Genomic DNA, 114,611 nt, shown 5'->3' on the forward strand with positions numbered 1-114,611 from the left:
CGCGCCGGAACAACGACCGGATCTGGCTGAACAGGGTGGCTTCCTTCGTCAGTTGTGCCGTCCCGGCGTACTCGCGTTCTTTGTCTGTGTTGGACTGATGCAGGTCAGCCACGGGCCTTACTACACTTTTTTAAGTATTCACCTCGAGTCGCTTGGCTATAGCCGGAGCACCATCGGCCTGTTGTGGGCGCTGGGCGTGGTCGCGGAGATTCTGATTTTTCTGGTCATGGCTGCGCTGATGGCGCGCTTTTCGTTGCGTCAGGTCCTGATGGCCAGTTTCATGCTGGCGGCGATCCGCTGGCTACTGCTCGGCACGCTGGCCGATCATCTGGGCGTGCTGTTGATCGCGCAATTGATGCATGCGGCGACGTTCGGCAGTTTTCATGCGGCGGCGATCCATTTCGTCCAGCGTAGCTTCGGCCACCGCCAGCAGGGGCAAGGACAAGCGTTGTACGCGACGCTCGCGGGTGTCGGCGGAGCGCTGGGCGCGCTTTACTCCGGCTACAGCTGGGCCAGCCTCGGGCCGTTCTGGACCTTCGCCATCGCCAGTCTGGCGGCACTGGCCGCAGCCGTTATCATTGCCATCCCCAAGCAGGAGAACCGGGCATGACAGCCACTCGTGAACACTTGTCGCAGGCCATCATCGACGCGGGTCGCTTTCTCTATGGTCGCGGTTGGTCTCCGGCGACCAGTAGTAACTATTCGGCGCGGCTGACCAGCGCCGAGGCGCTACTGACCGTTTCGGGCAAGCACAAAGGTCAGCTGACGGTGGATGATCTGCTGGCCGTCGATATGGACGGGCGCAGCCTGGAGGAGGGCAAGAAGCCCTCGGCGGAAACCCTGCTGCATACGCAGCTGTATCGCTGGCAGCCGGAAATCGGCGCCGTGCTGCATACGCATTCGGTCAACGCCACCGTGCTTTCGCGCGTCTGCCTGAGTGATTCGCTGGTCTTTGCTGATTACGAATTGCAGAAGGCGTTCAGCGGCATCGCGACCCATGAATCCCAGGTAGTGGTACCGATCTTCGACAATGATCAGGATATCGAGCGACTCGCCGCGCGTGTTCAGCCCTGGCTCGACGAGCATCCCGACTGCGCTGGTTATCTGATCCGTGGGCATGGCCTCTATACCTGGGGCGCACAGATGAACGACGCGCTGCGCCAGATCGAGGCGTTCGAGTTCCTGTTCGATTGCGAACTGAAGATGCGCATGTTGCAGCGTGTCTGACCGCCGCTCTTTCTACCGCACGCAACGCGTGCCCGAATAACCGATGAGAAGCCGGGACAGCACCCGGTTCGGAGACAACCCCATGAGCATTCTCAGCGTCTATCAGGACAACGCTCCCGAGCAGCCTCTCAAGGTGCTCACCCATGTCGAAGATATCGCCGCCACATTGGCTGAGGTTGGCGTGCGCCTCGAACGCTGGCAGGCCAGTGCGCCGCTTGCCGCCGGTGCCAGCCCGGAAGAGGTGATTGCCGCCTATCGGCCGCAGATCGACCGACTGATGAACGAGCGGGGCTACGTCACGGTAGACGTCATTAGCCTGAGCAACGATCACCCGCAAAAAGCCGAGTTGCGGGCCAAGTTTCTCGAAGAACATCGTCATGCCGAGGACGAGGTGCGCTTCTTCGTTGCTGGGCGGGGTCTTTTCACGTTGCATATCGATGACAAGGTCTACGCCGTGCTGTGCGAAAAGAACGATCTGATCTCCGTGCCCGCCGGCACCCGGCACTGGTTCGACATGGGTGAAAATCCGCACTTCGTCGCCATTCGCCTGTTCAACAATCCAGAAGGCTGGGTCGCGCAATTCACCGGTGAAGACCTCGCCGGTCGCTTCCCGCGCCTGGAGGATTGAAGATGCCGATCAAAGCCATTCTCACCGATATCGAAGGCACCACCAGCGCGGTGAGCTTCGTCTTCGACGTACTGTTCCCCTATGCCCGCGAGCACCTGCCAGCGTTCGTGCGCAAGCATGCGGCGGAGCCGGCGGTGGCTGCGCAGATTGAGGCTGTACGCAGTGAAAGCGGCGAGCCGGAGGCGAGCGTCGAGCGCGTTGTTGAAGTTCTGTTGGAATGGATCGCCGCCGATCGCAAAGCCACCTCTTTGAAAGTACTGCAAGGCATGGTCTGGGCCGAAGGTTATCGGGCCGGTCAGATCAAAGGCCATGTCTACCCGGATGCGGTGGACGCGCTGCATCGTTGGCATGAGCAGGGCTACGCGCTCTATGTGTATTCCTCCGGATCGATTCAGGCGCAAAAGCTGATTTTCGGATGTGCTGAAGCGGGGGATCTGACCCCACTGTTCTCCGGTTACTTCGACACGGGCAGCGGCCACAAGCGTGAGGTTGAGTCTTACCGACGAATAGCCGGATCGATCGGCCTGCAGGCGGATGAGGTTCTGTTTCTGTCCGATGTGGTGGAAGAGCTGGACGCTGCGCGTCAGGCCGGCATGCACACCTGTGGCCTGGCTCGCGAAGGCGGCGAGCTGACTGGTCATGAGTCCGTCCAAAGCTTTACCGCGATCGACCCGGCCCGTTATTGAACGGGTCGTCTTACTGAACCCTCAAACCGCCCCGGCATCCTAATTACGTACTCACTGTAATTGGAGTCTTGCCATGACCGATGCCTTCGGCGGTATTTTCGGCCTGCTCATTCTGGCACTGGATGTCTGGGCCATCATTAGCGTGCTGCGCAGCGACGCCACGACTGGCAAAAAGGCGATGTGGGTGTTGCTGATTGTGATCCTGCCGGTGTTGGGTCTGATCATCTGGGGCATCATGGGGCCGCGTGGTAACCGCCCCGACGATATGAACCTGAGGCCCTAAGTCTGTGGAAACCTGGAGTGTTCTGCTGGCATTGATAGTGCTGATAGGCGATGCGCTGGCCATCGTTCAGGTGTGGCGTAGCCGTATCGAGGTGGGGCGGAAGATCATCTGGAGCCTCGTTATTGTGCTGCTGCCGGTTGTGGGGCTGGTCATGTGGTTCGTTGCGGCGGGGCACTTTGCCAAGGTCAGGTTGTGAGCTGTGCGGGCCGAGCCTCAGCCAGTTGGTTGTCATGCCGCGATTCGCGAGCACCACTAACTCGTTGAGGCTGCTGGCCCGGCCTTTGTGACCGGTCTTGTTTGTCCTGCCGTGACGCCGTAGTTCTGCCAGATATGTACCGCGGCGTAGGCCCGCCAAGGTCGCCATGCCTGCGATCGAGCCAATAGCTGTCTCGCTGTAATACCTTCGCTCCCCCATAAGGGCGCTTTTAGCAGGCCGAGATCGGCGGCCGGAAAGGCGTCCGCTTCGCCAAATCCTCTCAATGCAATGTACTCGGCGGTCCACGGGCCGATGCCAGGCAACATGCAGAGCCTGCGAATAAGTTCATCCGCACCGTCCTGAACCTGAAGTTCGAGCGCGCCTTCTGCCACCGCAGCCGCCAGGCGTTGCAGTGTCGCGACGCGCTTGCCAGGCATGCCGATATTGTCCAGTTGGGCTTGCGCTATCGTTGCCGGGCTGGGAAACAGCGTGAGCAAACCGGCGGCTTCGCTCGTCGTTGAGCGGGGCAGCTCGCCGCCGAGCCGCTCTACTAGCCGTCGAGTGATGGTCACGGCGGCTTTCACCGTGACCTGCTGGCCAATGATTGCGCGCACCGCCTGTTCGAACGGATCGAAAGCGCTGGGCAGGCGCAGCCAGGGATTCGCAACGACCAGCGGCCCGAGCTGCGGATCGTCGATGAAATGCCGCGCTACGGCTGCCGGGTCGATGTCGAGATCGAACATCTTGCGAACCTGAGAAACCAGCATAGGCGCGTGCTCATGTAACGAGTCGCTCAGGGTCAGTTCAATGGCGTCCTGGCCCGGCAATGGTCGCACGCTGATCCAGCCGACACTTCCATTCACGCGAACGGTACGGCTGTAGCGGTCGGCATCCAGCGCCTCGACTCCCGGCAACAGCCGCAGCGCGAAGTGCTGGTGAAATTGTGTCCAGTTCCAGGGGGCGATATAGGGCAGGTGCAGAGGCGTCATGGGCCGACCATAGCCGTCGTTGATGGGGTTGTCTTCACCGAAAGCGCTTTGAAAGCGGTATGGTTTCCCCTGTCATGAGACCAAAGTAGAATGCGCCTCTTTGCCAACGGGCAGTCCGTGCGGCCTGCGGGCGGCTTGTCTGTTACGCCATCCATCAGGGAGACACCCCATGAGCGACTATCAGGAAACTCTCTACGAGGGATACGGCCAGCGCTTCAGGATCGACAAGATGCTGCATGAAGTGCGTACCGAGCATCAACATCTGGTGATTTTCGAGAATGCCCGAATGGGACGCGTCATGGCGCTTGACGGCGTAATCCAGACCACTGAGGCTGATGAATTCATCTATCACGAAATGCTCACTCACGTACCGATTCTGGCGCATGGCCTGGCGCGCCGCGTGCTGATCATCGGTGGCGGCGACGGCGGGATGCTGCGCGAAGTCGCCAAGCATCGGGATGTGGAAAGCATCACCATGGTCGAGATCGATGGCACCGTGGTGGAGATGTGCAAGGAATTCCTGCCGGAGCACTCGAAAGGCGCATTCGCTGATCCGCGATTGAATCTAGTGATCGACGACGGCATGCGCTTCGTTGCGACTACCGAAGAAAAGTTCGACGTGATCATTTCCGACTCGACCGACCCTATCGGCCCCGGCGAAGTGCTGTTCTCGGAAAACTTCTACCAGGCCTGCCGCCGCTGCCTCAACGAAGGCGGAATTCTGGTCACGCAGAACGGTACGCCGTTCATGCAGTTGGCCGAAGTGCAGACCACCGCAAAGCGCATGACCGGGCTCTTCCCTGACTGGCATTTTTACCAGGCGGCGGTGCCTACCTACATCGGCGGCGCCATGACCTTCGCCTGGGGCGCTTGCGACTCGGCCAGCCGCAAACTGACGCTGGAAACTCTGAGCCAGCGTTTCGCCGGCAGCGGAATCGTCACCCGCTATTACAACCCGCACATCCATATCGGCGCGTTCGCGCTGCCTCAGTATGTGTTGCAGGCCATCAGCAAGCCGAGCAACGATTGAGCGCTTAGCACACTGCGGCAGTCTGTTTTGCCGCAGTGTGCAGGTTGGCTCGATGTCCATCATGCGTACGATAACGATGCGTACACCGTATGTCGTTGGGGGACGGCATGCGGCGCCTGAACCGAACTACTCAGGACTGCTGAGGCCTATTGTTTATACCGCACGCTGTTTCCCGTTGCGGTTTCTTATCTGTTAAAGATATTTGCGATTGGCTCTAGTCAGCCGATATCCGCAAAGAGGCTGACTCAAGACTCTATCCATTCCCCCACCGTTTCATCCATGAGTGAGAGGAGGTTGTTTTATGAGTGCCACCTTCCATGAGGATGTAAGCAGCAACGTATTGATGAGGATGAAAGAGGGCGGTTTCGATTTCGCCCGCGTCCATCCGATCGAGTTCTATGCCGTATTTCCCGATCGCGAGTGTGCGTCTGCCGCCGCAAGCCAATTTCGCGGTGAATGCATCAACGCCCAGATCGCCCCACGTGATGACGGCGCCTGGGACCTACAGGTCAGCAAGGTGATGTACGCCACCTTCGATGGCATTGGTGATTTCGAACAGGATCTGGAAAATCTGATCGAGCCGCTGGGTGGTGTGGTTGATGGCTGGGGCGTCACCCAAGAAATATCCGGCTGCCCCGTCTGACGTCAATTCCTTAACCAAAGCTTAGCCCGCTTTGCAGTGCCTGATCCCAGGGTGGGATCGGGCCAAACCGGCTTTTCAGAAACTCTAGTAGCAACCGGCTGCGAGAGTCGGCTTCCCTGGTCAGGCGCAGGGCGTAGATGCCGCTTGGCTCCGGCGCTGGCAGGCCCTGTTCACAGAACAGCGGCAGCAATTCCCCGCGCAGCAGGTGATCGCTGATCAACCAGGTCGGCAGATGCGCAATACCCAGGCCAGCCACGGTGCCGCAAAGCAGCGCTTCGGCATTGTTCGCGATCATCCGCAGGCGTCTCGGCCGTAACAGCTGCAACTTGCCCTCATACTCAAATCGCCAAGCGTGGGTCGGTGCCAGTGCATCCCAATCCAACCCGTCATGTTCTGGCAACTCCGCGACCGATATCGGAGTGCCTCGCCGCGCCAGGTAATCGGGGCTGGCGCAGGCGATGCGCGTCATCGGCGCCAGTGCCGTGGCGACCAGCCGTGTTTCGGCCAGCGGGCCGATACGCAGTACCAGATCGACTTCGCCTAAGTGTTCGCCCTGCAGATCGACAAAGCTGTCGATCAGGCGTAGCTGGATATCCACACCCGGATAGGCCTGCAGAAACTCCGCAAGCGCAGGTGCCAGATGCCGGCGGCCGAAAGGCGCTGGCGCATCGATACGGATGCGGCCTTCCGGTGTGCTTTGTAGCGATGTCATTTCGGCGCGGGCCAGGTTGAGTTCCTGAACGATACGCCTGGCGCGCTCGGCAAAGACCTGCCCGGCTGCGGTGGGCTTGATGGAATGGGTGTTGCGGCTGACCAGTTGGCAGGCAAGCGAGCGTTCCAGCGAATCGATACGACGGGCAACGGAAGAGGGCGTGAGTCCATGCAGGCGGCCCGCAGCTGAAAAGCTGGAGGTATCGATCACGGCGAGAAATAGCCGGAACTGATCGGTGAGTGCGTTGGCATCCATGTTCGTTGCTCCGCTTTGCGTAAGTTGCAAAACCATTGTGCAGGCTTGTGCGTGTACCTACTAGAGGGCGGTGAGTAGCATTGCGGTTTTTATCAGGAAGCGATCATGGACTTCGTCGGGCTCGGGCTGAATGTGGTGTTGGGTTTGGCGTTGGGAACACTCGGCGGCCTGTTCGGAATCGGCGGTGGGTTGATTGCGATTCCGGTGCTCGGCGTGCTGTTCGGGCTGGATCAGCAGGTTGCGCAAGGCACGGCGTTGGTGATGGTTGTGCCTAATGTGCTGCTCGCCATCTGGCGTTATCACCAGCGCAACCGCATCGACCCGCGCCACGCTGCGGCGCTGGGTATAGCCAGTTTCTTTTTTGCCATTGCGGGTGCCGCCATTGCGGTTTCGCTCGATGCTGGCCGCATGCGTATCGCCTTCGTCGGTTTCCTCGTCGCCCTAGCTGCCTACACCTTGTTGCGCGTTTTCATTCGGTCGCAGCCTGGGAGTACCGAATTGCGCCATCCGTGGCCTTGGCTGGGCGTGCTGGGTGCTGGCGCCGGTGCGTTGGGTGGATTGTTCGGCGTTGGCGGCGCGGTGCTTGCCACGCCGGTGCTTACGGCAGTGTTCGGTACATCGCAGGTCGTTGCACAGGGGCTGTCATTGTCGTTGGCGGCGCCAAGCACCGCCGTAACGTTATTCGCCTATGCCACTCACGACCAGGTCGACTGGTCGCTGGGGTTGCCGCTTGCCGTTGGCGGATTGCTCAGTATCAGCCTTGGCGTGAAACTGGCACACGCGCTGCCGGAACGCCTGTTGCGCGTTCTGTTCAGCGGCTTCCTGCTACTAAGTGCTGTGATGCTGGCGTTCGAGGTCTGACACGTTTGACGTGATCGCCACACTACGCTGCGGCCTGGGTCGCTTGCCGGCGTATCTCCCGTCGGGCACTGCGCGCCAGGCGGATGGTGAGCAATATCGCGGCGCAACTCAGGCCGGCGATCAGTCCTTGCCAGAGCCCAGCCGGACCGCTCGGGTCGCCGAACCTGTCGGTGAGGCCCAGCAGGTAGCCTACCGGCAGGCCGATGCCCCAGTAGGCGAAGAGGGTGAAGATCATCGTCATGCGTGTGTCCTGATAGCCACGTAGCGCGCCGGCTGCGGTGACTTGCACCACGTCGGAGAACTGGAACAGCGCGGCATAGAAAAACAAGCTGGCTGCGACGGCAATTACGGCCGGGTCGGTGGTATAGATGCGGGCGATCTGCTCGCTGAACAACAGCATCGTGCCGGCCGAGAAACAGGCATAGACCAAGCTTGAAACGATCCCGACGCCAGCAACGAAGCGCGCATCTCGCGGCGCGTTACGTCCCAGCGTCTGACCGATGCGTACGGTGATGGCCATACCCAGCGACAGCGGAATCATGAAGATCAGCGAGGTGAAGTTCAGCGCGATCTGGTGCCCAGCGACGACAGTTGCTCCGAGACTACCGATCAGCAGAGCGATGACCGAGAAGATGCTGGCCTCGGCGAACACCGCAACCCCGATCGGTACGCCAACGGAAAGCAGGCGGCTCAGTACGGACCAGTCCGCCCAATCGAAACGGGCAAAAAGCCGGTTTGGTTGGTAGTAGTCGGCACGCCGGACCCAGAACAGCATGGCCAGCAGCATGAAGCCCATGACCACGGCAGTGGCCCAGCCGCAACCGACACCGCCCATGGCAGGCAGACCAAGCTTGCCGTAGATGAAGATGTAGTTGAGCGGGATGTTCAATGCCAGCGCAAGAAGCCCTACGACCATGCTGGGACGCGTGTGTCCGAGGCCGTCGCTGTAGCAGCGCAATACCTGGTACAGGGCCACCGCCGGAAAGCCGCAAGCCACCGCTCTCAGATAGGCCATCGCTGGCTCAATCAACGTCTGATCGACCTGCATCAGGTGTAGCACGGGTTCGGCATTCCACATCAATATCGCCAACAGCGTGCCGATCCCGAAGCCCATCCATAATGCCTGGCGCACCAGCGGGCCGATTTGCTCATGCTGCCCGCTGCCGAAGCGCTGTGCGACATTGGGTGTCGTTGCCAGAATGATCCCTGTGAGAAGCAGAAACACAGGGACCCAGATGGAGTTGCCCAGCGCTACGGCAGCAAGATCGCGGGGGCTGACGCGCCCGGCCATCAATGTATCGACGAAGCCCATGGCGGTGTTCGCCAGTTGCGCGATCATCATGGGCAGGGCGAGAGCAAAGAGGGTGCGCAATTCAACGCGAACCCTGCTGAGTTTCGACTCAGTGGGCATTCAGGGTGTATCCAATTGTATACAGAGCCGCTCAGTCTACGCCGTGAGAGGTGTTCTCGGAAGGCGGCACGGCGCTTCGAGGAGGTCTAGAATGGGCTCATCAATGACGGAGCCTGCCAATGCGCATCCTTGCCGACGAAAATATTCCGCTGGTCGAAGCATTCTTTGCCGAGCACGGCGAGATTCGCCGTATGCCTGGCCGTAGCATCAATAGAGCGTCGCTCGAACAAGCTGAGGTGCTTCTGGTTCGTTCAGTCACCCGTGTCGACCGCGAGCTGCTCGAAGGCAGTGCCGTGCGCTTCGTTGGTACCTGCACCATTGGTACCGATCATTTGGATGTCGATTATTTCGAGAAGGCGGGTATTAGCTGGGCAAGCGCGCCGGGCTGCAATGCCCGGGGCGTCGTCGACTATGTGCTCGGCAGTCTCCTGGCGCTGGCCGAGTGTGAGGGCGCGGAGCTGGCTGATCGCCGTTATGGTGTGGTCGGTGCCGGGCAAGTGGGTGGCAGACTGGCGGAGGTGCTGCGCGGTCTGGGTTGGACTGTACGGGTGTGTGATCCGCTGCGGCAGACCCGTGAGGTTGGCGAGTTCGTCGGTCTGGATGAAATCCTCGCCGAGTGTGACGTCATCAGCCTGCATACACCCTTGACATTGGAAGGCGAGCATTCGACGTTTCACCTGCTGGACCGATCCCGTCTGCAACAGCTGCGCCCGGGCGCCTGGCTGATCAATGCAGCTCGCGGTGCGGTCGTCGACAACGCAGCTCTACGCGAACAGCTGACCAGACGGCCCGATATTCAGGTGGTGCTCGACGTCTGGGAAGGGGAGCCGCAGGCTGACGTCGAACTGGCCAGGTTATGTCGGATCGCCACACCGCACATCGCCGGTTACAGCCTGGACGGTAAATTGCGCGGAACCGCTCAGATATACGAGGCGTTCTGCGCCAGCAAAGGGCTGGCACCAACGGTGGATCTGGCCGAGCTGATGCCGGTCGCGCCGTTGCGTGGGCTTTCCTTCGATGCATCGGCGCCACCCCGTGACGCGCTGGCAACAATATGCCGAGCGGTTTACGACCCGCGTAGCGACGATGCAGCGTTTCGCCGAAGCTTGACCGGCAAAGACGAACAACGTCGCAACGGCTTCGATCTGCTGCGCAAACAGTACCCTCCGCGTCGAGAGATAGAGGGGCTGCAAGTCGAGATCAACGATACCCAGCCGCAGTTGGAGCAGTTGGTGCGCGCACTGGGCGCGACCCTCAAGCGTTGACGCGACGGTTGGCGTGGTTGCGAGCTGGATCTGCTTAGCTGACGACAGGCCGGATGCAATTTGCGGCCTGCTCCGCTAGCATTACCCGTCCTCTGCTTTCCCCGCGATGGTGTTATGAGTTATCAGGTTTTAGCCCGTAAATGGCGTCCGCGTTCGTTCCGCGAAATGGTCGGGCAGACGCACGTGCTCAAGGCCCTGATCAATGCGCTCGATAGCCAGCGCCTGCACCACGCTTATCTATTTACCGGTACCCGCGGGGTGGGTAAAACCACTATCGCGCGGATCATCGCCAAGTGCTTGAACTGCGAAACCGGCGTCAGCTCCACGCCTTGTGGCGAGTGCTCTGTATGTCGCGAAATCGATGAAGGCCGTTTCGTTGATCTGATCGAAGTCGACGCCGCGAGCCGCACCAAGGTCGAAGACACTCGCGAGCTGCTGGATAACGTGCAATACGCGCCCAGCCGTGGGCGTTTCAAGGTTTACCTGATCGACGAAGTGCACATGCTCTCGTCGCATTCTTTCAACGCGCTGCTGAAGACGCTCGAAGAGCCGCCGCCGCACGTCAAGTTCCTGCTGGCCACCACCGATCCGCAGAAGCTGCCTGTCACCATTCTTTCGCGCTGTCTGCAGTTCTCGTTGAAGAACATGCCGCCGGAGCGGGTGGTCGAGCACCTGAACCATGTACTGAGTGCTGAAAACGTACCCTTCGAGCAAGACGCTCTCTGGCTGCTTGGACGCGCCGCCGACGGTTCGATGCGTGATGCCATGAGCCTGACCGACCAGGCGATCGCCTTTGGTGAGGGCAAGGTGCTGGCCGAGGACGTGCGCAGCATGCTCGGCACCCTGGATCACGGCCAGGTTTACGGGGTAATGCAGGCGCTACTGGAGGGTGACGCACGCGCCATGCTGGAGGCGGTCCGGCACTTAGCGGAGCAAGGCCCGGACTGGGGCGGCGTGCTGGCCGAAATGCTCAATGTGCTGCATCGCGTCGCCATAGCCCAGGCGTTGCCGGAGGCGGTGGATAACGGCCAGGGCGATCGTGAGCGGGTGCTGGGGCTGGCCCAGGCGTTGCCGGCTGAAGACGTACAGTTCTACTACCAGATGGGCCTGATCGGTCGGCGCGATCTGCCGCTGGCGCCGGACCCACGCAGTGGCTTCGAAATGGTCCTGCTGCGCATGTTGGCGTTTCGACCGGCTGATAGTGAAGATGCACCACGAACACCGCTAAAGAGCCTGGGGATCAGTCCGGCCACGACTGATTCCAGACCAACCGATGTGGCCGGTCCAGCAACATCGGCTGCGCCGGAACCTGAGTCGCGTGTGATGCCTTCGCCAGCGCCAGCGCCAGCGCCTTCGACGCCCGTTGTCTCTTCATCGCCACCGGAGCCGGTCACCGCTCTGGTGTCGATCAGTCCCGATCCCGATCCCGTTCCGGCTCCTGCGATCAAGCCCGAGTTGGTGTCCGAACCTGCTCCTCCGGTCGTCGACTTGCCTTGGAATGAGCCGCCGGTTACGTCCCCAGTCGCGGTGGAAAGTGAGGCACTTGAACAGCGAATCGCCCCGGTTGGCGAGCCCGAGCATGTGGCCGCAGTCGTTGAGGTGAACGAGCCGGACGATGACGAGCCGCCGTTGACCGATGAGGATTATTTCGAAGTCGAAACTCAGGCCGAAGCCTATCTCGAAGGGCTGGATGACCTGACGGCAGAACCGCAGGTCGTCGCACCGGCCCCTGCGGTCGAGCCTGCTACTGGTTTGGCTGCCGAGTGGCTCGATATCTATCTGAAGTTGGGTCTGGGCGGCCTGACCGGCAGCATCGCGGCCAATTGCACACTGATTTCAGTGAGCGACGATCGCTGGTTGATGCACCTGGATCCGGCGCAAAGTGCGCTATTCAACGCGACCCAGCATCGGCGTCTTAACGAGGCGCTGAATCAATATCACGGGCGTACATTGCGGCTGGATATCGAGCTGCAGACGCCGCAGCAGGAAACACCCGCTCAGGCAGCGGCACGACGCCGTGGTGAGCGCCAGCGGGCGGCCGAGCAGTCGATCCAGGCTGATCCCGTGGTGCAGCAATTGATGCAACAGTTCGCCGCCGTCATTCGTGACGGTACCATCGAACCCGTAGAACACTCCGAACCCTGATCCGAGGTAAATCCCATGATGAAAGGTGGCATGGCCGGCCTGATGAAGCAGGCGCAGCAGATGCAGGAAAAAATGCAGAAGATGCAGGAGGAGTTGGCCAACGCCGAAGTCACCGGCCAGTCCGGCGCCGGCTTGGTGAGCGTTGTGATGAACGGCCGGCACGACGTCAAACGCGTCAGCCTGGACGACAGCCTGATGCAGGAAGACAAGGAGATCCTCGAGGATCTGATCGCCGCTGCGGTGAACGATGCAGTGCGCAAGATTGAGCAGAACAGCAAGGAAAAGATGGCGGGCATGACCGAGGGCATGCAGCTGCCGCCGGGTTTCAAGATGCCGTTCTAAAAGAAGCCATAAGCTTGAAGCGTGAGGAAGAGCTTGCAAACCATCCGGTCGAACGCAGGCTCTGATTCAGCTTTCAGCTTTCAGCTTTCAGCTTTCTCCGAGAAATTCATGAGCTTCAGTCCCCTTATTCGTCAACTCATCGATGCGCTGCGCGTTCTTCCCGGTGTCGGACAGAAAACCGCTCAGCGCATGGCGCTACAGATGCTCGAGCGTGATCGAAGTGGCGGGCTGCGATTGGCGCAAGCGCTTGCACGGGCAATGGAGGAGGTGGGCTATTGCCGGCAATGCCGTACGTTGAGCGAGGATGAACTCTGTCCGCAATGTGCCGACCCGCGGCGGGACGATTCGCTGCTATGCATCGTCCAGAGCCCAGTGGATGTGTTCGCTGTGGAACAGACCGGTTTTCGTGGGCGCTACTTCGTCCTGAAGGGGCACTTATCACCGCTCGACGGGCTGGGTCCCGAGGCCATCGGTATCCCTGAACTGCTTGTGCGCGTAGCTGAAGGCAATTTCAGCGAAGCGATATTGGCAACCAATCCGACTGTAGAAGGTGAGGCGACTGCTCATTACATCGCTCAGCTGTTGATTCCGAAGGGGCTGACGTTGAGCCGCATCGCACATGGCGTGCCGCTTGGTGGAGAGCTCGATCTGGTCGATGGCGGCACGCTTGCCCACGCCTTGGCTGGACGGAAGACGATCACGCTCTAATCTTTTGCCGTAGTGCAATCTCAGCAACTTATAACCTCCGGTTTAATGCTTATGACTGTTAACTAGTGCCGTTCAGAAATAACTTCGTGTAAAGTTCTAAGCCAGAATTGATTATAACTAAATGGAATTGAAAGCTTTCTTTTGGTTATATGACTAAATGTTGCCTAAGAGCTTGAGGTTGATGATGAAGGCAAAACACTGGCTGGTCCCTGCGCTACTGCTGCTCAGCGCTTTCGCGCAAGCTCAAGAAAAGTTCAAGGTTGGCTTCATCCGGGTTATGGACGATGCTCAAGCGATGGTTGCCTTCGAAGGCGACTTGTACAAAAAGCATGGACTGGATGTAGAACTGGTCGAATTCAGCTCCGGGACCGATCTGATCAAGGCGATCGTTGGCGGGCAGCTGGATACAGGTGTACTGGGCTTCACCAACGCGGTCGCCTGGGCTTCCAAGGGCGCCGATCTGAAAGTGGTCGGTGGTGCCCAGCAGGGTTATCACTCGATTCTGGTGCGTAACGAAACCGGTATCGATGATGTGGCCGGTCTCAAGGGACACAGCTTGGCTTCGCAGCGCGAGGGCAGCACCGCCGATTCGGTACTGCGCGGCGTGACGCTGAAGTCTGCCGGCCTGCAACCCAGCGACGTAAATATCATGGGTGTCAGTCCGGCGGTTGCGGTGCAGTCGCTGGTTTCCGGTCGGGTCGATGCGGCGTTCCTGTTCGAGCCCTATGACCGCATCGCCCAGCTGGTAGCACCGGTCAAGCAGATCTACGAGATCGGCGAGGTCTGGCCTTTCCCCTGCATGGTGGTGATCACTTCCGGTGAAACATTGGCCAAGCGCAAGGATGCCGTCTGGAAATCTCTCGATGCCCAGCGTGACGCCATTGAGTTGCTGGAGAAGCAACCCGCCGAAGCCGCCAAGCTGATCGCCGATTACTTCATCGCCGAACCGACGCTCAAGACGCTCGAGCGTGGCGAGTTGTCACGTGAGGTGGTAATCGAGGAAGCCATCGCGACCCAGGATTTCACCGCCAAACTGGACGATGCCGATCTGGCGCGTATCCAGGAGCTGGCCGATATCCTTCAGGAACTGGGTTCGCTGAAAACCCGCGACGGCAAGCCGTTCGATACCAGCGCGATCCTGGATCTTTCCTGGCAGGAAGCACGCGAACTCTGATCATCGTATCGGCGACCTGTTAATGGCGCCGATCGCTCATTGCCCGGCCACGTGCCGGGCAGTTTTCATTCTGCCGGTCGTTGCCGGTGAAGTTCTTTCAGGTTTTTCATGCAGCTCAGATTCGAAGAAGTAGACAAGCAGTTCGGGCAACTGGAAGTCATCAAGGGTTTCAATGGTGAGTTTGCCCAGGGCGAACTGGTAGCTCTGGTCGGACCTTCTGGTTGTGGCAAATCGACCTTGCTGCATCTGGTGGCCGGGCTGGAGAACCCGACTGCAGGTCGTGTGTTGGCCGATGGCAAGAAGATTCCCGGACCGAGCCCACGGCGCACCCTGGTATTCCAGGAGCATGCGCTCTATCCATGGCTGAGCCTGCAGGCCAATGTCGCCATGGCGCTGGAGCTGCAGGGCGTGGCCAAGGCCAGTGCCTTCGAGCAAGCCGCTGCCTGGTTGGCCCGGGTGAGCCTGGAAGGCTTCGAACATTACTACCCTCATCAGGTTTCGGGTGGCATGCGTCAGCGCACGGCGTTGGCGCGTGCCTTTATCGCCAAACCCGAGGTACTGCTGCTCGATGAGCCCTTCGGTGCGCTTGATGCGTTGACCCGCATGGCGCTGCAGGACGTGCTGCTGGAGCTCATCAACGAACATCAGCCCACCGTGCTGCTGGTGACCCATGACGTCGACGAGGCGCTGTATCTGGCCGACCATGTCCTCGTATTCAGCGCGCGCCCGGCGCGGGTACTGAAAACCTTCAATTTCACCCATTGCGAGAAGAGTCACGATCTCTCCGCATTTGCCGCCGAGCGCACCGAGATTCTGCGGTTGCTGGGCATCAAGACGGAGGTCGGTCAGCCATGAGTCAACCTCGTCGTCTAACCGGGCCGAAGAAACACCTTGCTGTGGTGCTGGCGGTCCTGTTCATCCTGCTGATTTGGCAGGCTGCCGCCTGGAGCCTGCCATCGTTTCTGATGCCAGGGATTCCCACGGTGCTCGAACGGCTGTTCGCCACGGTACAAGAGCCCGAATTCCGCGAAGGCCTGTACGGCAGCATGAGCCGTCTTGGTAGCGGCTACGGCTTTGCGCTGCTGTTTGGCATTGGCTTTGGTCTGGTCGGAGGCGTGCTGTTCTTCTTTCGGGAGATCCTGCGCTCGGCCATCGTCATCCTGCAGTCGATTCCCTCGATCGCCTGGGTGCCGCTGTTTCTCATCGTCATGGGCTTCGGCAACCTGCCGATCATCGTGGTGGTGGCCCTGGCGGCATTCTTCCCCATGGCCCTGTCGGTGATGAACGCCACCGAAAGCGTGCAGCCGGTACATGTATCGGCCGCGCGGGTGATGGGGGCGTCGCGCTGGCAGTTGCTGCGGCGCGTTTATTTGCCGGCAGTGATGCCAGAATTGATTACCGGCGCTCAGCTGGCCTTCGGTAACGCTTGGCGTGCGCTGATTTCCGCTGAAATGCTGATCGGCTTCGGGCAGGGCCTGGGGCGTTCACTCGCCTATTCCGGCGAGATCGCCGACATGGTCGGGGTGATGATGAATATCCTGGTGATCGCCATTCTTGCCACGCTGATCGATCAGGTGGTGCTGGAAAAATTCAAGCAAAGGATGCTTCGCTACCAGTACGTCTGAGGAGGTGCCGTGAAGTCCCACCTGCTGCGGTTGTTGTTCGTGTTGCTGATGCCGGCCGGTGCGTTCGCAGCACCCTTGCAGGCGGTGCTGGTGGGGGATTATCGGCCGCTCAAGGCGACTGAATCGGAGGCGGTTGCCGAAGGGTTCGAAGCGGCCTGGCTTGCCGGCCTGGCTGAGACGTTGGAGAACGGCATCGAGCTCGCGGATGCGCAGGCACAGGCGGATCTGCGCATCGGAGCGATCCACTCGGGAGCGATCTACTACTCGGCCACGATCGCGGCGCTGGCTGCGGCCGAAGCTGGGCCTGCCGGATGGGCCGAGCTTGCCGGCGCTTCTTTCTGCGTTGCAGCCGGAAGCCCTCATGCTGCTACCGTTGTGAGCCGCTTCGGGGGTGTCGCCCGCACTTATTCAAGTGCGGCACAGACGTTGATTGGCTTGAAACTGGGTGAGTGTCAGGCGGTAGTAGCTGACCGGCTACTACTCGAGCAAATCGCTGCGCTGCCGGAATGGCGGCGCTACAACCGGTTGCTGCCTGCGCTGGAAGAGCCTGAGGTGACACTGCGGATCGAGGCGGAGGATGCGGCGCTGCAGCAGCGGATCGAGCGAATCCTTTCAAGCGAGCAGGGGCAAAGGGCACTAGCTGATGTCACTCAGTACTGGATCGACGAAGTAGCATTTCAGGCGTATGTGCTGGCTGACACCCTGGATTGCCACTAATTCTCCCGCCGAATGTGTCATTCGGCCTCGATTATTTGCGGCAGGGCCTGGCGCAGTCCGTCGAGCTTGAACGGTGCGCGGACGTGGCCGCGCAGATTGCCATCAGGATCGACGATAGCCAGATTGCCGCTGTGACTGACGCTGTAATCGCCCTCGGTCTGTTGTGCCGGTACGAACGGAAGCCCCAGTGCCCTGGACAGTTTCTGCAACTGCGCCATGTCTCCCGTCAACCCTTGGAATCCTGCACGGTAATAACCGAGATAGGTGCGCAGCACCTCGGGCGTGTCGCGCGCCGGATCGGCAGTGATCAACACCAGCTGGAGCTGTTCACGAACATCAGAAGGCAGTTGGCCGAATAGCCGTCGCATGTCGCTCAGTGTCGTGGGGCAGATATCCGGGCAGGCGGTGAACCCGAAGAACATAAGGTGCCAGCGTCCGCGAAGAGAATCGGTGCTGACGGCCTGGCCTTGCTCGTTTATCAGCTCGAGGACCGGCAATGGCCGCTCGCGCGGCAGAAGCAGCAGATTCGCATCATCAAGCAACGCGTTGCGGTCGAAGGCAAACGAAGAGGAGCAGAACGTCACCAGCAAAACTGCGCAGCTGATAATCCTCGTTGCTTTGCGGAACATGATCAGCGCTCGTTCAGCTCGAATGCGGTGAGCGTGAACGTGGGAATGCCCATGTCCTGCAGTTTGCGTGATCCACCCAGTTCGGGCAGGTCAATGATTGCGGCGGCTTCATGAACCTTGGCGCCCATGCGGCGAACCAGCTGCGCGGCGGCAATCAGCGTGCCGCCGGTGGCGATCAGATCGTCCAGCAGTAACACCGAATCGCCTTCACAAAGGCTGTCAGCGTGAACTTCGAGGAAGGCTTCGCCGTACTCGGTGCTGTAGGACGCGGCCAGCACGTCGGCCGGGAGCTTGCCTTTCTTGCGAAACAGGATCAGCGGTCTGTTCAATTCGTAGGCGATGATCGAACCGATGATGAAGCCGCGGGCGTCGAGTGCGCCTACATGGCTGAAGTTGGTCTCGACATAGCGTTGAATCAGGCTATCCGCCACCATGCGCAGCGCCTTGGGCGACTGCAACAGCGGAGTGATGTCGCGGAATACCACGCCCGGCTTGGGGAAGTCGGGGACCGGGCGTATCAGTGTCTTGATGGCGAATTCGTCGAAAATCATAACGGGCTCTCGCTACTAGGCGTCCGAGTTTCTAGGCGTCCATGTTTCCGCCCGCCAGGGCGCATAACCGGATTGAATCGAGGATACGAACTTCCTTGCCTTCTGCTTCCAGCAGGCCGTTGGCCTGACAGCGGGTAAACACCCGCGAGACCGTCTCGACCGCCAGCCCCAGGTAGTTGCCGATCTCGTTGCGCGACATGGGCAGCCGAAACTGGTTGGCGGAAAAACCCCGCGCACTGAAGCGGGCCGACAGGTTGATCAGAAAGGTCGCGATGCGCTCGTCGGCGCTCTTCTTCGAAAGCAACAGCATCATTTGTTGATCGTCGCGAATTTCGCGACTCATGATGCGCATCAATTGACGGCGAAGCTGCGGCAGCAAAACGCTGAGTTCATCGAGGCGATCGAATGGAATTTCGCACACCGAAGTCGTTTCAAGCGCTTGGGCGGTGACCGGGTAGGTTTCAGTATCCATCCCGGAAAGGCCCACCAGTTCGCTCGGCAGATGAAAGCCGGTGATCTGTTCTTCGCCGGTGTCGGTGACGCTGAAGGTGCGCAGGGCTCCGGAGCGAATGGCGAACACCGAGCTGAACGGCTCGCCCTGGCGGAACAGCGCTTCTCCTTTCCTCAGCGGACGCCCGCGCTTGACGATCTCGTCCAACGTATCCATGTCCTGCATGTTCAACGAAAGCGGCAAGCACAGACCGGAAAGACTGCAATCCTTGCAATGAGCTTGCGGTTGTCTGCGGACCTTGATCGACTCGGACATCGGTGGTTCCTGAAAAACCTTACGGGACGCGCAAGATTAACCCAGGCCAGCGGCTTAGGCCAATTGGCGCAAGGGTCGCATGCAAGCACGCTCCGGTTATATGGCGCGGGACAAGAGCCGGGCGGGACGAGGCGCGCGATTGTCGAACTGCATGCAGATCGCGTTGGCCAGCAGGCGTCCGGCCGGCAGGATGACGAGCGCGTCTGCCTTGAGTTGAATGAGCCCGTCGGCAGCCATCGTTTCCAGAGTTGGCCAGCTGTCTTTGAAATAGGTTTTGAAGTCGATCCCGTAGGCGCTTTCGATCTCGTCGTAATGCAGTTCGAAATTGCAGATCAACGCCTCGATCACCTGACTCCTGATTCGATCATCCTCGCTGCATCGCAGTCCACGAACCGTGGCCAGCTGCCCTTGATCCAGCATCTGCTGATAAAGCGTGATATCGCTGTGGTTCTGGCAGTACAGATCGCCGATCTGGCTGATCGCCGAAACGCCGAGACCGATCAGGTCGCAATGACCATGTGTGGTGTAGCCCTGAACGTTGTGTTGTAGCGTGCCGTCCTCCTGCGCCATTGCCAGCTCGTCATCAGGCAGGGCGAACTGATCCATGCCGATATAGCGGTAGCCGGAGCGGGTCAGTTGTTCCACGCTGTGTTGCAGCATCGCGAGCTGGTCGTTCGAGGTGGGGAGGTCCGTGGCGCTTATTCGTCGCTGTGCCATGTGCCGTTCGGGTAGGTGCACATAATTCGAGACAGATATGCGATCAGGCTGCAGGGCAAGAACGGCTTCTACCGTGCGGGCGAAGCGTCCGTGGGTCTGCAGTGGTAGGCCATAGACGAGGTCCATGTGTAGCGAGCGATATTGCAGGGTCCGAGCTGCCTCGATGATCGTCTGGGTCTGCTCGATCGTCTGCGGCCGGTTGATGGCTCGTTGCACATCTGGATCCAGCGCCTGCAGACCCACACTTATCCGATTGAAGCCAAGCTCGCGCAGCAATCCCATCGTCGGCCAGTCCGCTTCGCGGGGATCGATCTCGATACTGAAGTCCGCGTGATCGTCGTTCTGCAGGTTGAAGTGCTTGCGCAGATGCGTCATCAGTCGTCGCAGATCGTGATGGCTGAGCAAGTTCGGCGTGCCGCCGCCGATATGCAGCTGCTCGACCACCTGATGCGGGGCGAGATGACAGGCAATCATCTCGATTTCCTGTTCCAGCCGCTGCAAATAGGACTGGATGCGGCTGCGGTCGCTCGTGATGACCTTGTTACGGTGGCAGTAATAGCAGGCCGTTGCGCAGAACGGTAGATGGATATAAAGCGAAAGCGGGCGGCTGGCCTGTCGACTGCGACGCAATGCATGCAGCAGATCGAAGGAACTCAGTCCGCCGCTGAACTGGAGCGCCGCGTGATATGACGGGTAGCTCGGCCCAGCCTGACCGTAACGATGGATCAGGTCGGCATCCCAGCGAATGGCGTCGAGCATCATACGGTCTCGGTTTGACTGCGGTGACGGGATTCTAGGACTGGCGCATCCGCGTAGACTTGACCTGTATCAAGCAAGTCCAGACCCAGCGGCGGGCGCTGAGACCGGTGGCGCGGACATGGAGATTTATCGCCGAACCGTGGTCGGATTAGTCAAACTAGGGCTTGAACCGAAACCGTTCATCCGCATAGGAGACACACATGCATAGCCGCCAACAAGAGATCGCTGCCGCACTCAACGTTTGCTCACCGTTTGATGGGCCTGCAGCGGTCCAGGCCGACATCGAGCGGCGGGTTGCCTTCATCCAGGCATGCCTGCGCGATTCGGGCATGAAAACTCTGGTTCTGGGGATCAGTGGCGGCGTCGATTCGACTACGGCTGGCCTGCTTGCTCAGCGTGCGGTGGAGGGGATGCGTGCCGCAGGGGAGGGCGACGACTACCGCTTCATTGCGGTCCGCCTGCCATATCAGGTTCAGCATGACGAGGACGAAGCGCAGCTGGCAATTGACTCGATAAAGCCGGATGAATGCCATACGGTCAATATCGGCGCTGCGGTGCAGGGCTTGGCGCGGGCGACCGAGGCGCTCGATGACTTGACCCCGGCGAAGCGCGACTTCGTGCTGGGCAACACCAAGGCGCGGATGCGCATGGTAGCTCAGTACACCATTGCCAATGCACGACACGGTCTGGTGATCGGCACCGATCATGCGGCCGAAGCGGTGATGGGATTCTTCACCAAATTCGGCGATGGCGCCTGTGACCTCACACCGCTGGCCGGCCTCGTCAAGCATCAGGTGCGGGAATTGGCCGCCGCGTTAGGCGCGCCCGAGCAACTGGTCAAGAAGGTGCCGACGGCCGATCTGGAAGAGCTCTCGCCAGGCAAGCCGGACGAAGACGCGCATGGGGTGAGCTATCAGAATATCGATGCGTTCCTGCAAGGCCTGCCGGTTCCTGAAGAGGCGGCTCGCATCATCGTGGAAACCTACGACAAGTCGGCACACAAGCGGCAGATGCCGAAAGAGCCGGTCTAGAGCAGCTTCAGGTTTGAAGCCGGAAGGAAGCTGATGCACCGCCAGTAAATTGGACGGATCACCTGTCTGCGCTTCTTCCGGCTTCCAGTTAATGCCCCATCAACCAGTGCTGATGCGGGCCAGGAAGTGTCCAAACGCCGAACAGGATTACCGTGATGCCGCCGAGCGTTCGCACGCCGCGTTTGCGTAATAGCGCGGTGAGCCGTTCGGCGGCCAGGCCGGTCGCCAGAAGTACGGGCCAGGTGCCGATACCGAATGTCAGCATCAGTAGTGCACTGTCCAGCGCGTCGCCTTGGCTCGCGGCCCATAGCAATGTGCTGTAGACCAGGCCGCAAGGCAGCCAGCCCCAGAGCGTGCCAAGCAGCAAAGCTCGCGGCACGCTGCGGACCGGCATGAGCCGACTGGCGAAAGGTTGGATGTGACGCCAGAGGCCGCGTCCTACTGCTTCGACACGCGTCAGTCCACTCCACCAGCCGGCCAGATAAAGCCCCATGCTGATCAACAACAGCGCGGCTACGACTCGCAGCGCCATGGCGGCTGGGCTATTGGCTACCGCCCAGCCGGCCAATCCGATGAGCAGACCCGCACTGACGTAGCTGAGCACTCGTCCCAGGTTGTATGCCAGCAGCAAACGCAGGCGTCTGCCGCGCTGTTGCGCCGGGATTGCCATGGTCAGTGCGCCCATCAGGCCGCCGCACATACCCAGGCAGTGCCCGCCGCCCAGCAAACCGAGGACGAACGCCGACACCAGCAGCGGCAATAGCTCAGTCACGATCGGCTTTTCCCTCGTCGCTGCCCTTGTCCGCTTCTTCGATGCCGGCGCGATGCTTGGGATCTTCCTCGTCGAACAGGATGCTGTGGGCTGGGCCGTCCAGATCGTCATACTGGCCACTGTCGACCGCCCAGAAAAATACCCAGATAGCCAGTGCGACCAGAACCACGGCGACGGGAATCAGAATGTAAAGTGCGGCCATAGCGGGTCTCCAGATGGGTTCGGCAACGCAGCCTTGGCAGACGCCGACTATCCTACGCCAGGCAGCGCAGAATGTCGGGGCGCAGAGGGAGCAGGCAGGCGCGCCAGTCGCAATGCATTGAGCACCACTACCAGCGAACTTGCCGACATGCCCAGGGCTGCCCACAACGGCGTTACCCAGCCGATGGCGGCGAATGGCAGAATCAAGCCGTTGTACAGGCTCGCCCAGGCGAGGTTTTCGATGATGATGCGACGGCTGCGTCGCGCCACGGCGAAAGCTTGCACTAGGCTGTCGAGTCGGTTGGTGAGCAGGACGGCATCGGCGCTGGTTTTGGCCAGGTCGGTCGCTGAGCCCATAGCTACGCTGATGTCCGCCGCAGCCAGGACCGGAGCGTCGTTGACGCCATCGCCAAGCATCAGCACGCGGCGACCTTCGGCTTGCAGCCGTTGCAGGTGGGCGAGCTTGTCGGTCGGGGTCATTCCTGCGTGCGCGTCCTCGATGCCGAGCTGTCGAGCGATTTCGGCAACCATCGGCGAGCTGTCACCGGATAGCAGCACCGTTTTCCAGCCGCGGTTTTTGCAGGCTTGCAGCAGCGCAGGTGCATCGTCGCGCAGACGGTCGTCGAGTACTAGCCATGCCAGTGGCCCTTGCGTGTCGCCAAGCAGCAACCATTGGCCCTTGTCGCCCGGAATTTCGGGCGCGACGCCTGCATATCCGGCCGCAACGAAGCCCGGCTGGCCAATACGCAGAACGCGTCCAGCAACCGATCCCTGCAGGCCCAGCCCGGGGGTGCTGTCCACCGCATCGGCTGCTTGCAGCGCGCGGCCGAACGCTCTGGCGATCGGGTGTTCGGAGCGGTTTTCCAGCGCGGCGGCCAGCTCCAGGCATGCGTTGGCATCCAGCTCGCCCAGGGGACGGACCTCGCTCAGCGTCAGGCGTCCTTCGGTGAGGGTGCCGGTCTTGTCGAAAATCACCGTGTCGATCTGATTGAGCCCCTCCAGGACATGCCCGCGAGTGAGCAGCAGCCCGAGCTTGTGCAATGTCCCGGTGGCGGTGGTCAAGGCGGTCGGGGTGGCCAGCGATAGCGCGCAGGGGCAGGTCGCGACCAGCAAGGCGAGAACGATCCAGAACGCGCGTTGAGGATCGATCTGCCACCAGACGAAACCGACTACAGTAGCGGTCAGCAGCACGATCAGCAGGAACCACTGCGCGACGCGATCAGCCAGTTCGGCGAGGCGCGGTTTATCCGATTGGGCGCGTTCCAACAGTCCCACGATGGCGGACAGGCGGGTATTGTCACCCAGCGCCAGAACTTCGAGAGTCAGGGCGCCTTCGACGTTGAGGGCGCCGGCGGTAACCGCATCGCCGACATTTCGTGGCTGCGGTAGGTATTCGCCGGTAAGGACCGATTCATCGACACTCGACTGCCCGCTGACGATGCGACCATCGGCCGGGATCAGTGCGCCGGGGTGTACCAGCACATGGTCGCCGACCTGCAATTCGCTCAGCAGAATGCGCGCCGTCTGGCCATCTTCGACGAGCTTCAGGCAGGACGCCGGTAATAGATTGACCAGCTGCGCAGTCGCAGCGGCGGTGCGTTCGCGCGCGCGGCGTTCGAGAAAGCGTCCGGCGAGCAGGAACAGCGCAAACATGCCCACGGCATCGAAATACAGCTCGCCCTGACCGGTCACCGTCGACCAGATGCCGGCGATATAGGCTCCGCCGATCGCCAGCGATACCGAAACATCCATGCTCAGGTGACGGGTACGCAAATCCCGCAACGCGCCCTTGAAAAAGTCGGTGCAGCAATAAAAAACGATAGGTGTGGTGAGCACCAGCGCGGTCCAGCGCAGGGTGACGAAGAAGCTTTCCGAAAGATCCAGATTGAATTCCGGCCATGTAGCCATGGTAGCCATCATCACCTGCATCCAGAGCAGCCCGGTCACACCCAGTTGGCGCATGCTGCGGCGGTTTTCCCGCGCGAGTTGCTCCGCCGCTTGATCGGCCCGGTAAGGGTGAGCGGCATAGCCGATGCGCCGAAGTTCGGCGAGCAGTTCGCTGAGTGGCAAGACCGCATCGTTCCAGCGCACCCGCAAGCGATGATTGGAAAGGTTGAGGTTGGCCTCGGAGATCCCATCGAATCCGCGCAGGTGTTTTTCGATCAGCCAGCCACAGGCCGCGCAACTGATGCCCTCGATCATCAGCGAGGTGTCGGCCAACTCGCCTTCGTGCTGCACGAAGGGCTGTTGCACATCCTTGCGGTCGTAGAGTGCCAGCTCTTCGCTCAGCGCCTGCGGCAGGGCGCCGGGATTGATGGCGGTATCGCTGCGATGCAGGTAGTAGCTTTCCAGACCGCCTTGAACGATGGCTTCCGCGACCGCCTGACAACCCGGACAGCAAAGCGCCCGCTGCTCATTGAGAACGCGGGCGTGAAAGGCGCTGCCGGCGGGAACCGGCAGACCGCAGTGAAAGCAGGGGGTTGGATTCGCCATCGACCGGTCAGTAGCTTAGTTCAAGCGTCTGACCGCTCACGATGTCCTTTTCTTCGAACAGACGCCAGTCCTGATCGCCCTCGCGACCGAGCAGTTCGACATAACGCCGGCCGGTGACCGGCTCCTGCATCTGCCCCTGGTAGAAGCCGTTGCCCTGAGGCTGGAGAACGATGCGGCGATCGCGCTCGGGCTGCGTGGGGGAGAGCAGGTTGAGTACCAGTTGCTGCGGACCGCTATGGCCGCTCAGCTGAACTTCGGCGAGCCCACGATCGTCGTTGAGCGTCAGTTGCGCCTGCACTTGCAGACGCTCGGCAAGCTTTTCACGCTCCAGCGACTGATTGATGCCCTTGCCGGCATCGTAATAGTTGTCCGATACCAGGGTGTCGGAGTTGCGGATCGCGATGACCAGCATCGAGGTGCCGAGGATCACCGACATCATCAGGATGCCGATGACGAACCAGGCCCAGAATTGCTTGTACCAACGGCTATTTTCAGTATCGGAAGGTGCGCTCATGTACTACCTGTTCAGCGAATGCTAGGACCGATGAAGCGGCTATCCGCTTCGTCTTCGATTTCGGGGTCGTCTGCCGATCTGATGTGGAAGACGATTTCGTTTGTGCTCGAGGGCAGTTGTTCCGGTGCAACCGAAAGCTCCACCGGGACCGTGATCAGCTCGCCTTCACCGGCGTGGACCTCGTTGCGGCCTTCGTACTGCAGACCGTCCAGCCCAGTGGCTTCGATGATGAAGGTCTGCTCGTTCTGAGCCTTGTTCATCACTTTCAGCGTATAGACGTTCTCGATCCTGCCTTGCTCGTTCTCGCGATAGAGCACGCGGTCTTTCAGGACGTCGAGCTTGACCAGTGCGCGGTCCGAGACGGAATAGGCAAACACACCCATCATCGCAAGCAATGCGATGGCATAGCCGATCAGTCGCGGCCGAGCCAGCCGGGTTTTCTGCCCCGACAGGTTGTGCTCCGTGGTGTAGCTGATCAGACCCCGTGGATAGTTCATCTTGTCCATGATGGTGTCACAGGCATCGATGCAGGCCGCGCAGCCGATGCACTCGACCTGCAGGCCGTCACGGATGTCGATGCCGGTCGGGCAGACCTGTACGCACATGGTGCAATCGATGCAGTCACCGAGGCCCAGCGCCTTGTAGTCGGCGTCTTTCTTGCGCGGGCCACGCCGCTCGCCACGGCGCGGGTCGTAGGAAACGATCAGGGTGTCCTTGTCGAACATCACACTCTGGAAGCGCGCATAGGGGCACATGTAAATGCACACCTGCTCGCGCAGGAAACCGGCGTTGCCATAGGTGGCGAGGGTGAAGAAGCCGACCCAGAACAGCGCCCAGCCGCCGACTTCCAGTGTGAGCAGGTCGGGCACCAGTTCACGAATCGGTGTGAAATAGCCGACGAAGGTAATGCCGATGGCCAGGGATACGCCCAGCCAGATGGCATGTTTGGCCAGCCTGCGCCCGAATTTGCCGGCGCTCATTGGCGCTTTGTCGAGCTTCATGCGCTGATTGCGATCGCCTTCGGTGATCTTTTCCGCCCACATGAATACCCAGGTGAACACGCTCTGGGGGCAGGTGTAGCCACACCAGACGCGGCCAGCGAATACAGTGATGAAGAACAGTCCAAATGCGCAGATGATCAGCAGCGCGGAAAGAAGAATGAAATCTTGAGGCCAGAAGGTAGCGCCAAAAATATAGAACTTGCGCTCGGGCAGGTCCCACCAGACGGCCTGGCGACCGTTCCAGTTAAGCCATACAGTGCCGAAATAGAGCGCGAACAGCAGCGCACCGCCGACGAGTCGCAGGTTGCGGAACAGGCCGGTAAAGGAGCGTGTGTAGATTTTTTCGCGGGCGGCGTAGAGATCGGATGAGGCGTTGACCTTGGCCGGAGGAGTTACATCATGGACGGGAATTTGCTCAGACATCGAATGCGTACCACGGCGGAGGGTGAGTGTCCCGGTCAATACGTGTCGACCGGGATCCTTAGCTGACCTGGTGCAAATGGTACGCCTCGATAGCCGGCATCAGGTGCGACCGTAAGTCGCGCCTGTGCGGGTTGGATCAGTTCTCCGGCTGCTGCGAGAGGCTGTACACATAAGCCGCCAGCAAATGCACCTTGTCATTGCCAAGGATGTGTTCCTGGGCTGGCATGCGACCGTTTCGGCCATAGCGCAGGGTTTGCTGAATCTGACCGAAGCTCGAGCCGTAAAGCCAGACGTTGTCGGTCAGGTTCGGTGCGCCCATGGCTTCGGTGCCTTTACCGTCGGCTCCATGACAGGCTACGCAGTTGGCAGCGAAGATCTTTTGACCCTGCTCAATGTCGGCGTTGATGCCTTCAGGAATCTCCCGGCCGGACAGAGTACGGACGTAACCGGCCACGTTGCGAATGCCTTCTTCGCCGATCACATCGCGCCACGCCGGCATGACGGCCTGACGTCCACCCATGATGGTGGTCTTGATGGTTTCGGGCGCGCCGCCCCACAGCCAGTCATGGTCGGTCAGGTTGGGGAAGCCGTAGGCACCTTTGGCGTCCGAGCCATGGCAGACGGAGCAGTTGGAAGCGAACAGGCGGCCACCCATTTTCAGGGCTTGCGGATCCTGAGCCACTTGCTCGACCGGCATCGCTGCGAACTTAGCGTAGAGCGGGCCGTACTGTTCGTTTGCCTTGTCGACTTCACGCTGCCATTCCTTGACCTGAGTCCAGCCACCTTCGTAGCCGGGCATCACGCCTTTCCAGTTACCCAGGCCTGGATACAGAACCAGATAGCCAAGGGCAAAGATCACGGTGGCGACGAACAGCATGAACCACCAGCGCGGGAGCGGGTTGTCATACTCCTCGATGCCGTCATAGGAATGGCCGACGGTTTCTTCGGTGCTGTCGTGGCGTTGTCCCTTGCGAGTCGCAAGCAGCAGCCAGACCAGTGCCGCAATGGTCCCCAGGCTGAGCAGGGTGACGTACCAACTCCAAAACGAGGTCATCTATTTCTTACTCCTGGAAGCTTCTTCATCACGCTTCTTGACGTCGGGCTCGTCTGCGAAGGGCAGGTTGGCGGCTTCATCGAAGCTTTTCTTGCGTTTGCTGCTGTAAGCCCAGAGCACGATGCCGATAAAGGCGACGAAAACAAGAATGGTGCCCAGACCGCGAAGAGTCCCGATATCCATGGTGCGTTACCGTTTGTTGGTGAGTGCGGTGCCAAGTACTTGCAGATAGGCTACGAGGGCATCCATTTCTGTCTTGCCCTTGACCGCGTCCTTCGCACCGGCAATGTCTTCTTCGGTGTAAGGCACGCCTACGCTGCGCAAGGCTTCCATCTTCTTGGCGGTGTGTTTGCCATCGAGGCTGTGCTCGACCAACCAGGGGTAAGAAGGCATCTTCGATTCAGGTACGACGTTGCGCGGATTGTAGAGGTGCGCGCGGTGCCAGTCATCGGAGTAGCGGCCGCCGACGCGAGCCAGATCCGGGCCGGTACGCTTGGAGCCCCAGAGAAACGGATGGTCGTAGACGCTTTCGCCGGCAACCGAGTAGTGGCCGTAGCGCTCGGTCTCGGCGCGGAACGGACGAACCATTTGCGAATGGCAACCGACGCAGCCTTCGCGGATATACAGGTCACGCCCTTCGAGCTGCAGCGCGGTGTAGGGCTTCATACCTTCCACTGGCTCGTTCACCACGTCCTGGAAGAACAGCGGAACGATCTGGGTCAGGCCGCCGATGCTCACTGCGAGGATCATGAACAGGGTCAGCAGACCGATGTTCTTTTCGAGTATTTCGTGATTCTTCATTTATCGATTCCCTCAGGCGATCTGCGCGGCGGCTTCGAGCTCAGCCGGCTTGGCGGCACGCACGGTACGCCAGGTGTTGTAAGCCATCAGCAGCATGCCAGCGAGGAAGAATGCACCGCCCAGCGCCCGAACGATGAAGCCCGGATGGCTGGCTTCCAGCGCTTCGACGAAGGAATAGGTGAGGGTGCCGTCTTCGTTGATCGCACGCCACATCAAGCCCTGGGTGATGCCGTTGACCCACATCGAAGCGATGTAGAGCACGGTGCCAATAGTGGCCAGCCAGAAGTGGGCGTTGATCAGGCCGATGCTGTACATCTGCTCGCGAGCGAAGACCTTCGGAATCAGGTGATATATGGAACCGATGGTGATCATGGCTACCCAGCCGAGGGCGCCGGCATGTACGTGGCCGATGGTCCAATCGGTGTAGTGGGAGAGTGCGTTGACAGTCTTGATGGCCATCATCGGACCTTCGAAGGTCGACATGCCGTAGAACGCCAGCGAGACCACTAGGAAGCGCAGGATCGGATCGGTGCGCAGCTTATGCCAGGCACCCGACAGGGTCATCATGCCGTTGATCATGCCGCCCCAGCTCGGCGCCAGCAGGATGATCGACATCACCATGCCCAGGCTCTGTGCCCAGTCAGGCAGTGCGGTGTAGTGCAGGTGGTGCGGACCAGCCCAGATGTACAGGGTGATCAGTGCCCAGAAATGCACGATGGACAGACGATAGGAGTAGACCGGGCGGCCAGCCTGCTTGGGTACGAAGTAATACATCATGCCCAGGAAGCCGGTGGTCAGGAAGAAACCAACCGCGTTGTGACCGTACCACCACTGAACCATCGCGTCGGTCGCGCCCGCGTAGATCGAGTAGGACTTGAACCAGGACACCGGGATTTCCAGGTTGTTGACGATGTGCAGCATCGCCGTAACCAGGATAAAGGCACCGAAGAACCAATTACCCACGTAGATGTGCTTGGCCTTGCGCTTCATGAGGGTGCCGAAGAACACCGTCGCGTAACTGATCCAGACGATGGCCAGCAGGATATCGATCGGCCATTCCAGCTCGGCGTATTCCTTGGAGCTGGTGAAACCCATCGGCAGGGTGATAACGGCCAGAACGATGACCGCTTGCCAGCCCCAGAAGGTGAAGGCGGCCAGGCCGTCGGAAAACAGACGCGTCTGCGAGGTCCGCTGGGCCACGTATAGGGATGTTGCCATCAGGGCGCAGCCGCCGAAGGCGAAAATCACCAGATTGGTGTGCAACGGACGTAGGCGGCCAAAGCTGGCCCAAGGCAGGTCGAAGTTGAGTGAGGGCCACACCAACTGCGAGGCGATAAGCACGCCCATACCCATCCCAATGATTCCCCACACCACCGTCATGATGGCGAATTGGCGAATCACCTTATAGTTATATGCAGTCTCACTTATTGCTGTGCTCATGCAAGGCTTCCACGCTAAATGGCATTTCAGGGGGCAAAAACGGCGGCAAGTATGGAGAAAGGAGGGGGGCAATGCAATCAACGCCCAGGCCATCTCGTGCCGTTCAGACCCTGATTCCAAGCGTTTTCCATGCTCTTTGCAGGGTCGTTTTCACATCATGCCGATGTGATGAATCGAGGGCTTCGCCTTGTAGTTCTGCGGGGGTTCGACGAGTGGGGAGGAATATAAGAGCAGCTGCACTGAAGGGCAAACGGGGAAGGGGGTGAGCGGTCTGCGACAGAGCGTCGCACTGGCACTTTTTATAATGAGGCTTGATTTGGAACAGGGCGGTATCGCAATACCGCCCTGTCATGATTATTGCTTCGCCAGGCGTTCTGGCTGTTGCGAAAGACTGTAAACGTAAGCGGCCAGCAAGTGCACCTTATCGTTGCCCAGATATTGCTCCTGCGCCGGCATCTGGCCGTTGCGGCCGTGGCGGATGGTCTGCTGCAGTTGCGGCAGGCTGGAGCCATAAATCCAGCCGGCTGGGTTGGTCAGGTTCGGCGCTCCCAATGCAGCCATCCCTTCACCGTTCGAACCATGGCAGACCGAACAGGTTTGGGTGTACACCTGAGCGCCGGCGGCGACGTCCGCGCCGGTGCCTTCCGGCAGCGATAGACCGGCCAGATCATTGCGTACAAAAGCCGCGACGTTCTTCACACCCTCTTCGCCGATGGCCTGTCCCCAGGCCGGCATCGCCGCGACACGGCCATGGAGGATGGACGCTTTGATGGTTTCAGCATCGCCGCCCCAGCGCCAGTCGTTGTCGGCGAGATTGGGGAAGCCGTTCGCGCCCTTGGCGTCCGAGCCGTGGCAAACCGAGCAGTAGTTGGCGAAGAGGCGGCCGCCGATCTTCAAGGCGCGTTCGTCCTGGGCGACTTGCTCGACACCCATGGCCGAGTATTTGGCGAAAATCGGACCGAACGTGGCATCGGCCTGATCGACTTCGCGCTGCCATTGCTTCTCCTGCGTCCAACCGTCTTCGTAGCCGGGGAAGACGCCTTTCCAGTTGCCCAGGCCCGGATAGATGATCAGATAGAGGATGCCGAACACCAGCGTGCCGATGAACAGCCAGAACCACCACTTGGGCAGCGGGTTGTCGTACTCCTCGATGCCGTCGAAGGAATGCCCCATGGTCTTGTCGGTCGTACCGGCCGACTCGCCCTTGCGGGTGGCGAAGATCAGCCAGAACAGCGCGACGATGGTGCCCAGCGTCAGCAGGGCGATGTATCCACTCCAGAAAGTGCTCATGTGCTACTCCTGGACAGCCCGAGCCACTCGGGCTGTCCGCGATTGAAGTCCCTGGCGGCTGTCTTTGCAGCGCGCCGCTTTCGATGGTCAGCGCTTGTTAGTCAGAGCCGTGCCAAGAACCTGCAGGTAAGCCACCATGGCATCCATTTCGGTCTTGCCCTTGACCGCGTCCTTGGCGCTGGCGATGTCTTCATCGGTGTAAGGCACACCCAGGGTGCGCAAGGCTTTCATCTTCTTGGCGGTATCCCGGCCATCGAGGGTGTTTTCCACCAGCCACGGATAGGACGGCATCTTCGATTCCGGCACCACGTTGCGCGGGTTGTAGAGATGCGCGCGGTGCCAGTCATCGGAGTAGCGGCCGCCGACACGGGCCAGGTCCGGACCGGTACGCTTGGAACCCCACAGGAAGGGATGGTCGTAGACGCTTTCACCGGCGACCGAGTAGTGGCCGTAGCGCTCGGTCTCGGCGCGGAACGGCCGGATCATCTGCGAGTGGCAACCGACGCAGCCTTCCTTGATATAGATGTCGCGGCCTTCGAGCTGCAGCGCGGTATAGGGCTTCATGCCTTCCACCGGCTCGTTGACCACGTCCTGGAAGAACAGTGGAACGATCTGAGTCAGGCCGCCGATGCTCACCGCGAGGATCATGAATAGGGTCAGCAGACCGACGTTCTTCTCGAGTTTCTCGTGTTGTTTCATTTCGGTTCGGCTCCTCAGGCGATCTGCGCGGCGGCTTCGTATTCGGCCGGTTTGGCGGCACGCACGGTGCGCCAGGTGTTGTAGGCCATCAGCAACATGCCGGCGAAGAAGACCGCACCGCCAATCAGGCGAATGACGAAGCCCGGATGGCTGGCTTCAAGTGCTTCGACGAAGGAGTAGGTGAGCGTGCCGTCTTCGTTGATCGCACGCCACATCAGGCCTTGAGCGATGCCGTTGACCCACATCGAAGCGATGTAAAGCACGGTGCCGATGGTGGCCAGCCAGAAGTGGGAGTTGATCAGGCCGATGCTGTGCATTTGCGCCCGGCCGAATACCTTGGGAATCAGGTGGTACAGAGCGCCAATCGAGACCATGGCAACCCAGCCGAGGGCGCCGGCGTGAACGTGGCCGATGGTCCAGTCGGTGTAGTGGGAGAGGGCATTGACGGTCTTGATGGCCATCATCGGACCTTCGAAGGTCGACATGCCGTAGAACGCCAGGGACACCACCAAGAAGCGCAGGATCGGATCGCTGCGCAGCTTATGCCAGGCGCCCGAGAGGGTCATCATGCCGTTGATCATGCCGCCCCAGCTCGGTGCCAGCAGAATCAGCGACATCACCATACCGAGGCTCTGCGCCCAGTCCGGCAGCGCGGTGTAGTGCAGGTGATGCGGGCCGGCCCAGATGTAAACGGTGATCAGCGCCCAGAAATGCACGATCGACAGGCGATAGGAATACACCGGGCGTTCGGCCTGCTTCGGCACGAAGTAATACATGATCCCCAAGAAGCCAGCGGTCAGGAAGAAGCCCACGGCGTTGTGCCCGTACCACCACTGCACCATGGCGTCGGTTGCGCCGGCATACAGCGAATAGGACTTCATCGCAGTGACCGGGATTTCCAGGTTGTTGACCACATGCAGGATCGCCACGGTCAGGATGAACCCGCCGAAGAACCAGTTGCCGACGTAGATGTGCTTGACCTTGCGTGTCGCCAGGGTGCCGAAGAACACGATCGCGTAGGACACCCAGACGATGGTGATCAGGATGTCGATCGGCCATTCCAGCTCGGCGTATTCCTTGGAGCTGGTAAAGCCCAGCGGCAGGCTGATCGCCGCGAGCAGAATCACCAGCTGCCAACCCCAGAAGGTAAAGGCCGCCAGCTTGGGTGCGAACAGCGTGGCCTGGCAGGTGCGCTGGACGGAATAGTAGGAGGTTGCGAACAATGCGCAGCCACCAAAGGCAAAAATCACCGCGTTGGTGTGCAGAGGTCGCAAGCGCCCGAAGCTGGTCCAGGGCAGATCGAAGTTGAGTGCGGGCCAGGCAAGCTGCGCTGCGATGAGAACGCCGAGCCCCATCCCGACGATTCCCCACACCACCGTCATGATGGCGAATTGGCGGACCACCTTATAGTCATAGGCGGTACTGGTTGCTGTGTTCATGTATGGGCTTCCATCCACGGTAGTGAGCATGTTTTTCGTTGCGTGAGCAGACGTTTCTTTCACTGAAAAGCGGGGGCAAGGATGGGCAAAGGGCAAATGGCCGGTATTGACGCCGATCAATACTCGCAGGGCGATGAAATTCCATTCATCAGAGCCGATCAGCCGCAAGGCGAGGCGTGCGGCAGCTTGATTCTGGCGCACGGTGCGGGCGCGCCGATGGACAGTCCGTTCATGCAGCAGATGACCGAACGGCTTCTGGCACGCGGGGTTGCGGTCTTTCGTTTCGAGTTCGCCTACATGGCCGAGCGCCGCGCGAACGGGCGCAAACGGCCGCCCAACCCACAGGCGCAGTTGCTGCAAGAGTGGCGTGCGGTGTATCGCTCGGTGCGACAGCAAACCGCAGGTCGGTTGGCGATTGGGGGCAAGTCGATGGGGGGAAGAATGGCCAGTCTGCTGGCCGATGAATTGGACGCTGATGCGCTGGTGTGTCTGGGCTATCCGTTCTACGCCACCGGCAAACCGGACAAGCCACGCGTGGCGCATCTTGCCGAATTGCGCACGTCAACGCTGATCATCCAAGGCGAGCGCGATGCCTTGGGCGACCGGGATACGGTTAGCGGTTACGCGCTATCACCAGCGATTCGTCTCCACTGGCTCGTGGCCGCGGATCATGATCTCAAGCCGCTGAAACGATCAGGGCTGACTCATGAACAGCATCTGGACAGTGCTGCAGACGAAGTTGCAGCGTTTCTGTGTAATCCGTAAGCAGATAGCAAAACGCCCGTGGCAGCACGGGCGTCATGCGATACGAGCCTCGCTCAGCGGTTGAAACGCTCCACCAGGGTGTATTGCGAGCGGGCTGTGTTGGCCAGATCTTCGGAAAGCAGCGCCGAACTCTGTGCATCGCCTGTCGTCTGCACCGCAAGGCGGGCAATATTGCTGACGTTGTGGCTGATTTCGTCTGCCACCGCGCTCTGCTGTTCGGTTGCCGAGGCAATCTGCGACGTCATGTCGATGATGCTTTCCATCGCCGTGCTGATGCCGGCGAGTGCCTTGTCCGCGTCGACCACCTGATCCACGCCACGGCTCGCCTGCACGCGTCCCTGCTCGGTGGTCTCGACGGCATGCCGTGCCTGCACCTGCAGTTTTTCAATCAGCTGATGGATCTGGCCGGTGGCGGCAGCGGTGCGTTGGGCCAATTGACGGACCTCGTCGGCGACCACCGCGAAACCGCGGCCACTTTCCCCGGCGCGCGCCGCTTCGATGGCCGCGTTGAGTGCCAGCAGGTTGGTCTGGTCGGCGATGCTCTTGATCACATCGACCACGGTGCCGATTTCTTCACTGTTATGCGCCAGTGCCGAAACCGCATCGCCGGTTTCCGTCACGGCATGGGCCAGCAGTTCGATGGCCTTGCGGGTCTGAGCACCGATTTCACGGCCCTGGGCCGTCAGCTGGCTGGCCTGCTCCGTAGCCCCGGCGGCTAGAGCGACGTTGCTGGCGACTTCCTGGGTCGTTGCGGCCATCTGGTTGATGGCTGTGGCGACCTGCTCGGTTTCGTGGTGCTGACGAGCCAGACCGTCCGAACAACTGTGCGCCAGTTCATCGGCCCGCTTGGCCTGTTGCTGCAGTTGCACGGCGCTGTCCTGCAGGCGAGTCAGGCAGGTTTTCAGCCGCGCATGCTCGCTGAGCATCGCCATCTCCAGCCGGGCTTCGACGCCCTGACTGTCGGTGTACATCCGGGCAATCATCGGATCGCTCATCGATTGCTCGGCCAGGCGCACCAGGCGATTGACGCCACGCATCTGCCAATGGCGTCCGGCCAGGCCCAGCGGTACAGATAGCAGCGCCGCCAGCGCGAAGCCCCACGCGTGGTTGAGCCAGAAACCGACCATGAAACCGATCTGGCTAGTCAGGATGAAAGGGAGCCAGTTGACGACCAGCGGCAGCCACTTGTCCCGGCGTGGCACGCCGCTTTTGCCAGCGTTGAGCCGCGCATAGAGCGCTTCGGCTCGCTGTATCTGTTCGCGGGTGGGTTTGGTACGGACCGATTCATAACCGATCACATTACGCTGCATGTCCAGCACCGGCGTCACGTAGGCGTTGACCCAGTAATGGTCGCCGTCCTTGCGTCGATTCTTGACGATGCCCATCCAAGGCTTGCCTGCCTTGAGCGTCGTCCACATATGTGCGAATACCGCGGAAGGCACGTCCGGATGACGGATCAAGTTGTGCGGGGATCCGATCAACTCGCCACGATCGAAGCCGCTGACTTCGGCAAAGATATCGTTGCAGTAGCTGATTTTGCCTTTCAGGTCGGTAGTGGATATCAGCCGTTGCTGGTCGGGGAATGCATATTCGCGCTGGGTGATGGGCTGGTTGTTTCGCATATGGAATACGCCTGGCAAATTCAAAATGGCTTGCGTGATTTCTGATTGTTCTAGGGTCGGTTGACCGTGCTGTTTGTCTTAACGGCACGCAAAGCGATTAGTTGAGAAGCGATGGATAAGTGGTCACCGCAAAGTAAAACGCCCGCCGCAGGTCACTGCGAACGGGCGTTCCGGCGGCCGCGCGGCGAGCGCTCAGGCTTCGATCAACTGCCTTAACACGTAATGCAGAATGCCGCCGGCCTTGAAGTACTGGACTTCATTGAGCGTGTCGATGCGGCAGAGCACCTGGAAGTTATCTCGGGAACCGTCTGCGCGCTCGACATCCACCGTCAGCAACTGGCGCGGTTTGATGTCGACACCAAGGCCGCGAATCGAGAGCTTCTCGTTGCCGGTCAGGCCCAGCGACTGCCGGTTCTGCTCGCCAACGAACTGCAGCGCCAGCACGCCCATGCCGATCAGGTTCGAGCGGTGGATGCGCTCGAAGCTTTCGGCTATCACTGCCTTGACGCCGAGCAGGTTGGTGCCCTTGGCTGCCCAGTCCCGGCTGGAGCCGGTGCCGTATTCCTTGCCTGCGACCACCACCAGCGGCACGCCTTCAGTCTGATAGCGCATCGCCGCATCGTAGATCGACATCCGCTCGCCACTCGGCTGATGCAGGGTATTGCCGCCTTCTTCGCCGCCAAGCATTTCGTTCTTGATACGAATGTTGGCAAAGGTGCCGCGCATCATCACTTCGTGATTACCACGGCGCGAGCCGTAAGAGTTGAAATCTTCCGGCTGCACGCCGAGTTGTTGCAGGTACACGCCGGCCGGTGAACTGGCTTTGATGTTACCGGCTGGCGAGATGTGGTCAGTGGTGATCGAGTCGCCAAACAGCGCCAGGATGCGAGCGTTTTCGACATCCTTCGGTGGTGCCGGCGGTTGGCCGATGTCTTCAAAGAATGGCGGGTTTTGCACATAGCTGGAGTTGTTGTTCCACTCGTAGGTGTCGCCCGCCGTTACCGCGATTGACTGCCAGTGTTCGTCGCCGCTGAAGACGTCCGAATAGCGGGTGCGGAACATCTGCCCGTCGATCTTGCTGACCGCTTCGTTCACCTCGGTGCTGCTCGGCCAGATGTCCTTGAGATAGACAGGCTGGTTCTGCTCGTCGTAGCCCAGCGGATCCTTGTCCATGTTGATTCGCGTCGTGCCGGCAAGCGCGAAAGCCACGACCAGCGGCGGCGAAGCCAGCCAGTTGGCCTTGACCAGCGGATGCACGCGGCCCTCGAAGTTGCGGTTGCCGGAAAGCACCGAGGAAACGATCAGGTCGTTGTCGGTGATCGTCTGGCCAATGGCTTCCGGCAGTGGTCCAGAGTTACCGATGCATGTGGTGCAGCCATAACCGACGAGGTTGAAGCCGAGCTGATCCAGGTAGGTTGTTAGGCCGGCGCGTTCGAGATAATCGGTGACCACCTTGGAGCCGGGCGCAAGGGATGATTTAACCCAGGGCGCGCGCTTCAGGCCGCGTTCGAGTGCCTTCTTCGCCACCAGGCCGGCGGCCATTAGCACGTTCGGGTTGGAGGTGTTGGTGCAGGAGGTAATCGCCGCGATCACGACTGCGCCATGCTTGAGACCGAAGTCCTCGCCAGCTACGGGCACCGAGCTGTTGGCTTGCTGGGTTTTACCACTGGTTTCCAGCAGAAGATCGAAGTTGGCGCCGATATCCCCTAGCGAAACCCGGTCTTGCGGACGCTTGGGGCCGGCGAGGGAAGGCCGGACCTGGCTTAGGTCGAGCTCGAGGGTGGCGGTGAATACCGGGTCCGGAGAATTGCTGTCCCGCCACATGCCCTGAGCCTTGCTGTAGGCCTCGACCAGCGCGATGCGGTCCTCGTCGCGTCCGGTCAGGCGCAGGTAATCGATCGTGACCTGATCGACCGGGAAGAAGCCGCAGGTGGCGCCATACTCCGGCGCCATGTTGCCGATGGTGGCGCGGTCGGCGAGGGGAAGATTGTCGAGACCGGGACCGAAGAACTCGACGAACTTGCCCACCACGCCGTGCTTGCGCAGCATCTGCGTGACGGTAAGGACCAGGTCGGTGGCGGTCACGCCTTCGTTGAGCTTGCCGGTCAGGCGCATGCCGACCACTTCCGGAATCAGCATCGACACGGGCTGGCCGAGCATGGCCGCCTCCGCCTCGATTCCGCCAACGCCCCAGCCCAGCACGCCGAGGCCGTTGATCATGGTGGTATGCGAATCGGTGCCGACCAGCGTGTCCGGATAGGCGGTGGTTTCGCCATCTTCTTCCTTGGTCCACACCACCTGGCCCAGGTATTCGAGGTTGACCTGGTGGCAAATGCCGGTGCCCGGCGGTACCACGCGGAAATTATCGAAGGCCTGCTGGCCCCAGCGCAGGAACTCATAGCGTTCGCCGTTGCGCTGCATTTCGATTTCGACGTTCTGCTCGAACGCCTGATTGCTGCCAAAACGGTCCACCATCACCGAATGGTCAATCACCAGATCCACCGGCGAAAGCGGGTTGATGCGCTGAGGGTCGCCGCCCGCTCGGGATACGGCATCGCGCATGGCAGTCAGGTCGACGACGGCCGGTACGCCAGTGAAATCCTGCATCAGCACTCGCGCGGGACGGTACTGGATCTCACGCTCGGAGGTGTGGGTCTTCAGCCATACTGCCAGCGAGGTGAAGTCATCGGCACGCACCGTGACGTCATCCTCCCAGCGCAACAGGTTCTCCAGCAACACCTTGAGCGAGGTCGGTAGACGACTGATGTCGCCCAGCTGTTTGGCGGCTTCGGGCAGGCTGTAGTAGTGATAGGTCTTGCCGTTGACCTCCAGGCTGCGGCGGCAGTTCAAGCTGTCCAGGGATCGCATTCGTCTCTCCTTTTTGCCCGCACGGTCGGGCTTACTGGATGGGAAGCGTTATGTTGACGCTAGCTTCTGGCGGCATGTTTCGCCACGGAGCTGGCCGCAGACCTGTGTCTGCGGCAGTTGAATCTTGCTTGGCATTGCATCTGCCTGAAGGGCCGTAGATCGGGCTTTATCGATCCCAGCTATCTGTTCTGGACCGGAGCACAGAGCCTGGGGTTCCCCTCTCGGCTATCATGTGCGGCTTTGGTCGCAGAGCGCTCGCGCGCCGATGTGCCTTCGCGCTGACTACAGGACGTACCATGAAAACACTGCTGCTGCATTGCCGACCGGGCTTTGAGAACGAAGTCTGTGCAGAAATCAGTGATCAAGCCACACGCCTCGATGTGACGGGCTACGCCAGGGCGAAACCGGACAGCGCCTGCGCTGAATTCATTTGTAGCGAGGAAAATGGTGCGGAGCGGCTAATGCGCGGCGCACGCTTCGCGCGGCTGATCTTCCCCCGACAATGGGCCCGAGGCGATTATCTGGCGCTGCCGGAAACTGATCGGATCAGCGTGCTGCTCGACCGTCTCAAATCCTATCCGGTCTGTGGAAGCCTCTGGCTGGAAGTGCTGGACACCAATGACGGTAAGGAGCTGTCGACTTTCTGCCGCAAGTTCGAGGCGCCGTTGCGCAAGGCGCTGACGAAAGCGGGTCGATTGAGCGTGGGCGGTGACGGCCCGCGTTTGCTACTGACATTCAAAAGTGGTCGCGAAGTTTTCCTTGGTATCGCTGAGGCAGATAACAGCGCGATGTGGCCGATGGGTATCCCGCGTCTGAAATTCCCGCGGCAGGCGCCGAGCCGGTCGACGTTGAAGCTGGAAGAGGCCTGGCATCACTTCATTCCCCGTGATCAGTGGGACGAGCGGCTGGCAGCGGGCATGACTGCCGTGGATCTGGGCGCTTCGCCGGGTGGTTGGACCTGGCAGCTGGTCAACCGTGACATCGAGGTGATGGCCGTGGATAACGGCCCGATGAACGAAGCGTTGCTCGAGTCGGGGCTGGTTGGCCATTACCGGGCCGATGGCTTCGCCTTTCGCCCCAAGCGTGCGGTGGATTGGATGGTCTGCGATATCGTCGAGAAACCCGCAAAAAATGCCGCTTTGCTGGAGACCTGGATTGGCGAAGGCCTGTGTCGCGAAGCGGTGGTTAACCTCAAGCTGCCGATGAAACAACGCTATGCCGAGGTGAAACGTTTGCTGGAACGCATTGCCGATGGGCTTGCCGAACGAGGGGTGAAAGCGAGCATCGGCTGCAAGCAGCTTTACCATGACCGCGAAGAAGTGACTTGCCATCTGCGTCGGCTGTGACGCTTGGCCGAGTGACCGCGCGATCTGTCTGGGCGACAATGCCGACCTGTTTTTAGGGAGTTTGTGATGTCTCAATCTGTTGAACTGTCCGCCGACGCGGTGCTCGATGCCAGCGGCCTCAACTGCCCCGAGCCGGTGATGATGCTGCACAACAAGGTGCGCGGCTTGGGTGGGGGCGAGTTGCTCAAGGTCATCGCGACCGATCCGTCTACCCAGCGCGATATACCGAAATTCTGCGTGTTTCTCGGTCATGAGCTGGTCGGTCAACAGGCTGAAGAGGGAACCTACCTGTACTGGATTCGCAAGAAGCTCGATTGAGCTCCTGAGTTCTCACACGCATGGCGGCAGAAACGCCAGCTGCAGACCGACAAACACCGTCGACAACGCCGCGATGAAATGAATCCCCGATGCGACCTTGGTGACGAATACTTGGCGTTCGTCGAGATCATGTGGTGGCCGTGAGAGTCTACAGGACCGCCACCCCAGCCAAAGCAACAGAGCAACCACTACCAAGGTGAATATGCCGAAACTCGCGTTCAGCCAATTGAAGATTCCCAGATTGGGATCAGGCGGTGCGATCGAACAGACCACCGCATGCGAGCCGTACATCGTGGCGAACCAGATGCTCCAGATGATCAGGCCGAAGGGGATCTGCATCGGATGAAACACTGACGTGCGGCGGTAACTCATCAGGCACCTCCCCAGGCCGACGGGAATAGAACGATCGCCGCGTAAGCGCTCCAGATCACGCCAACGTTGTAGTACCAGAGCTGCTCGACGACCACTGGCTCGTATGGCGCCATCTCACCCACATAACCGTGATGCACCCGCAGCATCTGCAGCAACGTACAGATGGTTGCCAGGCCGCAATGGATCAGGCTGTAGGCGAGGATCACGAAGATCACCGCGTCGTGGGCGGTCTCGGTTACCTGCAAGTTGGCGCTCAGCAACACCCATAACAAGGTGCCGAATTGCGCCACACCGATGGCTGTTACCACACCCAGATTGCCCATCAGGCCGCGGATATCGCCACGGCGCAGCCGCGCCGGTATGACGCGCATCCACAGCGTACCGAGGGTCAGCAGAACGGCGCTGGCGAGCATCAGCCAACCGTTCAGTTGCGGCTGCTCCGGCACCTGCCATTGCGGCGAGACGGTCCACAGATAGAACCAGCCGAACAGCAGCGACAGATACAGCGTGCCGTTGGCCAGTAAGGTGACGCCCATGCCCCAGAGCCCTGGGCCGTCGAAGGTGCGCGAATGCAGCGGAGGCTCGCCGGGCTGGGTGCGTGCATCCGGTGCGGCGGATGGATGCGCGCCGTTTTCCCAGGACCAGCGGAACAGCACGATCAAGGTTGCGACCGTCGCGAACAGTGCACCCCAGTAGACCTTGTTCAGCAGGCTCAGGCAGAGCGCGGCGAGAAATACCGAGGCCACGAACGGCCACCAGCTATTTCCCGGCAGATGAATGACCTCACGTACCTTGCCGCTCAGCGGGTCCGAGCCCCAGGTCTCCCGTCGTCCATGATCGATGGTCGTCAGCGCATGTTCGGCGCGGGCGATGCTGTGGGGCAGATCCGGATCCTTCCACAGCGGATGACGATCAGTGATGTCCGGCAGGCTGACGAAGTTGTACGGGCTCGGTGGCAGGCTGGTCGCCCATTCCAGCGTGTCGGCATTCCAGGGGTTGGTCTTGGCGGGCTGACCGAAGCGGAAGTGCAACACGATGTCGAGCAGTATGGTGCCGATGCCGATGGCCATGATGAAGCTGCCGATCGATGAGATCAGATTGGGTATGTCCCAGCCCAGACCGGTGTCGTAGGTATAGACCCGGCGCGGCATGCCTATCAGGCCGGTCCAGTGCATGATCAGGAAGGTGGTATTGAACCCGATGAATACCAGCCAGAACCCCCAGCGTCCCAGGCGTATGGAAGGCATGCGGCCGGAGAAATGCGGCAGCCAATAATAGAGCCCAGCCATCAACGGAAAGAACATGCCGCCGACAAGCACGTAATGCATGTGCGCGACGACGAAATGGGTGTCGTGTACCTGCCAGTCGAAGGGCACCAGCGCCACCATCACGCCGGTCAGGCCGCCGCAGACGAAGACGATCAGAAACCCGACCAGCCAAAGCATCGGGACGTGATACACCGGCTTGCCCAGCCACAGGGTCGCGATCCAGGCGAAAATCTGCACCCCGGTGGGGATGGCCACCAGCATGCTCGCTGCCGAGAAGAAGCCCAGTGCGAGCGCCGGGATGCCCACCGTAAACATGTGATGGACCCAGAGCCCGAAGCTGAGAAAACCTGTAGTCAGGACGCCCAGCACGACCCACCGATATCCCACCAGCGGACGCTGGCAGAACACCGGCAACAACGTCGAGACGATGCCAGCGCCGGGCAAAAAGATGATGTAAACCTCGGGGTGGCCGAACAGCCAGAACAGGTGCTGCCAGAGTACCGGGTCACCGCCCTTGGCCGTGTCGAAGAAAGGCAGGCCGGCGGCGCGCTCCAGCTCCAGGAGAATGCTGCCCAGGATCAGCGGTGGGAAACCGATGACGATCATCATCGCCATCACCAGGATGTACCAGGCGTAAATCGGCATCTTGTGCAGCGCCATGCCGTTGGTGCGGGTGCGCAGGATCGACACCACCAACTCGACGCCCGCGCTCACCGCCGAAATTTCGACAAAAGTAATGCCCAGCAACCAGAAGTCCGAATTCACGCCCGGCATGTGCGAGGCGCTGGACAGCGGCGTGTACATGAACCAGCCAGCCTTGGGCGCTACGCCGAGAAATACGCTGGACAGCAGAATGATGCCGCCGAACAAATAGCAGAAATACCCGAGGGCCGAGAGTCGGGGAAAGACCAGATCCCGCGCGCCGAGCATCTTGGGTATCAGATAGACCGCCAGCCCTTCCATCATCGGCACGGCGAACAGGAACATCATCACCGAGCCGTGCATGGTGAAGACCTGGTTGTAGACGTCCGGCTCCATCAACACGTAGCCCGGCATGGCGAGTTGCGTGCGGATCAGCATCGCCATCAGCCCGCCGATCAGGAAGAACACGCCCCCAGTGACCATGAAGCGCAGGCCGATGCTGGTGTGGTTGACGATGGTCAGCGCACGCCAGCCGCGCGGGTTGCCCCAGACGTCATTGAATTGATCGTGAAGCTGATCCGGATCGGTAGAAGGGGCGCTGCCCCTGAACGAAGAAATCATGGAGCGAGCGTCTCCAGCCAATCGGCAATCTGATCGAGGGTTTCTGGCGGAACGTCATCATGGGCAGGCATGCCGTTTCCGAATTTGAGCGACTTGTGTTCGCGCAACCAACGGCGCAGTCCTTCATGGTCGTTTTCGATCACTCCGGCGCCCAGCGACGGGCGGCTGGCGAGGTCGGTCAGGTCCGGTGCTCGATTGCCGTCGGTTATTCCCTCGACGCGATGACATTGGCCGCAGCGTTCGTCGAAGACCTGACCGGCCGCACCGGGCGCGCGCCGCGTGAAGCTGAGGTTTTCCCTCGCGGCGATCCAGGCGTCGAAGTCGGCAGTGGTCTGGGCTTCGACATGGAGTTTCATGTGGGTGTGCTGAAGTCCGCAGAATTCCGAGCACTGCCCATGAAAGATCCCGGCATGCCCGGCTTCGATGCGAATGACGTTGGTTCGGCCGGGCAGCATGTCCATTTTTCCGCCAAGACGAGGCACCCAGAACGAGTGGATAACGTCCGCACTGGTGACATGCACGTCTATCAGGCGGCCGGCTGGGATGATCAACTGATTGGCCGTGGTAACGCCGCTGTCGGGGTAGTGCACTTCCCACCACCATTGATGGCCGGTGACCTCCACCTTCAGCGGCTGCTCGCCGTCCACGGGAAGCGGAATCATGCCGCGGCCAGTGGGGATGCCGAATATCAGCAGCACGATGATGCTCACGCTTGGCAGCACGACGCCGCCACCGATGATCCACCAGCGATTGATTCGCATCGCCTGTTCCTGGCTGGTCTGGCGTGGCTTGCGTACCAGCGCGTAGATCCAGATCGCGCTGACCACGACCAGCACCAAGGTGGCGAAGGCGAACATGCCCCACCAGACATTCGCCACCTGCCTTGCCATCGGGCTGGCCGGGTGGAGCGCGGACAGTGGGCCACCGCACGCGGCCAATAAAGGAACTGCCAGCGCCAGCGTGGTCCATTTCAAGAGGCTGCCGGCTCGTTCGGCGCGTTCCCCTTTATGCCGCTGGAGTGCCGGATGGCCAATGACCAAAGTTCTATTCACAGTCGCGCCGCGATCGCCGGACACCCCCTGCATCCGATGCTGATCCATTTCCCGGTAGCGGCGCTGATCGGCTTGCTGCCGGTCGATCTCGCCCATATCTGGACGCTGGATGATTTCTGGTGGCGGGCCGGGCTCTGGCTCGCCGGTGTGGGTGCGTTGGGCGGCTGGGTCGCGAGCATCTTCGGCCTGATCGACCTGCTCACGGTGCGCGAGATTCGTCAGAAGATCACCGCCTGGTGCCATGCGATCCTCGCGGTGATGATGCTTTCGCTGGCTTCGCTCAATTGGTTGCTGCGCTTCCAGAACGAGGGGGACAACATTCATCTGTGGGCGCTGTACCTGTCCGCGATCACGGCCGCATTGATCTCGCTGGCCGCCTATCTGGGGGGGCGACTGGTCTATGAGCATGCCGTTGGGGTCGATCTGGACAAGGTCTGACCTGGGCTGCTGTGGGTGAGGCTTGAATCGTTCGGTCATGGGCGCTATTCGGTTCGATCCGGCGGTTGGGTCATGGGCTAAAACGGCTTGGCCAGTACCAGCCAGAGCGTCGCGGTAGTGAAAGCCGCGATGGCCACGCCAAGAACGCGGCAACGGGTGGTCACGCTCTGTTCCGGGGTGCGTTCGATATGCAGCACAAGTACGCCGCAAAGGGCATGACACAAGACCATGCCTGCGACGGTGCTGAGTTTGACAATCAACCAGCCAGCCATGATGCCGTCGCGCAGAAACAGGGCTGTCCCCGAGCCGATGGCGATCAGAGCAGCCGGCGTACCGACAAGGTTGAACACCATGCGCGTGAGATGAGCATGGTCCCGGTAAAAAAGCGCATCAGTACGCTTGGTGCCGGCGGCAATGAGCGCAGGCAGGTACAGGAGAGTGCCGCACCAGCACAGCAGGCTTGCGAAGTGCAGCAGTTTGAGCAGGGGCATTCGCGTCTCCATCCGGGCCCGCGGCAGGTCAGAGGTTGTGACAACCCTCGACCGAGGCGGTTCGAATGGAGCGCAGTGGCGTTTGATTCGAGGAAATCAGGGAGTGAACGTCTTTGTGCGCGCGGCTCAGCTTTCGGCGTCGGGTTCAGGGCGCTTGAAGAGCTGAGTACCGCACCGGCTGCAGAACGCTGCATTGGCTTCGTGGCTGAGCTTTTCGCATGTGGGGCAACGATGCTGCAAGCTGTCAGCACGCATGGCAGTAGCCAGCTCGGCAGTGAAAATGCCGGTAGGGACGGCGATGATTGAATAACCCGTGATCATCACCAGGCTCGCCACCGCCTTGCCTAGTGGAGTTTGCGGCACGATGTCACCAAAACCGACGGTTGTGATCGTGACGATCGCCCAATAAATACTCATCGGAATGCTGGTGAAGCCTCTCGATGGCCCTTCGATCACGTACATCAAGGTGCCGAACACCAGCACCATGGTGGTGACGCTGAGCAGAAAGACAACAATCTTCTGTTTGCTGCCGCGAAGGGCAACCATTAAGAAGTTGGCCTGGCTCAGATACTGAGTCAGCTTGAGTACGCGGAACACCCTCAACATCCGGATCGCACGTACTACCAGCAGGTACTGCGCATCCGGTAACAGCAAGGCGATGAACGCTGGGAGTACCGACAGTAGGTCGATGGCTCCATAGAAACTGAAAATGTACTTGCGCGGCTCGGGGTGGGTATAAATCCGCACGAGATATTCGATAGCGAAAACGGCGGTAAAAAACCATTCGAGACCGACCAGGAACGTGCCGTATTCCAACCGGTAGATCGCGATGCTGTCGAGCATCACAACCACGAGGCTCGCGAAAATGAATACCAGTAGCCAGGTGTCGAATCGTTTACCTGCCGGCGTATTGGTAAAGAAGATGATGACGTAGAGGCGCTCCCGCCAGCCCATCGAACGGAGGGCGTCGTTGTCCATGTGCGTAAGCTCCCGGCAAAACGGAGAAGGCGAATATCCTAACGTTCGAACCGCACTGGCAAAACATCGTTGCGGACGGCGGTCAGAAAAAGCTGGACGGTTTTCGTTTTTTTTTGAATGCACGGTCAGAGGAGGGGCTTCGTGGGATTACGCCGCTCCAAGCTCCGATAGACCATTTGGCTCCGTACCTTTGCCACGCGTCACGTTCCGGCATAGTCTTAGCCCGCGCATCAAGTGTTTGGAGAGCGACATGCCAGATTCCCAGTTGGTCGATCCATTCGGCCGACGCATCACCTACCTGAGGCTGTCGGTCACCGACCGCTGCGACTTTCGCTGCACCTATTGCATGAGCGAAGACATGGTATTCGCTCCGCGTGCGCAGATTCTCACGCTGGAAGAGCTTTATGCCGTAGCTGATGCGTTCATCAGTCTTGGCGTCAAACGTATCCGCGTGACGGGTGGCGAGCCGCTGGTGCGCAAGGGCTTGCCGAGCCTGCTGAGTCGTCTGGGCGCGCGTGAAGAACTGGAAGATCTGGCCATCACCACCAACGGCTCGCAACTGCCAGTACTCGCGACAGTACTGCGCGACGCGGGCGTCAAGCGTCTTAATGTCAGTCTCGACTCGCTCAAGCGCGAGCGATTCGCCGAGCTGACCCGCCGTGACATGCTTCATCAGGTCATCGAAGGCATCGATGCCGCGCGTAGCGCAGGTTTCCGCCGGATCAAGCTCAACAGCGTGATCCAGAAGGGCAGGAACGACGACGAGGTGCTGGACTTGGTGAATTTCGCTGTGGAGCGCGGGCTGGACATCAGCTTCATCGAGGAAATGCCGCTCGGCAATATCTCCAGCCATGAGCGTGAAATTACCTTTTGTTCCAGCGAAGAGGTGCGTGAGCGCATCGAAGTCGGCCACCAGCTGATACGCAGTAGCCACACCACCGGCGGCCCGTCACGCTATTGGCAGGTCGCTGGCAGCGAAACCCAGGTCGGCTTTATCTCGCCGCACAGCAACAACTTCTGCGGTAGTTGCAACCGGGTGCGTGTCACGGCTGAAGGCAAGCTGGTGCTATGTCTCGGCCATGAAGGCGCACTGGACCTCAAGACCCTGATGCGCAGCCATCCGGGCGACAGTGAGCGACTGCGTCAAGCGTTGGTTGACGCGCTGCAGCTCAAGCCGGAAAGACATGAATTCCGTACCGACGAGCAAGTGCAAGTGGTGCGCTTCATGAGCATGACCGGCGGTTGAAGCGAACCGCAAGCGATGGTCTGGTGAAGTAATGCCGTAGGGTGGGCTTCAGCCCACCAGGCGCAGTCCCAAGTCACACCGAAACAGAGCCAGCATTCTGCAAGTTGACGGCCACGCTACGATTCATGTCGTTTGTTGCTGCCTACGAAGTGCTCGCGGCATCGTTGGTGGGCTGAAGCCCACCCTACATTAAGATCGCATGGGTCAGCCCAGTAGTGTGGGCCGAGCGGCGCTCCGCTTCAGCCCGCCAGGCAAGAAACTCCAAGTCACGCCGAAACGGAGCTAGCGTCTGGGCGCGTGGCGGGCGACTCGCGATTGCTTGAAGCACTACGCATCTATCACCGCGATGGCTACAAAGCGGCGTGATAAACTCCGCCGTTTTCTCGCCAGCACCCACTCGATGCCAGGAATCCCGATGTTCAAGGCGACTCTCTTGTTCGTCCTCACGCTGACTGCCACGGATAGGCCCGCATGCGTCTGAAAAGCATCAAGCTGGCCGGCTTCAAATCCTTCGTTGATCCCACCACCGTGAGCTTCCCCAGCAACATGGCGGCCGTGGTCGGGCCGAACGGCTGCGGCAAATCCAACATCATCGACGCCGTGCGCTGGGTGATGGGCGAAAGTTCGGCGAAAAATCTGCGTGGCGAGTCGATGACCGATGTCATCTTCAACGGCTCCAATACGCGCAAACCGGTGACCCAGGCCAGCATCGAGCTGATCTTCGATAACTCCGACGGCACGCTGACCGGCGAATACGCAGCCTTCGCCGAAATCTCCATCCGCCGCCGCGTGACTCGCGATGCGCAGAACACCTACTTCCTCAATGGCGTGAAATGCCGCCGCCGCGATATTACTGACATCTTTCTGGGCACCGGCCTGGGCCCTCGCAGCTACTCGATCATCGAGCAGGGCATGATCTCCAAGCTGATCGAGGCCAAGCCTGAGGATCTGCGTAACTTCATCGAAGAGGCGGCGGGCATCTCCAAGTACAAGGAGCGCCGCCGTGAAACCGAGAACCGCATTCGCCGCACCCATGAAAACCTTGCGCGCCTGACCGATCTGCGCGAAGAGCTCGAGCGCCAGCTGGAGCGCTTGCACCGCCAGGCGCAGTCCGCTGAGAAATATCAGGAATACAAGGCCGAAGAGCGTCAGCTCAAGGCGCAATTGTCGGCGTTGCGTTGGCAGGTGTTGAACGAACAGGTCGGCCAGCGCGAGCAAGTGATCGGCGATCAGGAGGTCGGTTTCGAGGCGCTGGTCGCCGAACAGCGCAACGCCGACGCCGGTATCGAGCGGCTGCGTGACGGTCATCACGAGCTGTCCGAGCGATTCAATCTGGTCCAAGGGCGCTTCTATTCGGTCGGCGGCGATATCGCACGGGTCGAGCAGAGCATCCAGCATGGCCAGCAGCGTTTGCGGCAGCTGCAGGATGATCTTCGCGAGGCCGAGCAAGCACGCTTGGAAACCGAATCGCACCTGGGCCACGACCGCACCTTGCTCGCCACCCTCGGCGAGGAGCTGGCAATGCTCAAGCCCGAGCAAGACATCGCCGGCGCGGCAGCCGAGGAAACCGCGGCGCAACTCGAAGAGGCCGAAACTGCCATGCAGGCATGGCAGGAGCAGTGGGAACGCTTCAATCAGCAGAGTGCCGAGCCGCGCCGGGCGGCCGAGGTGCAGCAGTCGCGTATCCAGCAGCTCGAACATGCACTGGAGCGTCTGAGCGAGCGTCAGCGTCGTCTGGATGACGAACGCACCTTGCTCGCGGGCGACCCTGAGGATGTCGCGGTAGCGGAGCTGAGCGAACAGCTGTCCGTCGGTGAGTTGAGCTTGGAAGAGCTAATTGCCGCGCAAGAGCAGACCGATCAGCAGCTCGAACGCATACGCGAGCAGCTGCAGCAGGTCGGCCAGGCCGAGCAGCAGGCGCAGGGTGAACTGCAGCGGCTCAATGGCCGCATCGCTTCGCTGGAAGCCCTGCAGCAGGCCGCGATGGATCCAGGCAAAGGCGTTTCCGAATGGTTGCGTGAGCAAAGTCTCGATGAGCGTCCGCGCCTCGCCGAAGGGCTGCGCGTCGAGCCGGGCTGGGAGCTGGCGGTCGAAACCGTGCTGGGCGCGGATTTACAGGCGGTCTTACTGGACCAATTCGACGGCCTCGATATGAGCGGCTTCGAGCAGGGCGATCTACGGCTTGTCAGCCCGGCGCAGGGCGGCGGGATCATGGCCAACAGCTTGCTGGATAAGGTCGAGTCAGTTGCCGATTTGTCGCCTTGGTTGGGGCGGGTGCGTCCGGTGGATGATCTTGATCAGGCGCTGGCTGCACGTGGTTCGCTCGGCGAGGGCGAAAGCCTGATCAGCCGTGACGGCTACTGGGTTGGTCGACATTTTTTGCGCGTGCGGCGTGCCGGAGAGGCCGAGTCCGGACTGCTGGCGCGCGGTCAGGAACTGGAGCGGCTGCAGGCTGAGCGCGATGAGCGCGAACAAAGTCTGGAACTGCAGGGCGAGCGGCTCGGCCAGCTTCGCGAAACACAACGTGAATCGGAAGATCGGCGCGAACAGCAGCGTCGTCAGCATCAAGACCTGTCCCGTCAGCAGGCCGAGCTGAATGCACGATTATCCGCCAGCCAGGCCAGGCTGGAGCAGCTCAGCTTGCGCCGTGTTCGACTAGATGAAGAGCTTTCCGAACTGTCCGAACAGCGTGAGCTTGAAACCGAACAGCTCGGCGAGGCTCGTTTGCATCTGCAGGATGCGCTCGACGCGATGGCAGCGGATACCGAACAACGCGAAACATTGCTGGCGAGCCGCGATGGCATCCGCGAGTCTCTCGACCGGATTCGCCAGGAGGCCCGCCAGCATAAGGATCACGCGCACCAGTTGGCCGTGCGAGTCGGCTCGCTGAAAGCACAATATGATTCGACTCGTCAGGCATTGGAGCGCCTAGAACAACAATTCGAACGAGCGATGGAGCGTCGCGAGCAGCTCAGTCTGAATCTGGAAGAGGGTGAAGCCCCGCTCGATGAATTGCGAATGAAGCTCGAGGAGCTGCTTGAGCGACGCATGGGTGTCGAGGAGGAGCTCAAGATGGCGCGCCTGGCACTCGAAGGCGCCGACCGAGAATTGCGCGATGTTGAAAAGCGCCGTACTCAGGCTGAACAGCAGGCGCAACTATTACGCGGCCAGCTCGAACAGCAGCGCATGGAGTGGCAAGCGCTCAGCGTTCGGCGCAAGGCGTTGCAGGATCAGCTGCACGAAGATGGCTTCGATCTGCATGGCGTGCTCGCGACGCTGCCTACTGGCGCAGCGGAGGCGGAGTGGGAGGCTGAACTCGAGCGCCTTGCTGCGCGTATTCAGCGCCTCGGTCCGATCAACCTCGCGGCGATCGACGAATACCATCAGCAATCGGAACGAAAGCGCTATCTCGATGCGCAGAACGATGACCTCACCGAGGCGCTGGATACGCTGGAGAATGTCATCCGCAAGATTGACAAGGAAACCCGCAATCGCTTCAAGGATACCTTCGACCAGATCAATGGCGGGCTGCAGGCGCTTTTTCCCAAGGTTTTCGGTGGCGGCAGCGCTTATCTGGAACTTACCGGGGAAGATTTACTCGATACCGGGGTGGCGATCATGGCGCGTCCGCCGGGCAAGAAGAACAGCACCATCCACCTGTTGTCAGGCGGCGAAAAAGCACTGACCGCTCTGGCGCTCGTGTTTGCGATCTTCCAGCTCAACCCGGCACCGTTCTGCATGCTCGATGAAGTGGATGCACCCCTGGACGACGCCAACGTCGGCCGCTACGCGCGACTGGTCAAGGAAATGTCCGAAAAGGTGCAGTTCATCTACATCACGCACAACAAGATCGCGATGGAGATGGCTGATCAGCTGATGGGCGTGACCATGCATGAACCGGGTTGTTCAAGGTTGGTGGCCGTCGATGTGGAACAGGCGGTAGCACTCGTGGAGGCTTGAGACCCGCTAGTTCGGGTGTTTTTGAGGGAAACGGAGACTAACAAAAGAGCCGCGTCGGGCGGTGCACATCTACCGTTCGTCGTGCTAGTTTAGAGCGCAATTTTTGCGATGCGCAGATGAGCCTGTTCAGCGGCTGTGAATCTGCGTCTTTATCATCGATTTCAGGGGTTTAAGCATTAATGGATATCGGTCTGCGCGAGTGGCTGATCCTCATCGGCATCATTGTTATCGCCGGCATTCTTTTCGATGGCTGGCGCCGGATGCGCGGCAGCAAAGGCAAGTTGAAATTCAAGCTAGATCGCAATATCGCCAACAGTTTCCCTGACGAAGGCGACTCCAATGAGTTGTTAGGACCGCCGCGAGTCGTTAGCCGCAACAACGAGCCATCGCTGGACGAAACGGATCTCCCGTCAATGAGCGCGCGCGAGACAGTCAAACGTCGCACCAACGAACCTCAGCAGGGCGATCTACACTTCACCAGCGATGAGCCGGTCCCGACATTGCTCGAGCCTGTGGCAGGCGATGACGGTGAGGCGAGCGAGTCCGAGCATGAACTGCCTCCGGTCGAGGAAGTGCTCGTCATCAACGTGATTTCCCGCGACCCGCACGGCTTCCGTGGCCCGGCGCTGCTGCAGAACATTCTGGAAAGCGGCCTGCGTTTCGGCGAAATGGACATATTCCATCGCCACGAAAGCATGGCAGGCAATGGCGAGGTGCTGTTTTCCATGGCCAACGCCGTCAAGCCCGGCACATTCGATCTGGATGATATCGACCATTTCACCACGCCGGCCGTGAGCTTCTTCCTCGGCCTGCCCGGCCCGCGTCATCCCAAGCAAGCCTTCGACGTGATGGTCGCCGCCGCACGCAAGCTGTCCTCGGAATTGAACGGCGAGTTGAAAGACGATCAGCGCAGCGTATTGACCGCGCAGACCATCGAACACTACCGCCAGCGCATCGTCGAATACGAACGCCGACAGATGACCGTCAAGCAACGCTGACTGGCCGGGCGGCGCTCCGCTTCAGCCCGTAGGGTGGGCTTCAGCCCACCACAGGAACCACGGTGGGCTGAAGCCCACCCTACTAAAACCGCTCCGCTCTTGTAGGAGGCGCGCCCTCGCGGCGAAGTACGCCGCAGGCCCAGCCCCTCCGAAAGACCGAACCCCCGCGCAAACCTGTCCTCAATTGCCGGATCGGCTAAAATCCCGCGCCTTATATCAACCAAAGGCGCGCTGAGACTGTCTGACCAGCATTGCCACTGCCACGGCTCCGTTCTATGCCTTCCGCCCAAACTGCTGCCGAGCGCATCGCCGAACTGCGCAGCGAAATCGACGCTCACAACTATCGCTACTACGTACTCGACGAGCCCAGCGTTCCCGATGCCGAGTACGACCGCCTGTTCAAGGAGCTCAAAGCGCTCGAAACCGAACACCCGGAACTGGTCACCCCCGACTCACCCACTCAGCGTGTCGGTGGTGCGGCCTTAGCGGCATTCGGCCAGGTCCGCCACGAAGTGCCGATGCTGAGCCTGGGCAATGCCTTCGAGGAGCAGGATCTGCTCGACTTCGATCGACGCGCCCGCGACGGGCTGGACTTGCCCTCGGGTGATCTATTTGGCAACGGCGCTGAGCTGGAATACAGCTGCGAACCGAAACTCGACGGCCTGGCCGTCAGCCTGCTTTACGAAAACGGCCAGCTGGTACGCGGTGCCACGCGTGGTGACGGCAGTACGGGCGAGGACATCAGCACCAACGTCCGCACCATTCGCAATATCCCGCTCAAACTGCATGGCAGCGGCTGGCCGTCGGTACTGGAAGTGCGCGGTGAAATTTATATGCCCAAGGCCGGCTTCGAGGCGTTGAATGCACGCCAACTGGAAGCCGGCGGCAAGCCCTTCGCTAATCCACGCAACGCCGCAGCCGGCAGCCTGCGACAGCTTGACTCGAAGATAACCGCCAGCCGCCCGCTGGAGCTTTGTGCCTACGGCGTCGGCCGCAGCGATGGCGAGCTGCCGGATACCCACATCGACATCCTCAATGCGCTCAAAGGCTGGGGTTTGCCCATTAGCCGTGAGCTGAGGCTGGCCAAGGGCGTCGCTGAGTGCCGTGCCTATTACCAGTCGATCGGCGAAAAACGCGACGCGCTGCCATACGAGATTGATGGCGTAGTGTTCAAGGTCAACTCGACCGCGCAGCAGCGCGAGCTGGGCTTCCGTGCGCGCGAACCACGCTGGGCCATCGCGCATAAGTTTCCGGCCCGCGAGGAAGTGACCGAACTACTGGACGTGGAATTCCAGGTGGGCCGTACTGGCGCAATCACACCGGTTGCACGCCTGAAGCCCGTGCAGGTCGCTGGCGTGACGGTCTCGAACGCCACGCTGCACAACATGGATGAGGTGGCGCGCCTGGGCGTGATGATCGGCGACACGGTCATCGTGCGGCGCGCGGGCGATGTGATTCCGCAAATTCTCGGTGTGATCCCGGAGCGTCGTCCTGAAAACGCGCGTGTCGTTCACGTACCGGAACAATGCCCAGTCTGCGGCTCGGCCGTTGAACGCACCCAGCTGATCAAACGCAGCAAGGGCCGGGAGTCGATCAGCGAAGGTTCGATCTACCGCTGCGTGGGCCGGCTGGCCTGCCAGGCGCAGCTCAAGCAGGCGATCATTCATTTCGTTTCGCGTCGCGCCATGGACATCGACGGGCTCGGTGACAAGATCGTCGAGCAGCTGGTCGATACCGGACTGGTCAGCTCGCCAGCCGATCTCTACTGCTTGACCTTCGAGCAGGTATTGGCTCTGGAAGGCTTCGCCGAAGTGTCGACTCGCAACCTGCTCAAATCCATCGACGTCAGCCGCACGCCGTCCTTAGCGCGCTTCATCTATGCGCTGGGCATTCCCGACGTGGGCGAGGGCACGGCCAAACTCCTGGCGCGGGCCTTGGGTTCCCTGGATCGCATCAGCCGGGCGTTACCGGATGTGCTGGTTTACCTGCCGGACATCGGCCTGGAAGTAGCCCATGAAATTCACAGCTTCTTTGAGGATGAGCATAACCAGCTCGTCATCGAACAGCTGCGCGAGCGAGGCGTGCAGCTGCAAGAGGAGGGCGCCGTGCATCCTGAGTTTGCCGCCTGCGCGACGCTCGCCGGACTGCTCGACAAACTCAACATTCCGTTTATTGCCACCACCGGCGCTCAGCGTCTCGCCGACCGTTTCGGTAGCCTCAAGGGCATCATCGAAGCCGATTGGCTCGATCTACGCCAGGTCGAGCGCCTCAACGAAAAGGCCGCTCGCGCGTTACGCGATTATTTCGATGACCCGACCAATGCCGAGCTCGCCTACGCAATCGAGGCCCAGTTGCACGAGTTCGGCATGCACTGGCAAAGCGAGCGTAAGGCGGCGGAAGGCTTGCCGTTGGCGGGCCAAACCTGGGTGTTGACCGGCACGCTGGAAAGCATGAGCCGCGACGAGGCCAAGGCGAGGCTGGAGGCACTCGGGGCGAAGGTGTCGGGGTCGGTATCGGCGAAGACTAGCGTAGTGGTGGCGGGGCCTGGGGCAGGGTCGAAACTGGCGAAGGCGAATGAGTTGGGCGTTGCGGTAGAAGACGAAGCGTCTTTCCTGAAGCGGCTCGGCATCCTCGAGACCTAGCTCATTACGCCTATATAAGGAGCCAGCGCGCTAACGGTCCACCAGGTGGCAATGTTAGGGCGGGCGGAGCCCGCAGCTGTTGTAATTGCATTCGCCAATAGCGGCGGATGCGGTTCTATTTCAGAACGAGACGGAGCACAGCTGTCATCACCGGTCTAGCTGCTAGGAGATTGCAAAAATGTACAGTATGTCTAATATGTCTCGAAACACTTGATTGCCCCGAGGTAACCATGATTACCGAACTGCCCGATATTCAAGATTTGCCTCGTCAGAATGCCTCTCAGGTGAAGAACAAGTGGGGCGAGGTACTGCGCCAAGTTCGTCAGTCGGGGAGCGTGGCCATCACCAACCACTCCACGGTTGACATGGTTCTGCTGGATGCCGATACCTATCAACGGCTTACTGAAGAAATCCACATGCTTAACTCGCGGGACAGAAACGTGCTGGACGAATTGGCTCATCGGTTCGAGGCACGGCTAGAGGTACTGGAGCAGCCAGACGTCAGGCAAAAGGTAGAGGCGCTGTTTGAAACCAAGGGCAAGTTAGACGCCCATCGTCCTAAAGCCGGCGTCTCGTTCTGATGCCCCAGGCTGGCGCGGCTGGGCGCCCCATTATTTTCGTATTGGCTGGGGTAAACGGTGCGGGTAAAAGCTCTGTGGGCGGTTCCATGTTAATGGAGCATGGCCTGAACTGGTTCAATCCCGATACCTATGCGCGTGAGTTGATGGTGCAACTGGGTATGGGTACTGCGAAGGCCAATGGCCTTGCATGGGAGTACGGACGGTCCAAGCTCGAGGCGGCAATGGCTCAGTACAAGAGTTACGCTTTTGAAACCACATTGGGAGGCCGCACGATTCCAGACCTGCTCGCAAAGGCGACGCGGACTCACGACGTCATGATGTTTTTCTGTGGGCTCTCATCGCCCGAGCAGCATATCGAGCGTGTTCGGCTTCGCGTAGCGAATGATGGTCACGATATCCCGGAAGACAAAATCCGGGAGCGCTGGACCGGATCTCGCGTAAACCTGATTAAGCTGATCCCGCACTTGGCGCGTCTGCAGGTATTCGACAACAGCACCGAAGCGCTGCCAGGGCAAGACATTCCTGATCCGCTCCTCGTGATGGAAACAATCAACGGCCAGATCGTATTCCCTAAGCCGGAGGATACGATGATCCTGAACCAAACGCCGCAATGGGCAAGGTCGATCGTGCAGGCAGCCATCGAAATTTCCAGTTGAGCTCCAGCACGTCCTGCAAATCCAGATCATGAAGCAGGTCGGCAATTTCTTTTGGGGTCTTGCTTCGCACGTGCTCAAGGCATCGCTGGAGCGAATCGAGTTTTCGCTCGACGATTAGCCTATCCATCGCTGCCTCCTCTCGGCGAGCAATCGTTCAACATAGGGCATGAAGTCGTCGTTATTGAGGATGTGCTTGTACACCAGCTCTGCGTGACGCCCCGGCTCACCGATGATGCGCGCTCCGTGCCTGAGTATTTACTCAACCGGCTCGCCAATTGTTGCCAGGTCAATAAGATCCACGGCGCGGCCAGTGGCTTCAGCGATATCGGAGATGAGCGCTATCTGCTGCTCGGCAGTCATGGGTGAGTCCATAGACAGCGACGTCTACATCACTTTTACTTCGTACCGTGCCTTTGGCAACCGAGCCGAAAACGTAGGCCAACTTGATGTCCGGATGTTGCCTAAGGCCGGCCTCAACCTGCTTGATCGTCATACAAAACCTGCCGAGTTGTAGAGCGGGCGATCCTACCGCGTTGATGTCGATTGACTGGGCGGGTTGCCTCCGCTCACAAGTTTACGAATCTAACCTCAAACGCCGGTGTACTTGCGAACCGCGAGATTCGTAAAGGTAGTGCAATCCACCGTTAAGGCAGGCATCGGGGATCGGTGGCCATTTTCCCCGCCAGGCTTCACCCCGCGACGAACGCCGGTGCTAGACAAAGCAAAGGCTTCACGCCGAGAGCGGCCCTTCCTGCGAATTACATTTAAATTCCGCCCCGAAGCCAAACACGAGGGCATGCAGATCGTCATGCGCCTGTGGATTAAGTTATTGAAGATTCCGCCGAAACCGATCGCTGGACGTCGTCACCACTAGTAGGAATAAAAATGGATTTCTTTTGGGTCAACCTCGGCAGCACCTACGCAGAAGTTACAGGCAACAACTTTCTATGGGCACCTTTACGCTCCATCTCCGCCAATGGTCAGATCCGAACCATTCGGCACTGGTCTGTCGTCAGCGAAGTTAAAGCGGGGGACGTTATCTTCTGCGCTTACGACAAGTTATTAACTAAAGTGGCAATCGCTACAGATGATGCCTTCATCGCGCCACGTCCGGAAACCCGGAAGCCTAATCCTCTGAAAGGTAAGGGAAACTGTGTTGAGATTGAGTTTATGGCGAATGCGCGACCTGTACTAAAAGCCAATTTAGCAGGCGATTTCGTCAAGCTTTTCAACAATCAATGCGACCCCGAACTGTTCAATAGCAACGGTACGCTCAATCAGATTTACATGTCCCGCTTGAGCGGTGCTGCGGGGAAATACTTGCTGGACGCCGCAGGCATACTCGTGGATTTTCCAGAGTGCCGGGTTGGTGAGTCAGACATATTGAGCGAAACCACCCGAGAGGCGCTTCGGCAGGAACGCATAGGGCAAGCGAGATTTCGAAAAGCGTTAATGGGCCAATGGGAAGGTAAGTGCGCGCTGACTGGGCTAGCGATGCAAGAGCTTCTCGTCGCATCGCACATCGTTCCGTGGGCGGTCGCTGACGATACGGCAAGGCTAGACCCGTACAACGGACTCCTGCTTGCTGCGCATATCGACCGGTTGTTTGAAAGCGGTCTGGTTTCTTTCGCTGACGACGGCCAACTGCTCATAAGCGAGCGACTGGAGGGCGAGTCGCGAGCACTGCTTGGCCTGGATAAAGTGCTTCGCATAAGCGGGTTGTCGAAAAAGCATGGCCAATATCTTATGCACCATCGTGAAAAATTTGGCTATACCTTCTGACCAGCGCGCACTGGCGGCGCATCGTTGTAGCGAGCGGGGGCGCCGCCAGGTCCCTGCGTCCTGCATCGGTAGCCAGCAATCGCACCCAGCTCTTACTCGGTAACGAACCGGCTGAATTCAGCAGTGCCACGGCTGCTGACGTATTCATTAAAGATTTCCACTGCCCGCCCGACAACCTTCGCAGGCGGGCTCGCTTGTTTGCGGATTCGCCGGTGTCGTACTGGTTGTTCTCGGGGCTTGCAAATTATTTTCAACCGCCTCCTAAAGCTCACCGAAACGACGCCGATAAGCTAATCGAATGCGAACTCAATGGGTGCCTGGGCAAAAGCCGGCCCGGAGTCGCAAGCTCAGGCAACCAAAGTAACTAGCGCCCTTGGAGGCACATCATGGCTCTTACAGTCAACACTAACGTCGCTTCTCTGAACACGCAGCGCAACCTTCAGTCATCTTCGAACGCGCTAGGCACCTCCATGCAGCGCCTTTCGACTGGTAGTCGGATCAACAGCGCCAAAGATGATGCTGCAGGTCTGCAGATTTCAAACCGTCTTACCAGCCAGATTAGCGGATTGAACGTGGCAGTGCGCAACGCTAATGACGGCATCTCTCTCGCTCAAACTGCCGAGGGCGCCCTGCAGCAATCAACGAATATTCTCCAGCGTATGCGTGATCTCTCGCTCCAGGCGGCGAACGGTAGCAACGATGCTACCGATCGGGGTGCGCTTCAGAAGGAGGTCGGTGCGCTCCAGAGCGAGCTAAGCCGAATCGCAGAAACAACTACGTTCGGTGGGAGAAAGCTGCTGGATGGTTCGTTCGGCTCAACTGCGTTCCAAGTAGGCGCTAATGCAAACGAAACAATTAATGTATCGATTGGCAGTGCGGCCGCCAATAAAATGGGCGCCTATACATCCGATGCTAGCGGCTCCAAACTGGGCCTTGCCTCGTTAGCCGCTACTGCTACAAACTACCAAGCTGATGGCACGCTAAAAATATCTGCGAACGGGAAGGAATATGATGCTGTCGATATTTCTGTTACCGACACAGCAGCTTCAGTTGTTTCAAAAATCAATGACGCAGGTTCACCAGTCAAAGCATCGGCACGTACGGATGCGGTACTAACTAAATCTGCTAACGTCGGTACTTTCGATCTAAAGATTGAAGTATCTAAAACAGATAACACTGTTAGTGATACCACTATTGATCTAAAGGGTATGACCGACTTTGATCAGGTCGTCAGCGCAGTGAACGCCAGCGGCTCGGGTTTGGCGGCAAAGGTAAACGGTAACGGCACTCTGGAGATCAGTTCTGCTGATGGATCTTCGATTAAATTCACTGCTGGTGGTATGACCAATGCCGCTACGCCAGCAACGATAGCTGCGGCGGATTTTAAAGTACAAACTCGCTCTGCCGAAGACGCGAACAATGATAATGCTGGAGATCTTTCAACTGCGGTAGATATCGGCGCGGTAGCAACCGGTGCGGTAGCAACCGGTGCGGTGAAACTAAGCTCGTCTGCGGCGTATTCTCTATCTGGTACCGCGGCTGCGAAAATTACTGGCGAGTCTGCCGGGAGCCTTGCGAAGATAAGTGACGTCGATGTGAGTACCGCTTATGGTGCTCAAAATGCAATTGATATAATCGATGGGGCCATAGCCTTTATTGACTCGCAGCGTTCTGATCTCGGTGCAGTTCAAAACCGATTCGATAACACGATCTCCAATCTACAGAGCATCTCTGAAAACGTTTCCGCAGCGCGCGGTCGTATTCAAGATACCGACTTCGCAGCCGAAACCGCCAACCTGAGCAAGAACCAGATTCTGCAGCAGGCTGGTACCGCGATCCTCGCTCAGGCCAAGCAGCTGCCGCAGGCTGTTCTGAGCTTGCTGCAGTAATAGGCAGAAGGCGTTAATGATGAGGGTAGGGCTGTGCTCTACCCTCATTGATTCATGAGAGGTGAATCAATGGACGTCGGAAAACTAACTGGCGGGGCCGTACCGCAAACGCAAATGACAGCTGGATCGTCACCCAGCCTCCTCAAGGAGGCTGGGTTTTCTGCGTCCGATAAGCTCCAGCCAGCAACGGCTCCCGCAAAAGCGGAAGAGCAGGAAAGTACCGCTGACCTGGTCGAAAAGCTTCGGTCTCAAATGCAGCATATCCAAAGAGATCTGAGCTTCAGCGTCGACGATTCCACTGGCGACGTGGTGGTTCGTGTGATCGATGGGGAATCAGGCAAAATCGTTCGGCAGATACCGTCGGAGGAAATACTTCGCCTTACCGAGCGGCTGGATGAAATGCGTAGTTTGTTGTTCGAAGCCAAAGCTTGACGGTACGATTTTTGTATTAAGCTTTCCGCTAACATTTTCTTGACGAGGTATGGCTATGGCTGGCATCACGGGCATCGGTTCCGGTATAGATATCGACGGCATGGTGTCTAGCATGGTCGCGGCTGAGCGTGCGCCCAAAGAGACGCAACTCGCGAATCTCGAAAAGAAAACCACCACCCAAATTACTGCTGTTGGTGCTTTAAAAAGCGCCATCAGCGACTTCCAGACGGCGCTTGGCGGGCTGAACAAGCCGGAGCTGTTCCAGGCGCGTTCGGCTACATCCAGCAAGGCGGATCTGGTTGGCGTTACTGCCAGTACCACTGCCGGCGCCGGTAGCTATCAGGTCGAGGTAGAGAAGCTGGCAACCAGCAGCAAAGTAGCTCTCGCTGCGGTTAAGAACACAGCCGACGCACCGGCGCGCTTTGCCAGCGGGACGCTGGAGATTTCGCTCGGTGTGCCGGGCACCCCTCCTTCAAAAGAATCATTTTCCGTTACGGTCGATGAGAGCAACAACACGATGGCCGGTATGCGTGATGCCGTCAACGCGGCCGGCAAGGAAATGGGCGTCAGTGCGACCATCGTGACGGATGAGCACGGCTCGCGGCTCGTGCTTAGCAGCAGCAAAAGCGGTGACGGGCGCGATATCACTGTGGCGGGAACTGATGCAGCGCCTGTACAGGATGGTCAAGTCAGTCTCTCGAAACTGGCTTTCGACGGTACCTCGAGTACCGGTGAAGGTGCGCGCGCGCTGACCACGGCGCAGAGTGCTAGGCTGTCTATCGATGGTTTGCAGATCGTCAGTGAAACCAACAAGGTTGAGGGTGCCATCGATGGCGTTACGCTCGATCTCAAGGCCAAAACCGCAGCTAACGAACCGCTTACCGTCAACGTTGCGGAAGACAAGGCAGGCGTCAAAAAGCAGATCCAGTCCTTCGTCGATAGCTACAACAAGCTGATCGGCGTGATTAATGCGCAAACCAAAGTGACGTCCGTGGGTGACGATAAGGCTCCTGTTACAGGCGCGCTGGTAGGGGATGCCACGGCCCGCACCTTGCTCAATACCATCCGTAATGAATTGGTGAATGTGCAAGGTGATGGCGCGCTGCGTGCGCTGACCGATATTGGCATCACCACGCAGAAAGACGGCACGCTGAAGATCGATGATGCCAAGCTGGGCAAGGCAATGGATGGCAACTTTACCGAGCTGTCGGGGTTGTTTACGGGCGATAAAGGTCTTGCTAACCGGCTGGATGCGAAGCTCAAGCCCTATACCGAAACCGGTGGCATTCTCGAACAGCGCAACAAGGCGATGACCGAGACCATCTCGAAGATCGATGATCAGAAGGAAGATTTGAACCGCCGTATCACCTCGCTGCAAGAGAGACTCTACAAGCAGTTCAATGCCATGGACCTGTTGGTGGGGCAGTTGTCGAATACGTCCAACAGCCTAATCGCCTCGCTGGAGAACCTGCCTTGGGCAGCAGGTAATTCCAAGAAGTAAACAGCACCGTAGGGGCAGTGCGGTAGGGTGGGCTTTAGCCCACCAGACGAAGTTTCGCACGTATGCGTCGGCGCGATTTATGCGGGAGCCGGGCGGAGTCTTGGCTCGGCTTGCTAGCTGGTTAGCAGGTTTTGGTGGGCAGAAGCGGAGCGCCGCCCGGCCCACCCTACGAGGTTGTGCACGGTTCAGGCAGGGTGGGCTTCAGCCCACCAGAGACGTGCCGCACATGTTCATCGGCGCGACTTATGTGGCGGCCAGGCGGAGTCTTGGCTCGGCTTGCTAGCCGGTCAGCAGGTTTTGGTGGGCTGAAGCGGAGCGCCGCATGGCCCACCCTACAAGGTTGTGCATGGTAGGGTGGGCTTTAGCCCACCAGCGGAGCGCCGCATCCGAAACCGAGCGTGCCGGGATACGATCCGCTGGAAACCTGGCCCGCCAAGGTGGTGAGCTTCACTATCGATTCCAAAGCCGCCAGCGAGGTGGTTGTCTCTCCGTTAATTTTGCTGACTGCTCTCAAGCTTGAGCGACCCCGACCGATAAGCTGTACATGCAAATTGATGTGGCAAGGGGCTCATCCAAATGAATGCTATGGCAGCAATGAGGCAGTACCAGCAAGTCGGTGTTAAGGCCCAGGTGACCGAGGCTGATCCGCACCGTTTGATTCAGATGTTGATGCAGGGTGGGCTGGACCGTATCGCTCAGGCTAAGGGTGCCATGGAGCGTGAGGCCTACGCGGAGAAGGGCACACTGATAGGTAAAGCGGTCAGCATCATTGGCGGTCTGCGCGATGTGCTGGACAAGCAAGCCGGCGGCGAGCTGGCGGAAAACCTGGATCGCCTGTACGAATTCATGACGATGCGGCTGTTCGAAGCCAGCCGGCATAACGACGTAAACAAGCTTGATGAAGTGGCGAATCTGCTCGGTGAAATCAAACAAGGCTGGGACGGCATCGCGCCTAAGGTTTGATTCAAGCCGCAGTACTACAGATGCTATTTGTCAACGCAACACTGACGCACTGTCTGGCAACTGAGCCAGTCAGTGCGTTTTGCTTTCAGCGGTACTCGCAAAGATAAGCGGTATCCATTGCAACCTTCAGCTGGAACTTGCTGTTGGCTGGCACGGTGAATTGAGTGCCGGCGCCAAAGGTTTCGTAGCTGTCGCTTCCCGGTAGTTTGACGTCCAGGCTGCCGGCGACCACGTGCATCACTTCCAACTGGTTGGTACCGAATTCGTAATCGCCTGCCGCCATGACGCCGATGGTGGCAGGCCCTGCTGCCATGTCGAAGGCGATGGATTTGACGGTGCCGTCGAAGTACTCGTTGACCTTGAACATTCGGAACTCCAGGGTGCGGAAAAGGGCGGCCAGTATGCCGAAGCGGCAAGATGGCGTCATCAGGCCGCTCATGTTTCGAATGAAGGCCATGTTGCGGCTTTGCAGCGGCACGCTCACGAGCGAAAAATGAAGTACACCGCACCTAACAGGCAAATCCCGGCCCAGAGATAGTCGAGCTTCAGTGGCTGCTGCATATAGAGCACGCTGAAGGGGACGAAGATCGCGAGGGTGATGACCTCCTGCATGATCTTTAGTTGGCCGATCGACAGCTCGGTGTAGCCGATGCGGTTGGCGGGCACCATGATCAGATACTCGAACAAGGCGATACCCCAGCTGATCAGTGCAGCGATCAGCCAGGGTTTGCCGTTGAGTGTTTTGAGGTGGCCATACCAGGCAAAGGTCATGAACAAGTTGGAGATGCAGAGCAGGGCGGCAGTCTGAAGCCAGATGGGCATTGGAAATCTCCGGGTTGGTGCCTGGTGCCATTCACTCCTCCGATCCCGATGAAGCCGCTCTCGTCGCCTACAGACAGGCGTCTGTAGCCACTGCATCGGGGCAAGGCTCAGTTGGGCTGCGTTGGGCGATGGGGATCAGGGCGCGATATTTTACGTCACGCGCGGCAGTGCTGGTGGTCGTTGGGACGGACCTGACGAACGAACCGGCTATATCAAACCGCCTGGCTATACTTTTTTCACAATGCGCGCACTTCCCGCACGCCTTTTACCTATTTCCGCAGAGACCCGCCGGCCCTATGGAAACGCTTTATCTAATCTTTTTGCTGTTGCTTGCGGTGGGCGCAAGCCGGGTTCTAGCCAATGTCATACCGGTGCCGCTGCCGATCCTGCAGATCCTGATGGGCAGCATGCTGGCGCTTCCGCCATTCGGAATGGGCGTTGAGCTACGGCCGGAGATCTTCATGTTGCTGTTCATTCCGCCGTTGCTGTTCTACGACGGTTGGAAGATTCCCAAACGCGAGTTCACCGAGCATGGCGCGGAAATGACGGCCATGGCGCTGCTGCTCGTGCTGGTCATCCTGGTGGTGGTCGGTTACTTCATTCACTGGTTGCTGCCGACGATTCCGCTGGCGGCGAGCTTCGCACTGGCGGCCATTCTCTCGCCGACCGATGCGCTAGCCGTAATCGCCATCGCCCAGGGTCGACTTCCGCGCCATATGGCGCACCAGCTGGAAGGCGAGGCGATGATGAACGATGCCACTGGCCTGGTCTCGTTCAAGTTCGCACTGGCCGCCGCCATTACCGGCACCTTTTCGCTGACGACGGTCACCGGCGAGTTTTTTGTCATCGCGCTGGGTGGTCTGCTCATTGGCGCCGGCTTGAGCTGGGCGGTGGGCAAGGCCAAGCAATGGATGACCGCGCGTAACCTGTTCGATCCCTCGGCCTATGTGCTGATGATTTTGCTGCTGCCCTTTGCCGCGTTCTTCCTGGCCGAGCATGCGGGCATGTCCGGCATCCTTTCGGCGGTGGCGGCGGGCATGGTGCAGAGCCGCATCGACATGCTGCCGGTGAAGACCAGCACGCGCATCCTCAACCGCAGCATTTGGGAAATGCTTGATTTCAGCTTCAACGGTTTGGTGTTTCTGCTGTTGGGGCTGCAATTCCCGCGGATCGTGGCGAGGGTTTGGGAAGCGGCTGGACAGCAGAGCTACAGCATGCCGATGTTGATCTTCAGCGCATTGGCGATCATGGCGCTGCTGCTGGTGATCCGTTTCGGCTTCGTTTACGCCTATCACTGGAGCGAGGCGCGGGTACATCGGCTGCTTGGAAAGACTGTTCAGCCCAAACCCCTTAGGCTGTTTTCCGCGCTTAGCGCCGTGGCGGGCGTGCGTGGGGCAATCACCCTGGCCGGCGTCCTGTCGATTCCACTGATGATTGGCGACACGCCATTTCCGGGGCGCGATTTGATGATTTTTCTGGCGGCCGCCGTGATCATCTTGTCGTTGCTGGTCGGTGCGCTGGGCATCCCCTATTTCCTCAAGCAACTGCCCAACAACGATGTCGAACAACATAGGGAAGAGCTGAAGAAAGCCCGTCGCATCGCCGCCCAGGCTGCGGTCACCTGGCTGGAAAACTGGAAACAGGCCAACCCCGTGGACGATCCCGACGAGGCGCTGCTGCGCAGCGAGGTCACCGCTCGGATTACCGAGTCCTATCGGCACGACATCGAAGCCTTGATGGAACACCAAGATCGTGCGAACCAGGCGCGCCAGACGCAGGTGCTGGAGCGCGACATTCGCGTGCAAGCCATCGCTGTGCAGCGCAAGGAACTGTACCGGATGAGAAAGCGCCACCTGATCGACGAGCAGATGCTGCAGATCCTGCTGCGCGAACTCGATTACGAAGAGGCGGCGCTCGGCACGGGCGACGCGGTTTAAAGATTTTTTCCGCCTCGTGCAGCAGCGGAAGCGGATGCTAGCGGCCAGCCTGATCCTGATGCGGCTCAGGTTCAAGCACGGCGATGGTATTGCTGCTGCGTTTGAACGTCACCAGCTCGGCTAACCAGGCATGCAGCACAGGCGAATTGCCTTTCTGGTGGCGTAGCGCGATGGACAGAATCTCGCGGGCGATGGTCACCATCGCACTTTTGCTACCCAGAAAATGCCAGTTGAACCAGCCGTCGCCATAGGTCAGCGGCATCTTCTGGCCGGGTGCGAGGGGGATGTAAACCTTTACCGACAGATCGAACAGCACCTCCGGCTTGGAGATGATCAGCAGTTTTACGTCCGCCACCTTACTCAACCAGTAGCGATGATCGAAACGACCTCCAGTCAGCGCCGCGGATTGACTCAGGGCTTCGTTGATCAGCGCTCTGTTATCGATGAGTTGCACGGTAAGGATTCCGTTTGCAGAGTGGCCATGCCGCATCTCGAGTCTGCCGCATGCGAGCAGATACGAGACCGGCTGTGTAGGGCGCCTCGAAGGGGGTGGATCGAACCGCGTCCGCTTCGCTTGGCATGTCGGTTTATCGGTCCATCAGCGCTTTTGTTTAGCGACAAGTGTCGAAAATCTGTCTGGCGCCGCTCGTGCCCGCTATGCGCCAGGGTGGTCTCGTAGGCAGGCTGAATGGCTGGCCACATTGAGCGCATGGCAAAATCTCGCTTAAGCAACCGAACGCATTGAGGAAAGCGACTCATGATCGAGCGACTTTTTGTATACGGCTCCCTCGCACCTGGGCGGCCGAACGAGCACATCCTGGCGGCGATTCCCGGTACCTGGGAGCCCGCAAGCGTGTCGGGCAGGTTGCGTGAAGAAGGTTGGGGCGCGGCGCTGGGGTTTCCCGGTCTCGATCTGGATGAACGCGGCGAGACGATCGAAGGCTTCGTGCTCAGCTCAGAGGCGTTTGCGGCGCATTGGGCAAGGCTCGATGAGTTCGAAGGCGACGCCTACAAACGCATCCTGGCGGACATCAGGCTCGGCAGCGGTCAGACTGTAAAAGCGTATATCTACGCGCTCGGAGCAGGCTGAGCTAAAGACTAATCAAGACGCTGCGAATTGCTTGCCGCATCTCCGCAGCGCGTCGTATCAGACGCCCGCCAACTCACTTGGCGAACAGCTGGCTCATGTCCTTGAATGCCTTGAATTCCAGCGCATTGCCGCATGGATCGAAGAGGAACATCGTGGCCTGTTCGCCGACCTGCCCCTGAAAACGCACGTAAGGCTCGATGACGAACTGGGTGCCCAGCGAGCGGAGGCGTTCGGCCAGCGCTTCCCACTCCGGCCAGCTTAGCACGATGCCGAAGTGCGGTACGGGTACGTCATGGCCGTCCACCGCGTTGGTGTGCGCTGCGTCCTGAGACTGGGTTTTCGGATGTTCATGGATCACCAGCTGATGTCCGTAGAAATCGAAGTCGACCCAGTGCTCGGATGAACGCCCTTCGGCAAGGCCGAACACTTCCCCGTAGAAATGGCGGGCCGCCGGCAAATCGTAAACGGGAATCGCAAGGTGAAAAGGGGAAAGGGTCATCTGGGCTTCCTTCTTATGGCGAAACGGAAGCGATGATTCTTGCCGATTTGCCGCATCTTGCTACAACGAATATGTTTTGATTCGAGCCTCGAAAAAATCGATGGAACGGTGCCGAATGATCCGTGAAATGAAAACGTTCCTCGCTATCGTCCGGTGTGGCAGTTTCGCTGCTGCGGGTAATCAGATCGGCTTGACCCAATCGGCCGTGAGCGCCCAGATCAAGAATCTAGAAGATGCGCTAGGCATGCATTTGTTCGATCGAACAGGGCGCTCGGCGCATCTCAATGCAGCCGGGCTCCGTGCGGTGCCGCTGGCCGAACAGATCCTCGAAACCTATGCGCTGATGGGCCAGCCGGAAACGCTGAATGAATACCGTGGCGAACTGCGCATCGGTGCCATCGCCACCGTGCAGACCGGCTTGCTGCCGCCAGTTCTGCTGCGTTTGTTGCGCGAAGCGCCGGGCGTTGCGCCCAAACTTGTTCCAGGCGTTTCGCTGAACCTGCTGTCGCAGGTCGACGCTGGGGATATCGACCTCGCGGTGATGATCCGACCGCCGTTTGCGCTGCCCAAGGAATTGCATGCCGAGCTGATCCAGAAGGAGCCCTTCATGCTGATCGCTCCGCTGAGCGTAGAGGGCGACGACCCGCTAAGGTTGCTCGTCGAGCACCCCTTAGTGCGCTACGACCGCAATTCTTTCGGTGGTCGCCAGGTGAGTCAATTCCTGCGCAAACACCATCTGTATGTGCGCCCAGGGCTCGAACTGGACGAGCTGGATGCCATCGTCAAGATGGTTGAAAGCGGTCTGGGCGTGGCGCTGGTGCCAAAGGCCGGGCTGTGGCTCGAACGCACGCCAACGGTCCGCATCATTTCTCTCGGCAGTGCCACCTTCTACCGTGAGCTGATGCTCGTCAGCCGCCACAGCGCGCAGCGATTGCCGTTGCATCAGCTGTTTCGGCGCTGCTTGTGGGAGGCGTTAGAGGAGAGAAGCTCGGTTTCATGAGGTAGCTTCGACAGCAGGCTGAAGGTCGCTTGCCGCCGATTGCTTCGTTCAACGACCTCGGATCCCTCAGGCTTTTTTGGTTCTTGGTAGGAAGATCGCCAACACACCAAACAACGGCAGGAACGAACACAGGAAGTACACGTATTCGATGCCGTGAATGTCCGCCAAATGCCCCAGCAACGCCGCGCCAATCCCGCCGAAACCGAACATTAATCCGAAGAACACCCCGGCGATCATCCCGACATTACCCGGCACCAATTCCTGGGCATACACGACGATGGCCGAGAACGCCGAGGCGAGGATGAAGCCGATGACAACGCTCAGGACGCTGGTCCAGAACAGGTCGACGTGAGGCAGAATCAGGGTGAATGGCGCCACGCCAAGGATCGAAAACCATATCACTGCCTTACGGCCAATCTTGTCGCCGATCGGCCCTCCGAAGAAGGTTCCCGCTGCAACTGCACCTAAAAACAGGAACAGATGCAGTTGGGAGCTGGCCACCGATAGATCGAACTTCTCGATCAGGTAGAAGGTGAAGTAGCTCGTGAAGCTGGCCATGTAGAAGTACTTAGAAAACACCAGCAAGCCGAGCACGACCAGCGCGCTCATCACCCGACCTTTCGACAAGCCATGGGTCGCCGCCTGACCTTGCTTGAGCTTGAACAGGCTCAAGTGATTGGCGTACCAGCGGCTGATTCGATACAGCACGAACAGCGCAAACACGGCGAACAGCCCGAACCAGGCAACATTGCCCTGACCGTACGGAATGATGATCGCGGCAGCCAATAGCGGCCCGAACGCCGAACCCGCATTGCCGCCTACTTGAAAAGTTGATTGCGCCAGCCCGAAACGCCCACCCGAAGCGAGTCGCGCCACGCGAGAAGCTTCAGGGTGAAAGGTCGAAGAACCGATGCCGATCAACCCCGCCGCCAACAGAATCAACGGGAAGCTGCCGACCATGGACATCATCACAATGCCGATCAACGTGCAGACCGTGCCGGCCGGCAATAACCAGGGTTTGGGGTGGCGGTCGGTGTGGTAACCGACCCAAGGTTGCAACAGCGAGGCGGTCAGTTGGAAAGTCAGGGTAATCAGACCGACCTGCGTGAACGTCAGACCATAGCTGGCCTTGAGCATCGGATAAATCGACGGTAGCACTGCCTGGATCAGGTCATTGATCAAATGCGCCAGCGCAACCGCGCCGATAATGCGCATGGCCAACGGGCTGCTTTGTGAAGTCGCGGATGCCAACGTCGCGCCGGCCTGGGCATTGCTGATGGTCATTAGAGTTCCACACGGAGGGTACAAACGGCAGGAGCGTCAATGTGCCATTTTTCAGTGCAGTAGCACCATCCCTTAGGCTGCTAAGGAAACTCAGCTGAAGACATTCATCTGGCAATCATCAATCTCGCTTTCATCGATATGATCGGTATAAATCGAACCCAAAACAGACATTGACGACCGGCTATCTGCTAGACGCGGACATAGGAAAAACCCATCGAGGATGAGAGGGCCGTGACGCCTATCCTACTCATGGTTACAAGCTGTCTTTCTGTGAAGCAACTTCCTGCATTGATACGCTTATTGCAGGGCGACCGTTTTCCATTAGTGCATGCGCAGCACCCTGGATATCACGTGCATCCTTGTTTTGGCTTAGCTTGAATTTAGCAACTAGACGGGTGATTTGGATTTCTATACCAACGATGGCCTGGAGCATCGATTCGATGTATTCCGTCGGCCCATCGGTCATTTTCCAGGGCTTCGGCTGGGTTGCCTCGTGAGTCCGAGTCAACCGAGCAACCAGTCCTCTAACGTAGCGCTCATCATCTCTAATCAGAATGCGCCCATGAGCGTGCACGACCTTGTAATTCCATGTCGGCACCTGTTTATGGTGTTCATGTTTGCTCGGATACCAGTTGGGTGAGATGTAGGCCTCCTCACCCCGGAATACAACCAGTACTTCATCGCCATTTCGAACTTCAGTCCAGAGAGGATTATTGCGGGCCACGTGAGCGTGGAGCGTGCCGCAGGTGCCTTGGTCGGCAGCCAGTTCGAAGGGCACATGGTTTGCGTCATATCCGCTTTCGCCATTCGTGAAAATTATCCCTAGCGGATGCTGCTTGATGAGCTGATGCATGGCTTCGGATGAGGGTTCATTGAAATGTGCTGGGACGTACATATCGTCTCCAAAGGGATATGGCTCAATCGGATTAGCCGTAACGTGGCTGCGACGGGCAGGGAAGCAAGTTGCTTATTACTTGGAGGACATCTCGTTCCGGCTACGCATACACCTGACCTCAAGTGCGCTCCTAGCTACATCTTCCACGTCGAGGCCCTAACGACCTTGCTGTTAGAAGACAAAAGGTGTGCTTTCTCGCTGTTGGAACAATCCCCAGACCGTCGCACAGAAAAACTACTGAGTCGCTCCAATTTCGACAGACATGGCTGGCCCATTCTTCCCAAGATATTCAGTATCGGTTGTATGCAGCCGTTCGCCAGCGGCCGATTATGGCTGGAAGCAGCCTCTCGCGAACAGAGCGGCCGACCCAAATGGGCGCTCATGACAGGCAGAAAACGGCCAAGAGCGGTCGTTCTGAAACGTCCACAAACGAGAAGCTATTCACAAGACGTTAACCGTACAGCTTGAGAGGTTAGGAAGAGTTATCTACGGCTCAAAATAGTCGATCGAATATCCGTCGTTACACATAAAAGTATCAACCGATTGGCAAAGCTCAGAGCACTGGTTATAACCCTACCTATTTATTTGGTATGGTATTTCAAACCTGAATGTATTTGTTGCTAGTGGGGTTTCACCAATCTTTTGCCCTCCCAATCGCCGACTACTCACCGAAATTTCGATTCCGTGAGCATCTGCAACTATTTTTGCCAAATACAAGCCTACGCCCTCGCCCTTTCTTAGATCCCTAGACCATTTGCCACGATATTTTTTTTGAAATATTAGTTCAAACTCGTCTTCTTCAATAGGCGGCCCTTGAGAGACGACACATACTTCCGCTCGATCCTGCATCTCGCGAAGGCTGACCGTTACATCTCCAGAAAGGCAGTACTTTACTGCGTTACTGACTAGAGAAAACGGAATAATTTTGAAGCTTTCCCTCAGATTGAAATTCCGATAACTTTCTCCTCTGAAATGAACTCTTGTTCTAACCCCGTCTTCGCCCGTATCGAACCCTGATAGAATTGAAGTGATTTTTCTAAGTATTCCATGTAATGAGGTCGATATGGGCCTTCCAAAACGAGCGGCCGCCGGATTGAAATAAATAGACACCAGATCAAAGTAATCATTAAGCAGGCCGGCCGCCTTTACCAAGGATTTCATCTCGGCAGACGCGTGATCCAGTTGTGCATCCAGCGTCCTAACCGAAGCGATACTAGAGTGATCTAAAAGTCTAATCGAGATGGCTTCAAGCTGTCTGGCAAGGCGTATAGGATCATGAAGGGGATCCAATAGTTCGGATTGCCGTTCTAAAATATGATTATCTATGACTTTATCAAGACTGCTTAGGCTTTGAAGCCATTCACCAAACCTGCTGTCATCTAGGCTTCTTCCTTTTAAATCCTGCTTAAGCTCTTTCGATATTTTAGCTCCAACAAGCTTTCCCTTAACACCAAATACAACTACCCGCGCCGTACCTACGGTGCCAGAAAAATATGACATCCCATGTGGACAGAGTCCTTCCCCTGTGCCCTCTGTAGATAAACAGGTCTTTTGGAATTTGCATTTTTTCTCGCACGTTTTTGCAAAGCCAGAATCGCCAGGAAGAATAACCTCTTGAATGCTGCATGACCACGGAGTCGCTATCGCTCCAGTGCTTATAACATCTTTAAGCAACATGGCGATAAATCCTCACTAGATCGATGGTCGCCTCATAAAGCTTAGGATATGAAGATCTATCAAGCATCAGTGTTGAGCGAGGATCTTTCTGACTCTCAATCAGCCCATTGACCGAACTAATAAAGTCCGCACGCCTTGCCTTGTCGAGAGAGTCGAGTTCAAAGTTAATAAGCCTCTCGATTTGGGCTATATCGAATTTTTCCGACAAAAACTGATCAATAAGATCGGAGCATTTATGCGCTGTCATCGGCTTCTTGGCTACATCGTCCGCCTGCTCAAAAAACTTTGTAGCGAGAACATCGTATTGCTTGTTTGATACAGCACAAATTTTCTGGTTTGGATTTATTCTTCGTAGCGAAGTTAGAAGCTTCAGGCCTCCTTCTTCAGGGTCATCTTTGACGATACCTTTAATGTCTAAAAATATTACATCATATGTCGCCAAGCTAGAAACATCAGACAAACTGACTTGCTTGTATGTGCTAATTTGATAGCCGGCCTTTTTCAATTCGGCAATAGGGAAATCTGATATGTCGTCGTCAACAAAAGCAATTTTTCCGACGAGCTTTGAATTAATTGGTTTTTGGCTGCGCGCGATATTTCCTGCTAGCTCCGACATGGAAAAGCCAACAGTTTTCGTTTTGAAGATTTTTTTTCTAATTGCGAACAAGATACCGGCAACAGGTGTAGCTATACCGAAAAAATTTGCCAATCCGCTTGCACTCTCAAACCAAGCGAATGCCTTAGCCATCAATTCACCCACGGGGAAATCGCTCCAGTTGTTTTTTGATATCCTATTGGCATCACTCTTGGCCCGCAACCCCGCAACCCCGCAACCCCGCAACGTTCTACTTGGCAGGACACTGCGTTCAAGCGCATCTCGCAAGTGATGAGCTGCAATCCACTCAAAATGGCCTCTGTGAATGACTGCTTCTGGCCGTTCTCCGCCGGTCACCCTTCGGTATGTACTGGCCAAAGCCGGGTTCGAGTGGTGATCGAATGCAATTGATTAGTCAGGGCGGATGCAACTGTGCGGTCAAGTGCGTGCAACAGCCGCTGTACTGCCGCGCACGATCAGGTTGAAGGGCAATATCAAGTGAGGAATGTCGAGCGGGCATTGCTCGAACTGGGCCACCAGCATCTCGACCGCGTGCCTTCCGAAGGCCTCGGCGGGCTGGGCAATGGTCGTCAATGGCGGGTCGCTAAAGGCGGCAAAGGGAATGTCATCGAAACCGGCGACCGACACGTCCTGCGGAACGCGCAAACCGCACTGGCGGATGCGCTGCATGGCGCCTATTGCCATTTCATCGTTTTCGCAGAAGATCGCGGTCGGTCGATCCGGGTTGTCGAGCAGCTGCCCGGCCGCCTCGTAACCGGCCTGCAAGGTGAAATTGCCGCGGCGAAGCAGCTCCGAATCGAGCGCGATGCCTGCTTCATTCAGCGCATCCTCGTATCCGGCAATACGCTCTCGGGTCAGGGGGCTGCCTTGCGGTCCCTTGATCAGGCCGATGCGGCGATGACCCAGCGCGAGCAGATGTTCGGTCATTGCGCGGGCCGCGGCGCGGTTATCCAGTCGTACGGTCGGGCAGGGTGGAATGTCGAGCACTTCGCAGGCGTTGACCATCGGCGGTAGCGCATTGCCGTGGAGACAGGTTTCAGCGAAAGGGTTGAACGCTCGCAGCTGGATCAAGCCGTCGGCCTGGTGGGCGTGAACCAGTTCGGCATAAGCGATCTCGACGTCTTCGCGGCCCAGGGTATTGCACAGCAGCACGCGGTAGTCGAAGGCCTGCGCGGCTTCCTGAATACCACTGATGACGCGGGCGAAAAACACGTTGGCGATGGCCGGGACCAGCACGACGAGATTGCGCGTCTTGCGCGAGCGGAACTGGACGGCCATCAGGTTTGGGCGATAGCCCGCCTGTTCGACCGCTGCGTTCACGCGGTCGCGGGTCTGCGGCGATACCTTTTCGGGCGTCTTCAATGTGCGCGAGACGGTGGCGACTGATACGCCAGCCAGCTCGGCCACCTTGCGAATGTTCGGCATAACTCCTCGATGATCGGCGCGGACCCTTTCGGTCAGCGGTGACTAGCGTAACGCAGCGCTTCCGACTTGACAGCAAGGCTTTCGGTGCTACTTTCGAATCAATGTAACCGGTTACATTGCAAGTGATCAAACCTCGATAGCTGGAGCAAAGGCATGGATTCAACCGGTCGATCTAAGGTTCGGGTGGGCATGGTGGGTGGCGGTGAAGGGGCGTTCATCGGCCAGGTGCACCGCCAGGCGATGCGCCTCGACGGCCATATCGAGCTGGTCTGCGGGGCCTTCAGCCGCGACCCCGAAAACAACAGGCGAAGTGGTGCGGCTCTGCATCTCGACCCGCAGCGTTGCTATGACGCCTGGGAGGCGCTGCTGGCGGCCGAAAAGGAGCGGCCGGCGGATCAGCGCATGGAATTGCTGGCCATCGTTACACCCAATCATTTGCATGCGCCCATTGCCGAGGCTGCCTTGCGTGCCGGCTTCCATGTGTTTTCCGAGAAGCCGGCGGCACTGTCGCTGGCGGATATGCAGGTGCTTGCCGAAGCCCAGGCCGACAGCGGCCGACTGTATGGATTGGCGCATACCTACCTGGGATATCCGATGGTCTGGCAGGCGCGGCATATGGTGCAGGCCGGCGCGCTCGGTCGATTGCGCAAAATCTTCGTCGAGTATCCGCAGGGTTGGTTGGGCGAGGATCAAGCAGGGCAGGGCAACAAGCAGGCGGCCTGGCGCGGTGAGCCAACTCAGGCGGGGCCGAGCGGCTGCATGGGCGATATCGGCATTCACGCGTTCAGCCTCGCCGAGTTCGTCAGCGGCCAGCGCATCGAGCGTTTGTGCGCGGATCTCGGCGTGCATGTCGCGGGACGGCAGCTCGACGATGACGGTGCGGTGCTGTTCCAGACCGACGGCGGCGCAAGCGGCGTACTTATCGCCAGTCAGGTCTGCACGGGCGAAGAGAACGCCCTGACGTTGCGCTTGTATGGCGAGCGCGGCGGCCTTGAATGGTGCCAGGAACAGCCGAACAGTTTGGTCCATCGCCCGCTCGGCGAGGCGCTGCGAGTGCTGCGTGCTGGGGTCGATCAGCGCTGGCTGTGCGACGACGCGCTTCGGCGCCTGCGCCTGCCTGCTGGGCATCCCGAGGGGTATCTCGAAGCGATGGCCAATCTCTATACCGACTTCGCCACATCCATCCGCTCGGGGCGCGCGCTCGAAGTACCGGGTATCGATGCTGGCCTGCGTGGCATGGCCTTCATCGAGACGGTCATCGCCAGCCATCACAGCGATGCCAAGTGGACGCCATTCGCCGCTACCGAACGATAGGAACTCAAGATGCAGCAACCCATGACATCCAGTGGTATTCGCGGTCCGGCCATTTTCCTTGCGCAGTTTCTCGGCCCGGAGGCGCCATTCGACACGCTGTCAAACCTGGCGCGCTGGGCGGGCTCGCTCGGCTACTGCGGGGTTCAGCTACCCACGCTTGGCACACTATGTCTGGACTTGCAAAGAGCCGCCGAGAGCCAGACCTACTGCGACGAACTGAAAGGACTTTGCGCCGAGGCGGGCGTCGAAATCAGCGAGCTGTCGACCCATCTGCAGGGTCAGCTGGTGGCGGTGCATCCGGCGTTCGACGGCCTGTTCGATGACTTCGCCCCGCCCGCGCTGCGTGGCAAGCCAAAGGCCCGTACCGAGTGGGCCATCGATCAGTTGCACCTCGCGGCCAAGGCCAGTCGGCGCTTGGGGCTCAGCGCTCATGCGACGTTTTCCGGCGCGCTGTTATGGCCGTACATGTATCCCTGGCCACAGCGACCGAGCGGTCTTGTCGAGGAGGGCTTTGCCGAACTGGCGCGGCGCTGGCGACCGGTCCTCGATGCGTTCGAGGAAGCTGGGGTCGACCTGTGCTTTGAGATCCATCCCGGCGAGGACTTGCACGACGGCGCCTCTTTCGAGCGCTTCCTCGATGCGGTCGACCACCATCCCCGCGCGAAGATTCTCTACGACCCGAGCCACATGCTGCTGCAGCAAATGGATTACCTCGGTTTCATCGACCGCTACCACGAACGCATCGGCATGTTTCACGTTAAGGATGCGGAGTTCCGTCCGGATGCTCGTTCCGGCGTCTACGGCGGTTATCAGAGCTGGACCGATCGCCCCGGGCGCTTCCGTTCGCTGGGCGACGGCCAGATCGATTTCAAACAGATATTTAGCAAGCTGACGCAGTACGGCTACGAGGGCTGGGCAGTACTCGAATGGGAATGCTGCCTCAAGGATGCAGCGCAGGGGGCCGAGGAAGGCGCCCCTTTCATTCGACAGCAGCTGATCAACCGCGCCACACGGGCCTTCGACGATTTCGCCGGCGTTGCTCGCAGCGCTTCGGCAAACCGCCGTCTGCTGGGACTCGATTAAGGCGTTCTCTTGATAAACGTGCACAACAATAAGGACAAGACCATGAGCACACTCAATGCACGGCTGAGCCTGATGATGTTTCTGCAGTTCTTCATCTGGGGCGGCTGGTTCGTCACCCTCGGCACCTTTCTGGCCAATAATTTGAGCGCGACTGGCGGTCAGATCGGCATGGCGTTCTCGACCCAATCCTGGGGCGCGATACTGGCGCCGTTCGTGATCGGCCTGATCGCCGATCGTTACTTCAATGCCGAGCGCTTGCTCGCCATCCTCCATCTGGTCGGCGCGGTGCTGTTGTTTCAGCTTTACCGGGCGAGCGACTTCAGTGCGTTCTATCCGTTCGTGCTGGGCTACATGATCGTTTACATGCCTACATTGGCCCTGGTGAACGCCGTCGCCTTCCGGCAGATGCGTGACCCCGCTCAGGAGTTCTCGAAGATCCGGGTTTGGGGCACGGTGGGCTGGATCATCGCGGGGCTGGTGATCAGTTTCCTGTTCGGCTGGGACTCTCAGCAAGCCATCGCTGCCGGTGCGCTACGCAACACCTTCCTGATGTGCGCCATCGCCTCGGCGTTGCTTGGGCTGTACAGCTTCAGCCTGCCGAGTACACCGCCGCTGGCCCGGCGCGAGCAGGGCGGGCTCAAGGAAGCGCTGGGTCTGGATGCGCTCAAGCTGCTGAAGGATCGCAGCTTCGCCATCTTTTTCCTCGCCTCGGTGCTGATCTGCATTCCACTGGCCTTCTACTACCAGAACGCCAATCCCTTCCTCGCGGAAATAGGCGTCGACAACCCGACCGGCAAGATGACCTTAGGACAGATCTCCGAAGTGCTGTTCATGTTGCTGCTGCCGCTGTTCATCCAGCGCTTCGGCATCAAGAAAACCCTGCTGCTGGGGATGCTCGCCTGGACGTTGCGCTATGCACTGTTCGCCTACGGTAATAACGGCGATCTGCTCTTTATGCTGGTTGCCGGTATCGCCTTGCACGGGATCTGCTACGACTTCTTCTTCGTCTCCGGACAAATCTATACCGACGCCAAGGCCGGCGAGACCTTCAAGGGTTCAGCACAAGGCTTGATCACGCTGGCCACTTACGGCGTCGGCATGCTCATCGGTTTTTGGGTGGCCGGAAAGGTGACCGATCACTTCGCAAGCATGGACGGCCACGACTGGCAGAGCATTTGGCTGTTCCCGGCGGTATTCGCATTGGGTGTCTTCCTGACGTTCCTGTTCGCCTTCCGCGAGCAACGGCCAGCCGGGCTCGAGACGGCTGCTAAAGCGGTCTGAGATTGAATGGATCAGCGCCGGTCATTCACGACCGGCGTCTCCAACCGTGACGCCTGGCCCTGCGCAACGATGCGATTTACCAGTCCCAAACCCGTCCTGCCAAGACGACCATCAATCCTATGCGGCCCGCGTTTGCACAAATCTTCTATGACTGCCATCCATCGCCTAAGAGAATGCCTGTTCACGGGCCTTCGCCTGTAGCCATTCGTTATCGAAGAGCCAAATCCATGGGTGCCAACAGCTGGGTCGATTTGAAGCTGGATGCCGAGACGGGCATCGAGATCATTCGTGCCCATTTCGAGGGTCATGCCTACGACCCGCATTGGCACGACAGCTACCTTGTCGGCTTCACGGAGCAGGGTGTGCAGCAGTTTCGTTGCCGCAAGGTGCTGCATAGCAGCACGGCGGGGCAGGCGTTTTTGCTGGAGCCCGGAGAAATTCATGACGGCCATGCCCCAGCGCCTGGTGGCTTCACCTATTCGATGCTCTACCTGCAGCCGCAATGGCTTGAAGCCCAGCTGCGGGCACTGTTCGAGGACGCGCCTGAGCATTGCCTGCCGAGCTTTGCCGAAACGCTGGCGAGCGAGCCAGATCTGGTGAACCACATTGCCCATGCGTTCCAGGCGCTACACAGCGCGGATTTGCGCATCGTCCGGCACGCGGCGCTGGATGCATTGCTGGAGAAACTGTCCAGCCATGTTCACTGGCGACAGAAAGGGGAGCTGAGTCCGCGGCTGCCTTCTGTGGCGCTTAACGCGCGGGATTTTCTGCATGCTCATCTGGATCAGGATATCGGTCTGGATGATTTGGCATTCGCGGTCGATGTTGACCGCTTCCGTCTTTCCCGCGCGTTCAAGGCGGCCTTCGGACTGGCACCTCACGCTTATCTGGTGCAACTTCGCCTGAGTCTGGCTCGCAAGCTTTTGCGCCAGGGATTGGCTCCGGCGAGCGTTGCGGTGGAGCTGGGATTTGCCGATCAGAGCCATCTAGGGCGTTGGTTTCGGCGTGCGTACGGGTTGAGTCCCGCTGCCTATCGCAAGCGCTGCTCAAATCTTCCAGACCGCTAACGCGCCCCGACGGAACATGGCAGAAACAGTCCATTGGAGTTTCCGCCCATGTTTTCGATCTTCGAGGTCTTTCATAGCCAGCCGTGCCTCGGTGCATGGCGATGAGTCAGTTTTTGCCTTTCGTGCTCTTTGCCTTGGTGGCATCGATCACACCTGGGCCGACCAACATTCTGGTGCTCAGCAATAGCGCGCTGTACGGCTTGCGTGCTGCGTTGCCCATCGTGCTGGGCGCCTGTGCCGGTGCGGCTGCCATCGTGCTGGTGGTCGGGTTGGGGCTGGGCGAGACATTGCTGCGGTTTCCGTTGGCGCAGCAAAGCCTGGCGTGGCTCGGTGTGGCGTGGATCAGTCTGCTGGCGTGGCAGCTGTTCCGCACTCAGCCCGTCGGCGTGGATAAGGACGGCAGCAGTAAGCGCATCGGGGCCTGGGGCGGAGCGGCGCTGCAATTGGTGAATCCCAAGACCTGGATGATGGCGTTCGCTGTCGTCAGTGTATTCACCAGCGCGGGAGCCAGCTCGTTCCGCTATGGCGTCTATGCGCTGATTTTCTTTCTCGTCGCCGTGCCTTGCCTGACTGCCTGGGCCGTACTGGGGCGGGGCGCCGCGCGGTTTCTGAAGTCGACGCGCTGGATGCGGCGCTTCAATCAGAGCATGGCGTTGCTGCTGCTCGTCTCGGCATGGACAAGCCTGTTGGGCTGACCACAAAGAAGTCGTATGGATTACTCGTTTGCTCGACGCAAGGTGAGTGCAGCGGGCCTTCGCTACCGAAGAAATCGGCAATATCATGCGCACCCGAATCAGCCCGAACATGTCTTTATCACGCATGGGGAACCAAAGCCCAAGGGGTGGTGGTCTTAGCGCGTAGATAAGTGGCGCGGGACCGCGCTTTATTGCTTCGATTGCCTCCTATGCGACCCCTGCGGTTATGCCCGAGGCGACATTATCCAGCCCCTTCAAAGGAACGACAGATGAGCATTGACGTCAACGCAGGACGCCTCCCGCACGAGAATTCCCTGGTCAATCTTCCACGCCTGGTATCCCGTTACTACAGCGAGCGCCCCGATCCGGCGGACCCAGCGCAGCAGGTTTCCTTCGGGACGTCTGGCCATCGTGGCTCGTCGCTGAAGAATAGCTTCAACGAATGGCACATCCTCGCCACCACTCAGGCAATCTGCGATTACCGTCGAGAGCAGGGCATCGACGGTCCGATCTTCGTCGGTATGGACACCCACGCGCTGTCTGAACCGGCGTTCGTTTCCGCGCTGGAAGTACTGGCGGCCAACAGCGTCGAGACGCGCATCGATGCCGGCTGCAGCGAAACCAATGGCGAGCCCGGCTACACCCCGACGCCGGCGATCTCCAACGCCATCCTCGAATACAACGCCGGCCGCAGCAGCGGCCTGGCTGACGGCATCGTCATCACCCCGTCGCATAATCCGCCGGCCGATGGCGGCTTCAAGTACAACCCCACCAACGGCGGCCCGGCCGATACCGGCGTGACCAAGTGGATTCAGGAACGCGCCAACGCGCTGCTGGTCGCTGGGCTGAAGGGCGTGCAGCGAATGGATTACGCGCACGCGCTCAGGGCGCCGACCACCCAGCGCTTCGATTTCATCGAAAGCTATGTGGGCGGCCTGGATCAGGTGATCGACCTCGAAGCGATCCGCAATTCCGGCCTGAAGTTCGGCGTCGATCCGCTCGGCGGCGCCGGTGTGCATTACTGGACGCGCATCGCCGAGCGCTATGGTCTGCCGCTCGAAGTGCTCTCGACCCGTGTCGATCCGACGTTCCGCTTCATGCGCCTGGATTGGGACGGCAAAATCCGCATGGACTGTAGCTCACCGCACGCGATGGCCGGCTTGATCGAAAACAAGGACCGCTTCGATGTGTCCTTCGCCTGCGATACCGACCATGATCGTCATGGCATCGTCGCGCGCTCGGTCGGGCTGCTGAACCCCAATCACTACCTCGCCGTCGCCATCGAATACCTGTTCACCCACCGCCCCGAATGGAGCGCGCAGGCCGGTATCGGCAAGACGCTGGTCTCGTCCTCGATGATCGATCGCGTCGCGAAGGGCATCGACCGCCAGGTGGTGGAAGTGCCGGTGGGCTTCAAGTGGTTCGTCGATGGCTTGATGAACGGCAGCCTGGGCTTCGGCGGCGAAGAGTCGGCGGGTGCATCCTTCCTGCGCAAGGCCGGTGGCGCCTGGTCGACCGACAAGGACGGCCTGATCCTCGGGCTGCTGGCTGCGGAAATCACGGCTGTAACCGGCAAGGACCCAGGCGAGCGCTACCAGGCGCTGACCGATCGCTTCGGCGCTCCGGTGTACCAGCGCATCGACGCCCCGGCCAATCGTGAACAGAAAGCCAAACTCGGCAAGCTGTCGGCCTCTCAGGTCACCGCTGGCGAACTGGCTGGCCAGCCGATCACCCAGATCCTCACCGAAGCCCCAGGCAACGGTGCTGCGATTGGCGGTTTGAAAGTCGTGACCGACAACGGCTGGTTCGCCGCTCGGCCATCCGGTACCGAGGACGTCTACAAGATCTACGCCGAAAGCTTCGAAGGCGAGGCGCACTTGAAGCGCATCCAGGAAGAAGCCAAGGCGCTGGTCGACGGCGTGCTGGCAGGGTGAGGCAACAAGCGCAATCCAGTAGGGATTGATTGTTGCGAGCACGGTTTTCATTACCGTCCAGCGGCTCGGACATGGGGCTCGCCGGTATGTGTCGCTCTGTGAGCATGTACAAAATGCTGGACATTGCACTAACTGGCTGAAGGGTAAGGACACCCATCTTCTCGTTCCGAACGCCCGCTATCGCGGGCGTCTCGACCTTTTTGCCCGGCCGCTCGCCGCTCTGGCATGGCTTTCGCTCTGGTTTTCCGGTCTCGCTTGTTTCCGTGCCGCACCGTCGATGCATTTCGACGGTGCGGCCGGCGCGATCAGAACAATAAGGAAAACCGTACATGAATGCCCTACGCACATTTTTCGGCGGATCAGCCGCCGGCACCCGACCGTCCCGCTTCACCATTATCCCGCCCAGCATGCTTCGTAACAGCCGCTACTCTGATTGTCATCAGGGTGCCATGTGCACTGCTGCCCTGATCGTTACCCGCAGCAATCGGAGACAGCCATGATTCTGAAAGGCAAAGCAGCCCTGGTCACCGGCTCGACCAGCGGGATCGGTCTGGGCATCGCCTGCAAGCTGGCAGAGGCGGGTGCCGACGTGATGCTCAATGGCTTCGGCGATGTGGAGGCGGCTATCGCCCGAGTGTCCGTCTATGGCACCCGTGTGCTGCATCACTCAGCCGACGTATCCGACGCCGAACAGATCGCCGAGATGGTCAGCCAGACCGAGCGTAATTTCGGGTCCCTCGATGTGCTGGTCAACAACGCCGGCATTCAGCATGTCGCTCCGGTCGAAAGTTTCCCGGTCGAGCGTTGGGACAGCATCATCGCCATCAATCTGTCCTCGGTATTCCACACCATGCGTTTGGCGCTGCCGGGCATGCGCGAGCGCAACTGGGGGCGGATCGTCAACATCTCCTCGGTTCACGGCCTGGTGGCTTCGGCGCAGAAATCGGCTTACGTGGCCGCCAAGCACGGGGTGATCGGGCTGACCAAGACGGTCGCACTGGAAACTGCATCCACGGCAGTCACCTGCAATGCGCTCTGCCCAGGCTGGGTACTGACGCCGCTGGTACAGCAGCAGATCGACAGCAAGACGCAAACCCATGGCGACCCGGCCCGCGCGACGCGGGAGCTGCTGATGGAGAAACAGCCTTCGCTGGATTTCGTCACGCCCGAGGAGCTGGGTGATCTGACGCTGTTTCTCTGTAGCGACGCCGCCAAGCAAGTACGCGGCGCGGCCTGGAACGTCGATGGCGGCTGGCTGGCGCAGTGACGCTGCGGCCTTGATCGACCTTTGCGGCAACTCTTCACGTTAACGCACTTAGGAACGGCGCCTGAGCTCTGTGCGCTGGTGAGCAGTTGCGGTTCGCCAATGGTTGGCGCGCTGCCTTCATAAGGATGACGTCTCGATGAACAGCTTCTTTCGTCAGTTTCGTATCGGTCAGCGGGTCTGGATGCTTACCCTGGGTTTCGGTGTGGTCGTAGTTCTGTTCACCTGGTGGATGGTGGCCAGTCTGCAACGCAGTCTGACCGAAGAAAAAATGGCCGCCGTGGATGCGGCACTGACCACCGCCGTACGGGTGATGGAGCATTACGAGGGCAAAGCGCGCGCTGGTGAAATCACGCTGCCAGAGGCGCAAACCGGCGCGATGGAAGTGATCGGCACCATCCGTTATCTGGGCGACCACTATCTGTGGATCAACAACATGGATTTCGTCTGGCTAATGCACCCGGTCAGCCCGCAACTGGTCGGTCGCGATCTGCGTGATCTGAAGGACAAGGCCGGCAAGCCATTCGTGCAGCAGCTGGTGGACGGAGTGCGCAGCAACGGCTCCATGCGGCTCGAATATCTTTGGCCGCGACCGGGCGCCACCGAGCCCGAGCTCAAGCTGACCGAGGCACGTGGTTTCAAACCGTGGAGTTGGATGGTGTCCAGCGGTATTCACCCCGCCGATATCGATTCGGCCGTGAACCGAGAGGTGACGACCGCGTTGCTCGTCGGCGCGCTTATTCTCGCGGCGCTCGCGGGATTCAGCATGCTGTTGATCCGCAGCATCACCGGGCCCCTGCGTGAAACGGTAACCACCCTGGAAAAGGCTGCCGAGGGCCGCACTGACCTGACCGTACGCCTACCGACACAAGGTCGCGACGAACTCGCGCAGATGGCCGGCAGCTTCAATACGCTCATGGAGGCCGCCAGCGGCGTGGTTGGCCAGGTGACCCAGGCCAACCTGAAGCTGATGACCGCCAGCGAAGATTTGTCTCAGATCACCTCAGGCGCCCAGCGCGATGCCGAGCGGCAGGAAAGCGAAACCATCAGTCTGGCCGCCGCCATGAACGAAATGGTCGCCACGGTGCAGGAAGTGGCGCGTAGCGCCAGTCTCGCGGCTGATTCGACCAAGCAGACAGAAGCAGAGGCCGCGCAAGGTCGGCGGATGGTCGAGCAGACCATGCAGGAAATCGCGGACCTGACCGGCGATCTGTCGCAAGCGCGCTCGGTCGTGGAGAAACTGGCGAAGGATTCCTACGACATCGGCACGGTGCTCGACGTGATCAATGGTGTCGCCGAACAGACCAATCTGCTTGCGCTCAATGCCGCTATCGAGGCAGCCCGCGCGGGTGAGCATGGACGCGGTTTTGCGGTGGTGGCCGACGAGGTACGCTCGCTGGCGCAGCGTACCCAGCGTTCGACTCAAGAGATCCACGCGATCATCGAGCGGCTCCAGTCAGGCGCGACCACAGCCGTCGAGCGCATGGCTCGCAATGCGGAAAAGGCACAATCGACGATGGAACAGGCCGCGCGCGCGGGTGAATCGCTCGGCGCTATCACCGTGGCGGTCTCGACCATCAACGACATGAACCTGCAGATCGCGACGGCCGCGGAGGAACAGACCGCTACGGCTGAGGAAATCAATCGTAGCGTCAACGGCATCCGCGACACCGCCAGTTCCGCCGGGCAGACGGTCACCCGAACTCGCGCCGCCAGTACCGAGCTGCAGCTATTGGCGCAAGAGCTTGGTGGTCAGATCGAACGATTGAATGCCTGATAGGCCCCGGTGCGCCGTCCAGTTCAAGCCTGGCCGGCGCCATTGGGTCGTTCATGGTGATTCGTCCAGATTATCGGCAGTTCTGCCTGAGCATTTCGGGGGTGGTGGGCGGGGCGTTCACTTAAGCACATTCACCCCGAGGTCGGGTCTCCCACGAAAGCAGGCAGATGCACCTGACTCTGTGGGAGGCGCGACCTCGCGGCGAAAAAGCCCGCAGGCCATAGAGCATTTTCAGCGCTAGAGAAAGCATTGCCGGATGAGACACGTCGTCGAGGGTTGCGAGGCAGGCTGTACGCCACCGAGCCGATGGCGTCTTGTGTCACGAAAGGCTAACGCTCGCTCAACCCGTGCAGCTGCAGTTTCGAATACAGGCTCGCACGCGAAATACCCAGCTCGACGGCGGCACGGCGACGGTTGCCTTTGCAGGTGCGCAGTGCATGTTGCAGCGCGCGGCGTTCGGCCTGAGCAATGCTCTCGGCCAGCAGCTGAAGCGGCGCCTCTTCCAAGGCGGATGGTTCGGTGAGGAGCGGCATTACTGTTGGCGGCACAGATGCCGCGCTGTTGCTCTGCTCGCCAAGCAACGGGAGTAGATGTCGCGATTCCAGTGGCAGGCCATCGGCATTCAATTGGGCCCGCTCCAGCAGGTTGCTCAATTCGCGAACGTTGCCGCGCCAGGGTTGGCCGCAGAGCAGCGCTACGGCTTCGGGCGTGAGTTCCATCGGCGCATGGCCGGATCGATTGGCGATGTCATCGAGCAGATGTTCGACAAGCGCAGGAATGTCGCTGGCGCGTTCGCGCAACGATGGGACCTTGAGCGCTAGGACATTGAGGCGGTAGTAGAGATCGTCTCGGAATTGCCCGGCGGCGACCTTGGCTTCCAGATCGATGTGGGTCGCGGCGATCACCCGCACGTTGAGCGGTTTGACCTGGTTGGAGCCCAGCGGCTCGATTTCCTGTTCCTGCAGCACCCGTAGCAGTTTCGCCTGCAGTGGCATGGGCAGGTCGCCGATTTCATCGAGGAATAGCGTGCCGCCGTTGGCGACTTCGAATTTGCCGATACGCGCCTTGCGATCCGCACCGGTGAACGCGCCTGGAGCGGTGCCGAACAGCTCGGCCTCCACCAGGGTTTCGGGGATGGCCGCGACGTTGACCGCGACGAAAGGGCCATTGGCCCGTGGCGAAAGGTTGTGAATGCCCTGGGCGAGCAATTCCTTACCAGTGCCGGTCTCGCCGCGGATCAGCACCGTGGCGTCAAGCTGTGCCGCGCGACGGGCCTGACGCTTGACCTCGCTGGCGGCTGGGCTGGTACCGATGAAGCCGGCAATGGTGTAACGCGCGCGTCGGGCCTTGGCCAACTCGTTCTGGGTCGCGACCAGCTGCGTCTGCAGAACGTTGAACTTGGACATCAGCGGTCTGAGATGCTGCGCCCGGTCGAACAGCACGAAGCCCAGCGCGCCGACCAAGGTGCCGTCCTCGTCCCGTAGCGGGATGCGAGTCACCACGAAATGCTCATCGCCGAACGCCATCAGGTCGAGCATGCTGGGCAGCCCGTTTTCCATGACCTCGCGTAGACGGCTGGCTGGCAGCACCTCTTCGATTTCCTTGCCAAGCACGCTGCGTGGGTCGCTGATGCCAACCTTTGCGGCGTACTTGTCATTGATCCAGACGATGCGCGCCTGGCGGTTGACCGCAATGGTGCCTTCGCACTGGGCGTTGAGGTGATCGAACAGCAGCGGCATCGCCACGGCGCGAAAGCGCTCCGGGGAGACGCCGATTATCAAACCATTGTGATCGAGGTCGTTGCGCGCAATCGCCATGGGCAGGGATGTCCGTTTGGGTTCCGACCGATTATGGAAGGCCCCGGCTGCCTCGGGCAAGGCAGCCGGGGCGAGGGCGCTAGCGCGCATATACCTCATTGGGCAACCACGTCGCCAGCGGCTCGAAGAAGAACACCAGCGCCAGGCCGAGCAGCTGGATCAGGATGTACGGCAATACACCGAGATAGACGTCGCGGGTGGTCACTTCTGGCGGACAGACGCCTTTGATGTAGAACAGGGCGAAGCCTACCGGTGGTGTCAGGAACGAGGTTTGCAGGCACAGTGCGAAAAGAATCGCGAACCACAGCGGATCGACGCCCATCGAGAACAGTACCGGTGCTACCAGCGGCAGAACGATCAAGGTGATCTCCACCCAATCCAGGAAGAACCCCAGCAGGAAGGTGATGAATAGCACCGTGAGCAATACGCCAGTCTGGCCGAACGGCAATCCGGTGAGTGCATCGCGTATCACATCGTCGCCGCCCAGGCCGCGCAGCACTGCGGCGAACACCGTGGCACCGATGAAAATGCCGAAGATGAAGGCGGAGGTGCGGCTGGTCTGGTAGAGCGCTTCCTTCAACACGGTGAGATTCAGCCTGCGGCTGCAAGCGGCCATCAGTACCGCGCCGAATGCGCCGACAGCGGAGGCTTCGGTGGTCGTGGCGATGCCGAAGAAGATCGAACCAAGCACAGCCAGGATCAGCACGAAGGGCGGCACCACGGCCAAGAAGACGTCGAGCAGCGCGCGCGCGTCGAGCTTGGGACGGTTGGCCGGAGCAGGCGCGAAGTCTTTTTTTACCCAGGCAACGATCACGATGTAGAGGATGTACATCGCAGCCAGCATCATGCCGGGGATCAGCGCGCCCATGAACAGTTTGCCCACCGAAGCTTCGGAGGTGCCAAGACGATCAGCCATTAGCACCAGCATGATGCTTGGCGGAATCAGGATGCCCAGCGTGCCGACCGAGCAGGCAGTACCGACGGCCAGGCTCTTGTTGTATTTGGCCTGCAGCATTGGGCCGATCGAAAGCATGCCGAGCAGCGCCACCGAAGCGCCGACGATGCCGGTGGACGCGGCAAGCAGAATGCCCACTAGCACGACCGTCACGGCGTAGCCGCCGCGCAATGGCCCGAGCACACGGACCAGGCTGTGCATCAAGCGCTCGGCGATGCCGGAACGGTCGAGCATGATGCCCATGAAGATGAACAGCGGCAGGGCGACCATCAGTTCGTTGGCGACGATGCCGTAGATGCGGGCGTCCAGCACGCCGATGGTGCCTTCCCAAGTGAACCAGAGATCGGCATCGAAATGCTCGACCATGACATAGCCGAGAACGGCGAACAGAAGCCCGATGCCGGCCAGTGACCAGGCGACGGGGAAACCAAGCAGCAGGAGCACCATGAAGCTGGCGAACATGCCGATGACGAGTATTTGTTCCAGACCCATGATTACGGCTACTCCATCAGGGCTGCGGATGGCCGCGGTCGCGGTCATTCGGAGAGGCCGTAATGGCCCGTGGGAATTTGAACAACAGCGTGCTGCAGCGCGTGGCTTTGGAGAACAGCGCCAGCGCCAGGAGCATCAAGCCCAGCGGCAATGTGCTCTTGAAGATAAAGCGATGCGGCAGGCCGCTTGGCGCTTGCGAGCGTTCGTTGTAGATGAACGCCTGGTAGGCGAAGGGAATCAGCGCATCGACCATCAGCACAACGACAGGCAAGGCAAGGAACGCGATAGCCAGCAACTCGATGATGGCCCGGCTGCGCAGGGTGAATTTCTCGCTCAACACATCGACCCGCACGTGGTCGTCGCGTACCACGGCGTAGGCCAGGGAAAGCAATACGGCGGCGCCAAACAGGTGCCAGGACAACTCTTCCAGCGCAATGGAGCCACGCGCCAGGACGAAACGGCTGAACACATTGGTCAGCACCACCAGCAGGCACAGCACCCACAGCCAGGCGCTGAGTTCGCCGATGGCGACCAAGGCCCTGTCCAGCCAGTAAGACAGTCGATTATGCGGCAGCTCGGCCTTGGCAGAGGCGGGCGCCGCGTCGTTGGGGGAAACGGGGTGAACGGACATGACGACCTCGGCAAATCCAGCACGGGCACGCGACGCAACTACACAGGTACGGCAACGGCCCGCTTGAAATAAGGGGCACAGCCGCGCTGCGCCCCTCGACTCGTGCGGTTACTCGTACTTGTAGTAATCGCGCGGCAGGTAGCCCTTGCCGTGCCAGATGGAGTGGTGCTCCATGAACTCGCGTTGGCTGGTCAGGACGCGGTTGAACATTTCGTTCTCCGCAGCCATTTCGTCGAGCACCTCGTTGGTGACGCGCTCGAGCTCGCGCAGCACTTCTTCAGGCAGCACTTGAGCCTTCACACCTTGTTGCTCGTAATCACGCAGGGCGGTCGGCTGAGCCCACTCGCTTTCGGCAAAGCCCTTGAGCGTGGCGGATTCGCAGCCCATCTCGATCAGTGCGCGGCTTTGGGGCTCCAGCTTGTCCCAGACATCCTTGTTCACCAGCAGGTGCGAGGTGGTCAGCGTCTGGTGCCAACCGGGCATGATGTAGTTCTTGATGATCTGATCCAGGCCCAGCATCTTGTCGACTGCTGGCTGCGAGAACTCGGTGGCGTCGATGGTCTTGCGTTCCAGCGCCTGGTAGATCTCACCGCCCGGCACCATGGTCACCGAGGCGCCGAGCTTTTCTAGCACCTTGCCGCCGATGCCGGCGAAGCGGATGCGCAGCCCGTCGATGTCTTCCAGCTTCTCGATGGGCTTGGCGAACCAGCCGGCGCCTTCCGGACCGATGATGCTGCACAGCATCGGGTGGATGTTGCGCTCGGCGTAGATCTCCTCGAGCAGCTTCTTACCGTCGCCCTCGTAGTACCAGGCAATGTAGGCCGGCGGCTCCATGTTGAACGGAGCACCGGAATACAGTGGCAGCGCTGGGATTGTGCCCTGGTCGTAACCGATCCAGGTGTAGCCGGCCGGATACTTGCCGTTGCTCACCGCATCCATGATTTCGAAGGGCGGTACCAGCTCGCCGGGTTCGTAGTAGCGCAGTTGGATGTCGCCGCCCGAAATCGCCTTGAGCGACTCGGAAAGGTGTTTGACCGGTGTGGTCAAGCCGATGAGATGGGATGGGAACGCAAGCGGTACCTGCCAGCGAATTTTCTCGGTGGCCATTGCGTTGCCGCTGAGCAGACTGACGCTGAGAAGGGTGGTTGCACCGATGGCACAGGCGAGACGGGACAGTTTTTTCTTTGCTGACATGTGCAGTTTCCTTGTTTTTTTTGTTTTGGAACCAGAAGGTCGTGGCGCGGCAGCGGGCTGCGTAGCCGGAGCAGAAGGTGACTCCAGTCATCCATCCATCAGCGTTCTGGCGTGTAGCCCAGATGTCTTAGCAGGTTCTGTGCCTGACTTGCGAAATACACTGGAAAGACCGTTCTAGAGCGGTCGAGCCTAGGGCGTAAGCGAACCGGTGTCCAGCTAGCTGGACAGCTGAATGGAGGAAGTGATCGAGTGTCCATGATGCTGGACTAGTGTCTGCTTGGCTGGACTGGTGGAGCTGCGAGACGTGTAGAGGCCGCACCTGTCTGTCGCGGCATCGCAGGAACGGAGATGCGACTTCACGCCAGACAGCGGCGTGAAGTACGGACTAGCAGTGCGGTTTAAATCGCTTCTTTGCCAAGGGTCGCTTTCAGAGCGCTGAGGCAGCGTTCTTCGGCCGTATCGAGCTCAAGCTGCATCTGCTGAATGTCGAGCTGCTGTTGTTCGAGCTGCTGGCGGCGTTCGGCAATCATGCCGAGCATGATGTTCAGCTGTTTCTGATTGCCCGCCTTAGGGTCGTAGAGTTCGATCAGCGTCTTGCATTCGGCCAGCGAGAAGCCGATGCGTTTGCCACGCAGGATGAGCTTCAGTGCAACGCGGTCCTTGGGGCTGTAGATACGCTCCTGACCACGGCGAGTGGGGGAGAGCATGCCCTGTTCTTCGTAGAAGCGAATGGCGCGGGTGGTGATATCCAGCTCATTGGCCAGGTCGGAAATGCTGTAGGTCTGCTTTGCCATAGGTGTCCAATCTTGCATGTCATCGGCTCGAGATGAGTCGGCGTATCGTTCTTCAGGTGCCGGCAAGGCTACACGCCGGCGTAAACCGTGCACAGTGGCGCATGGCTATTGCGTGACCAGCTCAGCGATGGATCGTGCAGCCGGTCGCGTCCTGCATCTGCTCGAAGCTCACGCCATCGGCCAGCTCCACGAGCTTCAGGCCTTGCTCGGTGATATCCAGCACGCCGAGGTCGGTAATGATCCGGTCGACCACACCGACGCCGGTCAGCGGCAAGTCGCACTGTTCGATGATCTTGTGCGCGCCCTTGGCCGTGTGTTCCATCAGCACCACCACGCGCCTGACGCCGGCCACCAGGTCCATGGCACCGCCCATGCCTTTGACCATCTTGCCGGGGATCATCCAGTTGGCCAGATCGCCCTTTGCCGACACCTGCATGGCACCGAGGATCGCCAGGTTGATATGACCGCCGCGGATCATGCCGAAGCTCATGGCGTTGTCGAAGAAAGCGCTGCCGGGCAGGGCGGTGACGGTCTGCTTGCCAGCATTGATCAGGTCGGGATCGATTTCTTCCTCGGTGGGGAAGGGGCCGATGCCGAGCAAGCCGTTCTCGCTCTGCAGCCAGACGTCCATGCCGTCCGGAATGTAGTTGGCGACGAGGGTCGGCAGGCCGATGCCGAGGTTGACGTAAAAGCCATCCTGCAGTTCCAGCGCGGCGCGCTGCGCCATCTGTTCGCGTGTCCAGGCCATGATCAGCTCCTCACCGTACGTTTTTCGATGCGCTTCTCGGCGTTCGGGTTGTGGATGATGCGCTGCACGTAGATGCCCGGCAGATGGATCTGGTCGGGGTCCAGTTCGCCGGTCTCGACCAGCTCGTCGACCTCTACCACGCAGACCTTGCCGGCCATGGCCGCGAGCGGGTTGAAGTTGCGCGCGGTCTTGTTGAACACCAGATTGCCCGCCTTGTCGGCTTTGTAAGCCTTGATCAGGGCGATATCGGCGGTCAGCGATTCTTCCATCACGTACCACTCGCCCTTGAACTGACGCGTTTCCTTGCCTTCGGCGATCAGCGTGCCGTAGCCGGTTCGGGTGTAGAACGCGGGAATGCCGGAACCGCCGGCGCGCAACTTCTCGGCCAGCGTGCCCTGGGGAGTGAATTCGAGTTCCAGTTCGCCGGCCAGATATTGCCGCTCGAACTCTTTGTTCTCGCCCACGTAGGACGAAATCATCTTGCGCACCTGGCGCGTTTCCAGCAGTACGCCGAGGCCGAAGCCGTCCACGCCGGCGTTGTTGCTGATCACCGTGAGGTCTTTTTTGCCGGTGTCGCGCAGCGCCTCGATCAGCGCTTCGGGGATGCCGCAGAGCCCGAAGCCGCCCACGGCGAGGGTCATGCCGTCCTTGACCAGGCCGTCAAGGGCCTGCTGGGCGCTAGGGTAGATCTTGTTCATAGCGTGCCTCTCTTGTTGTGCTGACCTGTGGCGCCGGGTGTTACAGGTGCCGCTTTTGTGGGAGGCCCGACCTCGGGGCGAAGCTCTTCTGCTTCAGGCGGACCTGCGCTCCGCATCGCCGCGAGGGCGCGCCTCCTACAAGAAAGTGCGGCGTCAGGTGCTGCTGCGAGCCCGCCCGACCCGCGAGCCGTTGGGCCGCTCTAACAGATCGCTGATGCGTTGCCCTGCAGCGACCAGCGCATCCAGATTGATACCCGTCTCGATGCCCAGCCCGTCGAGCATGTAGAGCACATCTTCGCTGGCCACGTTGCCACTGGCGCCCTTGGCGTAAGGACAGCCGCCTAGCCCGGCGACCGAGCTGTCGAATACGCAGACGCCTTCCAGCAGACTGGCATAGATATTAGCCAGCGCCTGGCCGTAGGTATCGTGAAAATGCCCGGCGAGCTTGTCACGCGGCACTTCGCGGCTGACGGCCTCGATCAGCTGACGGGTTTTGCCCGGCGTGCCGGTGCCGATGGTGTCGCCCAGCGAAACCTCGTAGCAGCCCATGGCGAACAATTCGCGCGCCACGTGGGCGACGCGCTTCGGATCGATCTCGCCTTCGTAGGGGCAACCCAGCACGCAGGACACATAGCCACGCACCTGGATACCGTTTTCGCGCGCCACCTCCATCAGCGGAGCGAAGCGCGACAGGCTCTCGTCGATGGAGCAGTTGATGTTCTTCTGCGAGAACGCTTCGGACGCGGCGCCAAACACCGCGACTTCCTGCACACCGGCTTCGATGGCCGCTTCGAGGCCTTTCAGGTTCGGCGTCAGGGCCGCATAGGTAACGCCGAGCTTCTGCCTGATCTGCGCGAATACATCGGCCGAGCCGGCCATTTGCGGCACCCACTTGGGCGACACGAAGCTGCCGACTTCGATGTACTGCAAGCCGGCGGCGCTGAGGTCGTCTACCAGCCGCACCTTGTCTTCGATGCTGATCGGCTGCTTCTCATTTTGCAGACCGTCGCGCGGGCCGACTTCAACCAGGCGGACGTGTTTGGGCAGGGTCATAAAGGCTCCATTGGCGACGTAGCGTCTTATTAGTTTCTGGTGGGCTGAAGCGGAACGCCGCCCGGCCCACCCTACGCGTCCGGTGGACCCAAGCGGAATACCTCCGGTACCACTCTACGGTGCTGTCTTCCGTAGGGTGGGCTTTAGCCCACCAATTGCCGGGCAATACGTGCCGTGTCACAGCTATGAGGGTGCGCCGGGCGGCGTTCCGCTTCAGCCCACCAATCCGAACGCGTCAGGCTTCCTCCATCTCCAGCAATACCGCGCCTTCGTTGACCATATCGCCTTCAGCGCAGAACAGGCTTTTGACCACACCGGCCTGCTGGCTTCTGATGCTGTGCTCCATTTTCATCGCTTCCAGCACGATCAGCGCGGTGCCGGCCTCAACGTTTTGGCCGGGCTCGACCAACACGCGCACGATGCTGCCGTTCATGGGGGCGGTCAGGCCGCCGTGGTGCTGATGGCTCGCCTCTGCTTCGGCGATGGGATCGAAGGCGGTGACGGCTTGCAGTTCGCCGTTCCATTCCAGATAGAGCGTGCTGCCCTGGCGGATGGCTTTTGGCTGGCGCAGGGCTTGTGTAGGAGCGAGCTTGCTCGCGAACCCTTCTCCGGTGGACGCCGCGCGCCCGGATTCGCGAGCAAGGACTGAGACGTTCCCGTCGCTCCTACGTGAGGCTGCGTCTACCTTTACCAGCCGGCTTTCGCCGTTGCACATCAGGTGCACACCAATTTGCGTCGGCATACCGAAACGCAGGCCGTCGCGGCTGGCCCAGGGTGAATGGGCATCGTCGCCTCGGATCTTGGCCGGTTCGGTCTGCACAAAGCGTTCACCGGCCAGTTGCCAGAATTCATCGGCCAGCTCGCCAGGCTTGCGCATCAGCTCCGCTTCGTGGCGCGGGATGAAGCCGGTATCCAGCTCTGCCGCTGCAAACGCAGGGTGGCCAATGACGCGACGCAGGAAGGCGAGATTGGTACGCACGCCGCCGACGTAGGTCTCATCCAGCATAGCCAGCAGGCGCAGACGCGCCTCTTCACGGTTTTCGCCCCAGGCGATCAGCTTGCCGAGCATCGGGTCATAGAACGGCGACACCGTATCGCCTTCGGCCACGCCGCTGTCGACACGGCGGCCCGGACCTGAAGCGGATTCACGGTACAGATTGAGCGTCCCGGTAGCGGGCAGGAAGTCGTTATCCGGGTCTTCGGCATACAGCCGCACTTCGATGGCGTGGCCGTTGAGCGGTACCTGATCCTGGCTGATCGGCAGCGGTTCGCCACGGGCGACGCGGATTTGCCAGGCGACCAGATCGAGACCGGTAATGGCTTCGGTCACCGGATGCTCGACCTGTAGGCGGGTATTCATCTCCATGAAGAAGAATTCGCCACGGGCGTCGAGCAGAAACTCGACCGTGCCGGCACCGACATAGCCGATGGCCTGCGCGGCCTTGACCGCCGCTTCGCCCATGGCTCGACGCAGCTCTGGAGACAGGCCCGGTGCTGGCGCTTCCTCGACGACTTTCTGGTGGCGGCGCTGGATCGAACAGTCGCGCTCGTTGAGATACAGGCAGTTGCCGTGCTGATCGGCGAATACCTGGATCTCCACATGGCGCGGCTTGAGCACGTATTTCTCGACCAGCATCCGCGAATCGCCAAACGAGGACTGCGCCTCGCGCTGGGCCGATTGCAGCGCTTCGGCGAGATCCGCTTCACGCTCGACGACCTTCATGCCTTTGCCGCCGCCGCCCGCGGTGGCTTTGAGCAGGACCGGATAGCCGATCTTTTCCGCTGCCGTGCGGAAGGTTTCCACATCCTGGGCTTCGCCGTGATAGCCGGGCACCAGCGGCACGCCGGCTTTCTCCATCAGCGCCTTGGCGGCGGACTTGCTGCCCATGGCGTCGATGGCGGAGGCGGGCGGGCCCAGGAAGATCAGTCCGGCATCTTCGATGGCGCGGGCGAAATCGGCGTTCTCGGACAGGAAGCCATAGCCGGGATGAATCGCCTGGGCACCGCTGGCCTTGGCGGCGGCGATCAGTTTTTCGATCTGCAGGTAGCTTTCCGCCGGCTTGGCGCCGCCGAGGTCGATGCGGATGTCGGCTTCGCGAGCATGCCGCGCGTCACGGTCGATGGCGCTGTGCACGGCAACGGTAGTCAGGCCCATGGCCTTGGCGGTGCGCATCACGCGGCAGGCGATCTCGCCGCGGTTGGCGACCAGGAGGGTGGTAATCATTGTTGTGGCTCCTGCGTGGCCTTGAATATGTTTCCCCTCACCCTAGCCCTCTCCCCAAAGAGGCGAGGGGATGACGGGGTGAGGCGTGGGAATGGTGTTGTTTGGCAGACGGTGGCTCGCCTGATTGACGTGGCAAGGCGAGCATGGTTGCCGTAGCTGCGAGCTAGCATCGGCTGCACGAAACAACCCCCTCGCCCCCTTGGGGAGAGGGCTGGGGAGAGGGGGCGGAGTCCCAGACGAGCACCGACATCAAGCGTCCCCCAACCAGGCCGGTTTGCGCTTTTCCAGAAAGGCGTTCAGTCCTTCCTGGCCCTCGGGACTTACGCGGATGCGCGCAATGGCGTTTTCGGTGTAACGGCGCAGCGCCGGACTCAACGAAGCGCTGCTGGCTTCACGCATCAGGTCCTTGCTGGCGCGCATGGCCTGTGGGCTATTGAGCAGCAGATTGTCGATCCAGCTATCAAGACCATCGTCCAGTTCGGCCGTGGCATAGGTTTCGGACAACAAACCGAGCTCGCATGCACGTTCGCCGCTGAAACGCTCTCCGGTCATGGCATAACGGCGCGTGGCGCGTTCGCCGATGGCCTTGACCACGAAGGGGCTGATCACCGCCGGTGCGAGGCCGATGCGTACCTCCGAAAGCGACAGCTGCGCGTCGTGAGCGCCGATGGCCATGTCGCAGCAGGCGATCAACCCGACTGCGCCGCCAAAGGCTGCGCCTTGCACCACCGCCAGCGTCGGCAGTTTGAGGTGGTAGAGGCTGTACATCAGTTCGGCCAGCTCGCGGGCGTCGGTGAGGTTGGCCTCGAAATCCAGCTTGGCCGACTGCTGCATCCAGGCGAGATCGGCGCCGGCCGAGAAGTGCTTGCCGCGACCACGCAACAGCAGGAAGCGCAGGTCCTTGTTCGCCTGCACCTGATCGATGGCCAGCACCAGCTCGCGGATCATCTCGGCGTTGAAGGCGTTGTTCTTTTCCGGGCGGTTGAGCCAGAGGGTGGCGAAACCCTTGGCTGAGTATTCGAGTTCAATAGTTTGAAAGGAGGACGTGTTCATATCAGGTTCCTGCAGCGAAGGCCTACGGCCCTTTGCTGGAGGCGGGACGTCACGCCTCCAGCGTCGTTTCAGCTTTTTTCTACATGCGGAACACGCCAAAGCGGGTCGGCTCGATCGGTGCATTGAGACTGGCCGAAATTGCCAGGCCCAACAGGTCGCGGGTCTGCGCCGGATCGATGACGCCGTCATCCCACAACCGCGCGCTGGAATAGTAGGGATGGCCCTGGCGCTCGTACTGTTCGAGGATCGGCTGCTTGAGCTGCGTTTCTTCCTCATCGGAGAACGTTTGCCCGCTGCGCTCGGCTTGCTCGCGCTTGACCTGCACCAGCACGCCGGCAGCCTGTTCGCCGCCCATCACGCCGATGCGCGCGTTGGGCCACATCCACAGGAAGCGCGGATCGTAGGCGCGCCCGCACATGCCGTAGTTGCCGGCGCCAAAGCTACCGCCGATGACGACGGTGAATTTCGGCACTTGGGCGCAGGCCACAGCAGTGACCAGCTTGGCGCCGTGCTTGGCGATGCCACCGGTTTCGTACTTCTGCCCGACCATAAAGCCGGTGATGTTCTGCAGGAACAACAGCGGAATGCCGCGCTGGCAGGCCAGTTCGATGAAGTGCGCACCTTTCTGCGCGGCCTCGGCGAAGAGGATGCCGTTGTTCGCCAGGATCGCGATCGGGTAGCCGTGCAACGTGGCGAAGCCGCAGACCAGCGTGGTGCCGAACAGTGCCTTGAATTCATCGAATTCGCTGCCATCGACCAGCCGTGCGATCACTTCGCGCACGTCGTAGGGCTGCTTGGCTTGGGCGGGAATCACGCCATACAGCTCGTCGGCGGCATACAGCGGCGCGCGCGGCTGGTGGGGCTGGACTGTGCCGAGCTTGCGCCAGTTGAGATTGGCGACGCAGCGGCGCGCAATGGCCAGCGCGTGCTCGTCGCTTTCGGCGTAATGGTCGGCAACGCCGGAGATCTTGCAGTGCACCTCTGCGCCGCCCAGGTCCTCGGCGGTCACCACTTCACCGGTGGCGGCTTTTACCAGCGGCGGGCCGGCGAGGAAGATGGTCGCCTGGTTGCGCACCATGATGGTCTCATCCGCCATTGCCGGTACATAGGCACCGCCCGCGGTACAGGAGCCCATCACCACGGCGAGCTGCGGAATACCCATGGCGCTCATGTTGGCTTGGTTGAAGAAGATGCGGCCGAAGTGTTCTCGGTCAGGGAAGACCTCGTCCTGACGCGGCAGGTTGGCACCGCCGGAATCCACTAGGTAGATGCATGGCAGGCGATTCTGCTGGGCGATGGTCTGGGCGCGTAGGTGCTTTTTCACGGTGAGCGGGTAGTAGCTGCCGCCTTTTACTGTCGCGTCGTTGGCAATGATCATGCATTCGACGCCTTCGACCCGGCCAATGCCGGCGACCACGCCAGCGGCGGCGACGTCTTCACCGTACACCTCATAAGCAGCCAAAGGCGCGACCTCGAGAAAGGCCGAACCTGGATCGAGGAGGGCGTTGATGCGATCACGCACCAGCAGTTTTCCGCGCGCGGCATGGCGTTGCTGGGCCTTTTCGCCGCCGCCTTCGCTGACGCGACCGAGCAGGCTGCGCAGGTTGTTCACCTGCTCGGCCATGGCTGCGCTGTTGGCCGCAAACTCCGGTGAGCGGGTGTTGATTTGGGTACGCAAGACGGCCATTCATTGTCTCCGATACTTGACACGCCGGAAGCTGGAAGTTGTCTGTAGGGTGGGCTTCAGTCCCGTAGGGTGGGCTTCAGCCCACCGCTGTGCCGGGGAATGTGGGCTGAAGCCCACCCTACCGATATCGCGTTCCGCCTCACCTGCTTTGTCTTATTTGGTTTCGTTAAACAGCTCGCGCCCAATCAGCATGCGGCGAATTTCGCTGGTGCCGGCGCCGATCTCGTAGAGCTTGGCGTCGCGCAACAAACGGCCAGTTGGGAACTCGTTGATGTAGCCGTTGCCGCCCAAAATCTGGATTGCCTGCAGGGCCATCTGCGTCGCCGCTTCGGCGGTGTAGAGGATGACGCCGGCGGCGTCCTTGCGGGTGGTCTCGCCCCGGTCGCAGGCCTGGGCCACCGTGTATAGATAGGCGCGGCTGGCGTTGAGCTGGGTGTACATGTCGGCGACCTTGCCCTGGATGAACTGGAACTCGCCGATGCTCTGGCCAAACTGCTTGCGGTCATGGATGTAGGGCACCACCACGTCGAGGCAGGCCTGCATGATCCCGACCGGGCCGCCTGCGAGTACCACACGCTCGTAGTCCAGGCCACTCATCAATACCTTGACGCCGCCGTTCTCGACGCCCAGTACGTTCTCTTCGGGCACCTCGACGTCATCGAAGAACAGCTCGCAGGTATTGGAGCCGCGCATGCCGAGCTTGTCGAACTTGTTGCCACGGGAGAAACCCTTCCAGTCACGCTCGACGATGAAAGCGGTAATGCCATGCGGGCCCTTGTCCAGGTCGGTCTTGGCGTAGATCACATAGGTGTTGGCATCCGGGCCGTTGGTGATCCAGGTCTTGCTGCCGTTGAGCATGAAGTGGTCACCTTTGCGGTCGGCGCGCAGCTTCATCGAAACCACGTCGGAGCCGGCATTCGGCTCGCTCATTGCCAGCGCGCCAATATGTTCGCCGGAGATCAGTTTGGGCAGGTACTTCGCCTTCTGTTCCGGCGAGCCGTTGCGGTTGATCTGGTTGACGCAGAGGTTGGAGTGCGCGCCGTAAGACAGGCCGACCGAAGCCGAACCACGGCTGATTTCCTCAAGCGCGATGACGTGCGCCAGATAACCCATCCCGGCGCCGCCGTATTCCTCGTCTATGGTGATACCGAGCAAGCCCATGTCGCCGAACTTGCGCCACATGTCGTTGGGGAACAGGTTGTCACGGTCGATGGACTCGGCGCGCGGCGCTACTTCGTCGGCAACGAATCCGCGTACCTGATCGCGCAGCATGTCGACGGTTTCACCAAGGGCAAAGTTGAGTCCGGAATAATTCATGTCGCCACCTGCTGTCTTGGAATTGTTCTGATCGATGGTGCCGTGCGCCCGGGGGGAATGGATTCACCCGACGTTCGGCCCCGCTCTTACTGCATTCCGACACCCGTTTTAGCGGTAGGGTGCGGTGGGTTGTCACGCTGTTACCTTTACGTTAACGTAACCAATGCCCGGAATGACTGTCAACACTCCAGCCTCCGGGAATGCAAGGCCTCATAACAAACATAAGACTGAGGAGTTTCGACATGAGTCTTCCGAGCTATACCTGCGGACCGCAGACCAAACCCCTGTTGGCAATGACCATTGGTGCGGCGTTCGACCGGACAGTCGAGCGGTTCTCCGACCGTGAGGCCTTGGTCGTGCGTCATCAGAACCTGCGCTACACCTGGGCGCAGTTGGCCGAAGAAGTGGATCGCTGTGCGCGCGGTTTGCTGGCGCTCGGCCTTCAGCCAGGGGACCGGCTGGGCATCTGGTCGCCGAACAACGCGCAGTGGTGCATCACCCAGTTCGCAACGGCGAAAGTGGGCGTGGTGCTGGTGAACATCAACCCGGCCTATCGCCTCAACGAACTCGAATACGCGCTCAAGCAATCCGGCTGCCGCTGGCTGATTTGCGCCGATGCGTTCAAGACGTCCGACTACCACGCGATGCTCCATGAGCTTCTACCGGAGCTCGAGCGCTCCGCGGTGGGCGCCTTGCAAAGCCATATGTTGCCGGAGCTGCGCGGCGTGATCAGCCTGTGCGACAAACCGGTGGATGGCATGCTGCTGTGGAAAGGTCTGATGGAGATGGCCGAAGGCGTCGGCCCCGAGCAGCTGCGTCAATGCGGCGAGCAGCTGCAGTTCGACGATCCGATCAACATCCAGTACACCTCCGGCACTACGGGCTTCCCCAAGGGTGCCACGCTCAGCCACTACAACATCCTCAACAACGGCTACATGGTCGGCGAAAGCCTGAAACTCACCGAGCATGACCGGCTGGTGATCCCGGTGCCGCTGTATCACTGCTTCGGCATGGTGATGGGCAACCTGGGTTGCGTGACCCACGGCACCACAATGATTTACCCGAGCGCGGCCTTCGAACCGCTCGCCGCCCTTCAAGCCGCCGCCGAAGAGAAAGCCACGGGCATGTATGGCGTGCCGACCATGTTCATCGCCATGCTCGACCATCCGGAGCGTCAGTCACTGGACCTGAGCCATCTGCGCACCGGGATCATGGCCGGCTCCACTTGCCCGATCGAAGTGATGAAGCGTGTCATCGACGATATGCACCTCAATGAAATGCAGATCGCCTACGGCATGACCGAGACCAGTCCGGTATCGACTCAGACCGCTGCCGACGACGATCTGGAGCGCCGTGTCACCAGCGTCGGACGCACTCAGCCGCACCTGGAGAGCAAGGTGGTAGACGAGCACAACCGCATCGTCCCGCGCGGACAGATCGGCGAGCTTTGCACCCGCGGTTACAGCGTAATGCTGGGCTACTGGAACAACCCCGAAGCGACGGCTGGCGCCATCGACGGTGCGCGTTGGATGCATACCGGCGACCTGGCAATCATGGACGACGAGGGCTATCTCAAGATCGTCGGGCGCAACAAGGACATGATCATTCGTGGCGGCGAGAACGTGTATCCGCGTGAGGTCGAGGAGTTTCTCTTCACTCATCCAGCCGTCGCGGACGTTCAGGTGATCGGGGTGCCGGACAAGACCTACGGCGAAGAGATCGTCGCCTGGGTCAAGCTGCATCCGGGGCACGAAGCCAGTTCCGACGATCTGCGTGATTTCTGCAAAGGCAAGATTGCGCATTTCAAGACTCCACGACACTTCAAGTTCGTCGATGACTTCCCCATGACCATCAGCGGCAAGGTGCAGAAATTTCGCATGCGTGAAGTGAGCGTGGCCGAGCTCGGGCTCGCTGAACAATAAGAATTGCTGGTAGGCCCAGCCGCTGCATGTCCGGATAAGGAGTTAGCCGATGACTCAAGCAATTAGTCGCTTCCCGCTGGTCGACGACCTGGATGCGCTGCCTGCCGATGTGCGTGAGCGCATTCTGGCGGTGCAGGAAAAAGCAGGCTTCGTACCCAACGTCTTCGTGATGTTGGCTCATCGCCCCGATGAATTTCGCGCGTTCTTCAGCTATCACGATGCTTTGATGGAAAGGGAGTCCGACAGCCTGACCAAGGCGGAAAAGGAAATGATCGTGGTGGCGGTGAGTGCCGAACACGGTTGCCTGTATTGCGTGGTGGCCCATGGCGCGATCCTGCGCATTCTGGCCAAGGACGCGCTGATCGCTGATCAGGTCGCGGTCAACTACCGCACGGCGCCAATCAGTGAGCGTCAGCAGGTGATGCTCGACTTCGCGTTGCATCTGGCTGCGCAGCGCGGCGTGCTGGACGACATTTGGCAGGCGCGCCTGGAAGAACTGGGCTTCACTTTGGATGACATCTGGGATATCGGTTCGATTGCGGCGCTGTTCGGCCTTTCCAACCGCCTGGTGTCGATGGCGCGTACGCCGCCTAACGATGAATTCTATTTGCTGGGTCGGGTACCCAGGGCTGCCGCAGGCTGAGCGGCAGCGATCGATTTACCGCAACGCGGTAAAGCCCGACCGGTCGGAGCGAGGCCGGTCGTAACAGCTGCATCAACCAAGACAATAACAAGAGAGATGACTATGCAACTGAAACCCCTAAGCCGTTTCTTCGTCTTCAGTAGCCTGGCGGCCACAGCGTTGGGCATGTCGACGACGGCATCAGCCGCGTTTTTCGACGACAGCAAAGCGGCCATCGAGCTGCGCAACTTCTACATGAACCGCGACTTTCGCGGCAGCGAGTCCACCCAGGCCAAGGCCGAGGAATGGGCCCAGGGCTTCATTCTGAAATTCGAGTCCGGCTACACCGAAGGCCCGATCGGCTTTGGTGTCGATGCCCTCGGTCTGCTTGGCGTCAAACTCGACTCCAGCCCGGATCGTACGGGTACCGGAATTCTGCAGCGAGACAGGGAGGCGCCTAACCGCGCTCAGGACGATTACGGCACGGCAGGCCTTACAGCCAAAGCAAAGATGTCCAACACGACTGTCCATGTCGGGACACTGCAGCCGATCATTCCGGTGGTGATGCGCAACGACAGCCGCCTGTTGCCCAACATCTACCGCGGCGCCTGGTTGCAGAGCAAGGAACTCGAAGGCCTGACCGTTGACGTGGGCATGCTCGACCGCGTCAGCTACCGCGACTCTTCGGATTACGAAGAAATGGCGGTGTTCAACGGCGGTTCGAGAAATATCGTATTGGGCAGCACGGCGACCAGCGACGAATTCGTCTTCGCTGGCGGCCGTTACCAGTTCACTCCAGAACTGACCGGCAGCTACTACTACGGCGGGCTGGATGGCATCTACGACCAGCACAACTTCAACGTCGTGCACGTGCTGCCGATCGGTGATAACCAGAGCTTCAAGACCGATCTGCGCTACGTGCGCTCCACCGACGATGGCGGCAGCAACGTCGACAACAACGCCTTCGGCGCGCTCTTCACCTACAAGATCGGTGGCCATGGCTTCACTGGCGGCTATCAGAAGATGAGTGGCGATACCGGTTTCGCCTACATCAGCGGCGGCGATAACTCGCTGATCAATCTGCTGCAGATCAATGACTTCGGTAACGAAGATGAGAAGTCATGGCAGGTTCGCTATGACTATGACTTCGCTGCCATGGGCATTCCCGGTCTGAGTCTGATGACCCGCTACGTGACCGGTGACAACGTCAACGTCGTCGGCCGTGCCAGCGAAGGCAAGGAATGGGAACGCGACACTGACATCGCCTATGTGATTCAGAGCGGACCGATGAAGAACCTTGGCCTGAAAGTGCGCAACGCGACCGTACGCAGTAATTTCGGCAGCGATATAGACGAAACCCGGCTGATCCTGAGCTACACCATGGCGCTGTGGTAACAGCGCAGCGTTTGTTTCAAATACCTCCTCGTTGATCGATTTACCGGGCTGTTGTAGCCCGGTTTTTTTCGGCTACCTTCAATGGGGATTCGCCCCATGGCGTGGCAAAAAAACGGGTCATTCCGATCAATCGATCGTTTGAAATTGGAGCTTGCCTGCTGATCGAAACGATTGTTATCGTTTACGTAAAGGTCATCCAGCGACCTGCGCCATAACCAACAACAATAATCAGGGTTAGAGGGCATTCCATGGCACCAGAGTTCGTGCTGGAAACGCGCGGTTTAACCAAGGAATTTCGCGGCTTCACCGCAGTGGATTCCGTTGATCTTCGCGTTCAGAAGGGTCACATCCACGCGCTGATCGGCCCGAACGGCGCCGGCAAGACCACCGTCTTCAATCTCCTCACCAAATTTCTGAAGCCCACTCGCGGCGACATTCTCTATCGCGGCAAATCCATCACCGCCATGAAGGCCAACGAAATCGCCCGGCTCGGACTGGTGCGTTCGTTTCAGATTTCAGCGGTATTCGGCCATATGACAGTGCTGGAGAACGTGCGGGTAGCGCTGCAGCAAAAGCTCGGCAACTCGTACCACTTCTGGAAATCCGAGCGAACGTTGCGCGATCTGGATGAGCGCGCCATGCAACTGCTGGCTGACGTGGACCTGCAATCCTTTGCCCAGACGCTCGCCATCGAACTGCCCTACGGTCGCAAGCGCGCCCTCGAACTGGCAACCACGCTGGCCCTGGACCCGGTCGTGCTGCTGCTCGATGAGCCCACTCAGGGAATGGGCGGCGAGGATGTCGATATGGTCGTTGCGCTGGTCCGCCGAGCGGCGGCGAACCGAACGGTGCTGATGGTCGAGCACAACCTCAGTGTGGTCAGCCGCCTCTGCGACCGCATCACGGTGCTCGCTCGCGGTGCCGTGCTGGCCGAGGGCGACTACGAGACCGTTTCGGCCAACCCACAGGTACGCGAGGCTTACATGGGTAGCGAAGCCACCGTAGAGGAGGCGCATCCATGACGCCCATGGCCGATCGCGACCAGCTGCGGCTGGATGACCTGCATGCGTTCTATGGCGAGTCCCACATCCTTCATGGCGTCGACATGGTAGTCGGACGGGGAGAGCTGGTGACGTTGCTCGGGCGTAACGGCTCCGGACGAAGCACCACCTTGCGCGCCATCATGAACATGGTCGGCCGCCGCACCGGCTCGATCGTGGTCAACGGCAACGAAACCATCGGCATACCCGCCCACCAGATTCCGCGGCTGGGCGTCGGCTATTGCCCGGAAGAGCGGGGCATCTTTTCCAGTCTGAGCGTCGAGGAAAACCTACTGCTACCACCCACGGTTCGCAGCGGCGGCATGGGGCTGGACGAGCTGTACGAAATGTTCCCCAACCTCTATGAGCGCCGTTTCAGCCAAGGCACGCGGTTGTCCGGCGGGGAACAGCAGATGCTGGCCATGGCGCGCATCCTGCGTACCGGCGCCAATCTGTTATTGCTCGATGAAATCACCGAAGGCCTCGCACCGGTGATCGTGCAGAAGCTTGGCGAGGTGCTGATTAAGTTGAAGAAGCGCGGCTTGACCATCGTTCTGGTGGAGCAGAACTTCCGCTTCGCGGCACCCCTGGCGGACCGTCACTACGTGATGGAGCATGGCCAGATCATCGAAGAAATAAGCGCCGCCGAACTGGATTCGAAAAAGGAGTTTTTGAACAGCTGTCTAGGGGTCTGACGGGCCTCTTTGTCAGGAAGGCATGCCGGGTTGAAGTGCGCACCGGCGTGCTTATCAATAAAGGGCAAAACAACAAAAACAATCACAGTGAGTGACTATGAAAATCATCAAGAAAACTGCAGCTGCCGTTCTGGTTTCGAGCATGATCGCCGGCGCCGCCCAGGCGGAAATCAGCAACGACGAAATTCGTATCGGCTATCTCGCCGACATGTCCGGCACCTACCGTGACCTGTCCGGCCCGGGCGGTCTCGAAGCGCTGAAAATGGCCATCGAGGATTTCGGCGGCAGTGTCGATGGTAAGAAGATCGTGACCTTCAACGCCGATGATTTGAACAAGCCGGACGTGGGCGCCAACACCGTGCGCCAGTGGATCGATGAGCGCAACGTCGACATGGTCACCGGCATGGTGGCTAGCTCCGTGGTGCTGGCAGCCAGCAAGGTGGTGGAGCAGGGCGGCAAGCTTGCCTTGATCTCGGGTGCCGCCGCATCGAGCATCACCAACGAGTTCTGCTCGCCCAACCACATTCACTGGACGTATGACACCTTCGCGCTGGCCAACGGAACCGCCAACGCCGTGCTCAAGGACGGTGGCAAGAGCTGGTTCATCCTCACCGCTGACTACGCATTCGGCCATGCCATGGAGACGGATATCAAGAAGGTGGTCGAGGCTGAGGGCGGCAGCGTGGTCGGCACCGTTCGCCATCCATTCCCGAGCAGCGATTTCTCGTCCTACATTCTGCAGGCACAGGGTTCTGGCGCCGATGTGATCGCACTGGCCAACGCCGGCGCCGACACCGTCAACTCGCTGAAGACCGCCAGTGAATTCGGCGTGACTCAGTCTGGGCAGCGTCTGGCCGGCATGGTGGTGTTCCTCAACGACATTCACGCCATGGGGCTTGAAGTGACTCAGGGCCTGATGCTGACGACTGGCTGGTACTGGGACATGAACGAGGAAACGCGTGCCTGGGCTAAGCGCTACGAAGAGCGCATGGGCAGCATGCCGACCATGGTTCATGCCGGCATCTACTCGGCGACCACCCATTACCTGAACGCTGTGAAAGAGACCGGCAGCGACGACACCGAAACCGTTCGCGCGCAGATGGCCAAGACGCCGGTCAATGACATGTTCGCCAAGAACGGCACCATCCGCGAGGACGGCCGCATGGTCCACGACATGTACCTGGTACAGGTCAAGACACCGGCCGAATCCAAGGGCGAGTGGGACCTCTATAAAATCGTCAGCACCATCCCGGGCGACGTGGCGTTCCGCCCACTCTCCGAAAGTCAGTGCAAGCTGGTTACCAAGAACTGACCGGCCGGACCCGAGCCATCCCCGGTCGCCGATGGCCGGGGCGTCACGGACTTTTCTGGGTAGTGAATCATGACTCTCGTTTTCGGCGTCCCCCTGAGTGTGTTGTTCGGGCAGTTGCTGCTCGGTCTGATCAACGGGTCGTTCTATGCGCTGCTGAGCCTTGGTCTGGCGATCATCTTCGGCCTGCTGCGTATCATCAATTTCGCCCATGGCGCGCAATACATGCTGGGCGCCTTCGCAGCCTTTCTCGGGCTGAACTACCTGGGCATCAATTACTGGGCAGCGCTGCTGCTGGCGCCGCTATTGATCGGTTTGCTGGGGATGGGGATCGAACGCGGCCTACTGCGACGCATCGCCGGTGAAGACCACTTGTATGGCCTGCTGTTGACGTTCGGCCTGGCGCTGATCGTTGAAGGCAGCTTCGTCAAACTCTTCGGCGTATCGGGCTCGTCCTATCCGATGCCTGAAATGCTCAAAGGCGGGCATAACTTGGGCTTCATGTTCCTGCCGACCTACCGTGGCTGGGTCATCGTCGCCGCGCTGACGGTGTGCTTCGCTACCTGGTACATGATCGAGCGGACCCGCCTGGGCTCTTATCTACGCGCTGGTACGGAAAATCCTAAGTTGATGCAGGCATTCGGTATCAACGTGCCGCTGCTGATCACCCTGACCTATGGCTACGGTGTGGCGCTGGCTGCCTTCGCCGGCGTGCTGGCGGCGCCGATCTATGCGGTAACGCCCGGCATGGGCTCGAATCTGCTGATCGTGGTGTTCGCGGTGGTGGTGATCGGAGGCATGGGCTCGATCATGGGCGCAATCATTACCGGCCTTGCCATGGGGCTGATCGAGGGTTTGACCAAAGTGTTCTACCCAGAGGCGGCAAACACGGTGATCTTTGTGATCATGGTTCTGGTCCTGCTTGTTCGTCCGGCAGGTCTGTTCGGTAAGGAGGCATGAACATGTCGACTCAGGAAAGCGTTCAAGCGTCTCCGATGACCATCCGTGCAAATGCCGAGCGTGAGCGCCGCCGTGCTGCGCGGCGGCGCCAGAACATCTTCTATCTGGTCCTGCTGGGTGTGGCGCTGGTCGCGCCGATGATGGTCTACCCCGTGTTTCTGATGAAATTCTTGTGCTTCGCACTGTTTGCCTGTGCGTTCAACCTGCTGCTGGGATATGCCGGGTTGTTGTCCTTTGGACATGCGGCTTTTTTCGCCTGCGGCGGTTATATCACCGGCTACATGCTCAGCACCTACAGCGGACTGAGCACAGAACTCGGCATCCTGGTCGGAACTCTGGCATCTACGGTACTAGGCGTGATTTTCGGGCTGCTGGCGATTCGCAGACAGGGCATCTATTTCGCGATGATCACCCTGGCCCTGGCACAAATGGTCTTCTTCGTCTTCGTCCAGGCGCCGTTCACCGGCGGTGAAAACGGCATGCAGGGGGTTCCGCGTGGACACCTGTTTGGGCTGTTCGACATGCAGAACAACATGTCCCTGTATTACTTCGTGCTGGCGGTGTTCGTGCTTGGCTTCGCGATCATCCAGCGCACCATCCATTCGCCCTATGGGCAGGTGCTCAAGGCGATCCGCGAGAACGAGCCGCGGGCGGTATCGCTGGGCTACAACGTCGATGCGCACAAACTGCTCGCGTTCGTTATCTCCGCAGCGCTCACCGGGCTGGCTGGCTCGACCAAGACGGTGGTGTTCCAGCTCGCCTCCTTGACCGATGCCCACTGGCACATGTCTGGCGAAGTGATCCTGATGACGCTGCTGGGCGGCGTTGGCACGCTCCTCGGGCCGATAGTCGGAGCGACCGTGGTGGTGACGCTGCAAAGCTCGCTATCCAGCGGCCCGCTGGGCGAGTGGGTGCATGTGATCCTCGGCGTGATATTCGTACTGTGCGTGCTGCTGTTCCGCTCCGGCATCGTTGGCTGGTTGGAAAAGCTGATCAAGCGCAACTTCAAATAGCTGGAGGCTGGAATCCGGCCTGGGTGCAACCCATCGCGGTTGGGACTGATGGTTGGTGATCCCCGTGCTCTGCGTGGAAATTCCGACTGACGCTTCGCTCCCCAGATGCAGGGCGTCGACGGGAGCGAGGGAACGAGCGAAAACAGCCAAAGCCCCGCATGCGCGGGGCCGGATCGGCTCAGGCGTTCTGCCATTTGGCGCTGCGCTTCTCCAGGAACGCGTTGACGCCTTCTTTCTGGTCCTGCGTATCGAAGAGTTCGGCAAACAGCTCGCGTTCGGCGGCCCAGCCGGCGGATTGCGGCGCCTGCCGGGCGTTCATCACCAGACGCTTGCAGCGGCTGACTGAGGAGGGGCTTTGTGCGCTGACGCCTTCGGCGAGTTGGAGCGCGACCTCCAGCGACTGCCCGCGCGGCACTACTTCTTCGACCAGGCCGATCTTTTCCGCTTTCTGAGCATTGATGCGTTCGCCACAAAGGATCATCCGCTTGGCCCAGCCTTCACCGACCAGCCAGGGCAGGTTCTGCGTGCCGCCGGCGCAGGGCAGCAGTCCTACCTTGGCTTCAGGCAACGCCATTTGCGCATGCTCTTCGGCGATACGGATATCGCACGCCAGCGCGCATTCCAGGCCGCCGCCCATCGCATAGCCATTGATGGCGGCGATGGACACACCGCGGAAATGGCTCAGCGCCTCGAAGGCCCGACCGAACAACGCGGCGACTTCCTGAGCGCTCTGCTTGTTTCCATCGGCAAATTGATTGAGGTCGGCACCGGCGGAGAAAAACTTTTCGCCCTGGCCGGTGATCACCAGCGCGTACACGTTCGGATCATCGTTGAGGCGCTCGATCATCTGTTCTAGAGCGGCCAGCGATTCCCGATCCCAGGTATTCGCTGGTGGGTTGGCAATGGTTAGCAAGGCCGTGTGGTCGCGCATTTCGAGCTGGATCTTCTGGCTCATGTCGGTTCCTTCTTGTTGGAATGATCGGTAGGCGATACAGCGCTCGATGAACGAGCCTAGCAGCGTAAAAATAGTAAACCCATGGTGCGAAATGCAGAGGTATTCTGTGTTTTTGCACAAGTCGGCACGCTCAAGCCAAATGGATGGAGCCTGAAGTGGATTGGGACAACCTGCGTTTCTTTCTCGAACTCTCCCGGGCGGGCAAGCTGACCGTCGCCGCGCGACGCTTGGCAGTCGATCACACGACGGTGGCGCGACGCGTGCAGGCACTGGAGAAAACCCTGGACCGGCAACTGTTCATTCGCGCCAAGGCGGGCTATCGACTGTCCGAAGCCGGTCGCGAATTGTTGGTGCAAGCCGAGGCAATGGAAAGCGCCATTACCTCGATCGAACAACCGAGCCTGAGCGCCGACAAGCTGTCCGGCCAGGTACGCATCGGCGCGACCGAAGGCTACGGCACTGTGATGTTGGCCGGTCAGTTGGCCAATCTCACCCGCGACTATCCGCACCTTGGCGTGGACTTGCTGGCGGTCCCGCGTTCGGTGCGGCTGGCGCGGCATGAGGCGGATATCGTCGTCACGTTGGAGCGCCCGGAGCGCGGCCCCTATGTAATCACCAAACTGACCGATTATGTGTTGCGGCTCTACGCTTCGGATACTTATCTCGCGCAGCACCCACCGATCCGCAATCGGGATGATCTGAGCAACCACGTTTTCGTCAGCTATATCGAGGACCTGCTCTACAGCAAAGAGCTGAACTTTCTCGATGAAATCATGCGGCCGCGCCAGCACTCGCTGCGCAGCACCAGCATTCTTGCGCAGCAGGAAGCCGTTGCGGCCGGCGCTGGGCTGGCGATCCTGCCGGCGTTTGCCGCACGCAAGGAGCCCTTGCTGAAGGAGGTGCTGGTCGAGGAGATCGAGTTCACCCGGACCTTCTGGATGCTGATGCCGGTTGAGAACAAGGACTTGGCGCGCATGCGTGTGTGCTGGGATTTCCTTCGCGAGGTCGCCGCCAGCAGCCAGGATCAGATGATGGGGCGAGCATGATGCGCGAGGACAAGGGCACCATTTCCGTACGGTTGGTGGAAGAAGCGCTGCGGGCCTTCATGACGCCAGAGCAGACGGCCACTGCGCTGCTGCACGCTCTGGATGTTTCACCGATCGACCTCGATGACTCATCGGCGCGGATCGATGTGGTCGAGTACAGCAAGCTATGGCGTCGTCTGGCGCGGCGCTTCGATGACGAATTCTTTGGCATGGATACGCGGCGTATGCGCACGGGCAGCTTTGCCTTCGTCGCGCGTGCGGCCATGGCACAGCCGACGCTCGACGGTGCGCTGCGGCTGGCGCTGGATTTTTTCGGCCTGACCTTGGAGCATTTTCGCGGCACGCTGCACCGTAGCGAGAGTCTGGCCGAGGTCGTACTGCTGGAACGCACGGATTCAACGCCGCTCCGCGCTTTCACGTACTTCACGTTCTGGATGTTGGTGCATGGCCTGGCGTGCTGGCTGATCGGGCGGCGCATCCCGCTGCTGGCCGTAGAACTGCGCTGCAACGAACCAGCCTATACCGATGACTATCGGGTGATGTTCTCAGACAACCTGCGCTTCGCCCGACCCAGCACACGGATCATCTTTGCCGCCGAGATGCTGGACCTGCCGGTGCGACGCAGCGAGCAGGAACTGCATGACTTTCTGGCTCATGCTCCGGCCAACATCCTGGTCAAATACCGCGACACCACCAGCCTCGCCAGCCGCATCAAGGCGCAGCTGCGCGAGCTGCCGGCAGATCAATGGCCGACCAGCGAACTGCTCGCGCAGACGCTGTGCGTCTCACCCTCGACGTTGCGTCGGCGACTGGCCGAAGCCGGAATGCCTTACCAGGCGATCAAGGATCTAGTACGTCAGGAGATGGCCACGCTATGGCTGGCCGATGCCGGCGTCACCTATGCCGAAATCGCCGAGCGCCTCGGTTTCGCCGATGTCAGCTCGTTCTATAAGGCGTTCCGCAAGTGGACCGGTACGAATCCAGGCCAGTATCGTGGGTTGATCCTCCGCGCCGATGAATAGGCCAAGCGTGTTCCTGTAGAAGCAATGAACGTCGTGCTGCAAGATCTGATGGTGCTCCAACCACTCTTGTCTTGGGACAACCAGCGCTGCTGCTGACTACTCCGTCTCGTCGTCAAACCCCGCCTGATACGTCTGGCTACCGGCTCCCTCGCCCCGTTGGGGAGTGGGCTGGGGTGAGGGAACAAGGCTGAGCTATCCACCGGCGCCAAACTGATAACACGGAAGCGTCGCCTTGCTATGAATGTCGGCTACGCCGCGCCGTGCAGGCGATTTGGCCAAAACAGTCATCGCGATTGCGTGCAACGACCATTGTCCGGGCAAACCGGTCTGATGAAGATGGAACCAGCGAGATCCGGCAGCGCGTCTGCAGCGATCCCTAACATTTTCGTGAGGTCATGCTGTGAACATTCAAGACAAGGTTTTTCTGATCACCGGCGGCGCTTCCGGTCTGGGTGCGGCAGCTGCCGAAGCGCTGATCGCCGCGGGCGCGAAGGTCGTGCTGGCGGACATCAACGCCGAGCTGCTGAACGAGCGCAGCGAAGCGCTGGGCGCAAGCGCTCACGGTGTGGTCACCAATGTGTGTGACGAGGTGGCGGCGCAGGCGGCTGTGAATGCGGCTGTCGAACATTTCGGCGGCCTGCATGGGCTGGTCAATTGCGCCGGTGTCGCCAGCGGCGAAAAGGTTCTCGGCCGTCAGGGGCCGCACGGGCTGGGCAGTTTCAGCCGGGTCATCGGCCTCAACCTGACCGGCAGTTTCAACATGCTGCGCCTGGCTGCCGAAGCGATGTCGCGCGGTGAGCCGGATGCGCAAGGCAATCGCGGCGTGATCATCAACACGGCGTCCATCGCCGCCTACGACGGGCAGATCGGTCAGGCCGCCTATGCCGCCTCCAAGGGCGGGGTGGTCGCCATGACGCTACCTGTCGCGCGCGAACTCGCGCGTCACGGTATCCGCGTGATGACCATCGCTCCCGGCGTGTTCGAGACGCCGATGATGGCCGGCATGACCCAGGAAGTGCGCGACTCGCTGGCTGCTGGCGTGCCGTTCCCGCCGCGTCTGGGGCGAGCGAATGAGTACGCGGCGCTGGTGCGCCACATCATCGAAAACGACATGCTCAACGGCGAAGTCATCCGCCTCGACGGCGCGTTGCGCATGGCCGCGAAATAATCGGGAGATACATGATGATCAACGATCCAATCGTGATTCTGGGCAGCGCCCGTACGCCCATGGGCGGTTTTCAGGGCGATCTGAAAAGCGTCAGCGCGCCGGAGCTGGGTGCGGCGGCGATTCGCGCAGCGGTGGAGCGCAGTGGCGTTGGCGCCGAACAAGTGCAGGAAGTGCTGATGGGCTGCGTGCTGCCAGCCGGTCTTGGCCAAGCGCCGGCCCGTCAGGCGGCGCTCGGTGCCGGGTTGGGAAAGGCGACCGCGTCCACCACGCTAAACAAGATGTGCGGCTCGGGCATGCAGGCCGCCATCCTCGCGCATGACGCGTTGCGCGCTGGGAGCGTCGATCTGATCGTCGCCGGCGGCATGGAGAGCATGTCCAACGCGCCCTATCTGCTGGAAAAGGCCCGCAGCGGATACCGCATGGGTCATGGCAAGGTGCTCGACCACATGTTCCTCGATGGCCTCGAGGATGCGTACGACAAGGGCCGGCTGATGGGCACCTTTGCCGAAAACTGCGCGCAGAACCACGGCTTCAGCCGCGAAGAACAGGACGCCTACGCGCTAGCATCCCTGCAGCGTGCTCGCGATGCGATCACTAGCGGCCGCTTCGCCAGTGAGATCGTTCCGCTCGACGTCACCCAGGGCCGCGAGCAACGTACGATTCGCGACGATGAGCAGCCGCCCAAGGCGATGCCGGAGAAGATTCCCTCGCTCAAGCCGGCGTTCCGCGAAGGCGGCACGGTGACCGCGGCCAATTCCAGCTCCATCTCCGACGGTGCCGCCGCATTGGTACTGACCCGTCGCTCCGAAGCCGAGCGTCTTGGTTTGAAACCCCAGGCGGTGATCCATGGCCACGCGGTGTTCGCCGATGCGCCAAACCTGTTCCCGACCGCGCCTATCGGCGCCATTCACAAGCTGCTGGAGCGTACCGGCTGGCGTCTCGATGAGGTGGATCTGTTCGAGATCAACGAGGCTTTCGCCGTGGTCAGCATGGTCACCATGCGCGAGCTCGGCCTGGATCACGCCAAGGTCAACGTCAACGGTGGCGCCTGCGCTCTAGGCCATCCGATTGGTGCGTCCGGAGCGCGTATCCTGGTCACCTTGATCGCCGCACTGCGTGATCGCGGCTTGCGCAAGGGCATTGCGGCCATCTGCATCGGCGGTGGCGAGGCGACAGCCATGGCCGTCGAACTGCTCGACTGAGGATCTGCCATGCTGCTCAACGACGATCAAACCAGCATCCGCGACATGGCCCGGCAGTTCGCCCAGGAGCGGCTGAAGCCCTTCGCCGCCGACTGGGACCGCGAACACCGCTACCCGGCCGACGCGATTGGCGAAATGGCCGAACTCGGCTTCTTCGGCATGCTTTGTCCCGAACAGTGGGGTGGCAGCGACACCGGCTACATCGCCTATGCGCTGGCCCTGGAAGAGATCGCCGCTGGCGACGGTGCCTGCTCGACCATCATGAGCGTGCACAACTCGGTCGGTTGCGTGCCGATCCTGCGATTCGGGACTGACGAGCAGAAGCAGCGCTACCTGACGCCACTGGCCAGCGGCGCGCAGATCGCCGCCTTCGCCCTGACCGAACCGCACGCGGGCTCCGATGCCAGTAGCTTGCGCACCCGCGCCCGGCGTGACGGCGACGGCTACGTAATCAATGGGGCTAAACAATTCATCACCTCGGGCCAGCACGCCGGCACGGTGATCGTCTTTGCCGTGACCGACCCGGACGCCGGCAAGCGCGGCATCAGCGCCTTTATCGTGCCCACCGACACGCCCGGCTATCAGGTGGTGCGCGTTGAGGACAAGCTCGGACAACACGCTTCGGACACCTGCCAGCTGGCGTTCGAGGACATGCGCGTGCATGAATCCCAGCGTTTGGGCGAGGAGGGCGAGGGCTACCGCATCGCCTTGGCGAACCTGGAAGGCGGCCGCATTGGCATCGCTGCCCAAGCCGTCGGCATGGCCCGCGCCGCCTTCGAAGCAGCCCGCGACTACGCCCGCGAGCGCGAGGCCTTCGGCAAGGCGCTCACTGAACATCAGGCCGTTGCCTTCCGCTTGGCCGACATGGCAACCCAGATCGCCGTCGCCCGACAGATGGTGCTGTACGCCGCCGCGCTCCGGGAGGCCGGCCAGCCCGCACTCGTCGAAGCCTCGATGGCGAAACTCTTCGCGTCGGAAATGGCGGAAAAGGTCTGCTCGGCGGCGATCCAGACGCTCGGCGGTTACGGCTA

Annotated in this window: 105 protein-coding genes and 3 pseudogenes (2 of these 108 only partly in view); 58 read left to right on the forward strand and 50 right to left on the reverse strand. The window is 60.0% G+C overall.

The window, feature by feature from the left end; translation table 11 throughout:
* From V6943_RS11150 to V6943_RS11175, 6 genes are all read left to right on the forward strand, one after another.
* Positions 1-610: the 3' portion of an MFS transporter gene (locus tag V6943_RS11150; RefSeq protein WP_340553494.1), read on the forward strand. The gene continues 542 nt to the left of window position 1, outside the view; the window shows 610 of its 1,152 coding nt (coding positions 543-1,152); its start codon lies off the left edge, out of view; the stop codon is at positions 608-610.
* The gene (locus tag V6943_RS11155; RefSeq protein ID WP_340553495.1) at positions 607-1,227 is read left to right on the forward strand and encodes a methylthioribulose 1-phosphate dehydratase; all 621 of its coding nucleotides are present in this window, start codon (positions 607-609) and stop codon (positions 1,225-1,227) included. Before V6943_RS11150 ends, V6943_RS11155 begins: the two co-directional genes overlap by 4 nt.
* An 82-nt stretch (positions 1,228-1,309) precedes the next feature.
* A complete protein-coding gene (locus tag V6943_RS11160) occupies positions 1,310-1,855 on the forward strand; it encodes a 1,2-dihydroxy-3-keto-5-methylthiopentene dioxygenase (protein WP_131648537.1) in 546 nt (181 codons plus the stop codon).
* A gap of 2 nt (positions 1,856-1,857) precedes the next feature.
* A complete protein-coding gene (gene mtnC / locus V6943_RS11165) occupies positions 1,858-2,541 on the forward strand; it encodes an acireductone synthase (protein WP_340553496.1) in 684 nt (227 codons plus the stop codon).
* A 73-nt stretch (positions 2,542-2,614) separates the two neighbouring features.
* Positions 2,615-2,824, forward strand: coding sequence for a PLDc N-terminal domain-containing protein (locus V6943_RS11170; protein WP_181102108.1), 210 nt, complete (start codon positions 2,615-2,617; stop codon positions 2,822-2,824).
* Between the two features lie 4 nt (positions 2,825-2,828).
* Positions 2,829-3,020 carry a PLDc N-terminal domain-containing protein gene (locus tag V6943_RS11175; RefSeq protein ID WP_181102106.1) on the forward strand — a complete coding sequence of 64 codons (192 nt, stop codon included), beginning with the start codon at positions 2,829-2,831 and terminating at the stop codon, positions 3,018-3,020.
* Positions 3,021-3,076: 56 nt separating this feature from the next.
* Here the strand turns inward: V6943_RS11175 and V6943_RS11180 are convergent, their stop codons facing one another.
* A complete protein-coding gene (locus V6943_RS11180) occupies positions 3,077-4,009 on the reverse strand; it encodes a DNA-3-methyladenine glycosylase family protein (protein WP_340553497.1) in 933 nt (310 codons plus the stop codon).
* 169 nt (positions 4,010-4,178) lie between these two features.
* Between V6943_RS11180 and speE the strand changes: the two genes are divergently transcribed.
* Both speE and V6943_RS11190 read left to right on the forward strand, forming a co-directional pair.
* Entirely contained in the window at positions 4,179-5,039 is an 861-nt protein-coding gene (speE, locus tag V6943_RS11185; protein ID WP_131648542.1) for a polyamine aminopropyltransferase, read from the forward strand.
* 301 nt (positions 5,040-5,340) lie between these two features.
* Positions 5,341-5,682 carry a ribonuclease E inhibitor RraB gene (locus tag V6943_RS11190; protein WP_131648543.1) on the forward strand — a complete coding sequence of 114 codons (342 nt, stop codon included), beginning with the start codon at positions 5,341-5,343 and terminating at the stop codon, positions 5,680-5,682.
* 10 nt (positions 5,683-5,692) lie between these two features.
* Here the strand turns inward: V6943_RS11190 and V6943_RS11195 are convergent, their stop codons facing one another.
* On the reverse strand, positions 5,693-6,649 hold the full coding sequence (locus V6943_RS11195) for a LysR family transcriptional regulator (protein ID WP_131648544.1): 957 nt from the start codon (positions 6,647-6,649) through the stop codon (positions 5,693-5,695).
* A gap of 105 nt (positions 6,650-6,754) precedes the next feature.
* On the opposite strand from V6943_RS11195, the gene V6943_RS11200 reads away from it, so the two are divergent.
* Complete coding sequence (locus tag V6943_RS11200) at positions 6,755-7,510, forward strand: sulfite exporter TauE/SafE family protein (RefSeq protein ID WP_131648545.1); 756 nt, start codon at positions 6,755-6,757, stop codon at positions 7,508-7,510.
* Positions 7,511-7,532: 22 nt separating this feature from the next.
* Here V6943_RS11200 and V6943_RS11205 read toward each other — a convergent pair whose 3' ends face one another.
* Positions 7,533-8,921 (reverse strand): MATE family efflux transporter, encoded by a 1,389-nt coding sequence (locus V6943_RS11205; RefSeq protein WP_340553498.1) that lies wholly within the window; start codon positions 8,919-8,921, stop codon positions 7,533-7,535.
* Positions 8,922-9,040: 119 nt separating this feature from the next.
* Here V6943_RS11205 and pdxB point away from each other — a divergent pair, with 119 nt between their 5' ends.
* The 8 genes from pdxB to V6943_RS11245 all read left to right on the forward strand — a co-directional run bounded on the left by pdxB (position 9,041) and on the right by V6943_RS11245 (position 16,897).
* Positions 9,041-10,186 (forward strand): 4-phosphoerythronate dehydrogenase PdxB, encoded by a 1,146-nt coding sequence (gene pdxB / locus V6943_RS11210; protein ID WP_340553499.1) that lies wholly within the window; start codon positions 9,041-9,043, stop codon positions 10,184-10,186.
* Between the two features lie 114 nt (positions 10,187-10,300).
* The gene (gene dnaX / locus V6943_RS11215) at positions 10,301-12,331 is read left to right on the forward strand and encodes a DNA polymerase III subunit gamma/tau (RefSeq protein ID WP_340553500.1); all 2,031 of its coding nucleotides are present in this window, start codon (positions 10,301-10,303) and stop codon (positions 12,329-12,331) included.
* A 15-nt stretch (positions 12,332-12,346) separates the two neighbouring features.
* Complete coding sequence (locus V6943_RS11220) at positions 12,347-12,673, forward strand: YbaB/EbfC family nucleoid-associated protein (protein ID WP_131648549.1); 327 nt, start codon at positions 12,347-12,349, stop codon at positions 12,671-12,673.
* A 108-nt stretch (positions 12,674-12,781) separates the two neighbouring features.
* Positions 12,782-13,381, forward strand: a complete 600-nt coding sequence (recR, locus tag V6943_RS11225; RefSeq protein WP_131648550.1) for a recombination mediator RecR — start codon at positions 12,782-12,784, stop codon at positions 13,379-13,381.
* A 184-nt stretch (positions 13,382-13,565) separates the two neighbouring features.
* Entirely contained in the window at positions 13,566-14,555 is a 990-nt protein-coding gene (locus V6943_RS11230; protein WP_131648966.1) for an ABC transporter substrate-binding protein, read from the forward strand.
* 108 nt (positions 14,556-14,663) lie between these two features.
* Complete coding sequence (locus V6943_RS11235) at positions 14,664-15,410, forward strand: ABC transporter ATP-binding protein (protein ID WP_340553501.1); 747 nt, start codon at positions 14,664-14,666, stop codon at positions 15,408-15,410.
* Positions 15,407-16,180 carry an ABC transporter permease gene (locus tag V6943_RS11240; protein ID WP_181102094.1) on the forward strand — a complete coding sequence of 258 codons (774 nt, stop codon included), beginning with the start codon at positions 15,407-15,409 and terminating at the stop codon, positions 16,178-16,180. The genes V6943_RS11235 and V6943_RS11240 overlap by 4 nt, the downstream gene beginning before the upstream one ends.
* 9 nt (positions 16,181-16,189) lie before the next feature.
* Entirely contained in the window at positions 16,190-16,897 is a 708-nt protein-coding gene (locus V6943_RS11245) for a transporter substrate-binding domain-containing protein (protein ID WP_340553502.1), read from the forward strand.
* A 17-nt stretch (positions 16,898-16,914) separates the two neighbouring features.
* Here the strand turns inward: V6943_RS11245 and V6943_RS11250 are convergent, their stop codons facing one another.
* The 4 genes from V6943_RS11250 to hemN all read right to left on the reverse strand — a co-directional run bounded on the left by V6943_RS11250 (position 16,915) and on the right by hemN (position 20,319).
* Positions 16,915-17,526, reverse strand: a complete 612-nt coding sequence (locus V6943_RS11250; RefSeq protein WP_340553503.1) for an SCO family protein — start codon at positions 17,524-17,526, stop codon at positions 16,915-16,917.
* A gap of 2 nt (positions 17,527-17,528) precedes the next feature.
* Positions 17,529-18,077, reverse strand: coding sequence for an adenine phosphoribosyltransferase (locus tag V6943_RS11255; protein ID WP_340553504.1), 549 nt, complete (start codon positions 18,075-18,077; stop codon positions 17,529-17,531).
* A gap of 31 nt (positions 18,078-18,108) precedes the next feature.
* Positions 18,109-18,843 carry a fumarate/nitrate reduction transcriptional regulator Fnr gene (fnr, locus tag V6943_RS11260; protein WP_340553505.1) on the reverse strand — a complete coding sequence of 245 codons (735 nt, stop codon included), beginning with the start codon at positions 18,841-18,843 and terminating at the stop codon, positions 18,109-18,111.
* Positions 18,844-18,939: 96 nt separating this feature from the next.
* Positions 18,940-20,319, reverse strand: a complete 1,380-nt coding sequence (gene hemN, locus V6943_RS11265; RefSeq protein WP_340553723.1) for an oxygen-independent coproporphyrinogen III oxidase — start codon at positions 20,317-20,319, stop codon at positions 18,940-18,942.
* Positions 20,320-20,519: 200 nt separating this feature from the next.
* Here hemN and nadE point away from each other — a divergent pair, with 200 nt between their 5' ends.
* On the forward strand, positions 20,520-21,350 hold the full coding sequence (gene nadE / locus V6943_RS11270) for an ammonia-dependent NAD(+) synthetase (RefSeq protein WP_340553506.1): 831 nt from the start codon (positions 20,520-20,522) through the stop codon (positions 21,348-21,350).
* An 88-nt stretch (positions 21,351-21,438) separates the two neighbouring features.
* Here nadE and V6943_RS11275 read toward each other — a convergent pair whose 3' ends face one another.
* The 12 genes from V6943_RS11275 to ccoN (V6943_RS11330) form a co-directional block, all read right to left on the reverse strand.
* Positions 21,439-22,122, reverse strand: coding sequence for a sulfite exporter TauE/SafE family protein (locus V6943_RS11275; RefSeq protein WP_340553507.1), 684 nt, complete (start codon positions 22,120-22,122; stop codon positions 21,439-21,441).
* Entirely contained in the window at positions 22,115-22,324 is a 210-nt protein-coding gene (ccoS, locus tag V6943_RS11280; protein ID WP_131648558.1) for a cbb3-type cytochrome oxidase assembly protein CcoS, read from the reverse strand. The genes V6943_RS11275 and ccoS overlap by 8 nt, the downstream gene beginning before the upstream one ends.
* 47 nt (positions 22,325-22,371) lie before the next feature.
* Complete coding sequence (locus V6943_RS11285) at positions 22,372-24,816, reverse strand: heavy metal translocating P-type ATPase (RefSeq protein ID WP_340553508.1); 2,445 nt, start codon at positions 24,814-24,816, stop codon at positions 22,372-22,374.
* Between the two features lie 7 nt (positions 24,817-24,823).
* Positions 24,824-25,330 (reverse strand): FixH family protein, encoded by a 507-nt coding sequence (locus tag V6943_RS11290; protein WP_131648560.1) that lies wholly within the window; start codon positions 25,328-25,330, stop codon positions 24,824-24,826.
* Between the two features lie 11 nt (positions 25,331-25,341).
* Positions 25,342-26,754, reverse strand: a complete 1,413-nt coding sequence (gene ccoG, locus V6943_RS11295) for a cytochrome c oxidase accessory protein CcoG (protein WP_340553509.1) — start codon at positions 26,752-26,754, stop codon at positions 25,342-25,344.
* Between the two features lie 136 nt (positions 26,755-26,890).
* On the reverse strand, positions 26,891-27,808 hold the full coding sequence (gene ccoP / locus V6943_RS11300; RefSeq protein ID WP_131648562.1) for a cytochrome-c oxidase, cbb3-type subunit III: 918 nt from the start codon (positions 27,806-27,808) through the stop codon (positions 26,891-26,893).
* On the reverse strand, positions 27,809-27,991 hold the full coding sequence (locus V6943_RS11305; RefSeq protein WP_340553510.1) for a cbb3-type cytochrome oxidase subunit 3: 183 nt from the start codon (positions 27,989-27,991) through the stop codon (positions 27,809-27,811).
* 6 nt (positions 27,992-27,997) lie between these two features.
* Positions 27,998-28,609 carry a cytochrome-c oxidase, cbb3-type subunit II gene (gene ccoO, locus V6943_RS11310; protein WP_131648564.1) on the reverse strand — a complete coding sequence of 204 codons (612 nt, stop codon included), beginning with the start codon at positions 28,607-28,609 and terminating at the stop codon, positions 27,998-28,000.
* A 12-nt stretch (positions 28,610-28,621) separates the two neighbouring features.
* Positions 28,622-30,049 (reverse strand): cytochrome-c oxidase, cbb3-type subunit I, encoded by a 1,428-nt coding sequence (ccoN, locus tag V6943_RS11315; protein ID WP_131648565.1) that lies wholly within the window; start codon positions 30,047-30,049, stop codon positions 28,622-28,624.
* Between the two features lie 354 nt (positions 30,050-30,403).
* Positions 30,404-31,339 carry a cytochrome-c oxidase, cbb3-type subunit III gene (gene ccoP, locus V6943_RS11320; protein ID WP_340553511.1) on the reverse strand — a complete coding sequence of 312 codons (936 nt, stop codon included), beginning with the start codon at positions 31,337-31,339 and terminating at the stop codon, positions 30,404-30,406.
* An 87-nt stretch (positions 31,340-31,426) separates the two neighbouring features.
* The gene (gene ccoO, locus V6943_RS11325; protein WP_340553512.1) at positions 31,427-32,038 is read right to left on the reverse strand and encodes a cytochrome-c oxidase, cbb3-type subunit II; all 612 of its coding nucleotides are present in this window, start codon (positions 32,036-32,038) and stop codon (positions 31,427-31,429) included.
* A 14-nt stretch (positions 32,039-32,052) separates the two neighbouring features.
* Positions 32,053-33,477, reverse strand: coding sequence for a cytochrome-c oxidase, cbb3-type subunit I (ccoN, locus tag V6943_RS11330; protein WP_197444708.1), 1,425 nt, complete (start codon positions 33,475-33,477; stop codon positions 32,053-32,055).
* An 81-nt stretch (positions 33,478-33,558) separates the two neighbouring features.
* Between ccoN (V6943_RS11330) and V6943_RS11335 the strand changes: the two genes are divergently transcribed.
* Positions 33,559-34,242, forward strand: coding sequence for an alpha/beta family hydrolase (locus V6943_RS11335; protein ID WP_340553513.1), 684 nt, complete (start codon positions 33,559-33,561; stop codon positions 34,240-34,242).
* 53 nt (positions 34,243-34,295) lie between these two features.
* On the opposite strand, the gene V6943_RS11340 is transcribed toward V6943_RS11335, so the two are convergent.
* The 3 genes and pseudogenes from V6943_RS11340 to acnA all read right to left on the reverse strand — a co-directional run bounded on the left by V6943_RS11340 (position 34,296) and on the right by acnA (position 38,732).
* Positions 34,296-35,552: a methyl-accepting chemotaxis protein gene (locus V6943_RS11340; protein ID WP_371924041.1), complete on the reverse strand. Its 1,257-nt coding sequence runs from the start codon at positions 35,550-35,552 to the stop codon at positions 34,296-34,298.
* Positions 35,535-35,864, reverse strand: a pseudogene (locus tag V6943_RS20425) (PAS domain-containing protein); the annotation flags it as partial. The pseudogene V6943_RS20425 and the gene V6943_RS11340, both read right to left, overlap by 18 nt.
* A 192-nt stretch (positions 35,865-36,056) precedes the next feature.
* Complete coding sequence (gene acnA, locus V6943_RS11345) at positions 36,057-38,732, reverse strand: aconitate hydratase AcnA (protein WP_340553514.1); 2,676 nt, start codon at positions 38,730-38,732, stop codon at positions 36,057-36,059.
* A gap of 296 nt (positions 38,733-39,028) precedes the next feature.
* Here acnA and rlmM point away from each other — a divergent pair, with 296 nt between their 5' ends.
* Together rlmM and tusA are read left to right on the forward strand one after the other, a co-directional pair.
* Positions 39,029-40,078 (forward strand): 23S rRNA (cytidine(2498)-2'-O)-methyltransferase RlmM, encoded by a 1,050-nt coding sequence (gene rlmM / locus V6943_RS11350; RefSeq protein ID WP_131648572.1) that lies wholly within the window; start codon positions 39,029-39,031, stop codon positions 40,076-40,078.
* A gap of 66 nt (positions 40,079-40,144) precedes the next feature.
* The gene (tusA, locus tag V6943_RS11355) at positions 40,145-40,396 is read left to right on the forward strand and encodes a sulfurtransferase TusA (RefSeq protein WP_131648573.1); all 252 of its coding nucleotides are present in this window, start codon (positions 40,145-40,147) and stop codon (positions 40,394-40,396) included.
* Between the two features lie 12 nt (positions 40,397-40,408).
* Here the strand turns inward: tusA and V6943_RS11360 are convergent, their stop codons facing one another.
* The 3 genes from V6943_RS11360 to coxB are packed head-to-tail and all read right to left on the reverse strand — an operon-like array spanning position 40,409 to position 44,189.
* Positions 40,409-40,768, reverse strand: coding sequence for a hypothetical protein (locus tag V6943_RS11360; RefSeq protein WP_131648574.1), 360 nt, complete (start codon positions 40,766-40,768; stop codon positions 40,409-40,411).
* Positions 40,768-43,299 (reverse strand): cytochrome c oxidase subunit I, encoded by a 2,532-nt coding sequence (gene ctaD / locus V6943_RS11365; protein WP_340553515.1) that lies wholly within the window; start codon positions 43,297-43,299, stop codon positions 40,768-40,770. The genes V6943_RS11360 and ctaD overlap by 1 nt, the downstream gene beginning before the upstream one ends.
* The gene (gene coxB / locus V6943_RS11370) at positions 43,296-44,189 is read right to left on the reverse strand and encodes a cytochrome c oxidase subunit II (protein WP_340553725.1); all 894 of its coding nucleotides are present in this window, start codon (positions 44,187-44,189) and stop codon (positions 43,296-43,298) included. Before coxB ends, ctaD begins: the two co-directional genes overlap by 4 nt.
* 135 nt (positions 44,190-44,324) lie before the next feature.
* Here coxB and V6943_RS11375 point away from each other — a divergent pair, with 135 nt between their 5' ends.
* Entirely contained in the window at positions 44,325-44,789 is a 465-nt protein-coding gene (locus V6943_RS11375) for a DUF2231 domain-containing protein (RefSeq protein ID WP_131648576.1), read from the forward strand.
* A 77-nt stretch (positions 44,790-44,866) separates the two neighbouring features.
* On the opposite strand, the gene V6943_RS11380 is transcribed toward V6943_RS11375, so the two are convergent.
* On the reverse strand, positions 44,867-45,280 hold the full coding sequence (locus tag V6943_RS11380; RefSeq protein ID WP_131648577.1) for a CopD family protein: 414 nt from the start codon (positions 45,278-45,280) through the stop codon (positions 44,867-44,869).
* A 126-nt stretch (positions 45,281-45,406) separates the two neighbouring features.
* Positions 45,407-46,258, reverse strand: a complete 852-nt coding sequence (locus V6943_RS11385; RefSeq protein WP_340553516.1) for an ion transporter — start codon at positions 46,256-46,258, stop codon at positions 45,407-45,409.
* A gap of 250 nt (positions 46,259-46,508) precedes the next feature.
* On the opposite strand from V6943_RS11385, the gene moaA reads away from it, so the two are divergent.
* The 6 genes from moaA (at position 46,509) to V6943_RS11415 (ending at position 56,341) form a co-directional block, all read left to right on the forward strand.
* Positions 46,509-47,504, forward strand: a complete 996-nt coding sequence (gene moaA / locus V6943_RS11390) for a GTP 3',8-cyclase MoaA (RefSeq protein WP_181102059.1) — start codon at positions 46,509-46,511, stop codon at positions 47,502-47,504.
* A 471-nt stretch (positions 47,505-47,975) separates the two neighbouring features.
* Complete coding sequence (smc, locus tag V6943_RS11395) at positions 47,976-51,464, forward strand: chromosome segregation protein SMC (protein WP_340553517.1); 3,489 nt, start codon at positions 47,976-47,978, stop codon at positions 51,462-51,464.
* A 179-nt stretch (positions 51,465-51,643) separates the two neighbouring features.
* Entirely contained in the window at positions 51,644-52,462 is an 819-nt protein-coding gene (zipA, locus tag V6943_RS11400) for a cell division protein ZipA (protein ID WP_131648581.1), read from the forward strand.
* Positions 52,463-52,737: 275 nt separating this feature from the next.
* Complete coding sequence (gene ligA / locus V6943_RS11405; RefSeq protein WP_340553518.1) at positions 52,738-55,104, forward strand: NAD-dependent DNA ligase LigA; 2,367 nt, start codon at positions 52,738-52,740, stop codon at positions 55,102-55,104.
* A gap of 230 nt (positions 55,105-55,334) precedes the next feature.
* Positions 55,335-55,685 carry a type II toxin-antitoxin system prevent-host-death family antitoxin gene (locus V6943_RS11410; protein WP_340553519.1) on the forward strand — a complete coding sequence of 117 codons (351 nt, stop codon included), beginning with the start codon at positions 55,335-55,337 and terminating at the stop codon, positions 55,683-55,685.
* Positions 55,685-56,341, forward strand: coding sequence for a hypothetical protein (locus tag V6943_RS11415; RefSeq protein ID WP_340553520.1), 657 nt, complete (start codon positions 55,685-55,687; stop codon positions 56,339-56,341). The genes V6943_RS11410 and V6943_RS11415 overlap by 1 nt, the downstream gene beginning before the upstream one ends.
* A gap of 316 nt (positions 56,342-56,657) precedes the next feature.
* Here V6943_RS11415 and V6943_RS20430 read toward each other — a convergent pair whose 3' ends face one another.
* Entirely contained in the window at positions 56,658-56,834 is a 177-nt protein-coding gene (locus V6943_RS20430) for a nucleotidyltransferase domain-containing protein (protein WP_445324129.1), read from the reverse strand.
* Between the two features lie 392 nt (positions 56,835-57,226).
* Between V6943_RS20430 and V6943_RS11420 the strand changes: the two genes are divergently transcribed.
* The 5 genes from V6943_RS11420 (at position 57,227) to fliS (ending at position 62,908) form a co-directional block, all read left to right on the forward strand.
* Positions 57,227-58,123 carry an HNH endonuclease gene (locus V6943_RS11420; RefSeq protein ID WP_340553521.1) on the forward strand — a complete coding sequence of 299 codons (897 nt, stop codon included), beginning with the start codon at positions 57,227-57,229 and terminating at the stop codon, positions 58,121-58,123.
* Positions 58,124-58,509: 386 nt separating this feature from the next.
* Entirely contained in the window at positions 58,510-60,012 is a 1,503-nt protein-coding gene (locus tag V6943_RS11425) for a flagellin (RefSeq protein WP_340553522.1), read from the forward strand.
* 69 nt (positions 60,013-60,081) lie between these two features.
* The gene (locus V6943_RS11430; RefSeq protein ID WP_340553523.1) at positions 60,082-60,444 is read left to right on the forward strand and encodes a flagellar protein FlaG; all 363 of its coding nucleotides are present in this window, start codon (positions 60,082-60,084) and stop codon (positions 60,442-60,444) included.
* Positions 60,445-60,499: 55 nt separating this feature from the next.
* On the forward strand, positions 60,500-61,945 hold the full coding sequence (gene fliD, locus V6943_RS11435; RefSeq protein WP_340553524.1) for a flagellar filament capping protein FliD: 1,446 nt from the start codon (positions 60,500-60,502) through the stop codon (positions 61,943-61,945).
* A gap of 576 nt (positions 61,946-62,521) precedes the next feature.
* The gene (fliS, locus tag V6943_RS11440) at positions 62,522-62,908 is read left to right on the forward strand and encodes a flagellar export chaperone FliS (protein ID WP_131648585.1); all 387 of its coding nucleotides are present in this window, start codon (positions 62,522-62,524) and stop codon (positions 62,906-62,908) included.
* 85 nt (positions 62,909-62,993) lie between these two features.
* On the opposite strand, the gene ppnP is transcribed toward fliS, so the two are convergent.
* Positions 62,994-63,275 (reverse strand): pyrimidine/purine nucleoside phosphorylase, encoded by a 282-nt coding sequence (gene ppnP / locus V6943_RS11445; protein WP_340553727.1) that lies wholly within the window; start codon positions 63,273-63,275, stop codon positions 62,994-62,996.
* A 113-nt stretch (positions 63,276-63,388) separates the two neighbouring features.
* Positions 63,389-63,730, reverse strand: coding sequence for a DMT family protein (locus V6943_RS11450; protein WP_131648586.1), 342 nt, complete (start codon positions 63,728-63,730; stop codon positions 63,389-63,391).
* A 296-nt stretch (positions 63,731-64,026) separates the two neighbouring features.
* On the opposite strand from V6943_RS11450, the gene V6943_RS11455 reads away from it, so the two are divergent.
* Positions 64,027-65,667 (forward strand): Na+/H+ antiporter, encoded by a 1,641-nt coding sequence (locus V6943_RS11455; protein WP_340553525.1) that lies wholly within the window; start codon positions 64,027-64,029, stop codon positions 65,665-65,667.
* Between the two features lie 37 nt (positions 65,668-65,704).
* Here the strand turns inward: V6943_RS11455 and V6943_RS11460 are convergent, their stop codons facing one another.
* Positions 65,705-66,121: a hypothetical protein gene (locus V6943_RS11460; RefSeq protein ID WP_340553526.1), complete on the reverse strand. Its 417-nt coding sequence runs from the start codon at positions 66,119-66,121 to the stop codon at positions 65,705-65,707.
* Between the two features lie 306 nt (positions 66,122-66,427).
* Between V6943_RS11460 and V6943_RS11465 the strand changes: the two genes are divergently transcribed.
* Positions 66,428-66,757, forward strand: a complete 330-nt coding sequence (locus V6943_RS11465) for a gamma-glutamylcyclotransferase family protein (protein ID WP_340553728.1) — start codon at positions 66,428-66,430, stop codon at positions 66,755-66,757.
* 73 nt (positions 66,758-66,830) lie between these two features.
* Here the strand turns inward: V6943_RS11465 and V6943_RS11470 are convergent, their stop codons facing one another.
* Positions 66,831-67,256, reverse strand: a complete 426-nt coding sequence (locus V6943_RS11470) for a VOC family protein (RefSeq protein WP_340553527.1) — start codon at positions 67,254-67,256, stop codon at positions 66,831-66,833.
* Between the two features lie 115 nt (positions 67,257-67,371).
* Between V6943_RS11470 and V6943_RS11475 the strand changes: the two genes are divergently transcribed.
* Positions 67,372-68,256 carry a LysR family transcriptional regulator gene (locus V6943_RS11475; protein WP_340553528.1) on the forward strand — a complete coding sequence of 295 codons (885 nt, stop codon included), beginning with the start codon at positions 67,372-67,374 and terminating at the stop codon, positions 68,254-68,256.
* A gap of 66 nt (positions 68,257-68,322) precedes the next feature.
* On the opposite strand, the gene V6943_RS11480 is transcribed toward V6943_RS11475, so the two are convergent.
* From V6943_RS11480 to V6943_RS11500, 5 genes are all read right to left on the reverse strand, one after another.
* The gene (locus tag V6943_RS11480) at positions 68,323-69,540 is read right to left on the reverse strand and encodes an MFS transporter (RefSeq protein ID WP_340553529.1); all 1,218 of its coding nucleotides are present in this window, start codon (positions 69,538-69,540) and stop codon (positions 68,323-68,325) included.
* Between the two features lie 253 nt (positions 69,541-69,793).
* Positions 69,794-70,435, reverse strand: coding sequence for an FMN-binding negative transcriptional regulator (locus V6943_RS11485; protein ID WP_340553530.1), 642 nt, complete (start codon positions 70,433-70,435; stop codon positions 69,794-69,796).
* A gap of 573 nt (positions 70,436-71,008) precedes the next feature.
* Positions 71,009-72,112: an ATP-binding protein gene (locus V6943_RS11490; protein WP_340553531.1), complete on the reverse strand. Its 1,104-nt coding sequence runs from the start codon at positions 72,110-72,112 to the stop codon at positions 71,009-71,011.
* Positions 72,102-73,085 (reverse strand): hypothetical protein, encoded by a 984-nt coding sequence (locus tag V6943_RS11495; RefSeq protein ID WP_340553532.1) that lies wholly within the window; start codon positions 73,083-73,085, stop codon positions 72,102-72,104. Before V6943_RS11495 ends, V6943_RS11490 begins: the two co-directional genes overlap by 11 nt.
* A gap of 60 nt (positions 73,086-73,145) precedes the next feature.
* On the reverse strand, positions 73,146-74,153 hold the full coding sequence (locus V6943_RS11500; RefSeq protein WP_340553533.1) for a LacI family DNA-binding transcriptional regulator: 1,008 nt from the start codon (positions 74,151-74,153) through the stop codon (positions 73,146-73,148).
* 153 nt (positions 74,154-74,306) lie between these two features.
* Here V6943_RS11500 and V6943_RS11505 point away from each other — a divergent pair, with 153 nt between their 5' ends.
* The 9 genes and pseudogenes from V6943_RS11505 to V6943_RS20440 all read left to right on the forward strand — a co-directional run.
* The gene (locus V6943_RS11505; RefSeq protein ID WP_340553534.1) at positions 74,307-75,467 is read left to right on the forward strand and encodes a Gfo/Idh/MocA family protein; all 1,161 of its coding nucleotides are present in this window, start codon (positions 74,307-74,309) and stop codon (positions 75,465-75,467) included.
* Positions 75,468-75,476: 9 nt separating this feature from the next.
* Positions 75,477-76,550: a sugar phosphate isomerase/epimerase family protein gene (locus tag V6943_RS11510; protein ID WP_340553535.1), complete on the forward strand. Its 1,074-nt coding sequence runs from the start codon at positions 75,477-75,479 to the stop codon at positions 76,548-76,550.
* Between the two features lie 42 nt (positions 76,551-76,592).
* Positions 76,593-77,831 carry a nucleoside permease gene (locus V6943_RS11515; RefSeq protein WP_340553536.1) on the forward strand — a complete coding sequence of 413 codons (1,239 nt, stop codon included), beginning with the start codon at positions 76,593-76,595 and terminating at the stop codon, positions 77,829-77,831.
* Between the two features lie 227 nt (positions 77,832-78,058).
* Entirely contained in the window at positions 78,059-78,898 is an 840-nt protein-coding gene (locus tag V6943_RS11520; RefSeq protein ID WP_181103893.1) for an AraC family transcriptional regulator, read from the forward strand.
* 101 nt (positions 78,899-78,999) lie between these two features.
* Complete coding sequence (locus V6943_RS11525) at positions 79,000-79,593, forward strand: LysE family translocator (protein WP_340553537.1); 594 nt, start codon at positions 79,000-79,002, stop codon at positions 79,591-79,593.
* Between the two features lie 269 nt (positions 79,594-79,862).
* Positions 79,863-81,527 (forward strand): phosphoglucomutase (alpha-D-glucose-1,6-bisphosphate-dependent), encoded by a 1,665-nt coding sequence (gene pgm / locus V6943_RS11530; protein WP_340553538.1) that lies wholly within the window; start codon positions 79,863-79,865, stop codon positions 81,525-81,527.
* A 496-nt stretch (positions 81,528-82,023) separates the two neighbouring features.
* Positions 82,024-82,794, forward strand: coding sequence for a 3-hydroxybutyrate dehydrogenase (locus tag V6943_RS11535; RefSeq protein ID WP_340553539.1), 771 nt, complete (start codon positions 82,024-82,026; stop codon positions 82,792-82,794).
* A gap of 268 nt (positions 82,795-83,062) precedes the next feature.
* Positions 83,063-83,704, forward strand: a pseudogene (locus V6943_RS20435) (cache domain-containing protein); the annotation flags it as partial.
* A 267-nt stretch (positions 83,705-83,971) separates the two neighbouring features.
* Positions 83,972-84,568, forward strand: a pseudogene (locus V6943_RS20440) (methyl-accepting chemotaxis protein); the annotation flags it as partial.
* A gap of 329 nt (positions 84,569-84,897) precedes the next feature.
* On the opposite strand, the gene V6943_RS11545 reads toward V6943_RS20440, so the two are convergent.
* The 12 genes from V6943_RS11545 to V6943_RS11600 form a co-directional block, all read right to left on the reverse strand.
* The gene (locus V6943_RS11545; protein WP_340553541.1) at positions 84,898-86,385 is read right to left on the reverse strand and encodes a sigma-54 interaction domain-containing protein; all 1,488 of its coding nucleotides are present in this window, start codon (positions 86,383-86,385) and stop codon (positions 84,898-84,900) included.
* Positions 86,386-86,464: 79 nt separating this feature from the next.
* Positions 86,465-87,832: a TRAP transporter large permease gene (locus V6943_RS11550; RefSeq protein WP_131648604.1), complete on the reverse strand. Its 1,368-nt coding sequence runs from the start codon at positions 87,830-87,832 to the stop codon at positions 86,465-86,467.
* A gap of 16 nt (positions 87,833-87,848) precedes the next feature.
* The gene (locus tag V6943_RS11555; protein ID WP_181103876.1) at positions 87,849-88,463 is read right to left on the reverse strand and encodes a TRAP transporter small permease subunit; all 615 of its coding nucleotides are present in this window, start codon (positions 88,461-88,463) and stop codon (positions 87,849-87,851) included.
* Positions 88,464-88,571: 108 nt separating this feature from the next.
* Positions 88,572-89,657 (reverse strand): TRAP transporter substrate-binding protein, encoded by a 1,086-nt coding sequence (locus V6943_RS11560; protein ID WP_197444722.1) that lies wholly within the window; start codon positions 89,655-89,657, stop codon positions 88,572-88,574.
* 398 nt (positions 89,658-90,055) lie between these two features.
* Entirely contained in the window at positions 90,056-90,451 is a 396-nt protein-coding gene (locus tag V6943_RS11565; protein ID WP_181103872.1) for a MerR family transcriptional regulator, read from the reverse strand.
* Positions 90,452-90,572: 121 nt separating this feature from the next.
* Positions 90,573-91,199 carry a CoA transferase subunit B gene (locus tag V6943_RS11570; RefSeq protein WP_340553542.1) on the reverse strand — a complete coding sequence of 209 codons (627 nt, stop codon included), beginning with the start codon at positions 91,197-91,199 and terminating at the stop codon, positions 90,573-90,575.
* A 2-nt stretch (positions 91,200-91,201) separates the two neighbouring features.
* The gene (locus tag V6943_RS11575; RefSeq protein WP_340553543.1) at positions 91,202-91,897 is read right to left on the reverse strand and encodes a CoA transferase subunit A; all 696 of its coding nucleotides are present in this window, start codon (positions 91,895-91,897) and stop codon (positions 91,202-91,204) included.
* 153 nt (positions 91,898-92,050) lie between these two features.
* The gene (locus tag V6943_RS11580) at positions 92,051-92,950 is read right to left on the reverse strand and encodes a hydroxymethylglutaryl-CoA lyase (protein ID WP_340553544.1); all 900 of its coding nucleotides are present in this window, start codon (positions 92,948-92,950) and stop codon (positions 92,051-92,053) included.
* Between the two features lie 235 nt (positions 92,951-93,185).
* A complete protein-coding gene (locus tag V6943_RS11585) occupies positions 93,186-95,174 on the reverse strand; it encodes an acetyl/propionyl/methylcrotonyl-CoA carboxylase subunit alpha (RefSeq protein ID WP_340553545.1) in 1,989 nt (662 codons plus the stop codon).
* Between the two features lie 249 nt (positions 95,175-95,423).
* Complete coding sequence (locus V6943_RS11590; protein WP_340553546.1) at positions 95,424-96,227, reverse strand: gamma-carboxygeranoyl-CoA hydratase; 804 nt, start codon at positions 96,225-96,227, stop codon at positions 95,424-95,426.
* 79 nt (positions 96,228-96,306) lie between these two features.
* Positions 96,307-97,914 carry a carboxyl transferase domain-containing protein gene (locus V6943_RS11595; RefSeq protein WP_340553547.1) on the reverse strand — a complete coding sequence of 536 codons (1,608 nt, stop codon included), beginning with the start codon at positions 97,912-97,914 and terminating at the stop codon, positions 96,307-96,309.
* A gap of 153 nt (positions 97,915-98,067) precedes the next feature.
* The gene (locus V6943_RS11600) at positions 98,068-99,231 is read right to left on the reverse strand and encodes an isovaleryl-CoA dehydrogenase (RefSeq protein WP_340553548.1); all 1,164 of its coding nucleotides are present in this window, start codon (positions 99,229-99,231) and stop codon (positions 98,068-98,070) included.
* 242 nt (positions 99,232-99,473) lie between these two features.
* Between V6943_RS11600 and V6943_RS11605 the strand changes: the two genes are divergently transcribed.
* From V6943_RS11605 to V6943_RS11640, 8 genes are all read left to right on the forward strand, one after another.
* On the forward strand, positions 99,474-101,153 hold the full coding sequence (locus tag V6943_RS11605) for an AMP-binding protein (RefSeq protein WP_131648615.1): 1,680 nt from the start codon (positions 99,474-99,476) through the stop codon (positions 101,151-101,153).
* Positions 101,154-101,202: 49 nt separating this feature from the next.
* The gene (locus tag V6943_RS11610; RefSeq protein ID WP_340553549.1) at positions 101,203-101,796 is read left to right on the forward strand and encodes a peroxidase-related enzyme; all 594 of its coding nucleotides are present in this window, start codon (positions 101,203-101,205) and stop codon (positions 101,794-101,796) included.
* A 102-nt stretch (positions 101,797-101,898) separates the two neighbouring features.
* Positions 101,899-103,170 carry an OprD family porin gene (locus V6943_RS11615; RefSeq protein ID WP_181103850.1) on the forward strand — a complete coding sequence of 424 codons (1,272 nt, stop codon included), beginning with the start codon at positions 101,899-101,901 and terminating at the stop codon, positions 103,168-103,170.
* Between the two features lie 248 nt (positions 103,171-103,418).
* On the forward strand, positions 103,419-104,192 hold the full coding sequence (locus V6943_RS11620) for an ABC transporter ATP-binding protein (RefSeq protein ID WP_131648618.1): 774 nt from the start codon (positions 103,419-103,421) through the stop codon (positions 104,190-104,192).
* Positions 104,189-104,905 (forward strand): ABC transporter ATP-binding protein, encoded by a 717-nt coding sequence (locus tag V6943_RS11625; protein ID WP_131648619.1) that lies wholly within the window; start codon positions 104,189-104,191, stop codon positions 104,903-104,905. The genes V6943_RS11620 and V6943_RS11625 overlap by 4 nt, the downstream gene beginning before the upstream one ends.
* A gap of 97 nt (positions 104,906-105,002) precedes the next feature.
* The gene (locus V6943_RS11630; RefSeq protein ID WP_131648620.1) at positions 105,003-106,217 is read left to right on the forward strand and encodes an ABC transporter substrate-binding protein; all 1,215 of its coding nucleotides are present in this window, start codon (positions 105,003-105,005) and stop codon (positions 106,215-106,217) included.
* 69 nt (positions 106,218-106,286) lie between these two features.
* Positions 106,287-107,174 carry a branched-chain amino acid ABC transporter permease gene (locus tag V6943_RS11635; RefSeq protein WP_131648621.1) on the forward strand — a complete coding sequence of 296 codons (888 nt, stop codon included), beginning with the start codon at positions 106,287-106,289 and terminating at the stop codon, positions 107,172-107,174.
* A 2-nt stretch (positions 107,175-107,176) separates the two neighbouring features.
* Positions 107,177-108,187 (forward strand): branched-chain amino acid ABC transporter permease, encoded by a 1,011-nt coding sequence (locus V6943_RS11640; RefSeq protein WP_131648622.1) that lies wholly within the window; start codon positions 107,177-107,179, stop codon positions 108,185-108,187.
* 178 nt (positions 108,188-108,365) lie between these two features.
* Here the strand turns inward: V6943_RS11640 and V6943_RS11645 are convergent, their stop codons facing one another.
* Entirely contained in the window at positions 108,366-109,142 is a 777-nt protein-coding gene (locus V6943_RS11645) for an enoyl-CoA hydratase (protein WP_131648623.1), read from the reverse strand.
* Positions 109,143-109,297: 155 nt separating this feature from the next.
* Between V6943_RS11645 and V6943_RS11650 the strand changes: the two genes are divergently transcribed.
* The 5 genes from V6943_RS11650 to V6943_RS11670 form a co-directional block, all read left to right on the forward strand.
* Positions 109,298-110,188: a LysR family transcriptional regulator gene (locus V6943_RS11650; RefSeq protein WP_340553550.1), complete on the forward strand. Its 891-nt coding sequence runs from the start codon at positions 109,298-109,300 to the stop codon at positions 110,186-110,188.
* Positions 110,185-111,210, forward strand: coding sequence for an AraC family transcriptional regulator (locus V6943_RS11655; RefSeq protein ID WP_181103835.1), 1,026 nt, complete (start codon positions 110,185-110,187; stop codon positions 111,208-111,210). The genes V6943_RS11650 and V6943_RS11655 overlap by 4 nt, the downstream gene beginning before the upstream one ends.
* A gap of 400 nt (positions 111,211-111,610) precedes the next feature.
* Complete coding sequence (locus V6943_RS11660; protein WP_340553551.1) at positions 111,611-112,378, forward strand: SDR family NAD(P)-dependent oxidoreductase; 768 nt, start codon at positions 111,611-111,613, stop codon at positions 112,376-112,378.
* Positions 112,379-112,392: 14 nt separating this feature from the next.
* A complete protein-coding gene (locus V6943_RS11665; protein ID WP_340553552.1) occupies positions 112,393-113,580 on the forward strand; it encodes an acetyl-CoA C-acyltransferase in 1,188 nt (395 codons plus the stop codon).
* Positions 113,581-113,589: 9 nt separating this feature from the next.
* Positions 113,590-114,611, forward strand: partial view of an acyl-CoA dehydrogenase gene (locus V6943_RS11670; RefSeq protein WP_340553553.1) — the 5' portion only. 112 nt of this gene lie beyond the right edge of the window; the window shows 1,022 of its 1,134 coding nt (coding positions 1-1,022); the start codon lies at positions 113,590-113,592; its stop codon lies off the right edge, out of view.

The sequence above is a fragment of the Pseudomonas sp. CBC3 genome, from assembly GCF_037967085.1.
In the GTDB taxonomy this organism is placed as follows: domain Bacteria; phylum Pseudomonadota; class Gammaproteobacteria; order Pseudomonadales; family Pseudomonadaceae; genus Stutzerimonas.

Bases quoted from the DNA above. Each gene is read 5' to 3' on its own strand.
- V6943_RS11240 (WP_181102094.1), top strand. From the start codon at position 15,407: ATGAGTCAACCTCGTCGTCTAACCGGGCCGAAGAAACACCTTGCTGTG.
- V6943_RS11485 (WP_340553530.1), bottom strand. From the start codon at position 70,435: ATGTACGTCCCAGCACATTTCAATGAACCCTCATCCGAAGCCATGCAT.
- V6943_RS11610 (WP_340553549.1), top strand. From the start codon at position 101,203: ATGACTCAAGCAATTAGTCGCTTCCCGCTGGTCGACGACCTGGATGCG.
- V6943_RS11520 (WP_181103893.1), top strand. From the start codon at position 78,059: ATGGGTGCCAACAGCTGGGTCGATTTGAAGCTGGATGCCGAGACGGGC.
- coxB (WP_340553725.1), bottom strand. From the start codon at position 44,189: ATGGCAAGGCAGGTGGCGAATGTCTGGTGGGGCATGTTCGCCTTCGCC.
- V6943_RS20430 (WP_445324129.1), bottom strand. From the start codon at position 56,834: ATGACGATCAAGCAGGTTGAGGCCGGCCTTAGGCAACATCCGGACATC.
- V6943_RS11565 (WP_181103872.1), bottom strand. From the start codon at position 90,451: ATGGCAAAGCAGACCTACAGCATTTCCGACCTGGCCAATGAGCTGGAT.
- V6943_RS11545 (WP_340553541.1), bottom strand. From the start codon at position 86,385: ATGGCGATTGCGCGCAACGACCTCGATCACAATGGTTTGATAATCGGC.
- V6943_RS11625 (WP_131648619.1), top strand. From the start codon at position 104,189: ATGACGCCCATGGCCGATCGCGACCAGCTGCGGCTGGATGACCTGCAT.
- V6943_RS11600 (WP_340553548.1), bottom strand. From the start codon at position 99,231: ATGAATTATTCCGGACTCAACTTTGCCCTTGGTGAAACCGTCGACATG.
- V6943_RS11575 (WP_340553543.1), bottom strand. From the start codon at position 91,897: ATGAACAAGATCTACCCTAGCGCCCAGCAGGCCCTTGACGGCCTGGTC.
- V6943_RS11420 (WP_340553521.1), top strand. From the start codon at position 57,227: ATGGATTTCTTTTGGGTCAACCTCGGCAGCACCTACGCAGAAGTTACA.
- V6943_RS11455 (WP_340553525.1), top strand. From the start codon at position 64,027: ATGGAAACGCTTTATCTAATCTTTTTGCTGTTGCTTGCGGTGGGCGCA.
- V6943_RS11630 (WP_131648620.1), top strand. From the start codon at position 105,003: ATGAAAATCATCAAGAAAACTGCAGCTGCCGTTCTGGTTTCGAGCATG.
- acnA (WP_340553514.1), bottom strand. From the start codon at position 38,732: ATGCGATCCCTGGACAGCTTGAACTGCCGCCGCAGCCTGGAGGTCAAC.
- V6943_RS11375 (WP_131648576.1), top strand. From the start codon at position 44,325: ATGGCCAATGACCAAAGTTCTATTCACAGTCGCGCCGCGATCGCCGGA.
- V6943_RS11515 (WP_340553536.1), top strand. From the start codon at position 76,593: ATGAGCACACTCAATGCACGGCTGAGCCTGATGATGTTTCTGCAGTTC.
- V6943_RS11235 (WP_340553501.1), top strand. From the start codon at position 14,664: ATGCAGCTCAGATTCGAAGAAGTAGACAAGCAGTTCGGGCAACTGGAA.
- V6943_RS11570 (WP_340553542.1), bottom strand. From the start codon at position 91,199: ATGGCCTGGACACGCGAACAGATGGCGCAGCGCGCCGCGCTGGAACTG.
- smc (WP_340553517.1), top strand. From the start codon at position 47,976: ATGCGTCTGAAAAGCATCAAGCTGGCCGGCTTCAAATCCTTCGTTGAT.
- V6943_RS11535 (WP_340553539.1), top strand. From the start codon at position 82,024: ATGATTCTGAAAGGCAAAGCAGCCCTGGTCACCGGCTCGACCAGCGGG.
- V6943_RS11155 (WP_340553495.1), top strand. From the start codon at position 607: ATGACAGCCACTCGTGAACACTTGTCGCAGGCCATCATCGACGCGGGT.
- ccoP (WP_340553511.1), bottom strand. From the start codon at position 31,339: ATGAGCACTTTCTGGAGTGGATACATCGCCCTGCTGACGCTGGGCACC.
- V6943_RS11250 (WP_340553503.1), bottom strand. From the start codon at position 17,526: ATGTTCCGCAAAGCAACGAGGATTATCAGCTGCGCAGTTTTGCTGGTG.
- speE (WP_131648542.1), top strand. From the start codon at position 4,179: ATGAGCGACTATCAGGAAACTCTCTACGAGGGATACGGCCAGCGCTTC.
- ccoN (WP_197444708.1), bottom strand. From the start codon at position 33,477: ATGAACACAGCAACCAGTACCGCCTATGACTATAAGGTGGTCCGCCAA.
- V6943_RS11510 (WP_340553535.1), top strand. From the start codon at position 75,477: ATGCAGCAACCCATGACATCCAGTGGTATTCGCGGTCCGGCCATTTTC.
- V6943_RS11450 (WP_131648586.1), bottom strand. From the start codon at position 63,730: ATGCCCATCTGGCTTCAGACTGCCGCCCTGCTCTGCATCTCCAACTTG.
- V6943_RS11595 (WP_340553547.1), bottom strand. From the start codon at position 97,914: ATGGCCGTCTTGCGTACCCAAATCAACACCCGCTCACCGGAGTTTGCG.
- V6943_RS11645 (WP_131648623.1), bottom strand. From the start codon at position 109,142: ATGAGCCAGAAGATCCAGCTCGAAATGCGCGACCACACGGCCTTGCTA.
- V6943_RS11500 (WP_340553533.1), bottom strand. From the start codon at position 74,153: ATGCCGAACATTCGCAAGGTGGCCGAGCTGGCTGGCGTATCAGTCGCC.
- V6943_RS11255 (WP_340553504.1), bottom strand. From the start codon at position 18,077: ATGATTTTCGACGAATTCGCCATCAAGACACTGATACGCCCGGTCCCC.
- ligA (WP_340553518.1), top strand. From the start codon at position 52,738: ATGCCTTCCGCCCAAACTGCTGCCGAGCGCATCGCCGAACTGCGCAGC.
- mtnC (WP_340553496.1), top strand. From the start codon at position 1,858: ATGCCGATCAAAGCCATTCTCACCGATATCGAAGGCACCACCAGCGCG.
- hemN (WP_340553723.1), bottom strand. From the start codon at position 20,319: ATGCTCGACGCCATTCGCTGGGATGCCGACCTGATCCATCGTTACGGT.
- V6943_RS11605 (WP_131648615.1), top strand. From the start codon at position 99,474: ATGAGTCTTCCGAGCTATACCTGCGGACCGCAGACCAAACCCCTGTTG.
- ccoP (WP_131648562.1), bottom strand. From the start codon at position 27,808: ATGACCTCGTTTTGGAGTTGGTACGTCACCCTGCTCAGCCTGGGGACC.
- V6943_RS11335 (WP_340553513.1), top strand. From the start codon at position 33,559: ATGGGCAAAGGGCAAATGGCCGGTATTGACGCCGATCAATACTCGCAG.
- ccoO (WP_131648564.1), bottom strand. From the start codon at position 28,609: ATGAAGAATCACGAAATACTCGAAAAGAACATCGGTCTGCTGACCCTG.
- recR (WP_131648550.1), top strand. From the start codon at position 12,782: ATGAGCTTCAGTCCCCTTATTCGTCAACTCATCGATGCGCTGCGCGTT.
- V6943_RS11480 (WP_340553529.1), bottom strand. From the start codon at position 69,540: ATGACCATCAGCAATGCCCAGGCCGGCGCGACGTTGGCATCCGCGACT.
- pdxB (WP_340553499.1), top strand. From the start codon at position 9,041: ATGCGCATCCTTGCCGACGAAAATATTCCGCTGGTCGAAGCATTCTTT.
- V6943_RS11170 (WP_181102108.1), top strand. From the start codon at position 2,615: ATGACCGATGCCTTCGGCGGTATTTTCGGCCTGCTCATTCTGGCACTG.
- V6943_RS11415 (WP_340553520.1), top strand. From the start codon at position 55,685: ATGCCCCAGGCTGGCGCGGCTGGGCGCCCCATTATTTTCGTATTGGCT.
- V6943_RS11620 (WP_131648618.1), top strand. From the start codon at position 103,419: ATGGCACCAGAGTTCGTGCTGGAAACGCGCGGTTTAACCAAGGAATTT.
- V6943_RS11580 (WP_340553544.1), bottom strand. From the start codon at position 92,950: ATGACCCTGCCCAAACACGTCCGCCTGGTTGAAGTCGGCCCGCGCGAC.
- V6943_RS11360 (WP_131648574.1), bottom strand. From the start codon at position 40,768: ATGAGTTACCGCCGCACGTCAGTGTTTCATCCGATGCAGATCCCCTTC.
- ppnP (WP_340553727.1), bottom strand. From the start codon at position 63,275: ATGTTCAAGGTCAACGAGTACTTCGACGGCACCGTCAAATCCATCGCC.
- V6943_RS11590 (WP_340553546.1), bottom strand. From the start codon at position 96,227: ATGAACACGTCCTCCTTTCAAACTATTGAACTCGAATACTCAGCCAAG.
- fnr (WP_340553505.1), bottom strand. From the start codon at position 18,843: ATGTCCGAGTCGATCAAGGTCCGCAGACAACCGCAAGCTCATTGCAAG.
- V6943_RS11635 (WP_131648621.1), top strand. From the start codon at position 106,287: ATGACTCTCGTTTTCGGCGTCCCCCTGAGTGTGTTGTTCGGGCAGTTG.
- nadE (WP_340553506.1), top strand. From the start codon at position 20,520: ATGCATAGCCGCCAACAAGAGATCGCTGCCGCACTCAACGTTTGCTCA.
- V6943_RS11285 (WP_340553508.1), bottom strand. From the start codon at position 24,816: ATGGCGAATCCAACCCCCTGCTTTCACTGCGGTCTGCCGGTTCCCGCC.
- pgm (WP_340553538.1), top strand. From the start codon at position 79,863: ATGAGCATTGACGTCAACGCAGGACGCCTCCCGCACGAGAATTCCCTG.
- V6943_RS11205 (WP_340553498.1), bottom strand. From the start codon at position 8,921: ATGCCCACTGAGTCGAAACTCAGCAGGGTTCGCGTTGAATTGCGCACC.
- V6943_RS11195 (WP_131648544.1), bottom strand. From the start codon at position 6,649: ATGGATGCCAACGCACTCACCGATCAGTTCCGGCTATTTCTCGCCGTG.
- V6943_RS11555 (WP_181103876.1), bottom strand. From the start codon at position 88,463: ATGTCCGTTCACCCCGTTTCCCCCAACGACGCGGCGCCCGCCTCTGCC.
- fliD (WP_340553524.1), top strand. From the start codon at position 60,500: ATGGCTGGCATCACGGGCATCGGTTCCGGTATAGATATCGACGGCATG.
- V6943_RS11305 (WP_340553510.1), bottom strand. From the start codon at position 27,991: ATGGATATCGGGACTCTTCGCGGTCTGGGCACCATTCTTGTTTTCGTC.
- V6943_RS11230 (WP_131648966.1), top strand. From the start codon at position 13,566: ATGAAGGCAAAACACTGGCTGGTCCCTGCGCTACTGCTGCTCAGCGCT.
- V6943_RS11380 (WP_131648577.1), bottom strand. From the start codon at position 45,280: ATGCCCCTGCTCAAACTGCTGCACTTCGCAAGCCTGCTGTGCTGGTGC.
- V6943_RS11490 (WP_340553531.1), bottom strand. From the start codon at position 72,112: ATGTTGCTTAAAGATGTTATAAGCACTGGAGCGATAGCGACTCCGTGG.
- V6943_RS11290 (WP_131648560.1), bottom strand. From the start codon at position 25,330: ATGAGCGCACCTTCCGATACTGAAAATAGCCGTTGGTACAAGCAATTC.
- ccoN (WP_131648565.1), bottom strand. From the start codon at position 30,049: ATGAGCACAGCAATAAGTGAGACTGCATATAACTATAAGGTGATTCGC.
- ccoS (WP_131648558.1), bottom strand. From the start codon at position 22,324: ATGGCCGCACTTTACATTCTGATTCCCGTCGCCGTGGTTCTGGTCGCA.
- V6943_RS11190 (WP_131648543.1), top strand. From the start codon at position 5,341: ATGAGTGCCACCTTCCATGAGGATGTAAGCAGCAACGTATTGATGAGG.
- V6943_RS11425 (WP_340553522.1), top strand. From the start codon at position 58,510: ATGGCTCTTACAGTCAACACTAACGTCGCTTCTCTGAACACGCAGCGC.
- V6943_RS11655 (WP_181103835.1), top strand. From the start codon at position 110,185: ATGATGCGCGAGGACAAGGGCACCATTTCCGTACGGTTGGTGGAAGAA.
- V6943_RS11505 (WP_340553534.1), top strand. From the start codon at position 74,307: ATGGATTCAACCGGTCGATCTAAGGTTCGGGTGGGCATGGTGGGTGGC.
- V6943_RS11220 (WP_131648549.1), top strand. From the start codon at position 12,347: ATGATGAAAGGTGGCATGGCCGGCCTGATGAAGCAGGCGCAGCAGATG.
- V6943_RS11550 (WP_131648604.1), bottom strand. From the start codon at position 87,832: ATGGGTCTGGAACAAATACTCGTCATCGGCATGTTCGCCAGCTTCATG.
- V6943_RS11160 (WP_131648537.1), top strand. From the start codon at position 1,310: ATGAGCATTCTCAGCGTCTATCAGGACAACGCTCCCGAGCAGCCTCTC.
- V6943_RS11430 (WP_340553523.1), top strand. From the start codon at position 60,082: ATGGACGTCGGAAAACTAACTGGCGGGGCCGTACCGCAAACGCAAATG.
- ccoG (WP_340553509.1), bottom strand. From the start codon at position 26,754: ATGTCTGAGCAAATTCCCGTCCATGATGTAACTCCTCCGGCCAAGGTC.
- ccoO (WP_340553512.1), bottom strand. From the start codon at position 32,038: ATGAAACAACACGAGAAACTCGAGAAGAACGTCGGTCTGCTGACCCTA.
- V6943_RS11385 (WP_340553516.1), bottom strand. From the start codon at position 46,258: ATGGACAACGACGCCCTCCGTTCGATGGGCTGGCGGGAGCGCCTCTAC.
- ctaD (WP_340553515.1), bottom strand. From the start codon at position 43,299: ATGATTTCTTCGTTCAGGGGCAGCGCCCCTTCTACCGATCCGGATCAG.
- zipA (WP_131648581.1), top strand. From the start codon at position 51,644: ATGGATATCGGTCTGCGCGAGTGGCTGATCCTCATCGGCATCATTGTT.
- rlmM (WP_131648572.1), top strand. From the start codon at position 39,029: ATGAAAACACTGCTGCTGCATTGCCGACCGGGCTTTGAGAACGAAGTC.
- V6943_RS11585 (WP_340553545.1), bottom strand. From the start codon at position 95,174: ATGATTACCACCCTCCTGGTCGCCAACCGCGGCGAGATCGCCTGCCGC.
- dnaX (WP_340553500.1), top strand. From the start codon at position 10,301: ATGAGTTATCAGGTTTTAGCCCGTAAATGGCGTCCGCGTTCGTTCCGC.
- V6943_RS11665 (WP_340553552.1), top strand. From the start codon at position 112,393: ATGATCAACGATCCAATCGTGATTCTGGGCAGCGCCCGTACGCCCATG.
- V6943_RS11340 (WP_371924041.1), bottom strand. From the start codon at position 35,552: ATGCAGCGTAATGTGATCGGTTATGAATCGGTCCGTACCAAACCCACC.
- V6943_RS11470 (WP_340553527.1), bottom strand. From the start codon at position 67,256: ATGACCCTTTCCCCTTTTCACCTTGCGATTCCCGTTTACGATTTGCCG.
- V6943_RS11560 (WP_197444722.1), bottom strand. From the start codon at position 89,657: ATGTCAGCAAAGAAAAAACTGTCCCGTCTCGCCTGTGCCATCGGTGCA.
- V6943_RS11200 (WP_131648545.1), top strand. From the start codon at position 6,755: ATGGACTTCGTCGGGCTCGGGCTGAATGTGGTGTTGGGTTTGGCGTTG.
- V6943_RS11180 (WP_340553497.1), bottom strand. From the start codon at position 4,009: ATGACGCCTCTGCACCTGCCCTATATCGCCCCCTGGAACTGGACACAA.
- moaA (WP_181102059.1), top strand. From the start codon at position 46,509: ATGCCAGATTCCCAGTTGGTCGATCCATTCGGCCGACGCATCACCTAC.
- V6943_RS11475 (WP_340553528.1), top strand. From the start codon at position 67,372: ATGATCCGTGAAATGAAAACGTTCCTCGCTATCGTCCGGTGTGGCAGT.
- V6943_RS11615 (WP_181103850.1), top strand. From the start codon at position 101,899: ATGCAACTGAAACCCCTAAGCCGTTTCTTCGTCTTCAGTAGCCTGGCG.
- V6943_RS11525 (WP_340553537.1), top strand. From the start codon at position 79,000: ATGAGTCAGTTTTTGCCTTTCGTGCTCTTTGCCTTGGTGGCATCGATC.
- V6943_RS11640 (WP_131648622.1), top strand. From the start codon at position 107,177: ATGTCGACTCAGGAAAGCGTTCAAGCGTCTCCGATGACCATCCGTGCA.
- V6943_RS11410 (WP_340553519.1), top strand. From the start codon at position 55,335: ATGATTACCGAACTGCCCGATATTCAAGATTTGCCTCGTCAGAATGCC.
- fliS (WP_131648585.1), top strand. From the start codon at position 62,522: ATGAATGCTATGGCAGCAATGAGGCAGTACCAGCAAGTCGGTGTTAAG.
- tusA (WP_131648573.1), top strand. From the start codon at position 40,145: ATGTCTCAATCTGTTGAACTGTCCGCCGACGCGGTGCTCGATGCCAGC.